Annotated in this window: 97 protein-coding genes, 1 tRNA gene and 1 pseudogene (1 of these 99 running past the window's edge); 58 read left to right on the top strand and 41 right to left on the bottom strand. The window is 59.0% G+C overall.

Annotation, left to right across the window (positions count from 1 at the left end; all coding sequences use genetic code 11):
* The coding region annotated (locus B9Z39_RS14185) for an S-layer family protein (protein WP_146183339.1) crosses the window boundary (this coding region is incomplete at its 3' end): on the bottom strand, positions 1-3,208 show 3,208 of its 18,547 nt. The annotated region extends 15,339 nt beyond the left edge of the window.
* Between the two features lie 145 nt (positions 3,209-3,353).
* Between B9Z39_RS14185 and B9Z39_RS17000 the strand changes: the two genes are divergently transcribed.
* On the top strand, positions 3,354-3,491 hold the full coding sequence (locus B9Z39_RS17000; protein WP_158269508.1) for a hypothetical protein: 138 nt from the start codon (positions 3,354-3,356) through the stop codon (positions 3,489-3,491).
* 177 nt (positions 3,492-3,668) lie between these two features.
* Here the strand turns inward: B9Z39_RS17000 and pmbA are convergent, their stop codons facing one another.
* The gene (pmbA, locus tag B9Z39_RS14180; RefSeq protein ID WP_108302141.1) at positions 3,669-5,060 is read right to left on the bottom strand and encodes a metalloprotease PmbA; all 1,392 of its coding nucleotides are present in this window, start codon (positions 5,058-5,060) and stop codon (positions 3,669-3,671) included.
* A 79-nt stretch (positions 5,061-5,139) separates the two neighbouring features.
* On the opposite strand from pmbA, the gene yjgA reads away from it, so the two are divergent.
* Positions 5,140-5,817 (top strand): ribosome biogenesis factor YjgA, encoded by a 678-nt coding sequence (gene yjgA, locus B9Z39_RS14175; RefSeq protein ID WP_108302154.1) that lies wholly within the window; start codon positions 5,140-5,142, stop codon positions 5,815-5,817.
* Positions 5,814-6,434: a molybdopterin adenylyltransferase gene (mog, locus tag B9Z39_RS14170; protein WP_108302140.1), complete on the top strand. Its 621-nt coding sequence runs from the start codon at positions 5,814-5,816 to the stop codon at positions 6,432-6,434. Before yjgA ends, mog begins: the two co-directional genes overlap by 4 nt.
* Before the next feature lie 10 nt (positions 6,435-6,444).
* Here the strand turns inward: mog and cysE are convergent, their stop codons facing one another.
* Both cysE and B9Z39_RS14160 read right to left on the bottom strand, forming a co-directional pair.
* Positions 6,445-7,215, bottom strand: coding sequence for a serine O-acetyltransferase (gene cysE / locus B9Z39_RS14165; RefSeq protein ID WP_100147677.1), 771 nt, complete (start codon positions 7,213-7,215; stop codon positions 6,445-6,447).
* An 11-nt stretch (positions 7,216-7,226) separates the two neighbouring features.
* Positions 7,227-7,964, bottom strand: coding sequence for an RNA methyltransferase (locus B9Z39_RS14160; protein ID WP_108302139.1), 738 nt, complete (start codon positions 7,962-7,964; stop codon positions 7,227-7,229).
* A 105-nt stretch (positions 7,965-8,069) separates the two neighbouring features.
* Between B9Z39_RS14160 and B9Z39_RS14155 the strand changes: the two genes are divergently transcribed.
* Positions 8,070-8,960 carry an inositol monophosphatase family protein gene (locus tag B9Z39_RS14155; protein WP_100147679.1) on the top strand — a complete coding sequence of 297 codons (891 nt, stop codon included), beginning with the start codon at positions 8,070-8,072 and terminating at the stop codon, positions 8,958-8,960.
* Positions 8,961-8,994: 34 nt separating this feature from the next.
* Here the strand turns inward: B9Z39_RS14155 and B9Z39_RS14150 are convergent, their stop codons facing one another.
* Positions 8,995-9,507, bottom strand: a complete 513-nt coding sequence (locus tag B9Z39_RS14150) for a helix-turn-helix domain-containing protein (protein WP_158269507.1) — start codon at positions 9,505-9,507, stop codon at positions 8,995-8,997.
* Between the two features lie 2 nt (positions 9,508-9,509).
* Complete coding sequence (locus tag B9Z39_RS14145) at positions 9,510-9,929, bottom strand: type II toxin-antitoxin system RelE/ParE family toxin (protein ID WP_108302137.1); 420 nt, start codon at positions 9,927-9,929, stop codon at positions 9,510-9,512.
* Positions 9,930-10,128: 199 nt separating this feature from the next.
* On the opposite strand from B9Z39_RS14145, the gene mutS reads away from it, so the two are divergent.
* Genes mutS through B9Z39_RS14130 form a run of 3 tightly spaced genes read left to right on the top strand, consistent with a single transcriptional unit; the run spans position 10,129 to position 14,434 of the window.
* Positions 10,129-12,786 carry a DNA mismatch repair protein MutS gene (mutS, locus tag B9Z39_RS14140; RefSeq protein WP_108302136.1) on the top strand — a complete coding sequence of 886 codons (2,658 nt, stop codon included), beginning with the start codon at positions 10,129-10,131 and terminating at the stop codon, positions 12,784-12,786.
* Positions 12,783-13,610, top strand: coding sequence for a proteasome-type protease (locus B9Z39_RS14135; RefSeq protein WP_108302135.1), 828 nt, complete (start codon positions 12,783-12,785; stop codon positions 13,608-13,610). Before mutS ends, B9Z39_RS14135 begins: the two co-directional genes overlap by 4 nt.
* A gap of 5 nt (positions 13,611-13,615) precedes the next feature.
* Entirely contained in the window at positions 13,616-14,434 is an 819-nt protein-coding gene (locus tag B9Z39_RS14130) for an alpha/beta hydrolase (protein WP_108302134.1), read from the top strand.
* A 31-nt stretch (positions 14,435-14,465) separates the two neighbouring features.
* On the opposite strand, the gene B9Z39_RS14125 is transcribed toward B9Z39_RS14130, so the two are convergent.
* Positions 14,466-15,338, bottom strand: a complete 873-nt coding sequence (locus tag B9Z39_RS14125) for an undecaprenyl-diphosphate phosphatase (protein WP_100147685.1) — start codon at positions 15,336-15,338, stop codon at positions 14,466-14,468.
* Between the two features lie 24 nt (positions 15,339-15,362).
* On the bottom strand, positions 15,363-16,592 hold the full coding sequence (locus B9Z39_RS14120) for an MFS transporter (RefSeq protein WP_233249015.1): 1,230 nt from the start codon (positions 16,590-16,592) through the stop codon (positions 15,363-15,365).
* A 96-nt stretch (positions 16,593-16,688) separates the two neighbouring features.
* Between B9Z39_RS14120 and B9Z39_RS14115 the strand changes: the two genes are divergently transcribed.
* The gene (locus B9Z39_RS14115) at positions 16,689-18,479 is read left to right on the top strand and encodes a glutamine--tRNA ligase/YqeY domain fusion protein (protein WP_108302133.1); all 1,791 of its coding nucleotides are present in this window, start codon (positions 16,689-16,691) and stop codon (positions 18,477-18,479) included.
* A 9-nt stretch (positions 18,480-18,488) separates the two neighbouring features.
* Here B9Z39_RS14115 and B9Z39_RS14110 read toward each other — a convergent pair whose 3' ends face one another.
* A complete protein-coding gene (locus B9Z39_RS14110) occupies positions 18,489-19,169 on the bottom strand; it encodes an SOS response-associated peptidase (RefSeq protein ID WP_108302132.1) in 681 nt (226 codons plus the stop codon).
* A 48-nt stretch (positions 19,170-19,217) separates the two neighbouring features.
* Between B9Z39_RS14110 and B9Z39_RS14105 the strand changes: the two genes are divergently transcribed.
* From B9Z39_RS14105 to B9Z39_RS14065, 9 genes and pseudogenes are all read left to right on the top strand, one after another.
* Positions 19,218-19,766: a pseudouridine synthase gene (locus B9Z39_RS14105; protein ID WP_199173000.1), complete on the top strand. Its 549-nt coding sequence runs from the start codon at positions 19,218-19,220 to the stop codon at positions 19,764-19,766.
* Entirely contained in the window at positions 19,763-20,392 is a 630-nt protein-coding gene (locus B9Z39_RS14100) for a transcriptional regulator (protein WP_108302131.1), read from the top strand. Before B9Z39_RS14105 ends, B9Z39_RS14100 begins: the two co-directional genes overlap by 4 nt.
* A complete protein-coding gene (locus tag B9Z39_RS14095; RefSeq protein WP_233249016.1) occupies positions 20,373-20,987 on the top strand; it encodes a hypothetical protein in 615 nt (204 codons plus the stop codon). Before B9Z39_RS14100 ends, B9Z39_RS14095 begins: the two co-directional genes overlap by 20 nt.
* Complete coding sequence (locus B9Z39_RS14090; RefSeq protein WP_108302130.1) at positions 20,987-21,271, top strand: hypothetical protein; 285 nt, start codon at positions 20,987-20,989, stop codon at positions 21,269-21,271. The genes B9Z39_RS14095 and B9Z39_RS14090 overlap by 1 nt, the downstream gene beginning before the upstream one ends.
* Positions 21,264-21,563 carry a 2Fe-2S iron-sulfur cluster-binding protein gene (locus tag B9Z39_RS14085; protein WP_100147757.1) on the top strand — a complete coding sequence of 100 codons (300 nt, stop codon included), beginning with the start codon at positions 21,264-21,266 and terminating at the stop codon, positions 21,561-21,563. Before B9Z39_RS14090 ends, B9Z39_RS14085 begins: the two co-directional genes overlap by 8 nt.
* The gene (locus B9Z39_RS14080; RefSeq protein ID WP_108302129.1) at positions 21,526-22,242 is read left to right on the top strand and encodes an RluA family pseudouridine synthase; all 717 of its coding nucleotides are present in this window, start codon (positions 21,526-21,528) and stop codon (positions 22,240-22,242) included. Before B9Z39_RS14085 ends, B9Z39_RS14080 begins: the two co-directional genes overlap by 38 nt.
* A 63-nt stretch (positions 22,243-22,305) precedes the next feature.
* Positions 22,306-23,487 (top strand): beta-ketothiolase BktB, encoded by a 1,182-nt coding sequence (gene bktB / locus B9Z39_RS14075; protein WP_108302128.1) that lies wholly within the window; start codon positions 22,306-22,308, stop codon positions 23,485-23,487.
* A gap of 5 nt (positions 23,488-23,492) precedes the next feature.
* Positions 23,493-24,821, top strand: a pseudogene (locus tag B9Z39_RS14070) (MFS transporter); the annotation flags it as partial.
* A 135-nt stretch (positions 24,822-24,956) separates the two neighbouring features.
* Positions 24,957-25,466 (top strand): hemerythrin domain-containing protein, encoded by a 510-nt coding sequence (locus tag B9Z39_RS14065; RefSeq protein ID WP_108302152.1) that lies wholly within the window; start codon positions 24,957-24,959, stop codon positions 25,464-25,466.
* Between the two features lie 373 nt (positions 25,467-25,839).
* Here B9Z39_RS14065 and B9Z39_RS14060 read toward each other — a convergent pair whose 3' ends face one another.
* From B9Z39_RS14060 to B9Z39_RS14045, 4 genes are all read right to left on the bottom strand, one after another.
* Complete coding sequence (locus B9Z39_RS14060) at positions 25,840-26,871, bottom strand: methionine synthase (RefSeq protein WP_100147694.1); 1,032 nt, start codon at positions 26,869-26,871, stop codon at positions 25,840-25,842.
* Positions 26,872-26,902: 31 nt separating this feature from the next.
* On the bottom strand, positions 26,903-27,904 hold the full coding sequence (locus B9Z39_RS14055; RefSeq protein WP_108302126.1) for an LLM class flavin-dependent oxidoreductase: 1,002 nt from the start codon (positions 27,902-27,904) through the stop codon (positions 26,903-26,905).
* Positions 27,905-27,951: 47 nt separating this feature from the next.
* Complete coding sequence (locus tag B9Z39_RS14050) at positions 27,952-29,652, bottom strand: long-chain fatty acid--CoA ligase (RefSeq protein WP_108302125.1); 1,701 nt, start codon at positions 29,650-29,652, stop codon at positions 27,952-27,954.
* A 62-nt stretch (positions 29,653-29,714) separates the two neighbouring features.
* The gene (locus B9Z39_RS14045; protein WP_100147759.1) at positions 29,715-30,338 is read right to left on the bottom strand and encodes a response regulator; all 624 of its coding nucleotides are present in this window, start codon (positions 30,336-30,338) and stop codon (positions 29,715-29,717) included.
* A 79-nt stretch (positions 30,339-30,417) separates the two neighbouring features.
* On the opposite strand from B9Z39_RS14045, the gene B9Z39_RS14040 reads away from it, so the two are divergent.
* On the top strand, positions 30,418-31,410 hold the full coding sequence (locus B9Z39_RS14040) for a P1 family peptidase (RefSeq protein WP_108302124.1): 993 nt from the start codon (positions 30,418-30,420) through the stop codon (positions 31,408-31,410).
* 60 nt (positions 31,411-31,470) lie between these two features.
* On the opposite strand, the gene ettA is transcribed toward B9Z39_RS14040, so the two are convergent.
* Complete coding sequence (gene ettA / locus B9Z39_RS14035) at positions 31,471-33,138, bottom strand: energy-dependent translational throttle protein EttA (RefSeq protein WP_108302123.1); 1,668 nt, start codon at positions 33,136-33,138, stop codon at positions 31,471-31,473.
* Positions 33,139-33,381: 243 nt separating this feature from the next.
* Between ettA and B9Z39_RS14030 the strand changes: the two genes are divergently transcribed.
* Positions 33,382-35,223, top strand: a complete 1,842-nt coding sequence (locus B9Z39_RS14030; RefSeq protein ID WP_100147699.1) for a DEAD/DEAH box helicase — start codon at positions 33,382-33,384, stop codon at positions 35,221-35,223.
* A 64-nt stretch (positions 35,224-35,287) separates the two neighbouring features.
* Here the strand turns inward: B9Z39_RS14030 and B9Z39_RS14025 are convergent, their stop codons facing one another.
* The gene (locus tag B9Z39_RS14025) at positions 35,288-36,223 is read right to left on the bottom strand and encodes a 2-hydroxyacid dehydrogenase (RefSeq protein WP_100147700.1); all 936 of its coding nucleotides are present in this window, start codon (positions 36,221-36,223) and stop codon (positions 35,288-35,290) included.
* 97 nt (positions 36,224-36,320) lie between these two features.
* Between B9Z39_RS14025 and B9Z39_RS14020 the strand changes: the two genes are divergently transcribed.
* Genes B9Z39_RS14020 through gloA form a run of 3 tightly spaced genes read left to right on the top strand, consistent with a single transcriptional unit; the run spans position 36,321 to position 38,042 of the window.
* The gene (locus B9Z39_RS14020; protein WP_108302151.1) at positions 36,321-37,100 is read left to right on the top strand and encodes an enoyl-CoA hydratase/isomerase family protein; all 780 of its coding nucleotides are present in this window, start codon (positions 36,321-36,323) and stop codon (positions 37,098-37,100) included.
* Positions 37,101-37,110: 10 nt separating this feature from the next.
* Positions 37,111-37,656, top strand: a complete 546-nt coding sequence (locus B9Z39_RS14015; RefSeq protein WP_100147701.1) for a PaaI family thioesterase — start codon at positions 37,111-37,113, stop codon at positions 37,654-37,656.
* Positions 37,653-38,042, top strand: coding sequence for a lactoylglutathione lyase (gloA, locus tag B9Z39_RS14010; RefSeq protein WP_108302122.1), 390 nt, complete (start codon positions 37,653-37,655; stop codon positions 38,040-38,042). The genes B9Z39_RS14015 and gloA overlap by 4 nt, the downstream gene beginning before the upstream one ends.
* Before the next feature lie 78 nt (positions 38,043-38,120).
* Here the strand turns inward: gloA and B9Z39_RS14005 are convergent, their stop codons facing one another.
* The 3 genes from B9Z39_RS14005 to B9Z39_RS13995 all read right to left on the bottom strand — a co-directional run bounded on the left by B9Z39_RS14005 (position 38,121) and on the right by B9Z39_RS13995 (position 40,084).
* Entirely contained in the window at positions 38,121-38,405 is a 285-nt protein-coding gene (locus B9Z39_RS14005; protein ID WP_108302150.1) for a high-potential iron-sulfur protein, read from the bottom strand.
* Positions 38,406-38,528: 123 nt separating this feature from the next.
* Positions 38,529-39,101 carry an NTP transferase domain-containing protein gene (locus tag B9Z39_RS14000; protein ID WP_233249014.1) on the bottom strand — a complete coding sequence of 191 codons (573 nt, stop codon included), beginning with the start codon at positions 39,099-39,101 and terminating at the stop codon, positions 38,529-38,531.
* Positions 39,089-40,084, bottom strand: a complete 996-nt coding sequence (locus B9Z39_RS13995; RefSeq protein WP_108302120.1) for an XdhC family protein — start codon at positions 40,082-40,084, stop codon at positions 39,089-39,091. The genes B9Z39_RS14000 and B9Z39_RS13995 overlap by 13 nt, the downstream gene beginning before the upstream one ends.
* A gap of 109 nt (positions 40,085-40,193) precedes the next feature.
* On the opposite strand from B9Z39_RS13995, the gene pdxH reads away from it, so the two are divergent.
* Positions 40,194-40,856 carry a pyridoxamine 5'-phosphate oxidase gene (gene pdxH / locus B9Z39_RS13990; RefSeq protein ID WP_108302119.1) on the top strand — a complete coding sequence of 221 codons (663 nt, stop codon included), beginning with the start codon at positions 40,194-40,196 and terminating at the stop codon, positions 40,854-40,856.
* Here pdxH and B9Z39_RS13985 read toward each other — a convergent pair.
* The 3 genes from B9Z39_RS13985 to msrA form a co-directional block, all read right to left on the bottom strand.
* Positions 40,853-42,931: a TonB-dependent receptor gene (locus B9Z39_RS13985; RefSeq protein WP_108302118.1), complete on the bottom strand. Its 2,079-nt coding sequence runs from the start codon at positions 42,929-42,931 to the stop codon at positions 40,853-40,855. The genes pdxH and B9Z39_RS13985 overlap by 4 nt on opposite strands.
* Before the next feature lie 71 nt (positions 42,932-43,002).
* On the bottom strand, positions 43,003-43,398 hold the full coding sequence (locus tag B9Z39_RS13980) for a hypothetical protein (protein WP_108302117.1): 396 nt from the start codon (positions 43,396-43,398) through the stop codon (positions 43,003-43,005).
* Positions 43,391-43,957 carry a peptide-methionine (S)-S-oxide reductase MsrA gene (gene msrA / locus B9Z39_RS13975; RefSeq protein WP_108302149.1) on the bottom strand — a complete coding sequence of 189 codons (567 nt, stop codon included), beginning with the start codon at positions 43,955-43,957 and terminating at the stop codon, positions 43,391-43,393. Before msrA ends, B9Z39_RS13980 begins: the two co-directional genes overlap by 8 nt.
* A 25-nt stretch (positions 43,958-43,982) precedes the next feature.
* Between msrA and B9Z39_RS13970 the strand changes: the two genes are divergently transcribed.
* The 7 genes from B9Z39_RS13970 (at position 43,983) to B9Z39_RS13940 (ending at position 52,357) form a co-directional block, all read left to right on the top strand.
* Positions 43,983-44,768: a YdcF family protein gene (locus B9Z39_RS13970; protein WP_108302116.1), complete on the top strand. Its 786-nt coding sequence runs from the start codon at positions 43,983-43,985 to the stop codon at positions 44,766-44,768.
* Between the two features lie 113 nt (positions 44,769-44,881).
* Positions 44,882-45,556 (top strand): TetR/AcrR family transcriptional regulator, encoded by a 675-nt coding sequence (locus B9Z39_RS13965; protein WP_108302115.1) that lies wholly within the window; start codon positions 44,882-44,884, stop codon positions 45,554-45,556.
* Complete coding sequence (locus B9Z39_RS13960) at positions 45,553-46,740, top strand: efflux RND transporter periplasmic adaptor subunit (RefSeq protein ID WP_108302114.1); 1,188 nt, start codon at positions 45,553-45,555, stop codon at positions 46,738-46,740. Before B9Z39_RS13965 ends, B9Z39_RS13960 begins: the two co-directional genes overlap by 4 nt.
* Before the next feature lie 7 nt (positions 46,741-46,747).
* Positions 46,748-49,939, top strand: a complete 3,192-nt coding sequence (locus tag B9Z39_RS13955) for an efflux RND transporter permease subunit (RefSeq protein ID WP_108302113.1) — start codon at positions 46,748-46,750, stop codon at positions 49,937-49,939.
* Between the two features lie 50 nt (positions 49,940-49,989).
* Complete coding sequence (locus B9Z39_RS13950; RefSeq protein WP_100147713.1) at positions 49,990-50,643, top strand: protein-L-isoaspartate O-methyltransferase; 654 nt, start codon at positions 49,990-49,992, stop codon at positions 50,641-50,643.
* Positions 50,644-50,652: 9 nt separating this feature from the next.
* A complete protein-coding gene (locus B9Z39_RS13945) occupies positions 50,653-50,994 on the top strand; it encodes a rhodanese-like domain-containing protein (protein ID WP_108302112.1) in 342 nt (113 codons plus the stop codon).
* Positions 50,995-51,010: 16 nt separating this feature from the next.
* On the top strand, positions 51,011-52,357 hold the full coding sequence (locus B9Z39_RS13940; RefSeq protein WP_108302111.1) for a TolC family outer membrane protein: 1,347 nt from the start codon (positions 51,011-51,013) through the stop codon (positions 52,355-52,357).
* Here B9Z39_RS13940 and B9Z39_RS13935 read toward each other — a convergent pair.
* The 3 genes from B9Z39_RS13935 to B9Z39_RS13925 are packed head-to-tail and all read right to left on the bottom strand — an operon-like array spanning position 52,347 to position 56,118.
* On the bottom strand, positions 52,347-53,645 hold the full coding sequence (locus B9Z39_RS13935; RefSeq protein WP_108302110.1) for a 3-deoxy-D-manno-octulosonic acid transferase: 1,299 nt from the start codon (positions 53,643-53,645) through the stop codon (positions 52,347-52,349). The genes B9Z39_RS13940 and B9Z39_RS13935 overlap by 11 nt on opposite strands.
* A complete protein-coding gene (gene waaC / locus B9Z39_RS13930; RefSeq protein ID WP_233249013.1) occupies positions 53,642-54,721 on the bottom strand; it encodes a lipopolysaccharide heptosyltransferase I in 1,080 nt (359 codons plus the stop codon). The genes B9Z39_RS13935 and waaC overlap by 4 nt, the downstream gene beginning before the upstream one ends.
* The gene (locus B9Z39_RS13925; protein WP_108302109.1) at positions 54,718-56,118 is read right to left on the bottom strand and encodes a phosphomannomutase/phosphoglucomutase; all 1,401 of its coding nucleotides are present in this window, start codon (positions 56,116-56,118) and stop codon (positions 54,718-54,720) included. The genes waaC and B9Z39_RS13925 overlap by 4 nt, the downstream gene beginning before the upstream one ends.
* Positions 56,119-56,198: 80 nt before the next feature.
* Here B9Z39_RS13925 and B9Z39_RS13920 point away from each other — a divergent pair, with 80 nt between their 5' ends.
* The 9 genes from B9Z39_RS13920 to B9Z39_RS13880 all read left to right on the top strand — a co-directional run bounded on the left by B9Z39_RS13920 (position 56,199) and on the right by B9Z39_RS13880 (position 65,772).
* The gene (locus tag B9Z39_RS13920) at positions 56,199-56,699 is read left to right on the top strand and encodes a methylated-DNA--[protein]-cysteine S-methyltransferase (protein ID WP_108302108.1); all 501 of its coding nucleotides are present in this window, start codon (positions 56,199-56,201) and stop codon (positions 56,697-56,699) included.
* On the top strand, positions 56,696-57,598 hold the full coding sequence (locus tag B9Z39_RS13915) for a DMT family transporter (RefSeq protein WP_233249012.1): 903 nt from the start codon (positions 56,696-56,698) through the stop codon (positions 57,596-57,598). Before B9Z39_RS13920 ends, B9Z39_RS13915 begins: the two co-directional genes overlap by 4 nt.
* A gap of 82 nt (positions 57,599-57,680) precedes the next feature.
* A complete protein-coding gene (locus tag B9Z39_RS13910) occupies positions 57,681-58,553 on the top strand; it encodes a fumarylacetoacetate hydrolase family protein (protein WP_108302107.1) in 873 nt (290 codons plus the stop codon).
* Between the two features lie 9 nt (positions 58,554-58,562).
* Positions 58,563-59,549, top strand: coding sequence for a tripartite tricarboxylate transporter substrate binding protein (locus B9Z39_RS13905; protein WP_108302106.1), 987 nt, complete (start codon positions 58,563-58,565; stop codon positions 59,547-59,549).
* Positions 59,550-60,338 carry a sulfite exporter TauE/SafE family protein gene (locus tag B9Z39_RS13900; RefSeq protein WP_108302105.1) on the top strand — a complete coding sequence of 263 codons (789 nt, stop codon included), beginning with the start codon at positions 59,550-59,552 and terminating at the stop codon, positions 60,336-60,338. It abuts the gene before it with no gap.
* A 93-nt stretch (positions 60,339-60,431) separates the two neighbouring features.
* A complete protein-coding gene (locus tag B9Z39_RS13895; protein ID WP_108302104.1) occupies positions 60,432-61,394 on the top strand; it encodes a tripartite tricarboxylate transporter substrate binding protein in 963 nt (320 codons plus the stop codon).
* A gap of 2 nt (positions 61,395-61,396) precedes the next feature.
* On the top strand, positions 61,397-63,181 hold the full coding sequence (locus B9Z39_RS13890; protein WP_108302103.1) for a thiamine pyrophosphate-binding protein: 1,785 nt from the start codon (positions 61,397-61,399) through the stop codon (positions 63,179-63,181).
* 59 nt (positions 63,182-63,240) lie between these two features.
* A complete protein-coding gene (locus B9Z39_RS13885) occupies positions 63,241-64,704 on the top strand; it encodes an aldehyde dehydrogenase family protein (protein ID WP_108302102.1) in 1,464 nt (487 codons plus the stop codon).
* A gap of 81 nt (positions 64,705-64,785) precedes the next feature.
* Positions 64,786-65,772, top strand: a complete 987-nt coding sequence (locus B9Z39_RS13880; RefSeq protein ID WP_100147725.1) for a tripartite tricarboxylate transporter substrate binding protein — start codon at positions 64,786-64,788, stop codon at positions 65,770-65,772.
* 57 nt (positions 65,773-65,829) lie between these two features.
* Here B9Z39_RS13880 and B9Z39_RS13875 read toward each other — a convergent pair whose 3' ends face one another.
* The 6 genes from B9Z39_RS13875 to B9Z39_RS13850 form a co-directional block, all read right to left on the bottom strand.
* Positions 65,830-66,228 (bottom strand): MarR family transcriptional regulator, encoded by a 399-nt coding sequence (locus tag B9Z39_RS13875; protein WP_100147726.1) that lies wholly within the window; start codon positions 66,226-66,228, stop codon positions 65,830-65,832.
* Entirely contained in the window at positions 66,228-66,575 is a 348-nt protein-coding gene (locus B9Z39_RS13870; RefSeq protein WP_199221218.1) for a hypothetical protein, read from the bottom strand. Before B9Z39_RS13870 ends, B9Z39_RS13875 begins: the two co-directional genes overlap by 1 nt.
* A gap of 83 nt (positions 66,576-66,658) precedes the next feature.
* Entirely contained in the window at positions 66,659-66,874 is a 216-nt protein-coding gene (locus B9Z39_RS13865) for a DUF3820 family protein (protein ID WP_108302101.1), read from the bottom strand.
* Between the two features lie 67 nt (positions 66,875-66,941).
* Entirely contained in the window at positions 66,942-67,460 is a 519-nt protein-coding gene (locus B9Z39_RS13860) for a heme-binding protein (RefSeq protein ID WP_108302100.1), read from the bottom strand.
* 13 nt (positions 67,461-67,473) lie between these two features.
* Positions 67,474-69,213: a CocE/NonD family hydrolase gene (locus B9Z39_RS13855; protein ID WP_233249011.1), complete on the bottom strand. Its 1,740-nt coding sequence runs from the start codon at positions 69,211-69,213 to the stop codon at positions 67,474-67,476.
* Positions 69,214-69,239: 26 nt separating this feature from the next.
* Positions 69,240-70,199, bottom strand: a complete 960-nt coding sequence (locus B9Z39_RS13850; protein WP_158269506.1) for a tripartite tricarboxylate transporter substrate binding protein — start codon at positions 70,197-70,199, stop codon at positions 69,240-69,242.
* 116 nt (positions 70,200-70,315) lie between these two features.
* Between B9Z39_RS13850 and B9Z39_RS13845 the strand changes: the two genes are divergently transcribed.
* Genes B9Z39_RS13845 through B9Z39_RS13820 form a run of 6 tightly spaced genes read left to right on the top strand, consistent with a single transcriptional unit; the run spans position 70,316 to position 77,231 of the window.
* A complete protein-coding gene (locus B9Z39_RS13845; RefSeq protein ID WP_108302098.1) occupies positions 70,316-71,350 on the top strand; it encodes an esterase in 1,035 nt (344 codons plus the stop codon).
* A gap of 36 nt (positions 71,351-71,386) precedes the next feature.
* The gene (locus B9Z39_RS13840) at positions 71,387-72,412 is read left to right on the top strand and encodes an amidohydrolase family protein (protein ID WP_233202704.1); all 1,026 of its coding nucleotides are present in this window, start codon (positions 71,387-71,389) and stop codon (positions 72,410-72,412) included.
* Positions 72,413-72,422: 10 nt separating this feature from the next.
* Positions 72,423-73,388 (top strand): tripartite tricarboxylate transporter substrate binding protein, encoded by a 966-nt coding sequence (locus B9Z39_RS13835; protein ID WP_100147731.1) that lies wholly within the window; start codon positions 72,423-72,425, stop codon positions 73,386-73,388.
* Positions 73,389-73,427: 39 nt separating this feature from the next.
* Positions 73,428-74,411, top strand: coding sequence for a tripartite tricarboxylate transporter substrate binding protein (locus B9Z39_RS13830; protein ID WP_108302097.1), 984 nt, complete (start codon positions 73,428-73,430; stop codon positions 74,409-74,411).
* Between the two features lie 36 nt (positions 74,412-74,447).
* On the top strand, positions 74,448-76,016 hold the full coding sequence (locus B9Z39_RS13825) for a DUF1800 domain-containing protein (protein WP_100147733.1): 1,569 nt from the start codon (positions 74,448-74,450) through the stop codon (positions 76,014-76,016).
* A gap of 15 nt (positions 76,017-76,031) precedes the next feature.
* Positions 76,032-77,231: a DUF1501 domain-containing protein gene (locus B9Z39_RS13820; RefSeq protein WP_108302096.1), complete on the top strand. Its 1,200-nt coding sequence runs from the start codon at positions 76,032-76,034 to the stop codon at positions 77,229-77,231.
* A gap of 47 nt (positions 77,232-77,278) precedes the next feature.
* On the opposite strand, the gene murB is transcribed toward B9Z39_RS13820, so the two are convergent.
* On the bottom strand, positions 77,279-78,343 hold the full coding sequence (gene murB / locus B9Z39_RS13815) for a UDP-N-acetylmuramate dehydrogenase (protein ID WP_108302095.1): 1,065 nt from the start codon (positions 78,341-78,343) through the stop codon (positions 77,279-77,281).
* A gap of 40 nt (positions 78,344-78,383) precedes the next feature.
* Here murB and B9Z39_RS13810 point away from each other — a divergent pair, with 40 nt between their 5' ends.
* Entirely contained in the window at positions 78,384-78,869 is a 486-nt protein-coding gene (locus B9Z39_RS13810) for a YajQ family cyclic di-GMP-binding protein (RefSeq protein WP_100147736.1), read from the top strand.
* 216 nt (positions 78,870-79,085) lie between these two features.
* Positions 79,086-80,288, top strand: coding sequence for a peptidoglycan-binding protein (locus B9Z39_RS13805; RefSeq protein ID WP_158269505.1), 1,203 nt, complete (start codon positions 79,086-79,088; stop codon positions 80,286-80,288).
* Between the two features lie 8 nt (positions 80,289-80,296).
* On the opposite strand, the gene plsY is transcribed toward B9Z39_RS13805, so the two are convergent.
* Genes plsY through B9Z39_RS13790 form a run of 3 tightly spaced genes read right to left on the bottom strand, consistent with a single transcriptional unit; the run spans position 80,297 to position 83,827 of the window.
* The gene (plsY, locus tag B9Z39_RS13800) at positions 80,297-80,959 is read right to left on the bottom strand and encodes a glycerol-3-phosphate 1-O-acyltransferase PlsY (protein ID WP_108302144.1); all 663 of its coding nucleotides are present in this window, start codon (positions 80,957-80,959) and stop codon (positions 80,297-80,299) included.
* A gap of 13 nt (positions 80,960-80,972) precedes the next feature.
* The gene (locus B9Z39_RS13795) at positions 80,973-82,040 is read right to left on the bottom strand and encodes an aldo/keto reductase (protein ID WP_108302093.1); all 1,068 of its coding nucleotides are present in this window, start codon (positions 82,038-82,040) and stop codon (positions 80,973-80,975) included.
* A gap of 41 nt (positions 82,041-82,081) precedes the next feature.
* On the bottom strand, positions 82,082-83,827 hold the full coding sequence (locus tag B9Z39_RS13790; RefSeq protein WP_233249010.1) for an acyl-CoA synthetase: 1,746 nt from the start codon (positions 83,825-83,827) through the stop codon (positions 82,082-82,084).
* A gap of 25 nt (positions 83,828-83,852) precedes the next feature.
* On the opposite strand from B9Z39_RS13790, the gene B9Z39_RS13785 reads away from it, so the two are divergent.
* From B9Z39_RS13785 to B9Z39_RS13735, 11 genes are all read left to right on the top strand, one after another.
* On the top strand, positions 83,853-84,761 hold the full coding sequence (locus B9Z39_RS13785) for an alpha/beta fold hydrolase (RefSeq protein WP_108302142.1): 909 nt from the start codon (positions 83,853-83,855) through the stop codon (positions 84,759-84,761).
* 19 nt (positions 84,762-84,780) lie between these two features.
* Positions 84,781-85,350 carry a hypothetical protein gene (locus B9Z39_RS13780; RefSeq protein WP_146183338.1) on the top strand — a complete coding sequence of 190 codons (570 nt, stop codon included), beginning with the start codon at positions 84,781-84,783 and terminating at the stop codon, positions 85,348-85,350.
* A gap of 25 nt (positions 85,351-85,375) precedes the next feature.
* Positions 85,376-85,945, top strand: a complete 570-nt coding sequence (locus B9Z39_RS13775) for a hypothetical protein (RefSeq protein WP_146183337.1) — start codon at positions 85,376-85,378, stop codon at positions 85,943-85,945.
* Between the two features lie 46 nt (positions 85,946-85,991).
* A protein-coding gene (gene prfB, locus B9Z39_RS13770; RefSeq protein WP_108302091.1) for a peptide chain release factor 2 occupies positions 85,992-87,096 on the top strand; the annotation gives its coding sequence in 2 pieces (ribosomal slippage) (positions 85,992-86,072 and positions 86,074-87,096; 1,104 coding nt in all).
* 34 nt (positions 87,097-87,130) lie between these two features.
* Positions 87,131-89,869, top strand: a complete 2,739-nt coding sequence (pepN, locus tag B9Z39_RS13765; RefSeq protein ID WP_108302090.1) for an aminopeptidase N — start codon at positions 87,131-87,133, stop codon at positions 89,867-89,869.
* 26 nt (positions 89,870-89,895) lie between these two features.
* Positions 89,896-90,897 carry a class 1 fructose-bisphosphatase gene (locus B9Z39_RS13760; protein WP_100147743.1) on the top strand — a complete coding sequence of 334 codons (1,002 nt, stop codon included), beginning with the start codon at positions 89,896-89,898 and terminating at the stop codon, positions 90,895-90,897.
* A 37-nt stretch (positions 90,898-90,934) separates the two neighbouring features.
* Positions 90,935-91,010: transfer RNA gene (locus B9Z39_RS13755), tRNA-Thr, on the top strand.
* 79 nt (positions 91,011-91,089) lie between these two features.
* Entirely contained in the window at positions 91,090-92,178 is a 1,089-nt protein-coding gene (locus B9Z39_RS13750) for a Stealth CR1 domain-containing protein (RefSeq protein ID WP_108302089.1), read from the top strand.
* A gap of 82 nt (positions 92,179-92,260) precedes the next feature.
* Positions 92,261-95,014, top strand: a complete 2,754-nt coding sequence (locus B9Z39_RS13745) for a PAS domain S-box protein (protein WP_108302088.1) — start codon at positions 92,261-92,263, stop codon at positions 95,012-95,014.
* Positions 95,015-95,023: 9 nt separating this feature from the next.
* Complete coding sequence (locus B9Z39_RS13740; protein ID WP_100147746.1) at positions 95,024-95,404, top strand: response regulator; 381 nt, start codon at positions 95,024-95,026, stop codon at positions 95,402-95,404.
* 9 nt (positions 95,405-95,413) lie between these two features.
* Entirely contained in the window at positions 95,414-96,490 is a 1,077-nt protein-coding gene (locus B9Z39_RS13735; RefSeq protein WP_108302087.1) for a two-component system response regulator, read from the top strand.
* 11 nt (positions 96,491-96,501) lie between these two features.
* Here the strand turns inward: B9Z39_RS13735 and B9Z39_RS13730 are convergent, their stop codons facing one another.
* The 7 genes from B9Z39_RS13730 to B9Z39_RS13700 all read right to left on the bottom strand — a co-directional run.
* Positions 96,502-99,135 carry a bifunctional diguanylate cyclase/phosphodiesterase gene (locus B9Z39_RS13730; protein ID WP_108302086.1) on the bottom strand — a complete coding sequence of 878 codons (2,634 nt, stop codon included), beginning with the start codon at positions 99,133-99,135 and terminating at the stop codon, positions 96,502-96,504.
* Between the two features lies 1 nt (position 99,136).
* Positions 99,137-100,324, bottom strand: a complete 1,188-nt coding sequence (locus B9Z39_RS13725) for an ABC transporter substrate-binding protein (RefSeq protein ID WP_199221217.1) — start codon at positions 100,322-100,324, stop codon at positions 99,137-99,139.
* A gap of 10 nt (positions 100,325-100,334) precedes the next feature.
* Positions 100,335-102,020 (bottom strand): LuxR C-terminal-related transcriptional regulator, encoded by a 1,686-nt coding sequence (locus B9Z39_RS13720; RefSeq protein WP_108302084.1) that lies wholly within the window; start codon positions 102,018-102,020, stop codon positions 100,335-100,337.
* A complete protein-coding gene (locus B9Z39_RS13715) occupies positions 102,020-103,216 on the bottom strand; it encodes an HlyD family efflux transporter periplasmic adaptor subunit (RefSeq protein WP_108302083.1) in 1,197 nt (398 codons plus the stop codon). The genes B9Z39_RS13720 and B9Z39_RS13715 overlap by 1 nt, the downstream gene beginning before the upstream one ends.
* Positions 103,217-103,252: 36 nt before the next feature.
* Complete coding sequence (locus B9Z39_RS13710) at positions 103,253-107,707, bottom strand: peptidase domain-containing ABC transporter (protein WP_108302082.1); 4,455 nt, start codon at positions 107,705-107,707, stop codon at positions 103,253-103,255.
* Positions 107,704-109,329 carry an efflux transporter outer membrane subunit gene (locus B9Z39_RS13705; protein ID WP_100147753.1) on the bottom strand — a complete coding sequence of 542 codons (1,626 nt, stop codon included), beginning with the start codon at positions 109,327-109,329 and terminating at the stop codon, positions 107,704-107,706. Before B9Z39_RS13705 ends, B9Z39_RS13710 begins: the two co-directional genes overlap by 4 nt.
* Positions 109,330-109,488: 159 nt before the next feature.
* The coding region (locus tag B9Z39_RS13700) for a VCBS domain-containing protein (RefSeq protein ID WP_108302081.1) at positions 109,489-115,343 on the bottom strand (5,855 nt) is incomplete at its 5' end.

Raw genomic sequence — 115,343 nt, 5'->3', positions numbered from 1 at the left:
CGAGCGTGACCACGTTGCTGGTGGATTCGAGGTTGGCCGTGGGCGTGAAGGTACCCGTCCAGGTAACGCCGCCATCGGCGCTGCTGAGGGTGCTCAGGCTGCCGTTTTGCACCGTCACGTCGCTGTTGTTGAAACCTGTGACGGCTTCGCTGAAGACGATGGTGACCACGCTGGTCTCACCGATCTGTAGCGCGCTGTCGGAGAGGCTGATGGTGGCCGTGGGGGCCAGGGTGTCCACGCTGTAGTTGGCGCTGCTGGCAATGCTGCCGCTGTTGCCTGCGATGTCGGTGTAGCTCGCAGCCAAGCTGACCACGTTGCTGGTGTCTTGCAGGTTGACGCTGGGCGTGAAGGTGCCCGTCCAGGTGACGCCGCCGTCGGCGCTGCTGAGCGTGCTCAGGCTGCCGTTTTGCACCGTCACGTCGCTGTTGTCAAAGCCGCTCACGGCTTCGCTGAAGGTGATCGTCACCACGCTGGTCTCGCCCGCTTTGAGCGCGCTGTCCGACAGGCTGATGCTCGCCGTCGGCGCCAGGGTGTCGATGCTGTAGTTGGCACTGGTGGCGGTGCTGCCGCTGTTGCCTGCGATGTCGGTGTAGCTGGCGGCCAGGCTGACCACGTTGCTGGTGTCTTCCAAGTTCGCGGTGGGCGTGAAGGTGCCCGTCCAAGTGACGCCGCCGTCGGCGCTGCTCAAAGTGCTCAGGTTGCCGTTTTGCACCGTCACGTCGCTGTTGTCAAAGTCGCTCACAGCCTCGCTGAAGGTGATGGTGACAGCACTGGTCTCGCCTGCTTTCAAAGACGTGTCGCTGAGTGCTATGGCGGACACACTGGGACCCGTGGTGTCCACGCTCACGTGGTGATGCAAAGATGCGTCGCTGGCTGTACCGGCGATGTTGATGAGTTTGGCGTTCAGGTCATGCGTGACACCGCTGCTCAAGATCGGCGTGTTGAAGTCCACCGCGCCCGCCAAGATGTCGGCCGACGTCAGGGTGATCGGGTTGCCCAAGGGCGTGCTGCCGTCGTACAGCTGCACGGTGTCATTGGCCACGGCACTGGTGCCTGCCAGCGAGACGGTCACCGTCAACACCGTGTCGTCTGTGACGCCGCCCTCTGCCACGGCGCCGGTGATGGTGCCCACATCGTCCACGATGCGGCTGATGCTGGGCGCCACCGGCGCCGTGGTGTCGATGGTGACGCTGTAGTTGCCAGACGCTGCGCTGGCGTTGCCCGCCACGTCAATGACTTTGGCGTTGAAGGCGTAGGTGGTGGCGTTGCTCAGGCTGTTGGTGGTGATGTCCACATAGCCGTTGCTGATGTCGGTGGCACTCAAGGCGGCTGCGCTGGCGATGACACTGGTGTTGTCGTACAGCTGCACCGTGTCGTTGGCCACGGCACCCGTACCCGTCAGGCTGACCCGCACCACCAGTTGGGTGTCGTCACTGAGCCCGCCGTCAGCCACGGCTCCGGTGATGGCGCCTACGTCATCGATGACACGGGTGATGCTGGGTGCCAGAGGGGCTGTGGTGTCAACCGTCACCACGTGGCTGGCCGACGCCGCACTGGCGTTGCCTGCCACGTCGGTGACTGTGGCGTTGAAGGTGTAAGTTGTCGCGTCGCTCAGCGTGTAGGTGGTGATGTCCACATAGCCGTTGCTGATGTCGGTGGCACTCAAAGTGACCATGTTGGCGATGGCGCTGGTGTTGTCGTAGAGCTGCACGCTGTCGTTGGCTGCGGCACCTGTGCCCGTCAGGCTGACGCGCACCACGAGTTGCGTGTCATCGCTGCGCCCACCGTTGGCCACCGCACCGATGATGGTGCCCACGTCGTCGGTGACGCTGCCGATGCTTGCCGCCGCAGGTGCTGCGGTGTCGATGGTGACGGTGTAGTCGCTCGACACCGCACTGATGTTGCCCGCCACGTCGCTGACTTTGGCATTCAAGACGTAGCTGTTGCCGTTGCTCAGGGTATGGGTGGTGACGTCGACATAGCCATTGCTGATGTCTGTGGCACTCAAGGTCACCGCAGTGGCTATCGTGCTGGTGCCGTTGTAGAGCTGCACGCTGTCGTTGGCCACGGCCCCTGTGCCGCTCAGGTTCACACGCACTACCAGTTGGGTGTCGTCTGTCACGCCACCCGCAGCCACCGGGCCAGTGATGGCACCCACGTCGTCGGTGACGCTGCCGATGCTCGGCGCTGTAGGTGCGGTGGTGTCGATGGTGACGGTGTAGTTGGCTGACGCTGTGCTGGCACTGCCCAACGCATTGATGACTTTGGCGTTGAAAGCGTAAGTGGTGGCGTTACTCAGGGTGTTGGTGGTGATGTCCACATAGCCGTTGCTGATGTGGCTGGCACTCAAGGTCACGACACTGGCGACTGCGTTGGTGCCGTCGTAGAGCTGTAGGGTGTTATTCGCGACAGCGTTGGTACCACTCAGGCTGACCCGCACCACCAGTTGGGTGTCGTCGCTGCGCCCGCCGTTGTTGACCACGCCAGTGATAGAACCGACGTCGTCTGTGACACGGGTGATCGTGGGCGCGCCAGGTGTTGAGCTACCCACCACGCCCGAGGTGCTGGAACCACCCGAACCACCCCCACCAGATAAAAGCAGCAAGGGCGCCAAGCCAATCAGCGTGTTGGCACCGAAGACGGGCAGCCACACGCTGTCTGAATCTTTGTCTTTGGCCCCCGCCGTCGTGGCCGTGTTGGGGTTGTTTTGACTGGCCGATGACGCGCTCTGGTCGTTGGCGCAAAGCAAGGTTTTGTCGTTGCTTGGGCTGGCAGATGCCATTTGTTCCGTGGCACCCAACACACGTTCAGCGCCATCCAACTCAGTCACTGTCAACAGGGCTGGCGCACTCGATTGGGCATGGGCGTAAAACCCCTCCAACACCAACTCGTCACACTCTGGCGTGGAGAGGATCAAATCATCTTGCTCTTGACGGTGACTGATTTTTTGTTTCTTGCGGGCTGCTGTGTCTTGTGCAGACACCTTGGGTGGCAGCAGCCTGTAGGCGGCCCCTGGGTGCACTTTGACCTTGGTGGCTTGTCCCGATGAGGCTCCGACCGCAATCGTCCATGGGCTGGGCGCTTGCTCGCTCTCGGACAGCCACAGACCGTCCATTTGAAGAGACCATTTTTTGGCGTCTATCCCTTGGGTAGGGGGGGTAGATTGCGCTGCATTGTTTTTTTTAGGAGGATTGAGTTCTGCAGGCATGAGAGGTTTTTCTAGAGAGCGGGCCGATGTTTTGCACCCTGTCTATCGGCCTCAAAGTCGTGTGACTTGAAAGACTTTACATATTTAATGATTTTGTTATTTTTATTGTTTTTAATGATTTTATTGTCATAAACAAGATATTTTTGTGATCGAAATCACAGGCAAAAAAATAAAGAAAGCAGTACTCAAAAAATATGAAGGCGACTTAGAGATTGCCTTGCTCAAAAAGCAATTCTTTGGAATTCAATGCGCTGCGCTTTCAGGAAAAACAAACCCTAAATAGCTCACGCCTGATTGACTTGCTCATGGCTGCAAAAAATCGCTGCGCGGGCGCGCATACGGCGCACACGTGCATCGAGCGGACGTGAAGAAGCCCACAGCGCGTGATGCTGTGCGCTGTGCAATCTATGAAAAGGAGGAATCAGCGGTGACCACCGCCGATGGGGGGGACTGGGGCTGCTTAGCTGCCCGCGATTTTCATGCGGTTGATCAAGACCGAGCCGATGGTCTTGGCACCCAGGGTGTAGGCGTCTGATCCAATGGCCTGGATGCCTTGGAACATGTCTTTGAGGTTGCCCGCGATGGTGATTTCTTGCACGGGAAAGGCGATGTGCCCGTTCTCCACCCAAAAGCCACTGGCGCCACGTGAGTAGTCGCCCGTGACGTAGTTCACGCCTTGGCCCATCATCTCGGTCACAAACAAGCCGGTGCCCAGTTTTTGGAGCATGGCGTCGAGGTCGTCGCCCGCTTGCGTGAGGCGCGAGCGCATGACCAGGTTGTGCGACCCACCCGCGTTGCCGGTGGTGGGCATGCCGAGTTTGCGGCCCGAATAAGTGCTCAAGAAATAGCCTTGCACACGCCCCGCATCCACCACGCGACGAGCGCGGGTGGTGACGCCCTCGTCGTCAAACGGCGAGCTGCCTTTGCCACGCAGCTCATGGGGGTCTTCCAAGATGTCGATGTGTTTGGGGAACACGCGTTTGCCCAGCGAGTCGAGCAAGAAGGTGCTCTTGCGGTAGAGCGAGCCGCCGCTGACGGCCTGCACAAACCCGCCCAATAAGCCCGCCGCCACAGGCGATTCGAACAACACCGCGCATTGGGTGGTGGCGATCTTGCGCGACTTCAAGCGGCTCAAGGCACGCTCGGCGGCGTAGCGGCCCACGGCTTCGGGGGACGACAGCTCGTCGGCCGAGCGCATGGAGGTGTACCAAGCGTCGCGCTGCATGTTGTTGCCTTTGCCCGCGATGGGCGACACCGACAGGCTGTGACGCGAGCTGGCATAGCCGCCGCGAAAGCCGTGGGTGTGGGCACTGAAGAAATGGCTTTGCTGGGCCGACACGGCAGCACCTTCGCTGTTGGTGATGCGCTTGCTGGTGCGCAGTGCGGCCTCTTCGCAGCGCAGGGCCAACTGAGCCGCCTCTTCGCTGGTGATGGTCCAGGGGTGGAACAAGTCCAACTCGGGATGGTGTTTGGCAATGTCTTGCTCATCGGGCAGGCCAGCCATGGGGTCTTCGGCCGTGAAGCGCGCAATGTCGTAAGCCGCTTGCACGGTGCGCTCAATCGCCGCTTTGGAAAAGTCAGAGGTGCTGGCATTGCCACGGCGGTGGCCCACATACACGGTGACGCCGAGCGATTTGTCGCGGTTGCGCTCGACGTTTTCCAGCTCACCCTTGCGCACGGACACGCTCAAACCGCTGCCCTCAGAGGCTTCGGCACCCGCATCGGTGGCACCGAGTTTTTTGGCGTGCCCCAGTGCCAGATCGACCAATTCTTCAAATTGATCACGGCTGTAACTGAAACCCTGAGAGGTGTGACGGGCAGGGACGGCGGGTTTTGGGGTGGCTTTGCTCATATCGGCGGCTATGATACTTGCCACTGTGTTTCCCTTTGTGTTGAAGGGCAAGCCGACCGCTTTGGACCCCCTTCTTTTTATGTCACGCAAACCCAAAAAAGGTTACTTCGTTCGCGGCCAATTTGTGGCCGAAGGCAGCGAACTCGACCTGGAACTCAAACGCGAACTCAAAGGCACCGACAGTGCCAGCCGCACCGATAAAAAACGCGAAAGCGATGAGCGGCAAGACCTCGGGGTGGAGCTGCTGACTTTGCGCATCGATCTCTTGGATCGGCTGCAAGCCCAAGGGCATTTGAACGACCAACTGCGCGAGGCCATGGCCGAAGCGCGCCGCATCACCAACTTTGAAGGCAAGCGTCGCCAAATGCAGTATGTGGGCAAGTTGATGCGCAAACTCAGCGAAGACGCGGTGGCCGCCATGCGCGACACGCTCAACGAACAGCGCATGGGCAGCACCCGCGACACACTGGCGCTGCACCTGGCCGAGCACTGGCGCGACCGTCTGATTCAAGACGACAACGCGGTGTCGGAGTGGATGCTGGCCCACCCCAGCACCGACAGCCAACAATTGCGCGCCTTGGTGCGCCAAGCACGCAAAGACGACACCACATCCAAAGCCGATGTGGCCAAAGGTCTGCTGCCACGTCAAGGCCGCGCTTACCGCGACATTTTTCAACTCGTCAAAACCACCTTGAGCGATACCGAAGACGCGGCCCGCACGCCCGAAGAAGACGACAGCGAGGTGTACAAGCCATGACCGAAACTGCCCTGCCCACACCCGATGCACGCTGCGACACCCTGAAGGTGGGCATCGTGTCGATCAGCGACCGCGCCTCCAGCGGCACTTACGAAGACAAAGGCCTGCCCGCGTTGCGTGACTGGTTGGGCCAGGCCTTGTTCAACCCCATCGACTACCACGCACGTTTGATTCCGGACGAACAAGCCACCATCAGCCAAACCTTGATTGAGTTGGTCGATGCAGGCTGTGCTTTGGTGCTGACCACCGGCGGCACTGGCCCGGCTTTGCGCGATGTGACGCCCGAAGCCACCCTGGCCGTGGCCGACAAAGAGATGCCAGGCTTTGGCGAGCAAATGCGCCAGATCAGCTTGCGATTTGTGCCGACCGCCATCTTGTCGCGCCAAGTGGCGGTGATTCGGGGCCAAAGCCTGATCATCAATTTGCCCGGTCAACCCAAATCGATCCAAGAGACCTTGGGTGGCTTGAAAGACGCCGAAGGCAAGCAGTTGGTGGACGGCATCTTTGCTGCTGTGCCGTATTGCATTGACTTGATTGGCGGCCCCTACATGGAAACGCGCGACGCGTTTTGCAAAGGCTGGCGACCTAAAACGGCGATCAAGTCCAGGCGGGTGTAAGACCCGCGCGTCAGTCCAGCAACTGGTTGATGCGCGCTGCTTCGAAGTGTTCTTGACGCGCTGCATCACTGGGCACGCAATCGGCACCGGTTTGCGCATTGGACAGTTGTTCAATGGCTTGCCAGAGCAACGCAATTTGATGCTCTTGACCCGCTGCGCTGTCAATCAGGCCACGCATGGCCTGGCTCAGAGGGTCGTCGTTTTGCGTCACCCCGTAAGCTGAAAAACCCATCTTCGACGCAGCTTCTTCGCGCTTGGCATCCGACTCGGCCTGGATGATGCGTGCGGGGTTGCCCACGGCTGTGGCACCCGCAGGCACAGGCTTGGTCACCACGGCGTTGCTGCCCACCTTGGCGCCATCGCCCACGGTGAAGCCGCCCAACACTTTGGCACCTGCGCCAATCACCACATCGCGGCCCAGCGTAGGGTGACGCTTGGTGCCTTTGTAGAGCGAGGTGCCCCCCAAGGTCACGCCTTGGTAAATGGTGCAGCCGTCGCCAATTTCGGCGGTCTCACCCACCACCACGCCCATGGCATGGTCAAAGAACACGCGCTCGCCAATCTTGGCAGCAGGGTGAATTTCAATGCCGGTCAACCAGCGTGAGAGATGCGAGATGAAACGCCCCAACCAACGCAAGCCCCAGCCCCAGCAGGCATGGGCCAAGCGGTGCAACACCACGGCGTGCAAACCGGGATAGCAGGTGAGCACCTCCCAGCGGCTGCGCGCAGCAGGGTCGCGGTCAAGGATGCATTGAACGTCGGAGCGAAGGCGTGAAAACATAAGCGGTGAGTCTATCGTTTGTCGCTGGCGGCTTGCGCCATGCTTTTGGCCACACCACGCAAGATGTGGATTTCTTCTTGCGTCAGCTGCGCCCGGTTGAACAACTGGTTCAAGCGCGGCATCAGCTTCTTGGGCGACTCCGGGTCCAAAAATCCAATCGCGGTCAAGGCTTGTTGCCAGTGTTCCAACAAACCTGCCACTTGTGCGGCGTCGGCCAACTCGCTGGGAGGCACGGCCTCTTGCACCGCAAAACCACCTAGGGCCATGCGCCACTCATAGGCCAGCACCTGCACCGCAGCCCCCAGGTTGAGAGAGCCAAACTTGGGGTCGGTGGGAATGCTCAAGCAGGTGTGACATCGGTACACGTCTTCGTTGCGCATGCCAAAACGCTCGGAGCCAAATAAAAATGCCACCCCTTGCTGCGGGGCTTGCGCGTGGGACGCAGCCAGGGCTGCAAAGTGACTGCGCGGGTCCAGGGTGGGCGGGCCAAAGTCACGCGGCGTCATGGCGGTGGCACACAGGTGGCTGATGCCATCGAGCGCCTCATCGAGCGTGGCGACGATGCGCGCGTTGTGCAGCACATCCAAGGCACCACTGGCGCGTTGGATGGTTTCTTCACGGCGCAGCACGTTGTCCCAACGGGGGGCGACCAACACCAAATCGGTGAAGCCCATGACCTTCATGGCGCGTGCGGTCGCCCCCACGTTGCCGGCATGGCTGGTGTTTAAAAGAATGAAACGGGTGTGCATGGGCAATGTGCGTAACGAGGGGCGTAAAATCTGGCCTATTGTCGCCGCCCGCATCACCGGGTCTGTTCATTCGACCCTTTGCCGGGTCAGCTCTTCACACAATCCATGTCGTCCACACTCCACCCCATGATCAACGTGGCCATCAAGGCCGCACGCGCCGCTGGTGCCATCATCAACCGCGCTGCCCTCGATGTGGAAGCCGTGCGCATTTCGCAAAAGCAAGTCAATGACTTTGTCACCGAAGTCGACCACGCCAGCGAACGCGCCATCATCGACACCCTGCTGACCGCCTACCCCGACCACGGCATCTTGGCCGAAGAGTCTGGCTCAGAACACGGCAACCCGAAGGCAGACCACATCTGGATCATTGACCCGCTGGACGGCACCACCAACTTCATCCACGGCTTTCCTGTCTATTGCGTGAGCATTGCCTTGCAAGTGCGCGGCAAGCTCGAGCACGCCGTGGTGTACGACCCCAGCCGTAACGACTTGTTCACCGCCACCAAGGGGCGCGGCGCGTTCATGAACGATCGCCGCATCCGCGTGAGCAAACGCACCCGCTTGGACGAGTGCTTGCTGTCCACCGGCTTTCCGTTTCGTCCCGAGGACGACTTTGACAAATACCTGCGCCTGATGGGCGACGTGATGCAACGCACCGCCGGCCTGCGTCGCCCGGGCGCTGCCGCACTCGACCTGGCCTATGTGGCAGCGGGCTTCAGCGATGGTTTCTTTGAACTGGGCCTGCAGCCCTGGGACATGGCTGCCGGTGCGTTGCTGATCACCGAAGCGGGTGGCTTGGTGGGCAACTTCACGGGCGACGCCAACTTCTTGGAACAACGCGAGTGCTTGGCAGCCAGCCCACGCATTTATGCCCAACTGGTGCCCTTGTTGCACAAGTACTCCAAGTTCGCCAGCGCCGACGACAAGCGTGCGGTGAGCGAATCGGCCAAGACCTTGAGCATCTCGTCGCAGGGCGAGGACGACGCGCCTCTGTAACGCGGGCTTGGGGCCAGTAAGTACTGAGCCCAAGTCAGGCCCTGCGTGATGCGGAGGGTGTCTTGCTGGAAATAACCCGCATCCTCTTGGCCACTTCTGATGTCGTTTTCCGCGAGGCTGTTGACTTGCTATCACCATCGTCTCTTGAGACAAGCTTGCGCGCAAGTGCTTTCGTTGCGGGAGCCAAAACAGCTGCGTCTGCTGCCACGGTATCGTTTTCACGCCAAGGCAAAAAGTTTGGCAAGTTGATTCGGTTGCCGTTCTTCGCAACCACAGAAAGCTCCAGATTCAGATCAAGCGTTTTCAAAAATCGCCTGAGTGTGGAGACATAGGTGTCGGAGCGCTTCTCAAGCTGAGAAACCGCATGCTGTTTGATGCCGAGCTGTTTGGCGACTTGTACCTGTGTCTTGCCAACCGCTTTGCGAAAGTCAGTGAGGGTCTCGGCGTGCGCAATCATGTCTTCGATTTTTTTGACACTCAGCGCCTCGATCTTCTTTTGCCGATCCTTTGGGAGGCTATCGATGATGTCGTCTAAATTTCGTCCCATGGTCATCTCCTATTTTTTCCCTGAGTAACTTTGCTTTTGATCTCAGGCTGGGCCACCTTGAATCTAGCCAAATGGCTGTCAAAACGTTCATTGGCCGTTTTCAACAAGTCTTTGTAGAACCTCTTCTCAACTGACCCCTGTTTAGCCGCTGCAACCAAGACGATGGCGTGACGATTGGGGTCGAAGGCAAAAGCTGCTCTCCAAATCTCTGCGCCGTGATTCGCCTTGAAGCGCAGTTCTTTCATATTGGGATGCTTGGCATTATTGAGCGTCCCAACGTGAGGACGATCAGCCTTTGGTCCTAGTTTCTTGACAGCCACCAGTGTGGCCAAAAGCTCATCCTGAACATCTGGTGAAAGCACATCAAACTCCAGGTCGAAGTCGTCGTGAAAAATGACCCGCCATTCCTTTCCCTGCCTCAATTATCACCCCTTATTGATATCATGCAAAGATGATTTCTTATTTTCAAATCAAAAACTCTGCTTCTTGACAATAGCGCCGGGTGGGCGATGAGATGGGTAGCGCCGTTTTGACAGTATTTAAGTCACGCTACAAAGCCTGTCAAAATACAAGCGAGCGAAACACTTGTCGGCATGAACGCATAAACGCGCCAAGTCATTGATGCAAAAAGAACCCATTCAGAACGAAAAAGCACCCAAAGACTTCGCAGAACACACCCCCATGATGCAGCAGTACTTTGGCCTCAAGGCCGAGTACCCCGACACGCTGTTGTTCTACCGCATGGGCGACTTCTACGAGTTGTTCTTTGCCGATGCCGAAAAGGCCACCCGACTGCTCGACATCACGCTCACGCAGCGCGGCCAATCGGGCGGCCAGCCGGTGGTGATGGCGGGGGTGCCATTCCATTCAGTCGAAACCTATTTGGCACGCTTGCTCAAGCTGGGCGAATCGGTGGCCATTTGCGAACAGGTGGGCGATGTGGCCACCAGCAAAGGGCCGGTTGAACGCAAGGTGGTGCGCGTGGTCACCCCCGGCACGCTGACCGACAGCGCCTTGTTGTCTGACAAGAGCGAAGCCTTTGTGCTGGCGGTGCACCAAAGCGCACGCACCGGGTGTGGCTTGGCGTGGCTGAGCATCACGCAAGGCTTGGTGCATCTGGCCGAATGCGACAGCGATGCCTTGCCCAGCTGGCTGGCCCGCATTGCGCCCAGCGAGGTGATTTACAGCGCCGACGCCAGCCCGGTGTTTGAGCAACAACTCAAGGCCTTGTGCCAGCAGGTGAACCTGCCCATCCACATCCGTCCCGCTTGGCAATTTGATTCGGCTTTAGGTGCACGCAAATTGCTGGAGCACTTGAAGGCCGCCTCGCTCAATGCCTGGAACGCCCAAGACGTGAGCCAAGCCCACGCGGCTGTGGCCGCGCTGCTGGGCTATGCCGAGCACACGCAAGGCCGTGCCCTGACCCATGTGCACGGCGTGATGGTGGCACGCGATGACGCGCTGATTGATTTGCCCCTGACCACCCGCCGCAACCTGGAGCTGACCCAAACCCTGCGCGGCGAAGACAGCCCCACGCTGTTCTCACTGCTCGACACCTGCATGACGGGCATGGGTAGCCGCGAGCTCAAGCGCTGGCTGCTTGAACCCGAGCGTGACCGCAGCAACGCCCAACACCGTTTGGCAGCGATTACAGCCTTGCAAGACACCCGGCACGGCCAAGCCTACAAAGCCTTGCGCGAAGCCTTGAAAGGCTCGGCCGATGTGCAGCGCATCAGCGCGCGCGTGGCCTTGCGTCAGGTGCGCCCACGCGAGCTGGTGGCACTCGGGCTGGCCCTGCACAAAGCCTGGCAGATGCAGCCGCTGTTGGCGCCCCTGTTGCCCGCCAGCCCCTTACTCCACACCGTGGTGCAAGCCCTGAACATGCCGCCTGAATGTGCGCAGCTGATTGCCAGCGCGCTGTTGCCCGAGCCTGCCGCGTTGGTGCGCGATGGCGGCGTGATGGGCGACGGCTTTGACGCCGAACTCGATGAGTTGCGGGCCATTCAAACCAATTGCGACGACTTTTTGCTGGCGCTGGAAACGCGTGAGCGCGAGCGCACCGGCATTGCCAACCTGCGGGTGCAATTCAACAAGGTGCATGGCTTTTACATTGAAGTCACGCAAGGCCAGGTGGACAAGGTGCCCGAGGACTACCGCCGTCGCCAGACCCTGAAAAATGCTGAGCGTTTCATCACGCCCGAACTCAAAGCCTTTGAAGACAAAGCACTGAGCGCACAAGAGCGTGCGCTGGCACGCGAAAAGTTTTTGTACGAGCAATTGCTCGACGCGCTGCAAGTGTTTGTGCCTGCCCTCACCCGCTTGGCCACGGCGGTGGCCACGCTGGACGCCTTGAGTGCTTTGGCCGAACGCTCGCTCACGCTGAATTGGTGTGCCCCCGAGTTTGTCAAAACCCCTTGCATCGAGATCACCCAGGGTCGTCACCCGGTGGTTGAAGCGCGCTTGGCCGAAACCCATGGCATGGCCTCGGGCGGTGCCGCCAAGACATTCATTGCCAATGACACGCGCTTGGGGCCCACGCAACGCATGCAGGTCATCACCGGCCCCAACATGGGCGGTAAGTCGACCTACATGCGCCAAGTGGCGCTGATCGTGTTGCTGGCCAGCATCGGCAGCCATGTGCCAGCGAGCGCCTGTCGCTTGGGGCCGATTGATGCCATCCACACCCGCATCGGTGCGGCCGATGACTTGGCCAATGCGCAGTCCACCTTCATGCTGGAGATGACCGAAGCCGCGCAAATCTTGCACGCCGCCACGCCACACAGCTTGGTGCTGATGGATGAGATTGGCCGTGGCACCTCGACCTTCGACGGCTTGGCCTTGGCCAGCGGCATTGCCGCGCATTTGCACGACAAGACGCAAGCTTTCACGCTGTTTGCCACCCACTACTTTGAACTCACCGAGTTCCCGGCCAACCACCGCGCCGCCGTGAACGTGCACGTGAGTGCAGCAGAGAGTGGCAACCACATTGTGTTTTTGCACGAAATTCAGCCGGGACCTGCCAGCAAGAGCTACGGCATCCAGGTGGCACGTTTGGCAGGCATGCCGACCCCCGTGCTCAACCATGCACGTCATGCCTTAGCCTCGCTCGAAGCGGGAGCCGATGCGTCACGCGTGCAGGTCGACCTGTTTGCCCCACCGCCTGAAGTCGAGCACGTAGGCCCCAGCTTGCTGCATGCGAAACTGGCCGAGATCGACCCCGACAAACTCAGTCCACGCGATGCGCTGGACGCCCTGTATCAACTCAAGAAACTGTCATGACTTATTGCGTAGGCATCAAACTCAAAGCTGGCTTGGTCTTTTTGTCAGACTCGCGCACCAACGCGGGCCTGGACCAAATCAGCACCTTCCGAAAAATGATCGTCTACGAAAAGCCGGGCGACCGCTTCATGGTGTTGTTGTCGGCGGGTAATTTGTCGATCTCGCAATCGGTGCGCGAGATCTTGCAAGTCGAGCAACTCAAAGACACACCCGAGAGCGACCCCATCACCATTTGGAATGCCAAGAGCATGTTTGACGCGGTGCGCGTGCTGGGCTCCGCCATTCGCCGGGTGTACGAGCGCGATGCGGCTGCGCTGAAAGCCGCCGGCGTGGACTTCAATGTGTCGCTGATTTTTGGCGGGCAAATTGCGGGTGAAGGCATGCGCTTGTTCCAGGTGTACTCGCCCGGCAACTTCATCGAAGCCACAGCGGAGACGCCGTACTTTCAAATTGGCGAGTCCAAATACGGCAAGCCCGTGCTCGACCGCGTGCTGCACCCCGACACCCCGCTCAACGAGGCAGCCAAATGCGCCCTGGTGTCGATGGACTCGACCCTCAAATCCAACTTGTCGGTGGGCTTGCCCCTGGACATGGTGGTGTACGAGGCCGACAGTTTTCAAAGCGACAAAGTGGTCTGCATCGACGAGCACAACCCCTACTTCCAAATGCTGCATAACAGCTGGGGCCAGCGCTTGCGCGAAGTGTTCGATGGCATTGAAGACCCGATGTGGGATGGTGGCCAAACCACCACGCCTCTGATGCAAGCCGCTTTGCGCGCGCAAGCCCTCAAAAAAATTGAGACTCCAGACGACAAGCTGATCTGACTTGCATGGTGCCGCAACCCCTGATCGTCTTCTCGCACGGCAACAGCTTTCCAGCGAGCACGTATGGCGTGATGCTGGATGCCTTGCGCCAGCGTGGTTTTCAGGTCAAGGCGATTGAAAAGCTGGGCCACAACCCACGCTATCCGGTGACCAACAACTGGCCTCACTTGGTGCAAGAGCTGACCGACTTTGTGACGCCTTTGGCCGCTGCTGCGCCGGTGTTTTTGGTGGGGCACTCACTGGGCGGCATCTTGAGCATGATGGTGGCAGCCCAATCACCCGCCTTGGTGCGTGGCGTGGTGTTGCTGGACTCGCCCATGCTGGGTGGCTGGCGCGCCAACTTGCTCAAGATGGGCAAACGCCTGCCCATGGCGGAGTCACTGTCACCCGCCGCGGTGAGCCGCAAACGCCGTATCAGCTGGCCCAGCCAAGCCGAGGTATTGGCCCACTTTCAACGCAAGCAGGTGTTTGCCAAATGGCACCCGCGCGTGTTGCACGACTACGTGACGCACGGTACGCATGAGGTGCAGGGTGCACAAGGCGTGCGCCGTCTGCTGAGTTTTGACCGTGACATTGAAAGCGCGATTTACAACGGCCTGCCCGATCACTTGGAGGGCTACTTCAAGCGTCACCCCTTGCAGTGCAAGGCGGCCTTGATTGGCGGCTTGCAATCGCGTGAGTTGCGGCAAGTGGGGCTGGACTTCAGCCGCCGCATCACCCAGGGGCGCATTGCCATGGTGGATGGCACACACCTGTTTCCGATGGAGCATCCGCTGGTGGCGGCGGCAGCCGTTGAGGCCGCGCTGTTGAATTTGATTGGCTGATGAAAGCGGGCTGATTGAACTGGGCTGGTATTTACGCCGACCAAGTCACCGCGCCTGACCAAGCGGTGGCCAACACCACGACGCCAAACACAATGCGGTACCAGGCAAACGGGATGAAGCTGTGGGTGGCGATGTAGCGCAACAGCCAACGCACACACACCCAGGCGCTGATGAACGAAAACACCAGGCCCACTGCAAACACGGGCGCGTCGGCCAAGCTCAGCAAGGCACGCTCTTTGTACAGGCTATAGGCACCGGCCCCGATCAAGGTGGGAATGGCCAGGTAAAACGAAAAGTCGGTAGCGGCTTTGCGTGATAGCCCCAACAACATGCCGCCAATGATGGTGGCACCACTGCGGCTGGTGCCTGGAATCATGGCCAGGCATTGCACCAAGCCCACCTTTAAAGCGTCGCGCGGGGTCATGGACTCGACATTCAAGATGCGGGCGTTGTCGTTGGGGTGCACATCCATCGCGCCCTCGGTGCCGGTCAAGGCGTGGCGTCGTCCCCAGCCCTCGGCCCACAAGATGATGAAGCCACCCAAAATGAAGGTGCTCGCCACCACGGTGGGCGTGAACAAATGGGCTTTGATGAACTTGCCGAACAACAAGCCCAACACCACGGCAGGCACAAAGGCAATCAGCACATTCAACGCGAACCGGCGTGCCATGCGTTGCGAAGGCAAAGCCACCACGGTGCTGGCTATTTTTTGCCAGTACACCAAGACCACCGCAAAGATGGCACCCGTTTGAATGGCAATGTCAAACACCTTGGCCTTGTCATCGTCAAAGCCGAGCAACGCACCAGCCAAGATCAAATGTCCGGTGCTGGAGATGGGCAAAAACTCGGTCAACCCTTCGACCACGCCCATCACGGCGGCCTTCAATAGCAAAACGATATCCATACAACTCCAGCAAAACGTGCGCAATTATCGGGGCGACTGAGGGTGGCGGCGCAGATACAACACCGCCAACACCAACGAGCCCACTTGCAGCGCCGAACAAAAGAAGAACGGTGCACCAATGCGCCAATCGCCTTGCGGAAAGTGCGACACCGCAGCCAGCAAAGGGGCACCCAGCATGGGTGCCACCACGGCCATCAAGCCGTTGAGTGAGCTGACGGCCCCCATGGTCTGGCCTTGGTTGCGGCTGTCGGCAGCAGACGAAATCAAGCTTTGCACCGAGGCCGTGACCGTACCCCCGAGCAGGTTGATGCCAATCACGGCGTACATCATCCAGCCCTCGGTAGCGGCACCCCACAAAAAGTACCCCAGCGCCGACGACACCAAACCCATGATGGCCAGGCGTTGCGGCTTGAAGCGTTTGAGCAGCGGGCCCATCAACACCCCTTGCACCAGCACGGCCGTGACCCCTACAGCGGTGAGTGAGTAACCGTTTTCCTCTGCCCCCCAACCAAACTTGAAGGCGTTGTAGAGCACCCACACGGTGTAGAGCACAAACTGCGCAAGGCCACTCAAGGCCACCACGCCCACCAAAGGACCCACGCCTCTGAGCTGAGCCAAACCACGCAAGGCCTTGATGGGGTTGGCGTCGCGCCAGGCAAAGGGTTTGCGCTTGTCCAATGGCAGGGACTCAGGCAACACAAAGTAGCCATACAGCAGGTTCAACAAGGTCAAACCACCGGCCAAGTAAAAAGGCAAGTGCAGGTTGATGGCCCCCATCAAACCACCCACCACGGGCCCGATGATGAAGCCCACGCCCATCATGGCGCCTAGCAAGCCAAAGCGTTTGGCACGTTGCTCGGGTGACGAAATGTCGGCCACATAGGCGTTGGCTATGGCAATGTTGCCTTGCATCACACCACCCAAGGTGCGCACCACGATCAAGCCCCACAAGGTGTCAGTCAGCGCAATGCCAAAGAAGCTGATGCCCAAGCCCATGAAACCCAGCAACAACACCGGACGGCGACCAAAGCGGTCTGACAGTGCGCCCAGCAGCGGCGAGCCCAAAAAGTTGGCCATGCCAAAGGCCACAGCGACCACGCCGTACCAATAGGCCTGATCGGCTTGGTTGGCAGAAAAACTGGCCACCAGCACAGGCAAGACCGGGATGATGACCCCAATGGCCGCCATGTCGATGAGCACGGCGAGCATGATGAAAGGCATCGCCGCCTCACGGTTGCGAAGGGTTTGAAACATAGTGGGAAGGTCGATTCAGAGCAAAGAGATGGAGTGCGCATTTTAAAGAGCACCCTGCACTCGAGAAGGCATGGGGCCGCCTCTAAAATGAAAGTTATGACTACACCGGCTGACAACGACCACAAACCCAGCAATTTTTTGCGCCAAATCATTGAAAACGACCTGGCACAAGGCACTTACGCCAGCCGACGTTGGGCCGGTAGCCCCGGTGACGCGGCACACCACGCACAAGGTGCACCAGACCCAGCCAAGATTCGCACCCGTTTTCCGCCCGAGCCCAACGGCTACTTGCACGTGGGGCATGCCAAAAGCATTTGCCTGAACTTTGGTTTGGCCCGCGATTACGGTGGCGTGTGTCACCTGCGCTTTGACGACACCAACCCAGAAAAAGAAGACACCGAGTACGTCAACAGCATCATCGACGCCGTGAAGTGGCTCGGCTTTGACTGGGCGCAACTCGGTCAAACCACAGGTAGTGCAGCGCCTTATCAGGCCAGCGACTACTTTGACTTCATGTACCGCGCCGCCGAGCATCTGATTGAAGCGGGCCACGCCTATGTGGACGAGCAAAGTGCAGAGGACATGCGCGTCAACCGCGGCGATTTTTCTAAACCCGGGGTCAACAGCCCGTTTCGCAGCCGCACACCGGCTGAGAACTTGGCACGCTTTCGCGACATGCGAGGCGGTTTGCTGGAAGACGGCGCGGCGGTGCTGCGCGCCAAGATTGACATGGCCGCGCCCAACATCAATATGCGCGACCCAGCCATCTACCGCATTCGCCGTGCCACCCACCACCACACGGGCGACACCTGGTGCATCTACCCGATGTACACCTTTGCGCACCCGATCGAAGACGCGTTGGAACAAATCACCCACAGCATTTGCACGCTGGAGTTTGAAGACCAGCGCCCGTTTTACGACTGGTTGATGGCCCGTTTGTGCGAAGGTGGTTTGCTGGCAGCGCCCTCACCTAAGCAGTATGAATTTGCGCGCTTGAACCTGACCTATGTGGTCACCAGCAAGCGCAAATTGGCCCAACTGGTCAACGAAGGCAAGGTGTCGGGCTGGGACGATCCGCGCATGCCCACCATCGTGGGTTTGCGCCGTCGCGGCTACACCCCCGAGAGCTTGCAGTTGTTCGCCGAGCGCATTGGTGTGACCAAGAGCGACAGCTGGATTGACTACAGCACCCTGGAGGGTTGCCTGCGTGAAGACCTCGACCCCAAAGCCGCGCGTGCATCCGTGGTTCTGGACCCGGTGAAACTGGTCATCACCAACTGGGATGCCTTGCATGGCGCTGGCACGCTGGACGATTGCCACGCCCCAGTACACCCGCATCACCCCGAGTTGGGACAACGCCAATTCAAGTTCGGCAAAGAACTGTGGATTGAGCGTGGCGACTACGAAGAAACACCACCCAAAGGCTTCTTTCGCTTGTTTCCCGGCAACAAGGTGCGCTTGAAATATGGCCATGTCATCACCTGCACGGGCGCCATCAAAGACGCCAACGGCCAAGTGCTTGAAGTGCATGCTGAACTCATCCCCGACACCAAGAGCGGCACGCCCGGATCGGACAGTGTGAAGGTCAAAGGCGTGATCACTTGGGTCGGCGCATCGGATGGCGTACAAGCCGAAGTGCGCCTCTACGACCGCTTGTTCACCGACGCACAACCCGACGCAGGTGGCAAAGACTTTTTGAGCTTGCTCAACCCCGACAGCTTGAAGGTGGTGACCGCGTATGCCGAACCTTCATTGGCGCACAGCGCGGCAGGCACGCACTTTCAGTTCGAGCGCCATGGCTACTTTGTGGCCGATCGCACAGACCATGCGGCAGGTCGCTTGGTGTTCAACAAGGCCACGGGGTTGAAGGACACGTGGGCAAAGTAATTCGCTCGATTACTTTTTCTCCACCGGATTTGCCGTCAACAAGTGCGCGGGATAGGCACGCATAAACTCCCGCGCTTTCTCTGGACGGGTGGTCAGCCAAGCGCCATACGCACCCTCGCCCAAGATAACGGGCATGCGTTTTTCGTTGCCGTTTTGTTGGTAACGGTGCAATAAGGCATGGCTGTTGGCGTTGACGGTCAAGAGGGTGAAGCTGATGATCTCGGTGCCGTCTTTGGCCCAGCGCTCCCACAAACCTGCCACGCCCATGGGCTTGCCGTCCACACGGGCGATGCGCGTTGGCACGGGTTTGCCGCTGCGCCAGTCGTCTTCAAAAAACGCCATCATCGGCACGATGCAGCGCTGACCGGCCAGCCAAGTGTCGCGAAAGTTGTTGGAGGTGCTCACCGTCTCGGCCCGCGCATTCACCAGCTTGGTCGAGCGCAATTTGGCGTCAGAGGCGGACTTGACCCAAGGCGGCACCAAACCAAATTGACCCTGCCCCAATTCAAGCTGCAAGGGCGCTGGCACATCGACATCCACCGGTGCATCCGCAGACAAGGACACACTGCGAATGAACACCCCCGGTTTGCGCGGCCACAGCTCACGCAACACGGCGGCTTCGGGGGCCGACACACCAAAGGCGTCGGGGTACAGGGTGGCGGTTTGCACGCTCTCGTGATGGGCAGTCATGCGGCCATGCTAGCAGTGCCTCGTTGCTCGCCTGCTACGCTTGGGGCCATGCTCATTCGCTTCAACAAACCTTATGGCGTGCTCAGCCAATTCACGCCGGAGGGACGCTGGCGTGGCCTGAAAGAATTCATCGATCTGCCAGGCGTGTATGTGGCCGGGCGCTTGGACGCCGACAGCGAAGGCTTGCTGCTGCTCACCGACGATGGCCGCCAGCAGGCCCAGATTGCCGACCCACGCTTCAAGATGGAGAAAACCTATCTGGTGCAGGTGGAGGGTGTGCCCAGCGAGGCAGCGCTACAGACGCTGCGCCTGGGCGTGTTGTTGAACGATGGCCTCACACGCCCAGCGCGTGCACGCGTGGCCGAACCACCCACCGCGCTGTGGGAGCGCACGCCCCCCATCCGTGTGCGCATGAACAAGCCCACGTCGTGGCTGGAGTTGGTGATTCGCGAGGGCCGCAACCGCCAAGTGCGACGCATGACAGCCGCCGTGGGCTTGCCCACCCTGCGCCTAATCCGTACCGCGATAGGCCCCTACAGTCTGAACGAATTGGCCAGTGGCGCTTGGCAACAAGAAATATACCCAAATAAGGTATGATAAAACCCATTATGGGTATAAAAACCAATGACAGCCTCGCCAACGCATTGTTTCCAAAGGTGCGCCAACGGGTGCTGTCTGTTTTGTTTAGCACACCAGACCGAAGCTTTTATGCCAACGAGGTGATTTCCCTCGCGCAGTCAGGCACAGGTGCGGTTCAGCGCGAGTTGGCCAATTTAGCGCAAGCAGGGTTGATTACCGTCACCAAACTTGGTAACCAAAAACACTTTCAAGCCAACGCCCAGTCCCCTCTCTATGCCGAGCTACGAAGCTTGGTCCTCAAAACAGTCGGCCTGGCCGATGTGCTGCGCAACGCATTGGCCCCCATGGCCGCAGGCATTCGCTCGGCGTTTGTCTACGGCTCAATGGCCAACCAGCAAGACACCGCAAAGAGTGATGTGGACGTTTTGCTAGTCAGCCAAACCCTGAGCTACGCCGATGTGTTTGCTGCGCTTGAAAGTGCGAGCCAACAACTTAAGCGCAACATCAACCCAACGCTATACACGCCTGACGAATTTGCCCAACGCCTCGACCAAGATCAGGCCTTCATCACGCGCGTGATGAACCAGCCCAAGATTTGGTTGATCGGTCAGTTGGAGCAAAAAAATGGACAACAGCGCACTTAAAAATCTCAGTGGTCCCGGCAAATCACTCAAGGCCGAGCCATCAGACAACGCTGAGCTAGCAGGACTGATGCGAACAGGCAGCATGCGCTTGCGCGACGCGCAGTCACCAACGCTTGCACTAGAAAGCCAATTCGATTTGGCCTACAACGCCGCACACGCACTGTGCTTGGCAGCGCTAAGACGCAAGGGCTATCGGCCCAGCAACCGATTCATCGTGTTTCAAGTTTTGCCGCATACGTTGGGACTTGGCCCGGAAGTTTGGCGTGTGCTGGACAAGTGTCACAACACACGCAATCTTGGTGAATACGAAGGCATGCTGGACGTGAACGCACGGTTGGTGTCCGACCTTATTTCCGCCACACAGCGTGTCCTTGATGCCTTGAACGCACAGCCCTTAAGTGATGTGAATTACCATGGTCCCGTCTCAGTCCGAGATGATCTTCCAGGAGGGCTTATGGCCAAAGGCGAACAACACAGCAACAAAATGACGAAGAAGCCTAAAAAGGACAACTCGCCCCCCAAGACCTCCACCTCGGACCGTCCCAACCCGCCCACCACCTACGTGGCACCTCGCGGCAAGATCAAGAACAAGTGATGCACCCCGCAGCCCCGTCCATCGCCAGCTTGCGTCAAACGCTGTCTGAGGTGCGTGGCGGCGCGCTGAGCGTGTCGGCGTTCAGCAGCGCGGCACGCTCCCAAGAGGTGTTGCTGCAAGCCCTGCCCGCACGCTACAGCGAGGTGTGGTTGGGGCTGTTGGACCGCTTGGAGTCGAGCGCCTTGTTCAGCGAAGAAAGCTGTTCTTTCAGCCAAACCGAATTGCTCGACAGCTTGGGCCTGTGGCTGGACAAAGCCGAGCAACAACTCCATAACCATGTCTGATTCTTTTGAAATTTTCACCGTCAAAGTGATGCCCGCTGATTTGCAGTACGACGTCGAAGGCGACCTGAGCTTGCTGGAAGCGGCTGACATGTCGCGTGTGCAGTTGCCCAGCTCTTGCCGCAATGGCACCTGCCGCACCTGCCTGTGTCGCTTGGTCAGCGGAGAAGTGACGTACAGCATTGAGTGGCCAGGCCTGAGCGCCGAAGAAAAGGCCGAGGGCTATGTGCTGCCCTGTGTGGCCCACCCCACCACGCATGTGGTGCTTGAACAACCCGATGCCAGTGCCTGCTGAGCCCCTGCCTGTGATCACCCCGATCTACGAAGACGAACACCTGTTGGTGCTGGACAAACCCAGCGGCCTGTTGTCGGTGCCAGGACGCGGGCCCGACAAACAAGACTGTTTGTCCAAACGCGTGCAAGACCGCTATCCCGATGCTTTGGTGGTGCACCGCTTGGATCAAGACACCTCCGGCTTGTTGATCATGGCGCGTGGCATTGAGGCGCAACGCCGCATCAGCCGTGCGTTTGAAACACGCCAAGTGCACAAGCGCTACGTGGCGGTGGTGGCAGGCAACCCGTTGCTCACCGCCTCAGCACCCAACGAAGAAGGTTGGTACACGGTGGAAGGCCCAATTCTGCTGGACTGGGAGCGTCGCCCGATCCACATCATCCACCCCGACGGCAAACCCAGCCGCAGCCTGTGGCGCAGCCTCCAAGTGGGTGAGATGGCCAGCCTGATTGAGCTGGAACCCTTCACGGGGCGCACCCACCAACTGCGGGTGCACATGCAAAGCCTGGGGCACCCGATGCTGGGCGACTCCTTGTACGCGCCACCAGAGGTGCTGGCCATGAGCCCGCGCCTGATGTTGCACGCCAAGAGCCTGGCGCTGGCCCATCCGTTCACCCAAGAGCCCCTGTCTTTTGATTTGCCTGTGGCTTGGGGTACGTCAGCGCCGTATCAGGCGGCGTAAGAGAGCTGTAGCCGAGCGGGTGCACACTGGTTCGGTTTTAATTTTCATCCACAGGAGACAAACATGCGTGAAGTCGTCGTCGTCAGCGGTGTTCGCACCGCCATTGGTACTTATGGTGGCAGTCTGAAAGACATTCCGCCCACCGAATTGGCCGCACAAGTCGTGCGCGAGTCCTTGGCCCGTGCGGGCGTGGACGGCAAAGACGTGGGCCACGTGGTGTTTGGCCATGTGGTCAACACCGAACCCAAAGACATGTATTTGTCACGTGTGGCCGCCATCAGCGGCGGTTGCGGCCAAGCCACGCCCGCCTTCAACGTGAACCGCCTGTGCGGCTCGGGCTTGCAAGCCATTGTGTCGGCCAGCCAGGCCATCATGCTGGGCGACTGCGACATCGCCATTGGCGGTGGTGCAGAAAACATGAGCCGTGGTCCCTACGCATCGCTCAGCGCACGTTGGGGCGCTCGCATGGGCGACACCAAGATGGTCGACATGGTGGTGGGTGCGCTGCACGACCCCTTCCACACCATCCACATGGGCGTGACGGCCGAGAACATTGCGGCGCAATTTGGCATCACCCGCGACATGCAAGATGCCTTGGCCGTTGAGAGCCACAACCGCGCACAACGTGCCACCGAAGCGGGTTACTTCAAAGACCAGATCCTGCCAGTGATTCTGAAGAGCAAAAAAGGCGATGTGGCCTACGCCACCGACGAGCACTTCCGCCCCAACTGCAAGCCCGAAGACATGGCCAAGTTGAAGCCCGTGTTCGTGAAAGAAAACGGCACCGTGACCGCAGGCAACGCCTCGGGCATCAACGACGCCGCCGCCGCTGTGGTGCTGATGGAAGCCAAGACCGCACAAGCCCGTGGTGCCAAGCCGCTGGGTCGCTTGGTGGCCTACGCGCACACCGGCTTGGAGCCCAAGATCATGGGCATGGGCCCGGTGTCGGCCTCCCGCTTGGCGTTGCAAAAAGCGGGCTTGACGGTCCACGACATGGATGTGATTGAAGCCAACGAAGCCTTTGCCGCCCAAGCCTGCGCCGTGAGCAAAGAGCTCGGCTTTGACCCGGCCAAGGTCAACCCCAACGGCTCGGGCATTTCGCTGGGTCACCCCATCGGTGCCACGGGGGCCTTGATCACCGTGAAGGCCTTGTATGAGTTGCAACGCATCCAAGGCAAATATGCCCTGGTGACCATGTGCATTGGCGGCGGCCAAGGCATTGCCGCCATCTTCGAGCGCATGTAAGCACCATGGCCGGCCCCGCCGACGCTGCCCCCACAGACGCAACACACCAGTTTGCGTTGTTGGGTCAACGTCGGTTTGGGCCTTTTTTCTGGACCCTGTTTTGCGGGGCCGCGAACGACAACCTGTTCAAGTTCGCCTTCACCGTGTTGGTGACCTACCAACTCAGCATCGACTGGCTGCCGCCCAGCTTGGCGGGCCTGGTGATTGGGGCTGTGTTCATCCTGCCGTTTTTGTTGTTCTCGGCCACCAGCGGCCAATTGGCCGACAAATACGACCCCGTGGCGCTGATGCGCTGGGTCAAGAACTTTGAAATCGCCATCATGGCGCTGGTCGCCTGGGGCTTTGCCAGCCATCAAGTCGCCACCTTGCTGGGCTGTATTTTTTTGATGGGTGTGCATTCCACCTTGTTTGGTCCGGTCAAATTTGCCTACCTGCCACGCGTGTTGAATGCGCAAGAGCTCACGGGTGGCAACGGCATGGTGGAGATGGGCACATTTGTAGCCATCTTGTTGGGCAATGTGGCGGGTGGTTTATTGGTGGCCTTGCCTGAGGTGGGTACCACCAGCGTGTCGCTGGCCTGCTTGGCACTCGCTGCACTGGGGCGTTTTGCCAGTGCGTTGATACCGCCCGGGCGCGCCTTGGCACCGCTGCTGCGCATCAACTGGAACCCATTCACCGAGACATGGCGCAACCTGCGTTTGGCACGCAGCAACCCGAGTGTGTTTCACACGCTACTGGGCATCAGCTGGATGTGGTTTTTTGGTGCCACCTTTTTGAGCCAATTCCCCAGTTTTGCCAAAGAGGTGTTACACGGCGACGCCCATGTGGCCTCGCTGCTGCTGGTGTTGTTCTCGGTCGGTGTTGGCACAGGGGCTTTGCTGTGCGAGCGGTTGAGCCGGCGTCAAGTTGAAATCGGTTTGGTGCCGCTGGGTGCCATCGGCATGAGTGTGTTTTGCATCGACTTGTTCTTTGCGGTGCGGCATCTGCCAGCGGCTTTGCCCATGGATATCTCGGCCTTTGTGGGCCACGCAGCGCATTGGCGGGTGATGGCCGACTTGGCTCTGCTGAGCCTGTTCACGGGCCTGTACAGCGTGCCCATGTATGCCTGGGTGCAGTTGACCAGCCACCAAGACCACTGTGCACGGTTGATTGCGGCAACCAACATCCTCAACGCCTTGTTCATGGTTGCCAGTGCCTTGATCGCCGGGGCCCTGCTCAGCGCAGGGCTGACCATTCCTGAGGTGATGCTGTGCACCGGCGTGGCCAATGCCGTGGTGACAAGTGCCATTTTTTGGGTGGAGCCCAGCTACCCACGTCGCTTTGTGGCGTGGCTGCGCACTTGGTTGTAAACAAACGGCATTCTGCGTGGAAGGTGCCCAGCGCCACCCGTCTCTCGCTTGACTTAGCGCAACTCAGAGACGTGGTTTTCAATTTATGCTCATGCCATTCAAGATTTGGAGAGCAATGCCATGACCACCGAGACCCTCGACTTCACCGCTGCACGTGCACCCACCCTGGCGTGGAGCGATGCCTTGGGCCTTGAACTCGACTTCATGGACGACACCCACCGCGAGTTTGTGGACCTGCTGGGTGCGACTGAGATGGCCCAAGACGATGAACTGTTGGATCGCTTCGTGGACTTGATCGCGCACACCGAAGAACACTTTGGCAGCGAAGACCGCTGGATGGCGGACACCCACTTCTCATCGAGCAATTGCCACAGCATTCAGCACAACGTGATCTTGCAAGTGATGCGCGAAGGCCTCAAGCGTGGCAAAGAACAAGGCGACTTGGCGTTGGTGCGTCAAATGGCGCATGAGCTGGGTCTGTGGTTCCCGCAGCACGCCCAAACGATGGATGCGGCCTTGGCACTGCACCTGCGCGGTGTGGGCTATGACGAAGCCACGGGGGTAGTATCCAAGCCTGAGGGCTTGCCTCAGGGCGAAATCCATGGGTGTGGTGGGAGCAGTTGCTCTTAGTTCGCACGGACCAGGTCTTGCTTCGTACGGACCAGACGGCGTGGGTACCTTGCGCCGCTCATGTCCCCCGAGTCTTGCATGCTGCAAGACTCTCCTCCTTCACTTCGCTTCACAAGACACCCACGCCGTCTGGTCCTGAGGGTTTGGCGTGCCTGTGCCTGCGACTTGGGCGCCCGAGGAGGTGTTTGGGTGTCTGTTGCAGCGAAGTCAGGCAGGAGACTCAGGCCTACCTGTATCTGCGACTTGGGCGCCCGAGGATGTGTTTGGGTGTCTGTTGCAGCGAAGTCAAGGAGGAGATTCAGGCGTAGCCTGAATCGGGGGACATGAGCGGCAACAGACGCCCAAACACATCCCCCACCGCCAAAGAAAAATCTCAGGCGTAACGCTGACGCGCCAACGCAGCACCATCCGCCAAGGCTTGGAGCTTCTTGGTCGCCACCTCACGGCTCATCGGGGCCAAGCCGCAATTGGTGCAAGCAATCAAACGGTGCTTGGGCACAAACTGCAAAGCGCGGCCGATGGTGTCGGCCACTTCTTCGGGCGTTTCAATCACCTCGCTGGCCACGTCAATCACCCCCACCATCACGTCTTTGCCTTCCAGCAAGGCCATCATCTCGGGCGGCACGTGCGAGTGATAACACTCCAAACTCACTTGCTGGATGCTGCTCTTGGCCAAGGCCGGAAACACTTTTTCGTACTGACGCCATTCGTCGCCCAGGGTTTTCTTCCAGTTGTTGTTGGCTTCAATGCCATAGCCATAGCAAATATGAACCGCTGTTGTGCAGGTCAGGCCTTGCGCAGCGCGCTCCAAGGCCTTGACGCCCCAGTCTGCAGCTTGGTCCAGGTAGACGTTGAAGGCAGGCTCGTCAAACTGGATGATGTCCACGCCATCGGCTTGCAAGGCCAAGGCTTCTTGGTTCAACAACTCGGCAAAGGCGAACGCCATCTTGATGCGCCCCTCTTCGCCCTCGCCATAAAAACGGTCGGCCACGGTGTCCACGATGGTCATGGGGCCAGGCAAGGTGAACTTGAGTTTTTTCTGGGTGTGGGCGCGGGCCAGTTGCGCTTCAAACGCATGCACACGGCCTTTGAGTCGCAAGGGGGCAATGACTTGGGGCACTTGCGCGTCGTAGCGGTTGTTGCGAATGCCCATGGTGACTTTGTTTTCAAAGTCGATGCCTTCGACCTGCTCTAAAAACCCGTGCACAAAGTGTTGACGCGATTGTTCACCGTCGCCAATCACGTCCAGTCCTGCGTCTTCTTGGGCTTTGATCCACAACAGCGTGGCATCGGCCTTGGCTTGACGCAGGGCATCGCCCTCGGCGTGCCACTTGGGCCACAGTTTGTTGGTCTCGGCCAACCACTCGGGTTTGGGCAGGCTACCGGCAATGGCGGTTGAAAACATGGTGAAGCTCCGTGTGAGTTGTTAAGAGTTGTCAGCTGAGCGCGAATTCACGCGCCAGCAGTTCATATGAGCGGCGCTGTGCCGCTGGGTCGTGGGTCCAGGTGATCAGCACCACCTCGTCAACTTGCAAGCGCTCGGCCAAGGCGCGCAGCTTGGCGGCCACCTGAGGGGCACTGCCGACCAAGGCGTTGGCACGCATCTCGGCCAAGGCCACTTGCTCCGAGGGTGTGTAGTCACGCAGGGCTTGGTCCGGCGGCAAGATCGGGCCGATGCGCCCCGAATTGCGGTCCATGCGCCAGCGCGCACGGCTTTGAAACAGCGCCCAAGCCTCGTCTTCGGTGTCGGCGGCCAAGGCCCACACGCACACGGTGGCATGCGGCTTGGCCATGCCCTCGCTGGCACGGAAGTTGGCACGGTACAAACGCAGTGCTGCATCAGCCCCTTGTCCGTCAGTGATGAAGTAAGCAAAGGCGTAGGGCAGGCTCAAATGAGCGGCTAACTGTGCACCGTAGTCTGAACTGCCCAGCATCCACACCGCCGGTGAGGTGGGGCCACTCGGATAGGCGAAGATGCCGTGTCCAGGGTGCCCTGCCGGAATAGGCTGTCCAGTGACCCAGGCTTGTAGCTCCAGGACCTGTTGCGGGAAGTTGTCTGAAGCATGGCGGTCAGGGTTGAGCAGTTGGGCGGTGCGCCCGTCGCTGCCCGGGGCGCGGCCTACGCCCAAGTCAATGCGCCCGGGCGCCAAGGCGTCGAGCACACGAAATTGTTCAGCCACTTTGAGCGGCGCATAGTGCGGCAGCATGACGCCTGCAGACCCCAAGCGGATGCGCGTGGTGCGCGCCGCAATGGCAGCCATCAGCACTTCAGGGGCGGTGCCCACGATGCTGGGATGGCTGTGGTGTTCACTGACCCAAAAGCGGTGGTAACCCCAGTCTTCGCATTGGCTCGCCAAAGCCAAGGTCTGGCGAATGGCGGTGTCTTGGTGGCGGCCAGCAGCCGCAGCGGATTGGTCGAGGACAGATAGTTTGAGCACGGGGCGTAGCTTACCCGCACCCGCAAAAGTGGGCTGTCACCCAGGCTTTAGCCACGCGCTGCTGCGGCCTGTGCTTCTTGCAAGGCGCGCCACATCACTTTGCCACTGCCGCTCTTGGGCAAGACATCGACAAATTGGACTTGGGTGGGGGCTTTGTAGACCGCCATGTGCTCGCGACACCAAGCGATGATGTCTTGCTCAGTCACCAACCCCTGATGGCTAGCGCGCAACACCACCACAGCTTTGACGGTCTCGCCCCGGTAGCTGTCACGCGCCGAGATGATGCACGCCTCTTGGATCGCCGGGTGTTTGAACATCAGCGCCTCCACCTCGGCAGGCCAGACCTTGAAGCCCGAGGCATTGATCATGCGTTTGAGACGGTCGGTGATGAAGAAGTAGCCGTCTTCGTCCACCCGCCCCAAGTCACCCGAGCGAAAGAAACGTTTGCCGTCGAGCACAAAGAACGCAGCAGCGGTGGCCTCAGGTTGCTTCCAATAGCCGTTGAACACTTCGGGGCCATGAATGACGATTTCCCCGGACTCGCCCTGCGGCAACTCTTGCAAGGTTTCGGGGTCGACGATGCGTGCATCGGTGCTCATGAACGGAATGCCCAAGCACTGCTGCTTGGGTGCGTCGGGCGGGTTGTTGTGTGAGGGTGCTGCGGTTTCGGTCAAGCCGTAGCCCTCGCTGTAACGCAAGCCGTATAAGTCATACAAGCGCTGCGCCACCGCTTGCGGCATGGCAGCGCCACCACCGCCAATATGGACCAAGCTTTTCAAATTGAATTTGTCAAAGTTGGGACTGCCCAACAAGTCAATCACCATGGTAGGAATATTGGTCCAGTGGGTGATCTGCCATTTGGAGATCAAGCGCCCAGCCAGCTCGCGGTCCCAGCGCGGCATGAGCACCAATGTCGCCCCCAGATAAATGCCCGAATGCATGACGCTGGTCATGCCGGTGATGTGAAACATCGGAACCACCAACAACCCCACGTTTTCGTGGGTGCTGCCACTCCAAATCGCCGTCGCCATGGCGTTGTGCATGATGCTGCGGTGCGGGTGCATGCAGCCCTTGGGCAAACCTGTGGTGCCACTGGTGTAGGGCAACACCGCCAAGTCATCGGGGCCAACCAGCAAGGGTCCCACTTTGTGGGCGCAAGCGAGTGCGTCTTGCCAGGTGTGGGCTTCTCCGCCATCTAATTCGGGCAGCGGGTGCTGGGTGAACAACCACGTGTGCCAAGCTTGGGGCGGCGCATCGTCGCCTGACACCTGGGTGTCAAAAGCATCGGCGAAATGCGTCACCACCAAATGCGCCAAACGCTGTGCAGAAGGCAATTGGTTGCTGGCATGGGCCAACTCAGCGGCCAAATCGGCTGTGGTGATGGCCACACGCGCATCGGGGTCGGTGATGTAGTGTTTGAGTTCTTCCGCACGGTTCATCGGGTTGACTGGCACCACCACGGCGTTGGCACGCAATATGGCGAAATGCGCAATCACCAATTGCGGGCAATTCTGCATGTTGAGCACCACCCGATCGCCCTTTTGAACCCCCAGGTGTTGCAAGTGTGCGGCCAACCGCTCGGCCTGCGCCAACAAGTCGGCATAGCGCAAGGCTTGACCCAGAAATATCAAAGCCGTTTTATCGGGGTAGCGGCGAGCGCTGATGGCCAAGTTGTCCCACAGCGAGGTGTGTGGAACAGAGATCGCATGCGGCAGGCGTGCCGGCCAAAAACGGTGGTGTGCTTTCATGCGGACAGATTAGCCTGTCCGACAAAGGGCGCCCATACGGGAAGGCCCTAGCGCTTGCTAAATTAAGCGCGACCGCGGCGGTTGATTTGACGCACCGACATCAAAGCGTCAAAAAAGCCATGCAACCAATCCAAGTCGATGGGTTTTTGCAGCAACTGCACACCATCTGGCAAGCCGCCTTTGGCTTGAACTTCTTTGGCGCTCATGCCTGTGATGGCCACGATCGCCATCGTCGAAAACAAGGCGTGCTCACTGAGTGTTTTCAAAAACTGAAACCCATCCACGTTGGGCATGCGTAAATCTGTCAGCAGCACTTGTGGTTGCAGGCTGGGCATGTCCAGCAAGGCTTCCATGGCGGATGAATACATCACGGCATCAATGGGCAAGCCCCATTTTTCAAAATTAGCTTGCAGCATGATGCGGGTGTTTTCGTCGTCCTCGACCACCAAAACACGCAGTCTGTCTTCGCCAGAAGTTGTCGAGGCAGGCGATAAGTTATGACGGCGTTGGTATTCTTGAATAGATTGCAAGGAAATGCGACGGTGTCCGCCTTGTGTTTTCCATGCACGCAAATCGTTTTTTTCGACCAATCCCTGTACAGTCCCAACCGATATTCCCAACACTTTGGCTGCATAACTCGTCCCACAGTAGCCGTCGTAAGGCTCTTTGATAGAGGTAATAGCCATGATCAATCCTTATTTGCCAAAAATGAAACTTACGTATTATTTTAAGACATTTTTTCATGTTTCGTGAATTCTAAATGGTATGAAAAATAATACTTTGACTCAAATTGATGGGGTCTTGGTCGGCCATTTCACCGATTCGCGTCGTCCCACAGGATGTACCGTGGTGCTGACGCCTGGGGGAGCCGTCGCTGGTGTTGATGTACGAGGGGCAGCGCCTGGGACACGCGAAACAGACTTGCTCTCGCCGAGCAATTGGGTACAGCATGTGCATGGCCTGGTCTTGAGTGGGGGCAGCGCTTATGGATTGGACGCTGCTTCGGGTGTCATGCAATGGCTCGAAGAACGGGGCCACGGTCTTGCCGTAGGCGCTGTACGGGTACCGATCGTCCCTGCTGCGGTGGTTTTTGATCTGCTGGTGGACGACTTTTCTCAGGGAGACTCGCGCATTCGCCCAGATGCCCAAGCGGGTTACCAAGCCTGCGTTAATGCGAGCACTGCCCCTGTTGCACAAGGCAATGTGGGGGCAGGCGCCGGAGCCACGGTGGGCAAGATGAATGGACCGGACTGCGCCATGAAAGGCGGTGTGGGCAGCGCAGCGCTCACGGTCAACGGCATCACCGTTGCGGCTCTGGTGGTCTGCAATGCGCTGGGCGATGTGGTGGACCCACTCACGGGCCAACTGCTCGCAGGTGCGCGTCGTGCCTCCGACAGCCGCGAACTGCTAGACATCCGAACAGCTCAAATCTCTGGCCATGTGATGCCCCACGTGCCGATAGGAAGCAACACCACCATTGGCGTGGTAGCCACCGACGCAGTATTGACCAAACCACAAGCGCAGCGCTTGGCACAAGTAGCCCATGATGGCTTGGCGCGCAGCATTCGCCCTGTTCACACACCGCTCGATGGCGACACCTTGTTTGCCTTGGGCACTGGCACCAGCGGCCAAGCCGCCGACATGATGTTGCTGAGCACGCTGGCCGCAGAGGTCACTGCCATGGCGGTGGTGCAGGCGGTGAAAGCCGCCACCGAACTGCGACTGGGCCAGCACTGGTGGCCCGCCATGAAACCCTGAGCGCCATGAAAAAAGGCCCAGTTCCTAAGAACTGGGCCTTCTGCGCGAATCAGCAAAAGATTACTTCAATGCCTTGAAGCGCACACGCTTGGGCTTGGCACCCTCTTCACCGAGTCGCTTCTTCTTGTCGGCTTCGTACTCTTGGTAGTTGCCGTCAAAGAACACCCACTGGCTATCGCCTTCAGCAGCCAAGATATGGGTGGCAATGCGATCCAGGAACCAGCGGTCGTGGCTGATCACCATCACCGAACCAGCAAACTCCAGCAGCGCATCTTCCAGCGCACGCAAAGTCTCCACGTCCAAGTCGTTCGAAGGCTCGTCCAGCAGCAACACGTTGCCGCCCTCGATCAAGGTCTTGGCCAAGTGCAAACGACCGCGCTCGCCCCCTGACAACATGCCCACTTTCTTTTGCTGGTCACCCCCGTTGAAGTTGAAGCGACCGCAGTAAGCGCGGCTGGGCATCTGGAACTTGCCCACGGTCAAGATGTCCAAGCCCCCCGAGATGTCTTCCCACACGGTTTTGTCGTCGTTCAAGTCATCACGCGTCTGGTCCACAAAGGCCATCTTCACGGTTTGACCCACTTTGACTTCGCCACTGTCAGGCTTTTCTTTGCCCGCAATCAGCTTGAACAAGGTCGACTTACCGGCCCCGTTGGGACCAATGATGCCCACGATGGCACCCGCTGGTACTTGGAAGCTCAAGTTGTCGATCAACACACGGTCGCCAAAGGACTTGCTGACGTTCTTGAACTCGAACACCTCATTGCCCAAACGTTCGGCCACCGGAATGAAAATTTCCTGTGTCTCGTTGCGTTTTTGGTATTCGTAGTCGGACAGCTCTTCAAAGCGCGCCAAACGTGCCTTGCTCTTGGCTTGACGCCCTTTGGGGTTTTGGCGCGACCACTCCAACTCTTTCTTCATCGCTTTGGCACGCGCATCTTCGGTCCGGTTTTCTTGCGCCAAACGGGCTTCTTTTTGCTCCAACCATGTGGAGTAATTGCCTTTGTAGGGAATGCCATGACCACGGTCGAGTTCCAAAATCCACTCGGCGGCGTTGTCCAAGAAATAGCGGTCGTGGGTGATGGCCACCACGGTGCCGGGGAAACGGGCCAAAAACTGCTCCAACCAATCCACCGACTCGGCGTCCAAGTGGTTGGTGGGTTCGTCCAACAGCAGCATGTCGGGCTTGGACAGCAACAAGCGGCACAAAGCCACGCGACGCTTTTCACCGCCCGACAGCTTGCCAATGATGGCGTCCCATGGGGGCAAACGCAACGCATCAGCCGCGATGTCCAACAAATGGTCTGAGCCGTCCCCCGCACCCGAGGCAGCGATGATGGCTTCGAGTTTGGCTTGTTCAGCGGCCAAAGCGTCAAAGTCGGCGTCTTCTTCCGCGTAGGCGGCGTACACCTCCTCCAGACGTGCCTGGGCTTCTTTGACTTCGCCCATGCCGCTCTCGACCGATTGACGCACGGTGTGCTCAGGATCGAGTTGCGGCTCTTGTGGCAGGTATCCAATTTTCAAGCCGGCCATCGGGATGGCTTCGCCTTCGATTTCCGTGTCGATACCGGCCATGATTTTCAGCAGGGTCGACTTGCCCGAGCCGTTCAAACCCAGCACGCCAATCTTGGCACCCGGGAAGAAGCTGAGGGAAATGTCTTTCAAAATCTGACGCTTGGGCGGCACGATCTTGCCGACACGGTTCATAGAGAAAACGTACTGAGCCATGTGTTGTTCTTTCGGGGGGTCGCAATTGCAATAAAGGCGTGATTATCCCCGCACTCCCGATCCGTGCCACAATAGAGCTGTTGTCGCCGCCAGTTGCCACAACATCAGCACTTCTGCTGGAGCCTGCTCCAAACACCTCTGTTTGTGATCTCAAATGCTCACCTTGTAAATATTGCCGACCTTTGACTGGGTGGCCTTCGGGCCAAGCGGGTTGGTGTCATGCGCTGACATAAGCGCTCCATCATGAACTTTGAAGAATTGAATTTGGCTCCGGCCATCCTGAAAGCCGTAGTCGAACAGGGCTACGAAACCCCCACCCCCATCCAAGCCCAGGCCATTCCAGCCGTGCTCGCAGGCCACGACCTGTTGGCAGGGGCCCAAACCGGCACTGGCAAAACTGCCGCCTTCACCTTGCCCATGCTGCACAAGCTCACCATGAGCCGCAGCACGGAGAACAAGTTTGGCGTCTACGGTGTGCGTGCCTTGGTGCTCACCCCCACGCGAGAGCTGGCAGCGCAGGTGGAAGAGTCCATCCGCACCTACGGCAAATACTTGCAGCTCACCTCCACCGTCATCTTTGGCGGCGTGGGCATGAACCCACAAGTCGCACGAATCAAAAAAGGGGTGGACATTTTGGTGGCCACACCTGGTCGTTTGCTTGACTTGCAGCAGCAAGGCATGTTGGACCTGTCCACCGTGCAGATGTTGGTCCTCGATGAGGCCGACCGCATGCTCGACATGGGCTTTATCCATGACGTGAAAAAAATCTTGGCCCTGGTGCCCAAAGACAAACAGAGCTTGTTGTTCTCGGCCACTTTCAGCGACGAAATTCGTGAACTGGCCAATGGCTTGCTCAAGAACCCACAAAGCATTCAGGTCACGCCCAGCAACACCACGGTGCAACGCATCACGCAAGTGGTACACCCAGTGGGTCGTGGCAAGAAAAAGGCCTTGCTGGCGCACATCATCAACGAACACAACTGGAGCCAGGTGCTGGTGTTCACACGCACCAAATTTGGCGCCAACAACGTGGCCGAGTTTTTGACCAAAAACGGCATCAGCGCCATGGCGCTGCATGGCAACAAGAGTCAGACTGCACGCACCCAGGCCCTGGCAGGTTTCAAAAGCGGTGACATCCGTGCTTTGGTGGCCACCGACATTGCCGCACGCGGCATCGACATCGACGAGTTGCCACACGTGGTGAACTACGAAATCCCCAACATCAGCGAAGACTATGTGCACCGCATTGGCCGTACCGGTCGTGCAGGTTCGAGTGGCGAAGCCGTGAGCCTGGTGTCCTTGGACGAAGAAGGCTTCATGAAAGACATTGAGCACTTCACCAAGCAACAAGTACCGGTTGTGATGGTCGAAGGTTTCGGGCCCGAGCCCGATGAAAAAGCCGAACCCATCGCCATGGGTCGTCAAACTCTGTGGGGTGGTTTGGGCAAACCCCCAGGCCGAGATGTGATGGCAGCCGCGGCCAAAGCAGCGCGCAATGAAATGATGCAACGCATCCGTGACACCAAAGGCGCGTCAGGCGGTGGTGGTGGTGGACGCGGTGGTCGTGGCCCAGCACCTCGCGGTGAAGGCGGCGACAGCGAAGGCCGTGCCCCACGCCCCAATGGCCATGTGAGCCGCGACCGTAACGGCGACCGCCCACCACGTGACGGCAACCGTCCACAAGGTCAAGGCCCACGCCCAGCACGCCAGTTTGACAACCGAGGTCCGCGCCAAGACGCACCACGCGCGCCGCGTGACCTAGAGCCACGCATGCCGCGTGACAACGAGGCACGTGCACCGCGTCGCGATGACGACGACTTCCAGCCCCGCGCCAACGCGCATTTGGGCACCCAAAGCGGTGTCAATGCCTTTGGCCACAAAACCCAAGGCGGCGGTCAACGCCAGCCCGACCCCACACGCACCAGCGTTGACCTCATGACCGAGCGCAAGCGCGGTGGCGGCGGCTTTGGTGGCGGCGGTGGCCGACGCAATGGTGGTGGTGGCGGTGGGGGTGGTCGCAGTGGCGGTGGTGGCGGCCGTTCAGGCGGTGGTGGCTACGGTGGTGGTGGCGGTTACGCACGCTAACCCCTGTGCACTCTGCAACCAAAAGCCCGCTGACGCGGGCTTTTTGCTGGGGCTCGTCACACCGTCAAGACTGACACTCTGGCACAGGCGTCAACAAGGGCTGCTTTTGATAGAAGGCCTTCAAGTTAGCCATCGCCAAATCGGCCATGGCGCGTCGTGTTTCTTGGGTGCCACTGGCCATGTGCGGCGTCAGCACCACATTGGGCAAGGTGCGCAACTCCGACGGAACCTTGGGCTCGTCCCAAAACACATCCAGACCAGCGCCCGCAATGGCCTTGTCCTTCAATGCCTGAATCAACACCGGTTGATCTACCACCGAGCCACGCGCCACGTTGATCAAATAACCCGTAGGACCCAAGGCCTGCAACACACTCGCACCGATCAAGTTTTTTGTGTGCTCACCGCCGGGCACAGCCACCACCAAAAAGTCAACCTCGGCGGCCAAAGCAGTGGCTGTTAAATAAAAGGGGTAGGTCAAATCAAGCTTGGCTTCTCGTCCGGTGTAGGACACCGTCATGTCAAAAGCCTCGGCCCGTTTGGCAATGGCGCGGCCAATGCGGCCCATACCCACCAATCCAAGGCGCGCGCCAGAAACTTTGCGCGTCAAAGGAAAGGGCTCATTCACCCAATCGCCGTTGCGCAAAAAACGATCGGCTTGTGGAATGCGACGCCCAATCGACAACATGAGCCCCAACGCCAAGTCAGCCACATCGTCGGTCAGCACCCCTGGCGTATGCGTCACCACAATGCCGCGCTCTTTGGCCGCTTCCACATCAATGCCGTCATAACCCACGCCAAATACGGAAATGATCTTCACGCCGGGCAACATCGACAACAACTTTCGATCCACCTTCGCATCGCCACCGCCCACCAGGGCCGTGACGCGTGACAGTGCGCCCGGGTCATTGATGTGGGCACGGTCGTGCACCACATAGTCTTTTTGCAGGTCGTTCATCATGAACACGGGCAAATTGGAGACTTGCATGATTTCTTGAGTCATGGTCTGAGCTTTCCATCTATCTTGTAATAAGCCTGACTTTACCCTTTGACACAGTCCCTACGGCACTCCACTAACATCGGTGACCATGACATCTCCCATGCCCCCCCTTGAAGGCACGCCCTCCCTGGAGGTCACCGGCGCAGTCGCCACCCTCACACTGCGTCGACCGTCCCAGCGCAACAGCTTGACCGACGAAGACCTGCACATGTTGATGACGCATTTCGACGCCATCAACCACAACCCAGCCATCCAGGTCGTGGTCCTGCAAGCCAGCACCCACGGTCAAGACAAGCCCGTCTTCAGCGCAGGCTACAACGTGGGCGGCTTTGACAACGACGTCATGGCGCCCTTGTTTTTTGAAAAGATTCCCGAAGCCCTTGAGCGTTTGCGCCCCATCACCATTTGCGCACTCAACGGCAGCGTATACGGAGGCGCCACCGACCTGGTGCTGGCCTGCGACCTGCGCGTGGGCTTGTGCGGCATGAGTTGGCGCATGCCGGCTTGTGCACTCGGGCTGCACTACTACCCCAGCGGGCTGCGGCGTTATGTGAGTCGCTTTGGTTTGAACGCCAGCAAGCGTGCCTTCTTGCTCGGACAGTCCTTGCGCTTTGAAGACCTGAAGGCGCTGGGCCTGTTTGAAACTTTGGCTGAGGCAGACCAACTTGACAGTGCGGTAACGCAACTGGTCCACACGCTCACTCGCATGGCACCTTTGGCTTTGCAAGCCACCAAACAAAGTTTGAACGAAGTGGCTGCTGGCCTGTATTGCGAACCCGTGCTCAAAGAGCGGGCTCGCCAATCGGTGCACAGCAGTGACTTTTCCGAAGGCCGTGCTGCGTTCGCTGAGCGCCGCCCTCCAGTTTTCACAGGCCGTTGAAGGAGCGCCCATGACAACACCCACCGACACCTTGCAACAGTGGTTAGACCAAGAAGCTCTTGTGCGCAGCCTGATGCTGCCCCATGGCGTCACGCCGTTGGACGATGTGCGGCCACGCACGGGCTTAGAGCTGATTCAAGGCATGCTGCAAGGCCACACTCGGCCCGCCCCGTTTTCCAAGCTGCTGGATTTTTGGCTGGTCGAAGCCAGTGCAGGCCACGTCGCATTTCAAGGCGCGCCACATGCCGAATTTTTCAACCCCATGGGCACCGTGCATGGCGGCTGGTTTGCCACCCTGCTCGACTCTGCCATGGGCTGCGCGGTGCACACCCTGCTACCTGCTGGCCGTGGCTACACCACCTCGGGCCTGACCGTGAACTTGGTCAAAGCCCTCACGCCCAAAGTGCAGCGCGTGCGCGCCATTGGCAATGTGCTGCACAGCGGGCGTCAGATGGCCTCAGCCGAGGCCAGCTTGCTGGGCCCCGACGGCACGCTCTACGCCCATGCCACCACCACCTGTTTGATTTTTGACTTACCAGGACCCTCCCAACCATGAGACTCTTACACACCATGCTGCGCGTGGGCGACATGCAACGCTCGATTGACTTTTACACCCAAGCCATGGGCATGCAGTTGCTGCGCACCACCCAACGCCCAGACCAACATTACGACCTCGCCTTTGTAGGCTACGGTGGCAACCCCGACCAAGCTGAAATTGAGTTGACCTACAACTACGGCGTCACGTCTTACGACTTGGGCACCGCCTACGGCCACATTGCGATTGGCGTGTCGGACATCCGCGCCACCTGCGACAAGATCCGCCAAGCCGGCGGCACCATCACACGCGAACCAGGTGCCGTCAAAGGCGGCAACACCATGATTGCCTTTGTGCAAGACCCCGATGGCTACAAGATTGAGCTGATCGAACGCGCAGAAGCGTAAGGGGCTTAAACCACCACAGTGGACATGAAAAAAGGGCCTTGCGGCCCTTTTTTCGTTGGTGCGATGCGTTGACCGCGATCAAGCCTTTTTGGCGTAAGCCGAGCACCAGCCTTTGCCAGCGACTTGCTTGCCCGCAAACAGCGGGCAGCCACCGGCGGCCGCACCGGCTGCACCTTGGAACAGTGCGCAGTTGCTGCACATCTGACCTGCGGCGTACTTAGGCTGTTTGGCTTTGTCGACCTTGGTCGCATCGGCCTTGTATCCCAATGCGGTGGCTTGGGCGTCAGACTCAGCGACCATGGCTTGCGCTTGGGCGGCAGAGGCAAATGCAGCCACGCTGGTCGCGGCCACGGTTTGCAACATGAAAACACGGCGGTTGGTGGGGGTCTTGAATGCGTTGTTCATAGAGATCTTCGAATAGATAACCAGAAGATGCTGGCGTGCGCTATCTTAGCGGCTGGCATCGCGGCTTGCCATGGCTTTAGATCAACCCCGTCGCTTCAACAGCACTTCGGCCTGGGCCAACGCATCCAGCGTGTCGACATCCAACACACAGCCGGGGTCCGACAGCTCCAATCGCCAAGCACCGCGTTGGGCCACCACAGAACGCGCACCTTCGTCGCCTTGTAGAGCACGCAAAGCCGCTCCACAGCTGGCATCAAAACCTACCGGGTGTCCCTTCTTATCTTGATAAAAAGGCACCACCACCGGATGCTGCTTCAGTGCCTGCGCCACCACCAGCAGCGTGGCAGGTAAAACCAAGGGCAAGTCAGCAGGCAAGATCAACCAGCCCTGTGCATCGGCTGTGGCTGCCACCCCACAAGCAATGCTGTCGCCCATGCCGGGTTGCGCCAAATGCTGGGTGTGTTCGCGCTCTACGATGTGCCAGGGCAAGCCGCTGGCTTGCACGCTGCGCAACACGTGGTCACGCACCCGCTGCCCTGCCAGCGGTGCATCAAGCTTGTCCACTTGAGCGCCAGAGGCCTTGAAGCGCTCCCCCCGCCCTGCGGCGAGGATGAGCACCACCACCGACGCGGCCTGGTCACTCAAATGCTGCACAAGGTCTCGGTGGGGGCTGCGGCGCTGGCCTGTGCATGGGCCACGTTTTTTACCTGCACAATTTCGGCCACGATGGACACGGCAATTTCGGCCGGGGTTTGCGCACCAATCGCCAAACCCACTGGCCCATGCAACCGCGCCAGGGCCTCAGGAGACAAGTCAAAGTGCTCGGCCAAGCGCTTCTTGCGGGCCTCTTGGTTGCGGCGCGATCCCAGGGCGCCGATGTAGAAAGCGTTCGAGTTCAAGGCCTCCATCAAGGCCATGTCGTCAAGCTTGGGGTCGTGGGTGAGCGCCACGATGGCGGTGTGCGCATCGGGCACCAACTGCTGCACCACATCGTCGGGCATGCCCAGCACACGGGTCACGCCCTCAATGCCGAGCGTGGCTGCGTACTCTTCGCGTGGGTCACAGACCAACACCTCAAAGTCGAGCAAGCTGGCCATCTGCGCCACGGCTTGGCTGAGTTGCCCGGCACCAATCAACAGCAAGCGCCAGCGCGGACCAAACAAGGTGGTCAAACTGCTGCCGTCAAACTGCAAAGTGTCGGTGCGCTGCGCGTCACGCAGCGTCACCTGACCCGTGGCCAAGGTCACGGTGCGCGCCACCAGCTGGTGGGCCGCTGTGCGTGCCAGCACGTCTTGAATCCATTGCACATCGGTGATGGGCTCTTGCACCAAACGCAAGGTGCCACCACAGGGCAGGCCAAAGCGTGCGGCCTCTTCTTTGCTCACACCGTAAGCCACCATCGACGGGTGCGACAAGCTGTCGTACTCACCGGCCTTGATGCGGGCGATCAAATCGTCTTCCACACATCCGCCCGACACCGAGCCACTCACCACCCCATCGTCACGCACGGCCAACAAGGCGCCGGGAGGACGCGGGGCACTGCCCCAGGTCTCTACCACCGTGACCAGGGTCACACGTCGACCCGCTTGTCGCCAAGCGAGCACATCACTCAACACGCGTAAGTCCAAACTTTCCATGGCAGTCTCATTTCTCTGAGTCAAATTCATCAACAGGGCCAGAGCATAAGCCGCTTGGGTAGGATGCGCAGTGGGCCTTGCCCTCACCTAGACCTTTGAGCTGTCACCTATGAAACAAATCGCCGACCTTCGCAAAAGCTATGAACGTGCCGAACTCAACGAATCGGCCTCTGCCGCCGACCCGATGCAGCAGTTTGACCTTTGGCTCAAAGAGGCCATTCAATCGGAAATCCCCGAACCCAACGCCATGACCTTGGCCACCGTGGGCGGGGACTTGCGCCCCAGCACACGCGTGGTGTTGATCAAAGGCTACGACGCGCGCGGCATTGTGTGGTTCACCAACTACCAAAGCCGCAAAGGCCAGCAACTCGCGGGCAACCCCTTTGCGGCCCTGCAATTCCATTGGGTCGAGTTGGAACGCGTGGTGCGCATCGAGGGCCGAGTGGAAAAAGTCAGCGACACCGAGAGCGACACCTACTTTCACAGCCGCCCGCTCGACTCACGCCTTGGTGCCTGGGCCAGCCCGCAAAGCCAGGTGATTGACGGACGCGGCACGCTGGTGGCCAATGCCGCCAAGTACGGCGCGCAGTTTTTGCTGCAACCGCCCCGCCCGCCGCACTGGGGGGGCTACCGCTTGGTGCCCGACCAGTGGGAGTTTTGGCAGGGGCGCAAAAGCCGCTTGCATGACCGCCTGCGCTACCGGCTCAACCCAGCCGCTAGCGTACCCAGCAGCAACTCAGCCAGCTGGGTGCGCGAGCGTTTGGCCCCTTAAAAACTGGCCTGTAAGCCCAGCTTCACACTGCGCCCGGCCAAAGGCGGGGCGTTGCTGCCCATGGTCTGCGTGAGCACCGAGGTGGACGAATACGCCAGTTGGTTGGTGAGGTTGTCGAGCTTGGCAAATAGCAACCAGCGCGTGCCTGCACTGCGGGTTTGGTAGTTCAGCCCCGCGTTCCACAAGGTGTAGCCTGCGGTGGTGACATCGCCCGCCTGCGGCACGAGGTGTTGGGCGGCTGCATGTGTGAACCCAAAGCGCGCGCTCCATGCTTGGTCCGTCCACACCCAGTCAGCCCCCACCCGCATGGGCGCGATGCGCGGCAGGGGTCGGTTGTGCGTCAAGTCATCGGCACGTACAAAGTCGGCACGCAGGGCCAAATCCATCGCACCCCGGGTGGCATCGGAGCTCCACAAGGCTTGGCTGCCCCCCACCATGCGCAGCGTGGCGCTGGACTCCATCCCCACCAGACGCGCACGCACCCCTTCAAAGGCATAGATAGGCAAGTCGTATGTGTCATCGTTGCTGCCCGTCGATTGCAGCGACAGGTAATTGGCAAAGTGCGACACAAACCCCGTCACCGAGGCTTTGTGCGGCCCGTTCTTCCACTCGCCGCCGAGATCCCATTGCGTCGCCCGCTCCATGGCGTTGTTGGCGTTGCCCATCTCAAACGTGCCGGTTGCCGCATGCGGGCCGTTGGCAAACAGCTCGTAGTCTTTGGGCGCGCGCTGGCTCCAACTCAGATGGCTGCTGAGTTGCCAACCGTTTTGCGCTTCACCCTGGCGCAGATTGCGCATGCCGCCTACCGCCACACTGAACGGGCTGAAGCCTTTGTCCACCCCCGTGTCTTGGTTGCGTACCGTCACCGATTCGGCGCGTGCCCCCGCACTGAGCTGGCCCCAACCCGTGGTCAACACTTGGTGGGTGAACACCGCGTTACTCACGGTGCGGCTGGGCGGCACAAAGGCCTCGTCACCCTGCACGGTCAACTGGTTGCCTTCGCGCTGCACACCCACCACGCCTTGCAACTGCATGCCGTTGGCCCAGCGTTGGGCATAGGGTGTGGCCTCTAGGCGCAGCTCGTGCCCGGCATTGTCAAAGCGCGTTCCGGTGTCAGAACCCGGGTATTCGGTGTGGCTGTAGCTCGTGTGGCCCCATTGAAACTTCAGCGCTTGCAGCAGGCCTGCCGCATCACGCCACTGCCCCTCCATCACCTGGTGGCGGCGCAGCATGCCAATGGTCACATCCGACTCGGCCACGGTGCCGTAGGTGCTGCGGTACTCACTGGCCGACAGCCCCAAATACCCACGGTCAAACAACAAGGTGCCGCCAATGGCCGAGCCTTGCGCGTCGCTGGCCGAGTTGCACACCCGCCGCTGCGTGGTGGTCACGCCGTTGACGGTGCAGTCCATGACCTTTGGCACCGACAGGTTGCGTGTGCTGCGGTCAAACGCATCCACGTGCAGCACCCAGCGGTCGTTGCCCGTCTCGACCATAGCCCCCGTGCTGCGCTCTTGCGCGGCACCGCCTGCGCGCAACTCAACCTTGCCCAACGTGCCCCCCTTGGCATCGAAGCTGCGCTCACGGGCAATGCGGTTGTCGATCACGTTGACCACACCACCGATGGCACTGCCGCCATACAGCAAGGTGGCGGGGCCACGCAGCACCTCGATGCGCTCGGTGGTGAGAGGGTCCAGCGGAACGGCATGGTCAAAGCTCAAGCCCGACACGTCCATGTTCGCGCCACTGTTTTGCAAAATGCGAATGCGGTCCCCGTCCAAGCCCCGAATCACAGGTCGGCCCACATTGGGGCCGAACGAGCTGTTGGCAATGCCCGGCAAGTTGTCCAGCGTTTCGCCCAAGGTGCTGCCTTGTCGTTGCGCCAACGCCGAGCCTGAGAGCTGTTGTGCGGGCACAGACACGCTGGCGTCATTGAGGGGTTGCGCGGTGATGGTGACCTCTTGTAGTTGTGTGGTGAGGGGGTCGGCTACCGAGCCCTCTGATTGCGCCCAAGCCATGGACAAGCTGCCGCAAGCAGCCGCAGCGACAAAGCTGCGTTGAAAAAACAAACTCATGTGTATATCCCACTGAAAAGAATTGACTACATGGGTGACCTGATACCACCCAAACAAAGAAACGAGTCAGTTCAAAACAGCGGGGGCGCGCGGGCCGAGAAAAAACGCGCGTGCAACCCAAAGCGCTCACGCAGCCGCCAGCGCAGCCATGCCGTGGGCACAGCGAATGCCAACACGCAAGACCACGCAAGGCCTAGCGCGTCGTGACACAACTGGTCGTAGAGCTGGCAATCGACCGTGGTTTTGTGTTCACCAAACACCCAGCCCCAAGGTGCTGGTGTGGCCGCAGGGGGCACGGCAGCTTCGTCTTGGCTGCCCTCGGCCATGGCCTGCGCATGGCTTGTGCCCAGACTGGGAGCATGCACAAAGCGGTGTGCCAGGCCCAACGATTGCGCCAACAGCACGAGCAAGGCCAAGACCAACAGGCCTTGACGTACACCCGCCTGCAAGCGCCAACGTTCAAGCATCGCGCACCTTGTCGGTGAAGGTGTGCAAAAACTTCTGCACCTTGGGTGCCACCACAAAGGCGCAATAGCCTTGGTTGGGGTGGTTGGCAAAGTAGTCCTGGTGGTAGTCCTCGGCCTGCGAGTAATTGCTCAGCGGCAGCACCTCGGTCACCACACGCCCTGACAGGTGCTGGTTGACTTCCTCCACCACCTGCTGCGCCACCACACGGTCCGCCTCGTCATGAAAATAAATCCCGCTTCGGTATTGCGTGCCCACGTCGTTGCCTTGGCGATTCAAGGTGGTGGGGTCGTGGATGACAAAGAAAATTTCCAGCAACTCACGCAAGCTGATCTGGCTAGGGTCATAGCTGATTTGCACCACCTCGTTGTGACCCGTGTTGCCGGTACACACTTGCTCATAGCTCGGTTTCACCACGTGGCCATTGCAGTAGCCCGAGGTCACAGACAACACCCCTTTGACGCGCACAAACACTGCCTCGGTACACCAAAAGCAGCCGCCACCCAAGGTGATGGCATGGGTTGAAGGTGAAGACTGGGGTGATGCAGAAAGGGCGTTCATGGGCGTCATCATATGATGCCCAGCCATGGACACCCTGCTCGCCCTCAAACCCCTCTTGACCGCCTTGGTCTTGCCGACGGCCAGCGGCCTATTGCTGATGGCGCTGGTGCTGCTATGGGTTTGGCGACGCCACGCGCACAAACGCCCATCCTCTGTGCATCTGCCTGTGGCGGGCGGCTTGCTGGTGTGCGCAGGTCTGTGGTTGCTGAGCTGCCCGGCGGTGGCCTTGTGGCTGTCCTTGCACCTGCTGCCACAAGTCAAGCCCACCACGCCCGAGGCTTTGCTGCGTCACAAAGTACAAGCCATTGTGGTGTTGGGTGGCGGCGTAGAGCAACACGCGCCCGAGTACGAGGGCCCCAACCTGCCGCCGGACAGCATGGCCCGCTTGCTCTATGGCATGCACTTGGCACAAACCACCCACTTGCCGCTGGGCTATACCGGTGGTGTGGGTTGGGCAGGCGCGCCCGATCAGACACCCGAGGCACAGGTGGCCGCTCATGTGCTGGCCCGCCTGCACGGCCCGGCGCTGCGCTGGCAAGAAAGCCTGTCGCGTGACACGCGTGAAAACGCACAGCTCACCGCTGCGCTGCTGCGACAAGATGGCGTCCAACGCATTGCGTTGGTCACCCACGCCTGGCACATGCCACGCAGCGTGCGGCAATTTGAAGCCGCAGGGCTTGATGTCACACCTGCCCCCATGGGCTATGTGCACAGCGACTTGCAGCCCTTGCTGCAATGGTTGCCCAATGCGTTCGCGCTGCGCGACAGCAGCTGGATCTTGCGCGAATGGCTGGGCTTGCGGCTGACGTGATGCGCCCCTCGCTGGGTCATCGACTGGGTCATAGCCTGAGTAACAAACAGGTAAAGTAACAACCACTTTTAGCCGACTTGCGGTACATTAATAACCGACAAGTCATTAGCCGCATGTCCCCTTCTGTCCTCACCCTTACCCACACATCAGAGCCCGTTCAAAAGCGAGAACGGCGCAAGCAAGCACGCCCTGGCGAGCTGCTCGATGCAGCCTTGGCCTTGTTCGTTGAAAAAGGGTTTGCTGCCACTCGGGTGGAAGAAGTCGCGTCTCACGCCGGGGTGTCCAAAGGCACTTTGTTTTTGTACTTTCCCACCAAAGAAGATCTGTTCAAGGCGGTGATTCGCGAAAACATCGCCCACTTCTTTCCCACCTGGAACGAAGAATTCAAAACCTTCACCGGCACCAGTGCCGAGATGCTGCGCTATGCCATGCAAGCGTGGTGGCACAAGATTGGCAACACCCCGGCCAGTGGCATCGCCAAATTGGTGATGAGTGAAGCACTCAACTTCCCTGACATCGCAGCGTTCTACCAAGAAGAAGTCATTCGCCCAGGCAAGGCACTGATTCGCCAGATTTTGGAGCGCGGTGTCGCGAGCGGTGAATTTCGCCCCATCAACCCGGACCAAGCGGTCTACACCGTCATCGCCCCCATGATTTTTTTGATGATGTGGAAGCACTCGATGGGTGCTTGTGCCACCTGCGCCGACATCATCGATCCAGAAACCTTTATCCATTTGCAAGTCGACGTGTTGTTACACGGCATGACCTCACCAACATACACACCATGAACATCAAACCGCGCTGGATCGTGATGACTTTGCTTGTGCTGGCGCTGGCCGCAGGTGTATGGCGTGCACTCTCGGCACGCCATCAACAACAGGCGGCGGCGCAAGCCCAGGCACCGGCCATCACCCAAATTGAGTTGGCCCAAAGTGATGTGTGGGTGGCTGAGCCACGGCTGATCACCCGTAGCTTGGCCGTCTCAGGCACCGTCAAGGCCTTGAACTACGCCGTCATCAAAGCGCGCGTGGCCGGCGAACTCAAAGAATTCAGCGTACGCGAAGGCGATGTGGTCAAAGCCGGTCAAGTACTGGCGCGCATCGACCCCACCGAGTACCAACGCCGTTGGCTGCAAGCCAATGAACAAGCCCGCGCCGCCAAAGCGCAAATGGAAATTGCGCAGCGTCAGTGGGACACCAACCAAGCCTTGGTCGACCAGGGCTTCATTGCCAAAACAGCGCTCGACAACTCCCTGGCCTCGTACCAAGGCGCGATAGCCACCCACCAAGCCGCCACCGCAGGTGCCGACGTGGCACGCAAGGCGCTGGATGACGCCGTGTTGTACGCCCCATTTGCCGGTGTGGTGGTCTTGCGTGCAGCCCAAGCGGGTGAGCGGGTGAGCGTTGACGCCAAGGTGTTGGAACTGGTGGATTTGAGCCAACTCGAAGTCGAGGTGCCGCTCAGCCCCAGCGACTCGGTCGATGTGCACATCGGTCAAGTGGCCAAGCTGCAGGTTGAAGACCGTGACGACACCGTCACAGCCACCGTCAAACGCATCAGCCCCAGTGCACAAGTGGGCAGTCGCAGCGTCTTGGCCTACCTCTCCATTGACCAGCCCCAAGGCTTGCGCCACGGCTTGTTTGCCAAAGGCCTGTTGGGCCTGCAACAAAGCCAAGTGCTGGCCATCCCCTTGTCAGCGGTGCGTACCGACCGTGCGCGTCCCTACGTGCAAGTGCTGGAGACGGTGAACCAACAACTGCGCGTCGCACACCAAATGGTCAACTTGGGGCTACACGGCACAGACGCGCGCAGCGCCAGCACCGAAACCTGGGTCGGCGTGGAGGGTCTGCCCACCGGCAGCACCGTGCTCAAAGGTCATGTGGGCACACTGCGCGAGGGGTTGGCGGTGAAGTTCACCTCCCAAGCGGCGACGTCAGCCACAGCGGCCAGCAGCGCACGCTCAACACAGTAAGCACGGCATGTGGTTCACCCAAGTCAGTTTGAAAAATCCGGTCTTCGCGACCATGCTCATGCTCGCCTTTGTGGTGCTGGGCTTGTTCTCGTACCAGCGGCTGCAAATCGACCAATTCCCCAATGTCGACTTTCCGGTGGTGGTGATCACCACAGAATATCCCGGTGCCTCGCCCGAGATTGTGGAGAGTGAAGTCAGCAAGAAGATCGAGGAAGGTGTCAACTCGATCGCTGGCATCAGCACGCTGACCTCGCGCAGTTACGAAGGCATGTCCGTGGTGGTGGTGGAGTTTCAACTGCACATCGATGGCCGCAAAGGGGCTGACGATGTCCGCGAAAAAGTAGCCAGCATTCGCCCCACCCTGCGCACCGACGTGAAAGAGCCCAAGGTCTTACGCTTTGACCCGGCCAGCCGGGCCATCTGGTCGCTGGCCGTGTTGCCCGCCAAGACCGCATCCGGCAACAACGCCGAAGCCTCCACCTCGGCTGTGGAGCTGACCAACTGGGCCGACCAAGTGCTCAAGAAGCGCCTAGAGAATGTGCGCGGCGTGGGCGCAGTGAACTTGGTGGGTGGCACCAAGCGCGAGATCAACCTCTACCTCAACCCGCAGGCCATGGAGTCACTGGGCGTCAGCGCCGATCAGGTGGTGAACGCGGTGCGCACCGACAGCCAAGACCTGCCCGTGGGCTCGCTGCGGTCCTTGCAACAAGACCGCGTCATCCAAGTGCAGGGACGCATGCTGCGCCCTGAGGACTTTGGCCAAATCATCGTGGCGCGGCGTGGCACCACCCCCATTCGCTTGTCGCAGGTGGCGCGTGTCAAAGATGGGGCACAAGAGGTGGAAAGCTTGGCGCTGTACAACGGTCAACGCACCCTGCTCATGACGGTGCAAAAGGCCCAAGACGAAAACACCATTGATGTGATCGATGGCCTGAACAAAACCATCCAAGAGATGCAAAGCTTGCTCCCACCCGGCGTGAGTCTGCAACCGGTGCAAGACAGCGCACGCCCAATTCGCGTGGCGGTCAACAACGTGCGCGAAACCCTGCTGGAAGGCGCGCTGCTGACCGTGCTGATCGTGTTCTTGTTTTTGAACTCCTGGCGCTCCACCGTCATCACGGGCTTGACCTTGCCGATTGCCATCATTGGCACGTTCCTGTTCATGTACATGCTGGGCTTCACCGTCAACATGATCACCCTGATGGCCTTGTCGCTGTGTGTGGGCTTGCTGATTGACGACGCCATCGTGGTGCGCGAGAACATCGTGCGCCATGTGCAAATGGGCAAAACGCCCTACCAAGCCGCCATGGACGGCACCCAAGAAATTGGCTTGGCGGTGCTGGCCACCACCTTGTCCATCGTGGCGGTGTTTTTGCCAATTGGCTTCATGGGCGGCATTGTCGGCAAGTTCTTTCACCAGTTCGGTCTGACCATCGTGGCGGCGGTGCTGATCTCGATGTTCGTGAGCTTCACGCTCGACCCCATGCTGTCGTCCATCTGGCACGACCCCAGCATCCATGCCCACGGGCAACATGGCAGCGCCAACTTCTACGACCGAACCTTGGGTCGCGTGACCGCCTGGTTCGAACGCAGCACCGACCGCTTGGGTGGGTTCTACCAACGCATTTTGCGTTGGTCGCTGGGTCATCGGCGAGCCACGGTTGGCTTGGCCGTCTTGACGTTTGTGGTCAGCATCTTCATGGTGCCGCTGCTGGGTACCGAGTTTGTGCCCAAGGCCGACTACTCCGAAACCTATGTGAACTTTTACACGCCCGTGGGATCGTCGCTGGAGGCCACCGAGGCCAAAGCGCAGCAAGTCGAAGCCATCATTCGCGAGTTTCCTGAAGTGCGCTACACCTTGGCCACCCTCAACACCGGGGTGGCCAACGGAAAAATTTACGCCAGCTTGTATGTGCGTTTGGTAGACCGTCATTTGCGCCAGCGCAATGTGGACGACATGTCCGCTGTGCTGCGCCGTCGCTTGCAACAAGTGCCTGGCATCACCGTGACCCATGCAGGCTTGCTCGACACCATGGGCGGCAACAAGCAAATCGAGTTTTCTTTGCTGGGCACCGACCTGCACGAGCTCGAACGCCTGAGCCAACAGGTGATGGACGCCGTGCGCCCCATTCCAGGCTTGGTCGATTTGGACTCCAGTCTCAAACCCGACAAGCCCACCATCGAAGTCAATGTGCAACGCGAAGCGGCCAGTGACCTAGGGCTGACCCTGGGCAGCATAGGCAGCCAATTGCGCACTTTGGTGGCGGGGCAAACCGTGACCAACTGGCGCGCTGACGATGACCAAACCTACGACGTCAACGTGCGTCTGGCGCCTTCCGCCCGCGTCACACCGCAAGACTTGCAACGTCTGCCGTTCACCGTGGGCAGCGCCGCCGATGGCAGCCCCCGCGTGGCACGCTTGAACCAAGTGGCACAGGTGTACGAGGGCACAGGCCCCAACCAAATCAACCGCCGCGACCTCAAGCGCGAAGTTGCCATCAACGCCAACGCTTACAACCGCTCCTCAGGCGAAGTCTCCAACGACATCCGCCGGGCCATGCAGGGCATTGCATTGCCTGCGGGTTACAGCTTTCAGTTCAGTGGCTCCACCAAGAGCATGCAAGAGTCTTTTGACTACGCCATCTCGGCGCTGGTGCTGGCGGTGGTGTTCATCTACATGATCTTGGCCAGCCAATTCAAAAGCTTTTTGCAACCCATGGCGCTCATGACCGCCCTGCCGCTGACCTTGATCGGTGTGGTGCTGGCCTTGCTGATGTTTGGCTCCAGCCTGTCGATGTTCTCGGTCATTGGCATGGTCATGCTCATGGGCTTGGTGACCAAGAATGCGATTTTGCTGGTCGACTTTGCCATTCGGGCACGTGAAGACCAGGTGCTCCCGGACGGTTCTGTCCAACCAGGCCTCAGCCGCCATGACGCCTTGCTGCGCGCCGCCGAAGTACGCTTGCGCCCTATTTTGATGACCACCCTGGCCATGATCTTTGGCATGGTGCCTCTGGCCTTCGCACTGTCCGAAGGGGCCGAGCAGCGTGCTCCGATGGGGCAGGCGGTGATTGGTGGGGTCATCACCTCGTCCTTGTTGACTTTGGTGGTGGTGCCTGTGGTGTATTGCTACATGGACGACCTGGCTCAATGGTTGAAGCGCAGCTGGGCGTCAGTGGGCAGCAACCCTGACCGTTAAAATTGGGACATTGGCCCAGGCCGCTGTATCGATGTATTTGGAGTATTGAAATGAACCAAGAACAAGCCCGCTTCAACATGGTGGAGCAACAAATCCGCCCTTGGCAGGTGTTGGACACTGCGGCGCTGAAGGTGCTGTCACACCTTCAACGTGAACTGTTCGTGCCCCAGGCCTACCAAGCCCTGGCCTACACCGACACCGAAATTCCGCTAGGCCACGGACAAACCATGGTGCCACCACGTGTGGATGCCCGCTTGATGCATGACCTGCACCTCACTGGCAACGAAAAGGTCCTGGAAGTGGGCACCGGCAGCGGTTACCTCACCGCTTTGCTGGCAGGTCGTGCCCAACGCGTCATCAGCCTGGAAATCAACAGCGAACTGGCCGCTACCGCGCGTGCCAATTTGCAACGTGCTGGCGTGAGCAACGTGGAGGTGCGAGAGGCCGACGGTAGCCACGGCGCTGGTGCCGACGCGCCGTTTGACGCCATCGTCCTCGGCGGCTCGGTGGCGGAAGTGCCACAAGCTTTGTTGCAGCAACTCACCATCGGTGGCCGCTTGATCGCCATCGTCGGCACCGACCCCGTGATGTGCGCCACCCTGTTCACCCGCACGGCAGACACCAGCTGGCAAAGCAAAGCCCTGTGGGACACCACGGCCCCACGCTTGCAAGGTTTTGCCGAACCCACCCGCTTTCACTTTTAAGCCCTACGCATGATTGACCACATCCAACCCGCGCAACTCAGCGCATGGATCACGGCACAAGCCGCTCAAGGTCCTGCGGTGGTCTTAGACGTGCGCGAGCCCTGGGAAGTACAAACCGCCAGCGTGACAGCACAAGGTTTCGAGTTACTCACCATCCCGATGAGCACCGTGCCCTTGCGTCTGCAAGACTTGCCACGCGAGCGGCCCATCGCCTGCTTGTGCCACCACGGCGCGCGCAGCATGCAGGTAGCAGCATTTTTGGCGCAACAAGGTTTTGACACCGTGGCCAACATCACCGGCGGCATTCACGCCTGGTCGTCGCAAGTCGACGCCTCTGTGCCCACGTATTGATTTTTGAAAGAACCGCATGAAGCTCTCCCACGCTCTGTTTCGCGCCTTGCCTTTGGCAGCGGCCATGGCCTTTGCTTTTGCACCTGCTGCACAAGCCCAAAGTTTGGTCGAGTTGTACGACGCAGCCCGAGGCTATGACGCGAGCTACATGTCCGCCAAGTCGCAATACGAGGCCAACCTGGCCAAAGCCAACCAAACCTTGGGCGGGATCTTGCCCAACATTGCTCTGTCGGCCAGCGCATCGCGCACTTACTTTGACTTGCGCTATGACAGCGGAGCGGCCTCCGCGCCTCGCTACTACGGCACGGGCTCCGCAGCCATCACCTTGACCCAACCTTTGTACCGCCCTGCCGTGTGGGCCACCTACAAACAAGGCGGGCCTTTGCTGCAACAAGCCACCGCGCAATACGAAGCGGCCGAGCAAGACCTGCTGGTGCGTGTGTCGCAGGCCTACTTTGACGTGCTCACCAGCGAAGACAGCCTGGAACTGGTGCGCGCACAAAAGAAAGCGGTGGGCGAACAACTGGCCTCGGCCAAACGCAACTTTGAGGTGGGCACCACCACCATCACCGGTGTGCGCGATGCACAAGCCCGCTTCGACTTGGCCACCGCGCAAGAAATTGCCGCCGAAAACGATGCCCGCATCAAGCATTTGGCACTCGACCTGGTGGTGGGTCTGAACAATGCAACCCCACTCCGTTTGGCCGACAGCAAGCAATTGGTGAAAGCGCCCACCGAAGATGTGAACACCTGGGTCTCGCAATCTGAAGTTGCCAGCCCTGCGGTGCGCCAAGCACAGCTGGCGCTGGAAGTCGCCAAACTCGAAGTCGACAAAGCCGTGGCCGGGCACAAACCCACACTGGACGCACAAGTGTCTTACGGCGGCATTCGCAACCTCGGCGGCAACGCAACAGGGGCATTAGACACACACATCTACAACCCCTCTGCGGGCTTGGTGCTGAACTTGCCCATCTTCTCGGGGTTTGCCACCGACTACCGGGTGAAAGAAACCGTGTCACTTGAGAGCAAAGCCCGCGCCGACCTGGAAGCGGCCAAACGCAACACCGCGCAATCCACGCGCACCGCGTATTTCGGACTGGTGTCAGGCCTGAGCCAAGTGCAGGCCTATGAAGCCGCAGAGGCCTCCAGCCAAAGCTCGTTGGACGCCAACAAACTGGGGTACTCGGTGGGGGTGAACATCAACATCGACGTGTTGAACGCCCAAAGCCAGCTCTACCAGACCAAACGTGACCTGGCCAAAGCGCGCTACGACGTGTTGGTGGGCACCCTGAAGTTGCGCCAAGCCACCGGCACCTTGACGCCGCAAGACCTGCAACCCATCAACGCGTTGCTCAAGCCTTGAGGTAAGGCGCCAGCGCCTGCACCGTGCGCTGGGCAGCGCCCCGGTGCTGTTGAGAAAACGCCAGACACGCTGCCACGTGGGCGTTTTCGTCCGGTCCAAAGCGCACCATCTGCAAAGCTGTGACGATGGCGTGGGCCATGTCCTCGACCCGCAAGGCAGCACCCGCCTCTTCGGCCAATTCAGCCGCTTCAGCAAAGTTGAAGGTGTGTGGGCCCATCAGCACCGGGCAACCACAGGCCGTGGCCTCGATCAGGTTTTGCCCGCCCAAAGGCGCAAAGCTGCCGCCTAACAACGCCGCATCGGCCAAGCCGTAATACAGCGCCATCTCACCCAACGAGTCGCCCAGCCACACGGTGTTCACATCGTCCGCATCGGGTCCGTCGCGCCATTGGCTGCGGCGTGACACCTGCCAGCCGCGCTGTTGCAGCATGTGGGCCACGTCGTCAAAGCGTTGCGGGTGGCGTGGCACCACCAGCCAATGCACGGCATTCACATGGTCTCGCTGGTCCAGCGGGTCGTCTTTGAGCGCTTGCAAAGCATCAAGCCACAGCACTTCTTCGCCTTCGCGTGAACTGGCCAACACAATCACCGGGCGGGTCAAACGCTGCGCCCACACCAAGGCTTGGGCCAGTTGCTGCGCATCCGGCTGCGCATCGAACTTCAAATTGCCCAATACGCCCTGCACGGACGCACCCAAGGCGCGCAGACGCTGCGCGTCGGCCTCGGTCTGGGCCCACACCGCCGACAACCCTGCATAGGCCGGCCATGACAGCCAAGACAGGCGTTGGGCCTGACGCAGGCTTTTCTCGCTCATGCGCGCATTCACCAACACCAGCGGCACCTGTGCGCGTTGGCACAGGGCCACCCAGTTGGGCCACACCTCGGTCTCCAGCACCAACCCCAATTGCGGTTTGAAGTGGTTCAAAAAGCGCTGCACCACGGCGGGCGTGTCCCAAGGCTGCCAAACCTGCACGTCGCCAGGTTGCAGCACGCTGCTGCCCTGAGCGCGCCCGGTGGCGGTGCCGTGGGTCAATACGATGCGCACACCGGGGTAGGTGCTGCGCAAGGCCTGCAACAGCACCGCTGCGGCGCGGGTTTCGCCCAGCGACACCGCATGCACCCAAACATAGCCACGCTCACCGACGGCCACTGGGGCCTGGGTGTAATGGCCAAAACGCTCATCCATAGCTTGTAAATAGCCCGGCTCGACACGCCCACGGCGTTGCAACTTGGCGCGCAACAGCGGTTGCAGCGCCCACACCACCAGGGTGTAGAGCCAGCGTGTCATGCATTCGCCCCTTGGCCTAGCGCAGCCTCTTGGGCGTGGCTGGCAGCGGGTGCCGCTTGCGGCTCAGCAGATGCAGCGCCTGAGGTGGCCTGCACGCAACGCTGCCAGGCTTGCCACACGGCATCCACCGTGGGCGTGGGGCAATCGACCAAGGCGCATTGGCGCGCCAGCCCGACCGGGCCCGTACGCCAGGTGGTGTCGAAGTTGTAAATCTGCACGTGCGGCACATCCAAGGCCACGGCGATGTGGCTCAGGCCACTGTCCACCCCCACCACGCCCACGCACTGGGCCATCTCGGTGGTCAAGTCGTCCAGCGACAAGCGCGGCCACACCACGGCACCGGGCAGCATGTCGGCCAAGGCTTCGCTGCGGATGCGCTCTGCCTCGTTGCCATGGGGCAGCGCCACGTCCAGACCCGTTTGCTTCAAACGCTGGCCCAGCTCGTACCAATGCGCCAGCGGCCACTCTTTGTCGGCGCGTGAGGTGCCGTGCACCAGCACCACATAGGGTTTGGGTTGAAGGTTGGCCTGCCCCAAGCCATAGTTCAAGCGGTCGGGCACGGCGTAGCCCAAGGCTTGCGCGCACACCACACGAGCGCGCGCCACGGCGTGGATGTGCGGTGTCACGCGCAGCGCCACATCGGCCACCCAGCGCGTGGGGCGCTCGTAGCCAGAACCGTCGGTGCGGTTGGCCAAGGCATAGCGTTTGCCGCCGGGCGTGGTGCGGGCCAGCCAAGACACCAGGGCCGACTTGGTGAGTCCTTGCAAGTCGATCACGGCGTCGTAGGCGTCTTGCTGCAAATCGGTTTTGAACGCACGCCACTCGGCACGCGTGGTGGGCGACCACGGGTCTTTGCGCCAGCGGCGCAGCTCACACGCGATGACCCGATGCACGGCTTGGCAACGCGTCACCAACGGGGCAAAGCCACGCTCGACCACCCAGTCGATCTGTGCATTGGGAAAAGCCGCCTGCATGTCCATCACGGCGGGCAGGGTGTGCACCACATCGCCCAACGACGACAGCTTGACCACCAGCACCTTGAGCGGTCGGGGATCGGGGCTGACGTGCAGGATCAATGTGAGGCCTCTTGAAACGCCGCATCCGACTTGACCTGGCGCAGCAGCGCCAGCATGTCGTGCTCAATGCGCGCCAGCGCTTGCTGTGTTTGCCCTTCAAAACGCAGCACCAACACAGGGGTGGTGTTGGAGGCGCGAATCAGGCCAAAGCCATCGTCCCAGTCAATGCGCAAGCCGTCAATGACACACACCTGCGGCTGATGCTCAGGCGAAGGCACGCCCCCGGACACCACCAACTGCTGCAAGGCAGCGCTCACGCGGTGCGGCTCGCCCTCGGTGCAGCCAACGTTCAACTCTGGCGTCGAGTGGCTGGTGGGCAAGGCATTCAACACCGCACTGGCGTCGGCACTGCGACTGACGATTTCCAGCAGGCGACAGCCGGCATAGGTGCCGTCATCAAACCCATACCAACGCTCTTTGAAAAAGATGTGGCCACTCATCTCGCCACCGAGCGGCGAGTCAACTTCCTTCATCTTGGCCTTGATCAGCGAGTGTCCGGTTTTGAACATCAAGGCTTGGCCGCCTGCGCTGCGAATGGCGGGCGCCAGACGCTGCGAGCACTTGACGTCAAACACAATGGTGCCGCCCGGCACACGGGTGAGCACGTCTTGCGCGAACAAGGTCATCTGGCGGTCCGGGAAAATGATTTGGCCGTCTTTGGTGACGATGCCCAAGCGGTCACCATCGCCATCAAACGCCAGCCCCAACTCGGCATCGGTGGTTTGCAGCGCGTGGATCACGTCGTTGAGGTTGTCGAGCTTGCTGGGGTCCGGGTGGTGGTTGGGGAAGTTGCCATCGACCTCGCTGAACAACTCCATCACCTCGCAGCCCAGCGCCCGAAAGATGGCCGGCGCAGTGGCCCCGGCAATGCCGTTGCCGCAATCGACCACCACTTTCATTGGGCGGCTCATGCGAATGTCACCCACGATGCGCGCCTGGTAGTCGGCTGTCACATCCACCGAGCGTACCGAGCCACCGTTTTTCAACACCCAGGTTTCGGCTTGCATGATCTCGCGCAGGCCTTGAATTTCGTCGCCGTAAATGGCGCGTCCACCCAACACCATCTTGAAACCGTTGTAGTCCTTGGGGTTGTGGCTGCCTGTGACCTGAATGCCGCTGCGGCACAAGGTGCTGGCCGCGAAGTACAGCATGGGCGTGGTCACCGCGCCCACGTCGATCACCTCGATGCCCACTTCGACCAAGCCACGCACCAAAGCGTCGACCAAGGACGGGCCACTCAAACGGCCATCGCGACCCACCGCCACCACGGTTTCGCCACAGGTTTGCGCATGCGTGCCAAAGGCGCGGCCCAAAGCATGCGCCACCTCAACGTTGAGAGTGCTAGGCACCACACCACGGATGTCATAGGCTTTGAAGATAGAGGTATTAACTTGCATAAAGAGTGATTGTAAAGAGGGGGTATTGCTTCAAAACGCCCCGCAAAAGTGCGGATACGATGACGCCGAAAGGCCTTTCCATGACACGCACCTACTCAGACATCGTGTACAACATTTTGCCCACCCAATTGGGCGAAGTGCTGCTGGCTGCCAACAGCCAAGGCTTGGTCGGTATTTGGTTCCTCGACCAGGCGCATTTCCCAGACATCACCGACTGGCAACGGGTGCGCGAGCACCGTGTGTTGCGCGAAGCCCATGGCCAGTTGCAGGAGTACCTCGATGGCTTGCGGCAAACCTTTGAGTTGCCTTTGGCCTTTGCCACGGGCACACCGTTTCAGCAACGGGTGTGGCAAGCTTTGGTGGCCATTCCCTACGGAAAAACCACCAGTTACGGTCAAATTGCCAGCCGTGTGGGCTCCGCCAAGGCCGTGCGTGCCGTCGGCGCTGCCGTGGGGCGCAACCCGCTGAGCATGGTGGTTCCGTGCCACCGTGTGCTGGGCGCGGCTGGCGCGCTCACGGGTTATGCCGGTGGTCTGGAGCGCAAAAAAGCCTTGCTCTCTTTAGAAGCTGCTCACACGTGAGCGACGCGTCTGTGCCGTGGCGCCAGTGGGTGCCCGATTTCGTGCTGCTGGCCTTGTTGTGGGGCTCCTCGTTTTTGTTCATGCGCCTGGGCGCACATGACTTCGGGCCTGTGGCCACGGCCTGGGTGCGCGTGTTGTTGGCGGCACTGATGCTCACCCCAGTGTTGGTGTGGCGACGCGAGGTGGGTTTGCTGCTGTTGCACTGGCGCAAGACCTTTGTCGTCGGCGTGCTCAGCGCAGGCGTTCCTTTTGTCTTGTACGGTTACGCGTTGCTGCACATCAGCACCGGCATGTCATCGATTCTGAATGCCACCACCCCGTTGTTTGGCGCGCTGATTGCCTGGTATTGGCTGGGCGACCGTTTGAACGCTTCACGAGCCCTGGGGCTGGCCATTGGTTTCGCGGGTGTGGTGTTGCTGGCCAGCGAAGTGCCAGGAGGCATTGGCTTTCAAAGCGGCGGCTCGGGACTGGCCGTGCTGGCCTGCTTGGGGGCCACGTTTTTTTATGGCTTGGCCGGTAGTTTCACCAAACGCTATTTGCAAGGCATTCCTTCGATGGTGACCACCAGCGGCAGCTTGTGGGGTGCCAGCTTGTTTTTGACCTTGCCTGCGTTGCTGCTGTGGCCCGATCAAACGCCGCCATGGCGTGCCTGGGTCGCCTTGGGCGTCGCGGGCTTTTTATGCACAGCGCTGGCCTATGTGCTGTACTTTCGGCTCATGAGCCGCACCGGCCCCGCGCGGGCCATGACGGTGACTTACCTGATCCCGGTGTTTGCCAATCTGATTGGCATCGTGGTGCTAGATGAGGTGGTGACCCACTGGATGCTGCTGGGTGGCTTGGTGGTGGTGGCAGGCACCGCCTTGGCCTCGGGCTTGGTGGGTCTGCGCGCCCGTCTGTAATGCACATGACACGCAGACACACCACTTGAAGCGATGTGGTTTAGCATCCCGCGCAGTTTCAACCTTCTCTCAGGAGCACACCGTGCGCATCGCCACCTATCGCTATCTCAACCAACGCCACGTCGGCCAAGTCTCCGCTGACGGCCAACACGTCACGGCGTTTCAAGTCAGCGCAGAGGTGGCCGAGCACGGCGCCTTGCGTCTGATTGAAAGCCTGATGGCTGGCGGCTCACTGCCTGCCCTGGTAACCACGGCAGTGCCTGTGAAAGACGTGCACCTCGAAGCGCCGCTGCCACTGCCACGCCGCAACATTTGGTGCGTGGGCCGCAACTACCACGAGCACGCCAAAGAACTGTCTGCCTCTGTCTTCAAAGACAGCAACACCAACACCCAGGCCTGGCCCATCGTGTTCACCAAAGTGCCCGAGTGTGTGGTGGGCCCGACCGACCCGGTGCAGTTGCCCGGCAGTGCCGTGTCTGACCACATCGACTACGAAGCCGAACTCGCGGTGGTGATTGGCAAAGGTGGCAAAAACATCCGCGCCGCCGACGCCATGCAACATGTGTATGGCTACACCATCGTCAACGATGTGACGGCACGCGACGTGCAAATGCGTCACCAGCAGTGGGACATGGGCAAGTCGTTTGACACCTTCTGCCCCATGGGTCCATGGCTCGTCACCGCCGATGAACTGGACGGCACCCGCACCCGCGTGCGCTGCTTCGTCAACGGCGAGCTGCGTCAAGACGGCCCCACCGAACAACTGATTTTTGACATCCCCACGCTGATCGAAACCATCTCGCGCGGCATCACGCTCTACCCCGGCGACATCATCGCCACCGGCACCCCTGCTGGCGTAGGCATGGGGCTCAAGCCCCCACGCTACCTGCAAGCAGGCGACGTGGTGCGGGTCGAGATTGACGGCATTGGCCACATCGAAAACAAGTTCATCTGAGGTGCCCCCATGACATCACGCCGCACACACCTGATCAGCGCTTTGACGCTTTCACTCTTGAGCGTGTGCGGCACGCCATCCGTCCAAGCCCAAGAAGACTACCCCAGCCGCCCCATCACCATGGTGGTGCCGTTTCCTCCCGGCGGCGTGGCCGATGCGGTGGGACGCCCTGTGGCTGAAGCCATGGGCCGCTACCTCAAGCAGTCGGTGGTGGTGGAAAACAAAGGCGGTGCGGGCGGGGGCATTGGCATGGGCCAAGTGGCAAAGGCCAAGCCCGATGGCTACACGGTGCTGATGGCGCTGTCCTCACTGGTGGTGCTGCCCGAGGCCGACAAGGTGCTCAAACGCGCGCCGATGTTCCAGCTCGACCAGCTCAAGCCCATCGCGCGTTTCAGCGCCGACCCCACCGTGTTGGTGGTGCGTGCCGAGAGTCCCTGGAAGACCTATGCCGAATTCATGGCCTATGTGAAAGCCCATCCGGCCAAAGTGTCGTTTGGCTCGTCGGGCAACTACGGCACCATGCACGTGCCGATGGAGCAACTCAAGGTCGCCACCTCCAGCTACATGCTGCATGTGCCCTACACCGGCGCAGGTCCTGCCGTGATGGCCTTGCTGTCGGGCCAGATCGAAGCCCTGTCCACCGGACCGGCCAGCGTGGCGCAACAAATCAAGGCCGGCAAACTGCGTGCACTGGCCCACTGGGGTGAAGGCCGCTTGGCCAGCATGCCCGAGGTGCCAAGCCTCAAGGAGTTGGGCGTGCCCATCGCCTACGCCCAGTGGTCGGGGCTGTTCGTGCCTGCGCACACGCCCCCCGCTGTGGTCGAAAAACTGCGTCAAGCCGCCAAATTTGCAGCCGCTGACGCACGCGCCAACCAGGCCATGCAGGCCTCGGGCAGCAGCTTCATGTTTCAAGATGCGCCAGAGTTTGAACGCTACGTGCAGACCGACGCCAAAGACATGGCGGCCTTGGTGCAACGCATTGGCAAAGTGGACTGAGTGTTGGACCTCTCTGACTTCGACCTCGCCTGGCTGTTGCCCCCTGAGTTTGCCCATGCCAGCGTCTGGCTGTGGCTGGGCTTAGGCCTGGTGTTCATGCTGGGGGGCACGGTCAAGGGGGTGTTGGGTGTGGGCCTGCCTTTGGTGGTGGTGCCCTTGCTGTCGTTGATGTTGCCCACGCCCACGGCCATTGCGCTGGTGGCCGCTCCGGTGCTGGTGTCCAACCTGTGGCAAACCTATGACAGCCGGGCCTCGCGCCACAACCTGTACCGCTTTTGGCCCCTGATCGTGAGCTTGCTCTTGAGCACCTTGGTCACCGTGCCCCTGACCCTGCAGTTGCCCGCCACCGTACTCAACGTCATGATGGCCGTGGCTGTGATCACCGCCATCAGCCTGATGGCCTTCAACCCCAAGGTGCACATTGCCAAACGCTGGGAGCGCTGGGCTGGGGCCGCTGTGGGCACGCTGTCGGGGGCCATGGGCGGGGTGTCGTCGTTGACGGGGCCCATCATCATCACCTTCTTGATGGCCTTGCAACTCAAGCGCGAAGAGTTCATTGGCACGATCAGCGTGATTTACCTGTTTGGCGCTGCCCCGCTGTATGCCGCGCTGTGGTGGTACGGACGCCTGGAGTTGTCACACATCGTGGTGTCGGTGGTCGCCATGGCCCCGATGGCGCTGGGCTTGTCGCTGGGCAAGCGTGTGCGCACACGGGTGAGCGAGGTGTTGTTTAGACGCATCTTGCTGGTGTTCTTGCTGTGCATCGCCGTCGCACTTCTCAGCAAGTGAGACACGCACACCGCGCTTGACGCCCGCGCGACTGGAGCGCCCTGCGCACGCCACTAGAGTTGCTTCTACAAAAATGATTTGGAGGAGACACGTATGGTTCGCTATCTGTTGACCATCTGCTTAAGTTTGTGGGCGGCATTGCCCATCCACGCGCAAAACACCGCCTACCCGGCACGCCCCGTCAAATTCATCGTGCCCATCACACCGGGGGGCAGCAACGACGTGGTGGCACGCGTCATCGCGCAAAAGCTGACCGAGCAATGGGGCCAGGCTGTGACGGTGGACAACCGCCCCGGCGCGGGCATGAACTTGGGTGCTGATTTGGTGGCCAAGAGCCCGCCCGATGGCTACACCTGGCTGCTTGGGGCAAACAACATTTTTGTCACCAACCCGCATGTGGGCAAAACACCGTTCGATGTGTTCAAAGACTTCACCCCGATCAGCCAAGTGGCCCTGGTGCCGTTTGTGCTGGTGGTGCATCCCTCGGTGCCTGCCAAAAACGTGGCCGAGTTGGTGGCCTATGCCAAAGCCAACCCCGACAAGCTGAACTACGGTTCCTCGGGCAACGGCTCACCCCAGCAGTTGGCGTCTGAAATGCTCAACCATGCCGCGGGCATTCAAATGCAACACGTGCCCTACAAAGGCGCGGTGCCCGCCATCACCGACTTGTTGGGTGGACGCATCCAGGTGTTCATTGGGGCCATCAACTCGCTGCTGCCCCACATCAAAGAAGGCAAGCTGCGCTTGATTGCCGGTGCTGGTGGCAAGCGTTTTGCGGCCTTCCCCGACTTGCCCGCGATTGCCGAGACTGTGCCCGGCGTGGCCCTAGACGTGTGGCTGGGTGTGTTCATGCCCGCTGGGGTGCCCAAAGACGTGGTGGCACGCGTCAACGCCGACATTGCGCGCGTGCTGCAACTGCCCGACGTCAAAGCCAACCTGAGTGGCCAAGGCATCGAAACCGCCCCCAGCAGCCCCGAAGCGCTGGCCGCCACCATCAAAGACGACTACGCCCGCTGGGGCAAAGTGATACGAGAAGCCAACATCAAAGCAGACTGACCATGATCAAACGCGAAGAACCGACCCCCAACCTCGAGCCCGCCACCTACTGGGGCAGCGACTCGATCGCCGAATGCCTGCGCGCCATGGGCGTGCCCTACTTGGCCTTGAACCCCGGCGCCAGCTACCGGGGCCTGCACGACAGTCTGGTCAACCACCTGGGCAACAGCGCGCCGCAAATGCTGCTGTGCCTGCACGAAGAAGTGGCGATTGCCATTGCCCAAGGTTTTGCCAAAGCCTCAGGCCGCATGATGGGCGCGGTGGTGCACTCCAACGTGGGGCTGATGCATGCCACCATGGCCGTGTTCAACGCCTGGTGCGACCGGATGCCCGTGCTCATGCTCGGCGCCACCGGGCCTTGGGACGCAGCCAGGCGTCGGCCCTGGATCGACTGGATCCACACCGTCAGCGACCAAGGCGCGCTGGTGCGCGACTACACCAAGTGGGACAACCAACCCGGCTCGGTGCCTGCCGCCATTGAGGCCTTGCTGCGCGGCGGCCAAATTGCGCAAACCGCACCGCGTGGCCCGGTCTACATCAACCTCGATGCGGCCTTGCAAGAAAGCAAAACCGACGGCCTGGTGCCCACTCCCGACACAGCGCGCTACGCCGCGCCCGTGGCCCCACCGCCCGCCCCCACCGATGTGCAGCGCGCCGCGCAGCTGTTGTCCAACGCCAAGAAGCCCGTCATCTTGATGGGACGCATGTCGCGTGACGTGGCCGACTGGCAGCCCCGCGTGGCCTTGGCCGAAGCACTGCAAGCGCCGGTCATCACCGACCTCAAAAACGCGGCCTCTTTCCCCACCGACCATCCACAGCACGTGGGCTCACCCGCTTACTTCATGAGCCCTGAGGCCTGCGCCGCTGTGCGCGAAGCCGATGTGGTGTTGATGCTCGACTGGGTGGACCCAGGCGGTGCCTTCAAGCAAGCCCTGCAAGGTGCCACCTGCACGGCACAAGTCATCCATGTGTCGCTGGACATGCACATCCACAGGGGCTGGAGCATGGACGGTGGCAGCTTGCCCCCGGCCGATGTGTACATGCTGTGCGAGCCTGATGCGGCCATCGCGGCTTTGAACGCCGCCGTCACGGCACGCCCCCCTGTGGGCGATTGGCCCGCCAAAGCCGCGCTGCCTGCCCTACCGTCAGACGATGTGGTGAGCCTGCGTGCCGTGGCCGATGTCTTGCACGACTGCGCCCATGACCTGCAGCTGTGCATCGCCCGCTTGCCCCTGGGCTGGAACGGTGCCTACCGCCACTTCCGCCATCCGATGGATTACCTCGGGGCCGACGGCGGCGGCGGCATTGGCGCTGGCCCCGGCAACGCCGTGGGCGTGGCCTTGGCCTTGCGCGACGCGAACTCAGACCGCATCCCGGTGGCCCTGATTGGCGACGGCGACTTTTTGATGGGCAACACCGCGGTGTGGACCGCGGTGCGCTACGGCATTCCGCTGCTGCTGATCGTGTGCAACAACCACTCGTTCTTCAACGACGAGCTGCACCAAGAGCGTGTGGCCAAAGAGCGCCACCGCCCGACCGACAACAAATGGATTGGCCAGCGCATGAGCGACCCCGAAATTGACATCGCACAGATGGCCCGCGCCATGGGTGCCGAAGGCATTGGCCCGGTGCGCCGCGCCCAAGACCTGCATGCGGCCATTGCGCAAGGCTTGCAGGCTGTGCAAGCGGGCAAGGTGTGCGTGATTGATGCCTGCGTGGCCCCCGGCTACGACGCCAACATGAGTGGTAACGCCGCCACCACCAGCTCTGCGGTTCACAAGCGCTGAACCTCTTGCCCCAGTCACCTTGAGTCACACCTCCCACACCGCCCAAGTTTGAACCCACCATGTCTGACACCTCCAACTACCGCCAACTCCTGCCCACCCACCGTGACCTGTACTACGGCGGTGCCTGGCACACCCCCTTGGGCGGCTACCTCGACACCCACAACCCCGCCACTGGCGAGTCGCTCGGCCCATGCGCCGAAGCCAACGCTGAGGACGTAGATGCTGCAGTACGTGCTGCGCATGCGGGCTTTGCGGTGTGGCGCAAGTTCAAGCCACTCGAGCGCGCCGCCTTGTTGAAAAAAGTGGCGGCGGTGCTGCGCGAGCACGCGTTTGAGCTGGCCATGATCGACGCGGCCAACTGCGGCAACCCGATCAGCGAAATGCAGCGCGACGCCCTGATTGCCGCTGCGCAAATTGACTTTTATGCCGGCCTGGCCACCGAGATCAAAGGCGAGACCCTGCCCATGGGCGACGGGGTGCTGAACTACTCGGTGCGCGAGCCCTATGGCGTGTGCGCCCGCATCGTGGCCTACAACCACCCCATCATGTTCACCGCCGCCAAGATGGCACCGCCCTTGATTGCGGGCAACACGGTGATCATGAAGCCGCCCTACCAGGCACCGCTGTCGGCCTACCGCATGATGGAGCTGATCGACGGCATCTTGCCGCCCGGTGTGCTCAACATCATCAGCTCTGGCGCCCCGGGCGGTCAGGCCTTGGTGAACCACCCGCTGGTGCCACGCTTGTCGCTCATTGGCAGCGTGCCTACCGGACGCGCCATTGCCAAAGCAGCCGCCGACCAACTCAAACACGTCACGCTGGAGTTGGGGGGCAAGAACGCTTGCATCATCTATCCCGACGCCGACATGGACAAAGCCATTGCTGGTGCCGTGGGCGGCATGAACTTCACCTGGTGCGGCCAGAGCTGCGGCTCCACCTCGCGCTTGTTTGTGCACGCCTCGGTGTATGACCAAGTGGTGGCGGGCTTGCTCAAAGCCATCACCCACTACAAGCCGGGCATTCCCACCGACATGGCGACCACCATGGGCTCGATCATCTCCAAAGCCCAGTGGGAAAAAATCATGGGCTACATCGAGATTGCCAAAGCCGGTGGCGCGCACCTGGCCTATGGCGGCAAGGTGCCCACAGATGCGGCGCTGGCCAACGGTTGGTTTGTCGAACCCACGGTGTTCACCGGCGTCACGCAAGACATGCGTATTGCCAACGAAGAAGTGTTTGGCCCCATTCTGTCGGTGCTCAAGTGGGACGACGAAGACACGCTGTTCGACCAAGTCAATGCGGTGGAATATGGCTTGACCGCCTCCATCTGGAGCAGCAACCTCTCCAACGCCCACCGCGCAGCCGGTCGCGTGCAAGCGGGCTATGTGTGGGTCAACCACACCAGCAGCCACTTCATTGGCGCCTCATTTGGTGGCTACAAACAGTCGGGCATTGGCCGCGAAGAAGGCTTTGATGAACTGCTGACCTACACCCAGCACAAGAACGTGCATGTGGTGTTGTGAACGTTTTCAAGACGTGATCCAGAGTAGCCACATCTCCTGAAGTTCATCCACGGTTGCATCCAACTTTGAAAGGCGAAAGTCATGATCCATCGACGACACCTCCTCTCCTTATCTGCCGTCTTGGCATTGCCAACACTGGCCACACCAGGAGCTGCTCTGGCGCAGCAAGACAAGATCAGCCGCCTCATCGTGGGTTTTCCACCGGGCGGTGGCACCGATGTGGCAGCGCGGGCCTTGGCAGAAAAATTACGTAGCAGTTATCCGGCGGGCATCCTCGTTGAGAACAAACCTGGGGCAGCTGCCCGGCTGTCTGTCGAATACGTCAAGAACGCACCTGCAGATGGGACAACGATGTTGTTCACGCCTGACTTTGCGATGACGATTTACCCACACAGTTTTCGCAAACTCACTTACGACCCGATCAAGGATTTCACCCCCGTGGCCGCTTGCGCTAAAACTGCGCTGGCTTTCATTGTGGGTCCATCCGTGCCCGAGAGCGTCAAAACACTGGCCGACTTTGTGACGTGGTGCAAGGCCAATCCGAAACAAGCGGCTTACGCGTCGACGTCCGCAGGCGCAACCCCACATTTCGCAGGTGTGATGTTTTCCAAAGCTGCTGGCCTCCAAATTTTGCATGTCCCCTACAAAGGCGGAGCACCCGCCTTGCAAGACCTGATGGGGGGACAGATTGCGTCCAGCTTCAACCCAATTGGAGAAGTGTTGCCGCAACTCAAGTCCGGCAAAGTCCGCGTGCTCGCCACCACAGGCGCACAACGCAGCAAGTTCATGCCAGACATACCCACCATGGTCGAGTCAGGCTTCAAAGACGTCGTGGCCGAAATCTGGATCGGCATTTTGATGCCAGCCAACACACCCCCGTCTGTGGTTGCGAAAGCAGCTGCAGCGATCCATGAAGCACTGAAATCTCAAGAACTGAACGACACATTTTCAAAATTCGGGATGGACCCATTTCTCAGTACACCTGAAAGCTTCGCGGCACTCATCAAGAATGACATGGCCATGTGGGGTCCCATCATCAAAGCCTCCGGTTTTACTGCCGAAGAATGAAACGTTGAAGCGATGGGGTGTGCACTGAAAAAACGCGCACCCACTTGGTTTTTTGTTTCAAGTCAAACTGGCTTGAATCAAAATATTTTCAGCAATGGGTTGGACCACTTTCTTGATGCCGTGCCCTGGATTCAAGGTATCCACCACCGTGACCAACCCGAGCTTTTTCAAGCGACTCACGTCTTTAGACACTGCGCTTTGATCGCGTTGCGTCACCACCGCCAATTCAGCAATTGATCGATTACCGCCTTTGGACAAACGCAAAATTTGGAAACGCTTGGGCGTCAATTCGCTCATGAAGTTGCCAAATTCCAGGCTGGTGAATTGCAAGGCGTGAGGCAAAGAATCAGTTTTTTCATCTAGCGCACGGGCAACGTCAACACCTCGGCGCACGTGTTTGACCAGGGGTTGGTAGCCTTTGAAATCAGTCGTGCTGATTTTTTGTTTTTTAGTCATCACAGTTCTCCGTTGACAAAGCGTATCGCGATATCCATCCACTCATTTTGAAATTTTTCATACAAGGCCTCATACGATATGAACGGCTCCTCGCTTCTCTGCCCCATCCAATGCTTGTGTGGCAAGCCATGACTTTTGTCATAGCCGAGCACACGTCCGTTATCTCCCGAATAAATCAGTGGGTTGATGTACGCCAATGCGTAATGCAGCACGTTCTTCGTGGCATGGTCTCTCACCACATACTCTTTCAAAACGCCACCGCCCAATCGCTTGGGCAAGCGCACATCAGCAGGCTTGTACACATCCTGCACAACGGACCGTCCCATATGCTGCTTGCCCTGCCTCATTCAGACATGATCTTAAATATCAAGCCTGATGTCAAGCGGGTTCAGCGTCTCAGATAAAAACCGCACAAGGTGGTGGGTGAGATTTACGGTTTGACCCGCAACGGTCGCAACAACTCACTCAAGCCGTTGTGGTCGATCTCATGCATGAGCGCCAGCAGCCGACCCATCTCGCCTTTGGGAAAGCCTTCACGCGCAAACCAATTGAGGTAGTTGCCGGGCAAGTCGGCCAGTAGACGGCCTTGGTATTTGCCAAACGGCATGGTCAGTGTGACCAACTTGTACAGATCTTCAGGGTTCACAGGCTTGGCCCCATGAAAAGGCCCTGCAAGCGCAGGGCCGTGGTTTTCAACTCAGATAGTGCGGTGCTTACTTCAATCCGGCAGCACCCGCCATGGCCGTGTGACCGTCTTGGTCGCCACTGCCGCCCGACACACCCACAGCCCCCACCAACTTGCCGTCTTGGATGAGGGGAATGCCGCCGTCAATCGGGATGGCACCCGTCAAGCGCAACAAGCGCAAGCCTTCACCACCACCGGCCACCGCGTCCTGAAACAACTTGGTCGGACGACGGAACAAGGCGGAAGTGCGGGCCTTCTCAATCGCCAAGTCCACGCTGCCCGTTTGGGTGTCTTGCATGCGTTCAAAGTAAATCAAATGGCCGCCGGTGTCGACGATGGCCACGGCCATCTTCCATTTGTTTTTTTGCGCTTCTGCAATCGCCGCAGCTGCGGCTTTTTTAGCCGCCTCGGTGCTGATGGGCGCACCATACGGAATTTGCGGCGGTGCCGCAAAACTGGCTTGGGCCAGCGCGCTGCCCGTGCTCAAGCCGATGGACAAACCAAACGCCGCAGTGGCCACGATGGTGCTCAATTTTTTAATGTTCATGAGGATCTCCTGATCAAGCCTGTGGAATCACAGGCAACAGCACACTGGCAGGCTGATCGGCACCAAAGTGCAAGGTCACCTGACCACCAAACACATCAACAGGCCGGTCTTCGGGGTCGTCGTGCACAAACGGACCACACCCTTTCATGGGGTGCTTCATGTTCGACAAACTGGCCGCTGGACCGTCCCACTCATAGTCTTTGCCACGCAGGGTGAGCGCCACGCGGTAACCCACAGGCACCACGATGCAGGTGGCCCAAATTTCCACATCCAGCTCGACCACTTGGCCCGGCACCAGGGCCTGCTTTTCGTCGTGGCTGTGGAAGGGGCGGTACGGCAGTGAGCGAGCGGCATCTAGCTTGCGGTGCGAGGCCCGCAACCAACCCAAGCTGATGGGTGAGTGCGGGTCCAAAGCGCCTTGAAACACCACCTCCACGCCTTGCGGGTCAAACACGCGCAGCACGGCAAAGACATCGGCATCGACAGTGCTCGACGACAAGAACAGCTTGAGGGCCGAAGGCCCGGTCAGCTCCATGGGCTCCGTAAGTGGCGGCGTTGAGAAAGTCACGCCTTCACCCAAAGCCTCATAGGTCACGCTGCCCGATGCCTGCACAGGCGTGCGGGACAAGGACATGTCGTGCGGGTTGAGGTAGAAGTGGGTCCACTGCGTGCGTGCCAGCGGCCATTCGGTTTCGTGACGCTCGACAAATTTTTCGCCGGGGTGGCGCACCTGCAAACGAATGCGTGGCTCTTGGTCCCAGCCGTTTTGCTCGCCTTTCAAAAAGTAGTTGAAAAACTTCTTTTGCATGTTCACACCGTAGTCGGTGTAGAACGGTGCCCAGTGCGAACCGCCATGCGCTTCCAACCATTTTTGGGTCGAGGCCGCGCCGACAAAACCTTCCAGGTTGCCACGCAAATGCAGACCGTGGCCACCCCAGTTGGCGGCTGACAACAAGGGCACTTGCACGCGCGCCAAGTTGGCCGAGCGCTCGCGGTAGTAAGGACCATCCCACTCATGGGCCAGCAGTTGCGCGGCCATGTTCTCGCGGTTCTTCACCAACTCTTCTTCGCTCAATGTTTCAGGGCCACACGCCAGCTCACCAGTGACGGGGTGTTTGCGCCCACGCTCGCCCACACCGTGCTGCACGGTTTTGACTTGCATGTCTTGCCAGTTTTTGCGAAAGCTGCACAAGATGCCGCCGTGGCGGTTGCCGTCGCGGTAGTTGTCGTGCCAGCCTTCCCACACACAAATGGCCGCCAGGTGCGGCGGCTGCGTGGCCGCAGCGCGCCATTGGTTGGCGCCGTAGTACGAGATGCCATTGAGCCCCACCTTGCCAGTGGACCAAGGCTGCACCGCAGCCCACTCGATGCAGTCGTGGTAGTCCTGTTGCTCGCGGTCGTTGTTATGGCACAAGTAACCGGGTGAGCGGCCCGCGCCGCGCGAGTCCACACGCAGGCACACAAAGCCATCGGGCACCCACTTTTCAGGGTCTACCACTTCCCAGTTGGCGTATTGGTTGGTGGTGCCAGACACCGCGTCGGGGTTTTCGCGGCACATGATCTCCCACGAGGTTTTGTAGCCTTCTTGAAACGCCACGCCTTTGCCGTAGGGCCCATAGGTCATGATGACCGGGTAACGGCCTTCGGCGATGGGGCGAAACACGTCGGCGCGCAGCACCAAGCCATCGTCCATGACGATGGGCACATCCCAATCGATGCGCATGCCGTCGCGCACTTCGGTTTTGAAATCCATTCTGTGAGTCCTTTGGGTGGTTGTGTTTATTCGGGTTTGATGCCTGCTGACTTGGCCACCTTGGCCCACAAGTCCATGTCGGTGCGCACGCGGGCGGCAAAGTCGTCGCTGCTTTGGCCGCCCACTTCGGCACCAATGTCAAAGAAGCGTTTTTGAATGTCGGGGTCTTTCATGACCGTGGCGACGTCACGCTGTATCTTGGTCACCACGTCCTTGGGCGTGCCCTTTGGGGCAAACAAACCAAACCATGAGGTGGCTTCATAGCCGGGAATATCGGCAGCAATGGTGGGCGCATCTGGAAACAGCGGTGAGGGCTTGGCCGAGCCAACCCCCAAGATACGCACGCGTCCAGCGCGAACCTGGGTTTGCACCGAACTCACTGCGGCGATGCCTAAGGGCACATGGCCACCCGCCAAGTCGGTCATCAAAGGGCCTGCGCCTTTGTACGACACACTTTGCATATTGGTTTTGCCCATCATGTTGAACAAGTGCCCCGAGAGCGCCGCGCTGGAGTCGGAGACACCAAAAGACAAGCTGGCCGACTTGGCACGCTCCAGGGCCAACACATCTTTGATCGATTTGATGGGGCTGGCCACGGGTGTGACCAACGCGAATGGGGAGACAGACACCATGGTCACCGGGATGAAGTCGCTCACCGGGTCATAAGGCAGCTTTTGGTACATGCTCGGGTTGACCACATACGCGGTCGAGGTGAGCAACAAGGTGTAGCCGTCACCTGCGCTTTTGGCCACCAGGTCGGTACCGATGATGGTGTTGGCACCGGGCTTGGTGTCGATGATGACGGGTTGCCCCCACAGAGTGCTGAGCTTGTCTTGGATGATGCGTGCGTTGGCATCGGTGCTGCCGCCTGGGGCAAACGGAATGACCAAGCGGATGGGCTTGCTGGGATAGGTCTGCGACTGTGCGGCCAAAGCCGTCAAGCCCAACGCCAACGCCATGGCGGCGCGTGAAAAATGGCGAATCATGTGTCTCCTCCTGTTGTTTTGTGGCCGCATCATGGAGCACACCTGCAACAGGAACAGTCATGCAGGTTACATGGGCATGACCTTGTCTCTCATATATTGTGAGAAAAGGAGACACGATGAAAAAGATCATGGCCGCACTCGCGGCAACTGTGACTGCGCTCGCCCTCAGCGGCTGCGCCACCTCGAACACCCCCACCACCGACACCGGCCCCCTCACCATCGCCAAACAAGGCAGCTTCTTTGTGGGCGGGCGCAACATCGAGTCGGCCCACCTGTCACTGCTACCGGCCTACGCGCCATCAGGCACGATTGCGGTGGAGCAAATGTATGTGCGCTTCCAAGAACCTGTGGCCGCCAAGCGTCCACCGCTGGTGCTCATCCACGGTTGCTGCCTAACAGGCAAAACCTGGGAGTCCACACCCGATGGCCGCATGGGCTGGGACGAGTTGTTTGTGCGCCGTGGCTACCCCACGTATGTGATTGACCAAGTCTCACGCGGACGCTCTGCCGCCAACCCCTCGGCCATCGTGCAAGTCAAAGCAGGCAAGGCCAGTGCAGACACTTTGCCGCAGGTGTTTGGCGCGTCGCAAGAAGGCGCATGGGCCATCTTCCGCTTTGGTGCCAAGTACCCCGAGGTCTTCCCCGGCATGCAGTTTCCACTGGAAGCACAAGGCGAGTTTTTCAAACAGATGGTGCCGGACTGGCTCAACGCCTTGCCCACGCCCAACCCCACCGTCCCCGCCCTGTCGCAGCTGGCACAACAGCTCAAAGGCGCAGTGCTGATGAGCCATTCGCAATCGGGCATTTTTCCGTTCCAAACCGCCGCGCTCGACACACGTGGCATCCAGGGCATCGTGGCGGTGGAGCCCGGCGCTTGTCCTGACCCCAAAGCCGACCTCAAACCCTACTTGGGCATGCCCATCTTGGTGTTGTGGGGCGATTATGTGGAGCTTTCACCCCGCTGGGCCCCACGCTTGAAGCTGTGTCGCGAATTTGTGGCCGCCGTCAACCAAGCAGGTGGCAAAGCCCAACAAATTGAGCTGGCCCAAGTGGGCCTACCCGGTGCCTCGCACATGCTGATGCAAGACAAGCACAGCCTGCAAATTGGCAACTGGTTGGCCCAGTGGATGGACCAGAACATCCGCCCTTGATTTTTAAAACTTTCAATCCCCATCAAGAGACATCCCGTGACCGACACCAAAATCGACATCTACAACCACGTCATGCCACCCGCCTATGTGGCGCTGGTCAAACAGCACGGCAAAGAACCCGGTATGGTCAAACGCATGAGCAACTTGCGCATGCTCTGGGACATGCCCGCCCGGGTCGAAATGCTGAAAGGCTTTCCTGGCGTGCAGCAAGTGATCTCATTGGCCGTGCCCTCACCCGAGATGCTGGGCGGACCCGATGTGTCACCGGGCTACGCGCGTGTCGCCAACGAAGGCATGGCCGAGATTTGCCGCCAATGGCCCGAGACCTTCCCCTACTTTGTGGCCTCGCTGCCGATGAACAACCCCGAAGCAGCGCTGCAAGAGATGGACTACGCCATTGAAAAGCTCGGCGCCAAGGGCGTGCAAATTTTGACCAGCGTGAACGGCAAAGCCTTGGACGAGCCCGAGGTGTTCAAGATTTTTGAGCGCATCACCAATGTGCACAACATGCCCGTGTGGATGCACCCCACACGCCCTGGCAGCCGCCCCGATTACCCCAACGAAGACAAATCGAAATACGAAATTTGGCAGGTGCTGGGCTGGCCCATGGAGACCAGCGTGGCCATGTCGCGCATGGTGTTTTCTGGCCTGCTGGAACGCTTACCCAATTTGCGTTTGATCACCCACCACTGCGGCGGCATGCTGCCCTATTTTTCAGGCCGTGCCGAAACCCTGTGGGCCCAATTGGGCAGCCGCAGCGTGGACGGGTCTGAGGCCGATGTGCTGAAAAGTTTGTCCAAACCCCCCATCGAATATTTCAAGATGTTTTATGGCGACACGGTGTTGGGCGGCTCCAGCTCGGCGCTGCGCTGTGGCCTCGATTTTTTTGGTGCCGACAAGGTGGTGTTTGCCAGCGACTGCCCGTTCGATCCCGAAGAGGGCCCGATGTTCATTCGCGAAGGCATTCGCTCCATCGAAGATTTGAAACTCGACACAGAAGACGCCCGCAAACTCTACTTTGGCAACGCCTACAAATTGCTGGGCTTGTCTCACCACGGCTAAGGAACACACCATGCAAGGCACTCTGAAAAAACTGTGGGTGGGCACTTGGCTGTGCGCGGCCACACTCGCAGCGCACGCGTTTCCTGAACGCACCGTCACACTGGTGGTGCCGTTCACACCGGGCAGCGGCAGCGACATCATTGCCCGCATCATTGCGCCCAAGCTGAGCGAGCGCTGGAAGCAAGCGGTGATCGTCGACAACAAACCCGGTGCCAGCGGCAACATTGGGGCCGAGGCGGCGGCCAAAGCCGCACCCGATGGCCATACCTTGCTCATGGCCATCAACACCTTGACCATGGCACCCAATCTGTACAAGAAGGTGCCGTTTGACCCGACCACCGACTTCACGCCGATCATGAAAATGGCGGTGGCCAACTTTGCCATCGTGGTCAACCCCAACATTGGGGCCAACGATTTGCCGGGCGTCATTGCCTTGGCCAAAGCCAAACCCGGCCAAATCAACTTTGGCTCTCCCGGCAACGGCACACCGCACCACTTGGCCATGGAGCTGATGAAGCAGCAGCTCGGCTTTGACATGCTGCACGTGCCTTACAAAGGCATCAGCAACGCCACCACCGACTTGATCGGCGGGCAAGTGCAACTCATGTTCGCCAGCGTGCACTCCATGCTGCCGCACGTGCGCTCCGGGCGCTTGCGCATGCTCGCCTCCACCGGGGCCACACGCTCCGCCGTGACACCCAATGTGCCGGTGTTTCGTGAATACGGCATCGAGTTCATGGACGCGGTGGACGCTTGGTATGCCGTGTTGGCCCCCGCCAAAACATCGCCCGAGTTGGTCAAAGCTTTGCACCGCGACGTGAGCGCCGTGTTGGCTTTGCCTGAAGTCAAAGAGCAAATGGCCGCACAAGGTTTGGTCATTCAAACCAGCACGCCCGAACAACTGGGCAGCTTGATTCAGGCCGACTACGCACGCTGGAAAAAAACCATCGCCGACGCCAAGATTCAAGTGGACTGAGTCCACGCTTCATACACAACCACAACCGGAGACCTCACCATGCAACGCCGACACATCCTCACCGCACTCGCCGCTGGCGCCAGCACCGCCACCCTGCCCTCCTGGGCGCAATCGATGGGGTATCCGAACCGTCCGATCAAAATGATCGTGCCTTTTGCCGCAGGCATCTCACCCGACGTGGTGGCGCGCTTGATCGGCGACAAACTGGGCGTGGCGCTGGGTCAACCCGTGGTGATCGACAACCGTCCGGGTGCGGGCGGCATGATTGGCGCGGAGGCCGCCGTCAACAGCCCCGCAGACGGCTACAACCTGTTGTTCAGCGTCAAGGCCGTGCACGCCATTGCACCCAACGTCTACAAGAGCGCCAAGTACAACCCGCCACGCGACTTCAAGGCCGTGAGCCAAATTTTGTTGGTGCCCCACGTGCTGACCGCCGCGCCCAACGCACCGTTCAACACCATGGCTGAATTGGTGGCCTATGCCAAGGCCAACCCCGGCAAGGTCGATTACGCCTCGCTCGGCGTTGGCTCACAGCCCCATGTGGCCATGGAAGCCTGGGCCCAACGCCTAGGCATCAAGCTCAACCACATCCCCTACAAAACCAACCCATCCCCCGATGTGATGAGTGGCGTGGTGAGCCTCTCCATTGAGGCTTCGACCACGGCCATTCCGCTGATCACCTCTGGCAAGGTCAAAGGCTTGGCCATTTCGGGCGCAGAGCGTATCGCCAGCTTGCCCAATGTACCCACCATGACCGAGTTCGGTGCCAACCTCGACGTCAACGGCGTCATTGGCAGTTCGTGGCACGGCATCTTTGTGCCCACTGGCACGCCCGACGACATCGTGGCCAAGCTCAACACCGAGATCGTGAAGATTGTGAAACTGCCCGAAATTCAAGCCCGCATGCGTGCGCTGGGTCTCACCCCCACAGGCACATCTGCCTCCGTCATGGCCTCGGTGGCTGCGGCTGACTACGCGTTTTGGGGACAGATGGTGCGTGAGTTTGACATCAAGGTGGAGTAACACACAGCGTCACGGATGGCGCGCATAATTTGAAGCATGTCTGTCGCCATCCTCGACCGTCTTAGCTTCGGTGCGCAACGCGCCGACATAGAAACGCTTCAAAAAACCGGTGTCAATGCGTGGATCGAATCACAGCTCCACCCTACGCACGATGACCCTGTACTCACCCAAGCACTGAATGCAGCGGTTCTCAAAATCAGCTATGGCGCCGGTCCTGACTATTCAGCGTTGAGCGAAAACAGACCCCTGAACTTGCTCTCGCAGCCGCTGTCTGAGCTTTGGAAACTCACCGACAACCAAACCAAAATGGCGTATGAGGAACGCATGCGGCCCTTGCGCGAACTCATGGCCTCGCGTCTCTTGCATGCAGCCTGTAGCCAGTGGCAAATCAAAGAGCTGATGGTGGACTTTTGGTTGGACCATTTCAACGTCCATGCGAGCGACGCATCGATGGCTGTGTCCATGCCCAGCTTTGAGCGTGACTGCATCAGACGACATGCCTTGGGTAACTTCTCAGACATGCTCCAAGCCGTGGCCACCAGCACGCCCATGCTGATCTACCTCAACAACCGCAACTCACGCACCGGTGCGCCCAATGAAAACTATGCACGTGAACTCTTTGAGCTCCACACCTTGGGCAAACAGCACTACCTCAACGATTTGTACGCCAAGTGGCGAGAAGTTCCTGGCGCGTTACAAGGTGAACCAAGAGGGTATATCGACCAAGACGTCTACGAAGCAGCCCGCGCCTTCACTGGCTGGGTGATTGAGGACGGAAGAGCCCTCGGTGGGGGGCAATCGCTCCCCCGGACCGGGCAGTTCGTCTACCTTGACGCTTGGCATGACCCTTACCAAAAACGCATCTTGGCGCAAGACTTTGACCCGTTTGCATCCCCGATGTCCGACGGCAAACGGGTGCTTGAAATGTTGGTCAAGCACCCTGGCACCGCGCAGAACCTGTGCGAAAAGCTATGCCGCCGATTTGTCGCCGACACGCCTCCCACCAGCTTGGTTCACTCCAGCAGCAAAGTGTGGGGCGACAACATCCATCACCCCCAGCAAGTTGCACGCGTTCTCTCTCACATTTTCGCTTCTGCGGAATTCAACCTAGCGGTGCATCAACCCAGCCCCAAAAAGCTCAAACGCCCGCTCGAATTGGTGATCAGCCTCGCGCGAAAACTGGAATTACCCCTGGCACCTTCCATGGGTTTGATCAACGAAATGTCTGCTGCAGGCCACCGTCTCTATATGTGGCCCACCCCCGATGGTCACCCTGATGTCACAGGCTATTGGCTCACACCGCACACCATGCGCAAACGCTGGATGTTGGCCATGGGTGTCATGGAGAACTGGTGGGGAACAGGCCAAGTCACACCTCAGCAACTCAGCCAAGGCATAGCGCAACCCGTGGATGAAGCAAAGTTGCTGGCACATCACGCCGAACAACTGCTGGGCCCACAAGCCGCGCAAAGTGCGATACAGAAAATTCTGTCTGCGCAAAACTTCACACCCAAAGGCTTACTCAGCGCGGCCTCTGACGAATGGTCCGGTGTGCGTCGCAACTTGGCCTACATGGCCATGAGCCCCGCCTTTCAGTGGAAATGAAGCGAGGAGCCGCTCATGAAACGCCGTGAACTCCTCAAAGCCTTGGGTTACACAGGTTTGGCAGAGGCGGTCTCGCTTCGCAACCTGAGCTTTGCAGCCCAACCCAACCGCACCTTGGTGGTGGTGTTTCTGCGTGGTGGCGCTGACAGCCTGCACATGGCAGCGCCAGTGAACGACCGCAACTATCTGGCCAATCGTCCCCCCGAGCTGCGCATCATTGAGGGAGCACAAAACGCTGGTCTGCGTTTGCCAAAAGGATTTGCCGCAGAACAAGACTGCCGCATCCACCCAGCCGCCGTGCCCCTGTTGGACTTGTTTCAAAGTGGGCATGCACAGCTGCTGCACGCCTGTGGCCTGACCAATGCCACCCGCAGCCACTTTGTGGCACAAGAAATCTTGGAGTCTTCTGCTCAAACACAAAGCCGTCCCATAGCGTCTACGCCTGGCTGGATCGCACCTTTTGTGCGTCCGTCGATCACAGGCAAAAGCGTTGACTTTGCAGCCACATCGGCCGGTCAAATTCGCAGCCTTCAAGGCTTGAATTCGGGTATTAATTTGGTGGGCGAGTTGCGAAATGGACTCAGCCTGCCTGGCGACACTGTGGGCAGATCTGTACTGGAAGCACTTTATGCCAATCACCCATCTGCCCCTGGCTCAGACCCGGTGCTCCAAGTAGGTCGGCAAACCTTGCAACAACTCGCCTTGGTCGACGACAAAGCCCCTCGTATCAATGGCCGCATCACCTCCTACATGGCACCCAAGAGCGTGAGCTACAACACAGAAAACTACGACTGGCAACAAGCCGTACAAACGGTTGCTCAACTCATTCGTATGGACATCGGACTTCAAGTTGCCTGCCTGGATTTAGGTGGCTGGGACACGCACGAATATCAAAGCGGCAAGATCAATAACTTGGTGCGTCAGTGGTCGGCCAACCTTCGTGCTTTGTTCGATGACGTGCAAGCTGCTGGCAAGCACACCACCATGGTCGTGGTCAGCGAGTTCGGACGAAGACTCAGAGCCAACGCCAGTGGCGGTACCGACCATGGCCATGCGGGCATTGTGTGGGCACTCGATACGCAAGCTCGTGGTCTGTTGCCGCCCACGTTATGGCCCGGGCTCGCAACAGACCAGCTTGACCAAGGTATGGACCTCCAACAGACGCGTGATGTCAAACAAGTGCTGGCAGATTTGGCCCAGCGCGTACTCACCTGACACCGCCACCTGCAACGCCTCTAGGTAGTTGGCAGGCCATGCTCGCTTCACACCACCACCGGCTCAGGCTCCAAACGAATGCCAAAGCGTTCATACACACTGGTCTGAATGGCCTTGGCCAGTGTCATCACTTCCCCGCCGGTACAAGGATGGTCGCGCCCCCCCTTGTTCACCAGCACCAGCGCCTGCTTGTCGTACACCGCCGCATTGCCGACTGTTTTGCCTTTCCAGCCACAGGCGTCGATCAACCAACCTGCGGCCAGTTTGATGCTGCCGTCATCCAGCGGGTAGTGCACCACCTTGGGATCGCGCGCGATGATGTCGGCGCATTGCTCTGGCGTGACCGTGGGGTTTTTGAAAAAACTGCCCGCATTGCCAATCACGGCGGGGTCGGGCAGCTTGGCACGGCGAATGGCGCACACCCAGTCAAAAATTTGCTGGGCGCTGGGCTGTGTGATGCCCGTCTCGGCCATCTTGCGTTCCAAGTCGGCATAGCCCAGCACCGGCTTCCAGGCCTTGGGCAAACGAAACCGCACCCGGCTGATCAAGGCTTGACCTGCCAGTCCCATGCTGCGCGAGCCGCCGCTGGCTTGGTTGGGGCCGTGTTTGAACACCGAATCACGGTAGCCAAAGGCGCATTGCGCAGCGTCCAGACTGAAGCTGTGACCGGTGCGCAAATCGATGGCGTCCAAAGACTCAAAGCGGTCTTGCAACTCCACGCCGTACGCACCGATGTTTTGCACGGGTGATGCCCCGACCGAGCCAGGAATCAAAGCCATGTTTTCCAGACCGGGCCAACCCTGCGCGAGCGTCCATTGCACCAGCTCGTGCCAAGACTCGCCAGCGGCAGCCTCGACCATCCAAGCCTTGTCGGTCTCTTCGACCAAACGCATGCCTTTGAGTTCGACCTTGAGCACCAAAGGCTTCACGTCCCCTGTCAACACGATGTTGCTGCCGCCACCCAACACCAATTTGGGCAAGTCGCGCAGCTGGGCATGGGCCACCACGGCCTGCACATCGGCCTCGCTGCGCACATGCACCAGCTGCAAAGCTTTGGCAACGATGCCAAAAGTGTTGTGCGTTTGAAGGGGGTAATTGGACTCAACTAACATAGGAGAATTGTCTCACCCTGAATAACCTCAAGCGATTGCCATGCCCTCTTTTGACACCGTGTGTGAACCCAACCTGGTCGAAGTGAAAAACGCCGTGGAAAACACGGCCAAAGAAATTGTCACGCGCTTTGACTTCAAAGGCACCTCTGCCGCCATTGAGCTCAAAGACAAAGAAATCACCATGTACGGGGACGCCGATTTTCAACTGGTGCAGGTGGAAGACGTGCTACGCAACAAACTGACCAAACGCGAAGTCGATGTGCGTTTCTTAGACAAAGGCGATGTGCAAAAGGTGGGCGGCGACAAGGTCAAGCAAGTCATCAAAGTACGCAATGGCATTGAGACCGAAGTCTCGAAAAAGATCCAGCGCTTGATCAAAGACAGCAAGATCAAGGTGCAAGCCTCGATCCAGGGCGATGCCGTGCGTGTGAGCGGTACCAAACGCGACGACTTGCAAGCCGCCATGGCTCTGATTCGCAAAGAGATGACTGACCTGCCCTTGTCGTTCAACAACTTTCGCGACTGACACACTTGCGCCGTGCATACCAAACACGGGCCTTGTGTTTTGCATGGGGGTGGCCACGTTGTAAGTGCAACTCACCCTTCTTGATAGCGAACAGATAAATTTTGTAAACACCCACTCTGGCACAGCTTCAAGCTCAGAACACGTTTATCATCTGTAACAATTTTGCACGCCATATTGAAGTTAAGACGCCTTGTGCGTTGAATGAGGTTTTACTGCATGTCCGATCATTTCGTCGCTTTTTCAGCCCGCACGCTGGTAGCCATCTTGGCTACATCGGCACTGAGTGCTTGTTCTGTTTTGCCTGGCAACACGTCTGCCAATGCCCCGACACCCAATGCCCGTTCCTACTGGCTGGCCTCAGACTGGAATGGCAGTCAACCCGACAAAGCACCATCAACCAATGCACCTGTGCCAGCACGCAACGTGCCAGCAGTTGCTGCGCTCGAACTGTTGCCGACCACAGAGCAACGCGTTGAAGTTTCGACCAAGGAACTGGCACCTGCCGAGAACGAATCGAAACCAGTTGCGTTGCAGCAAGATGGCATGATGGTTCCCGTGGGGCAATGTTGGGCTCAACTGGTCATCCCGTCACGTGTCTCACAAGAAGTTCAAGACTTTGTGACCCAAGAAGGTCGACTCAGCTACAACGTGCAGCCCGCGCAATTGCGAACCGACAAGCTTGCCTTCGTGCGCAAAGAAGGCGCCGAAACTTTCCGTGTGCAGCCCCCAACGTACACACAAGTCACGGAGTCTGTGAAGGTCAAAGACGAAGTGAAAAAGATGATCGTTGAGCCTGCTATCTACCAAGAAAAAACAGAAGATGTCTTGGTTGAGTCCGCACACATCGTGCTGCGCTCGTGCCGCGCCGCTGGACTGCGGATAGCGGGCACGAAGCAGTCTGAAGCCCCAAGAACCCAATGTGCCACTGAAGTTCCTGCGCGCTACAAGGCAGTGAAAAGACTGTTGCTGGTGAAAGCTGAATCCGTCCGCGAAGAAATCACTCCGGCCGTTTATAAAACCATCACCAAAATGGTCTTGAACGAGAGTGCCAAAGTGATTCCCGTCCCGATTCCACCCGTCACCATCAACCTGCCTGTGACCACTGTAGATACGCCTGCGGTTGTTGCCACGCAAGAAGTTCCGCCCACGAGCAGCCAAATCACAGTCAAGCAATACACCAGCATTCCTCAAGTGACGTGGCGCCGTGTGCTGTGCGAAAAAGATGCACCGGCCACCTTGATCAAAGAAGTGCAAAACGCTTTGCGCGACAAAGGTGAAGATGTGGGCACGGTGGATGGCAAGCTGGGCCAACGAACCTTGAACGCCGTTCAAACCTACCAAGCGCGTCAAGGTCTTGCGGCTGGACTGCTGACCTACGAAACCCTCGACGCGCTTGGCATCACGACCTCAGCCAAATAAAGCGCCGCTTAGTTTGAATCCGCGTCGCTTGTCGTCGCGGATTTTTTTGTCCCAATTTTTGACTCTTCGCCTCTTAGCAAGCGAGCAATGTTGTCGACGTGACGCGCGACCAACACCACGCACATCAAAATCACAGCCAGCAATTCGGCTTGACTGGCGGACCAGACGATGCGGTCCCCCAACCAGTAGTACATAGGCGCAAAAACAGCGGCTGACAGCGCGGCCAGCGACGAGTAGCGAAAGAAAAACGCCACGATCAGCCAGGTACCCAAAGTGGCCAAGCCCAACACGGGTTCGATGCCAAACAGCACGCCCGCCGCAGTGGCCACGCCCTTGCCACCTTGAAAGCGAAAGAACACGGGCCACACATGGCCGATGAACGCTGACAGCGCCACCAAGGCCACGGCACGCTCGTCCAAACCAAACTGGGCACCGTACAACTTGACGAAAAACACCGGGAAAAAGCCCTTCAAGGCATCCAGCAACAAAGTGGTCACGGCTGCTTGCTTGTTGCCCGAACGCAGCACGTTGGTGGCACCGGGGTTTTGGCTGCCATAGGTGCGTGGATCGTCCAGGCCCATGACACGACTGACGATGACGGCAAAGGACAGCGAACCGATCAAGTAGCCGCCCAGCACGAGACCCAAAATGGTGGATGAATCTAAAGACATCATGGTCAAACTTTCAAAGCGCGGGGTCGCGCAACTCCCAACGAATCGCGTCAATCGCGGCCAAAACTTCAGGTGACAAGGTGGTACCCCAAGCGTCGAGGTCGGTGTCGAGTTGCGCCACAGACGTCACACCAATGATGGTGCTGGCCACTTGCCATTTGGTGTAACAAAACGCCAAGGCCATTTGTGTGGGCGTCAGCCCATGCTCACGCGCCAAGGCGTTGTAGCGGCGTGCCGCCGCCAGTGCTTCGGCACGGCCCCAGCGTTGTTTGCGCACCGTCTCGTAGGTGCTGATGCGCGCGCCCTGCGGCGCCTGGGGGCCTTCGGTACCACTCGCATCGTATTTGCCTGTCAGCAAACCAAAGCCCAAAGGCGAGTAGGCCAGCAAGGACACGTTCAAGCGGTGGCAGGTTTCATCCAGGCCGTTTTCAAAGGTGCGGTTGATCAGGCAGTACGGGTTTTGCGTGCTGGCCACACGGGGCAAGCCGTGCTGTTCGGCCAGACGCACAAACTCATGCACGCCATACGGGGTTTCGTTGGACACGCCAATGGCACGCACCTTGCCCGCTTTGACCAAACCGGCCAGCGTCTCCAACTGTTCATGGATCGGCGTGGTGGAGGTTTCTTTGCTGGGGTCGTAATACGCGGTGCCAAACGCCGGCACATGACGCTCAGGCCAATGAATTTGGTAGAGGTCGATCACATCGGTTTGCAGCCGACGCAGGCTGGCATGGCAAGAGTTGACGATGTCTTGCGAGGTCATGCCCGTGCCCTCACGAATCCAGGGCATGCCGCGCGTGGGTCCCGCCACCTTGGTGGCCACCACCAGCTTGTCACGGGCCCCGGGACGTTTGGCCAACCAGTTGCCAAGAATCGTTTCGGTTGCGCCACAGGTCTGCGCTTTGGCAGGCACGGAATACATCTCGGCCGTGTCTAAAAAATTCACCCCCCGCTCCAGCGAGCGATCGAGGATGCTGTGTGCCGTGGTTTCGTTCACCTGCTCGCCAAAGGTCATGGTGCCCAGGCAAATCGGCGTCACGTGCAACGCACTGGTGCCCAATTGCACGAAAGGAAAACTCATACCAACCACTCCCTGAAGCTGCTTGTCAAAAGCTGCCAAGTCTAAAGCTTCGCGCGCGCCTCCTCTTGCAGCCGCAACACGCGGCGTTGCACCTTGCCCGTGGTGGTCATGGGCAACTCGGTCAAGAACTCGATCTCTTTGGGGTATTCATACGGCGCCAGCTTGCCACGCACATGCTGCTGTAGCTCAGCCACCAGCCCCTCACTGCCCTCAAAGCCCGGCGCCAGCACCACATAGGCTTTGACCACTGCACCGCGCTCGGCATCGGGCTTGGGGACCACGGCGGCGTTGGCCACTGCCGGGTGTTTGACCAAACAGTTCTCGATCTCGCTGGGACCAATGCGGTAACCCGCGGCCTTGAACACATCGTCGGCGCGCCCTTGGTACCACAGGTAACCGTCGGCATCACGCACTGCCACATCGCCCGTGCGGCACCAGTCGCCCATGAACTTGGCCGCCGTGGCTGGCGGGTTTTTCCAATAGCCCAAAAAGAAAATCGGATCGGGGTTGCCGTGCACATCGAAGCGGTTCACCGCCACATCGCCGGGTACACCCACGGCGCACTCACGGCCCTCGTCATCGATCACCGCCACACGGTGGCCAGGGTAGCCGCGTCCCATGCTGCCGGGCTTGGCGGGCCAGCCGCCTGCCATGGCACAGTTGCCCACGATGTAATTGATCTCGGTCTGCCCAAACATCTCGTTCACCGTCACGCCCAAGTGGTCTTGGCAATAGGCAAACACCGCGTCCCCCACCGCTTCGCCTGCGCTCATGATGGCCAGCAGTTGAAGGTCAAAGGTGGCACGCGGGGTGGGATAGGCCTTCATCATGGCCTTGAGCGCCGTCGGAAACAAAAAGGTGTGCGTCACACGGTGCTGCTGCATCAGCGTGAAGGCCAGCTCAGGGCTGAAGCGACCGTTGAACGCCACGATGGGTCGACCAAAGTACAGCGTGGGCAGCAAGGCATCCATCAAGCCGCCGGTCCAGGCCCAATCGGCAGGCGACCAAAACACCGTCGGCACCATAGGCTCAGGTGGCATGTCAGGGGCTGCACGCGCCACCCCGCGCTCAGCCGCCGCGGTCGCAAAACCAAACCAATTTTGGCTGCACACAAAGCCCGTCAAGTTGCCAATCAGGGCGCGGTGGGGAATCAAGGCGCCCTTGGGTGGCCCGGTGGTGCCACTGGTGTAAATCAACACCGCCGCTTCATCGGCCTTGGTTCTCACCGCCGTGAAGCGACGCTTTTGCGCACCGATGGCACTGGCATAGTCCACATCGCAACGCGCTGCGGCGCCATCCAGGCCCACCACACAGCGCAAAGCTGGGCACTGCGCGCGCACAGCCAACACGTGATCGACGGTGGCCTCATCGACCACAGCCAGTACCGCCTCACTGTCTTGCAACCGATAGGCCAGCGCTTCTGGCCCAAACAACATCGACAAAGGCATGGCCACCGCCCCCAACTGCAACACCGCCATGTACGCCACCGCAGTTTCAAAACGCTGCGGCAACACAATCGCCACCCGGTCGCCGCGTTGCACCCCCAGGCTGACCAGCACATGGCTCAACGCATCGGCAGCCGCACAGAGCTGCGCATAACTGTGGCGACTCGTCTGGCCATCCAAGTGGTGGGTGATCACCGCGATGCGCGCAGCCGCATCGGGCTGCGCGCCCCAGCGGCGGCTGCACACCTCGGCCATGTTGAAGTGGGTGGGCACAGCCCAGCGAAAGCCTTGGTGCATCGCCGCGTAAAAATCAGGCGTCTGAGAAGCTGAGCGCTGGGTCATGGGCGGTGTCCTTATGATTGAAAAAATGTACCCAATCCAAAAAGTTTCTCGCAGCGAGTTTGTACCGATACGACAGCTGCGCTACCACGTGCGCCAATGGGGCACGCCCTCGCCTGACACGCCCCCACTGGTGCTGGTGCACGGCTGGATGGATGTGGCCGCCTCGTTTCAGTTCATGGTCGACGCTTTGCAACACGACCACTGGGTGATCGCCCCTGACTGGCGCGGCTTTGGCCTGACCGAAACCCCTGCCACCGACAACTTTTGGTTCCCCGACTACTTGGCCGATCTGGACTTCTTGCTCGACCACTACGTGGGCGACAAGCCCGTGCATCTGGTCGGCCACAGCATGGGCGGGCACATCGCCACCTTGTACGCGGGTGTGCGCCCAGAGCGCGTGCGCCGCCTCATCAACCTGGAGGGCTTTGGCATGCCAGCTTCGCGTTCGGCCCAGGCACCCGGGCGCTATGCCAAGTGGATGGACGAACTCAAAAGCCTGCAACGCGGTGAGATGGACCTCAAGCCCTACGACAGCCTGGAGGCCGTGGCGCAGCGTTTGATCAAAACCAACCCACGCTTAGGAGAAGACAAAGCCCACTGGCTGGCCCAACACTGGGCCCATACCAATGCCCAGGGCGAATGGCGCATCCTGGGCCATGCAGGCCACAAAGTGGTCAACGCCCAATTGTTTCGCGTGGACGAGGTGCAAGCCATTTACCAACGCATCAGCGCTCCGACGCTGTGCGTGGTGGCCAGCAGCGACAGCCTGGGCCAGTGGTGGAAAGGCAAATACACCTTGGACGAGTTCAAACAACGCATCGCCGTGGTGGCACAACTGCGCCATGCCGTCGTAGAAGACGCAGGACATATGCTGCACCATGACCAGCCGCAACAATTGGCACAATTGATCGAAGACTTTCTTGCCCAAGCGTGACGCACACGGAAAGCAACACATGACACGACGCGTGATCGGCCTCCTTGCCACTGCCTCAGCGCTGCTGCTCGTCGGGTGCGCTGGTTTGCTGCCGCGTGCGCGCACCGAGTCACCCACGTTTCAAAGCTTTCAAGACGCACGTGACGCCGTTGAGTCACTGGTGCCCATGCAAAGCACCACCGACACTTTGGTGCGACTCAAAATTGACCCGGCCCAACAACCCAACACGGTCATCCTGTCGTATACCGACATTGTTCGACGGGTGGTCAACGGCAGCGTGCTCACCAAAGCCGACTTGGGGCCAGGCATTTTGATGTGCATCGAAGCACGGGATACCTGCCACGGGTGGGAAATCAACGTGTCCAAAGTCAACAAGGTGAGAACCGGCAACTTTTTTGCCGACTTCGTCAACTTCAAGCGACGCTCCGAAACCACCGGTTGGCGCTTCAACGCGCTGATCTTGCTGGTCGACGATGTGGTGGTGTACCGCTCGTGGGGTGGCCAGCCCGAAATCAATGAAGTCGACGTCCAAAACAACCCCCTGGGCCCCTTGCAAGAAATTGGCCCGGCGGTTTTGGCACCCAAATAGAATGCGTACTTTGAAGTTCACAGCCATGCTGCGCATCCCCACCCAAGGTCTGGCCAAGTGCCTGCTCATCGGCACGCTGTGCATCACTGCGCTGTTTGACATGGCCCGGGCCGAAGGCTCAGAGCAGACCTGGCACAACTGGAACCCCTGCACGCAGGCGCTGGCACAAGACAACGCGGCTGAACCCGACCCTGACCAGCAATGGGAACTTGTTCTCTCGCCCTACACCTACCACTGGAACTACAGCGCCGAACACCGTCCGGTCATCCTGGGTGCCTTGGAGCGGCATGTGGCAGGCGAGCGTTTTTGCGGTCTGGCCCTGTTTCGCAACTCTTTTGGCAAAGCCGCCACGTATGTCTACGTTGGCAAGCAGTGGTCAGGCATATGGGGCCAGCCCAAACTCACCGCCAAAGTCTCGGCGGGCCTGATTTACGGCTACCGCAACGAGTACCAAGACAAGATCCCTTTCAACAACTACGGCGTAGCACCCGCCATCATTCCGTCGCTCAGCTATGCCTTCACGCCCCACGATTCGGGCCAACTGATGTTGCTGGGCACAGCAGGGGTTTTGTTCGCCTACAGCCACCGCTTCTGAACGTGAGAAAATCTGCGGTTTCCCAGAACCGTAAAGAAGACCCATCATGGAAGCAGAACGCATCAACCTCATTGGCACCACCCTCGCAGACCTGAGCGTGCGCACGGTTGATTTACGGAGGTATCTTTGACTTCGATGCCAAGTCAGAGCGCCTGAGGACCGTCAACGCCTCTCTGGAAGACCCTACGGTCTGGAACGATCCCAAAAAAGCCCAAGAACTGGGCCGTGAAAAAAAATCCCTCGACGACGTGGTCGTGACTTTGTCACGCCTGACGCAAGAGCTGTCCGACAACACCGAGTTGTTTGACATGAGCAAAGCCGACGGCGACGAAGACGGCTTGCTCACCATCGAAGCCGAAACCAAAGGTCTGGTCGCCGACATCGAGAAACTCGAATTTCGCCGCATGTTCAGCAACGAGGCTGACCCCTGCAACGCCTTCTTGGACATCCAAGCCGGCGCCGGTGGCACCGAGGCTTGCGACTGGGCCAGCATGCTGCTGCGCCAGTACCTCAAATACGCCGAGCGCAAAGGCTTCAAAGCCACCGTCGAAGACGAGTCTGCGGGTGACGTGGCCGGCATCAAAGGCGCCACCATCAAGATCGAAGGCGACTACGCCTTTGGTTTGCTGCGCACCGAAACCGGTGTGCACCGCTTGGTGCGCAAGTCGCCCTTTGACTCATCAGGCGGTCGCCACACCAGCTTTGCCAGCGTGTTTGTCTACCCCGAGATCGATGACTCGATCGAGATCGACATCAACCCGTCTGACGTGCGCACCGACACCTTCCGCGCCAGCGGTGCGGGCGGCCAGCACATCAACAAAACCGACTCGGCTGTACGTTTGACGCACATCCCCACCGGCATCGTGGTGCAGTGCCAAGACGGTCGTAGCCAGCACAGCAACAAAGACGTGGCGTGGAAACGCCTGCGTTCGCGTTTGTATGACTTTGAAATGCGCAAGCGCCAAGAAGCCCAGCAAAAGCTCGAAGACACCAAGACTGACGTGGGTTGGGGTCATCAAATTCGCAGCTACGTGCTCGACCAAAGCCGCATCAAAGACTTGCGCACCAACGTTGAAATCTCCAACACCCAAAAAGTGCTGGACGGCGACCTCGATGTGTTCATCGAAGCCTCTCTCAAACAAGGTGTGTAAACACACCGTTTTGCGCCTACCTTAGGAAAACACCATGCTTCGTGAAGGCTCTGCCACCTTGACCCAACGCGCCGACTACAGCGCGCCTGCGTTTTGGATCGACACCGTTGACTTGACCTTTGACCTCGACCCCGTCAAAACCCGTGTGCTCAACAAAATGACCTTGCGTCGCAACCCCGACGTAGCGGCCCAGCCCCTGCGCCTGGACGGCGAAGAGCTCAACCTAGCACGCGTGCTGGTCAACGGCCAAGGCACCTCGTTCAAGATGGACGGCAACCAATTGGTGCTGGAAAACCTGCCCGAAGGCACCGACGCTTTCGCGCTGGAAATCTTCACCACCTGCAATCCCAGCAAGAACACCCAGTTGTCGGGCTTGTACGTCAGCAACGAATCGTTCTTCACCCAGTGTGAGGCCGAGGGCTTTCGTCGCATCACCTACTTTCTGGACCGCCCCGATGTGATGTCGAGCTACAGCGTGACCCTGCGCGCCGACAAAAAGGCCTATCCCGTCTTGCTCAGCAACGGCAACCTGGTGGCACACGGTGACCTGGAAGACGGCCGTCACTTTGCACAGTGGATCGACCCGCACAAAAAACCCTGCTACCTATTTGCCTTGGTGGCCGGTCAGTTGGTGTGCCGCGAGCAACGCGTCACGGCACGTTCGGGCAAAGAACACCTGTTGCAGGTGTATGTGCGCTCGGGCGACTTGGACAAAACCGAACACGCCATGAACTCCTTGCGTGCCAGCATCGCGTGGGACGAAACACGCTTTGGACTGAGCCTGGACTTGGAGCGCTTCATGATCGTTGCCACCAGCGACTTCAACATGGGCGCGATGGAGAACAAGGGCCTCAACATCTTCAACACCAAGTTCGTGTTGGCCAATTCGGCTACCGCCACCGACACCGACTACGCCAACATCGAGAGCGTGGTGGGCCACGAATACTTCCACAACTGGACTGGCAACCGCATCACCTGCCGCGACTGGTTTCAGCTCTCGCTCAAAGAAGGCCTCACGGTGTTCCGCGACCAAGAGTTCAGCCAAGACTTGGCCAGTCATGCACTGGCGGGCGACGAGGCAGCCGCCAACTCGGCGCGCGCCGTCAAACGCATCGAAGACGTGCGTTTGCTGCGCACCGTGCAATTTGCCGAAGACGCCGGCCCCATGGCCCACCCGGTGCGTCCCGACAGCTATGTCGAGATCAACAATTTCTACACGGTCACGATTTATGAAAAGGGCGCCGAGGTGGTGCGCATGATGCAAACCTTGGTGGCGCCCGCCCTCACCGCCAGCGGCACCGTGGGTGGCTTGACACACACCGGGCGCGAAGGCTTTGCCAAAGGCATGGCCTTGTACTTTGAGCGCCACGATGGCCAAGCCGTCACCTGCGACGACTTTGCCCAAGCCATCGCCGACGCTAACCCCGGCACCGCCTTGGCCCTGCATTTGCCACAGTTCAAGCGCTGGTATGCCCAAGCTGGCACACCACGCGTGCAGGCGGTAGGCACGTATGACGCGGCCACCCACCGCTACACCCTCACACTGAGCCAACGCTGTGCGGCCAGCCCCGGCCAAGACCACAAAGAACCCTTCGTCATTCCCGTGCAAATGGGCTTGCTCGACCACACGGGTCGCGAGGTGCTCCCGAGCCAGTTGCTGGTGCTCACCGAGGCCACGCAAAGCTTTGAGTTCCATGACCTGCCGATCGCCGATGGCCAAGCGCCCGTGCCCTCACTGCTGCGTGGATTCAGTGCGCCGGTGGTGCTGGAGATGGACTTCAGCGCCGACCAACTGCTGATCTTGCTGGCCCACGACAGCGACCCCTTCAACCAATGGGAAGCCGCACAACGCCTCTACCTGCAAGCCGCTTTGGCGGCTGTGCAAGCGGATGGCGACCCCACCCAGGTGCTCGACACAGCTTTGCTCGAAGCCCTGCGCACGGTCTTGCGCCATCCCAACTTGGATGCCGCGTTCAAAGAACTCGTGCTCACCCTGCCTGCCGAAACCTACATCGCCGAACAGCTCGATGTGGTGGACCCACAGCGCATCCACACGGTACGCGAAGCCATGCGCGCACAACTCGCGCAAGCCCTGCATGACGACTGGGCCTGGGCCTTTGAGTCACACCGCGAAAACGGCAGCTACCAACCCGACCCGGTCTCCAGCGGACGTCGTGCACTGAGCGGCTTGGCGCTGCACATGCTGTGCCTGGATGCGCGCAGCAGTGGCGACATCACGTGGCCTGAGCGCACCTTGCAGTGCTTTGACAACGCGCACAACATGACCGACCGCTTCAACGCCTTGAGCGCTCTGGTGGCATCCGGACACGCTTTGGCCACGCCTGCGTTGCAACGCTTCTACAGCCTGTTCTCGCGCGAAGCATTGGTGATGGACAAATGGTTTGCCTTGCAAGCCGGTGCACCTGACCGTGGCGGCAATGTGCTGCCCGTGGTGCGTCAACTCATGCAGCACCCCGACTTCACACTCAAAAACCCCAACCGCGCACGCAGCCTGATCTTCAGCTACTGCAGCGCCAACCCAGGGGCTTTCCACCGCAGCGATGCAGCGGGTTATGTGTTCTGGAGCGAGCGCGTGCTCGAACTCGACGCCATCAACCCCCAAGTCGCTGCCCGCCTGGCCCGCGCCTTGGACCGTTGGAGCAAATTGGCCGAGCCCTACCGCAGCGCCGCCCATGTGGCCCTCACCCGCATTGCCGCCAAGTCTGACTTGAGCAACGACGTGCGCGAAGTCATCTCGCGTGCCCTCAGTTAATTCAACCCTCATCACAGAGAAACACCATGAGCATTTCACTCACCCGCTATCTGGTCGAACAGCAACGTGCCAAAGGCCATATTCCTTCTGAGTTGCGTTTGCTGCTCGAAGTGGTGGCTCGCGCCTGCAAAGGCATCAGCCAAGCCGTCAACAAAGGCGCACTGGGCGATGTGCTGGGTACCGCTGGCAGCGAGAACGTGCAAGGCGAGGTGCAGAAAAAACTCGACATCATCGCCAACGATGTGCTGATTGAAGCCAACGAATGGGGCGGCCACCTGGCAGCCATGGCTTCAGAAGAAATGGACACCATCCACGTGGTGCCCAACCGCTACCCCCAGGGTGAATACCTGCTGATGTTTGACCCGCTCGACGGCTCCAGCAACATCGACGTCAACGTGAGCATTGGCACCATCTTCAGCGTGCTGAAAAAAACCGATACCAGCAAAGGCGTGAGCGAAGACGACTTCCTGCAACCCGGCACAGCCCAAGTGGCAGCAGGTTATTGCGTGTATGGCCCGCAAACCACCCTGGTGCTCACCGTGGGCGATGGCGTGGCCATGTTCACCCTCGACCGCGAGCAAGGCTCGTTTGTGTTGACCCAAGAAGATGTGCGCATTCCGGCCGACACCAAAGAGTTCGCCATCAACATGAGCAATATGCGTCACTGGGACGAGCCCGTGAAGCGCTATATCGACGAGTGCTTGCAAGGCGAAGAAGGCCCCCGTGGCAAGAACTTCAACATGCGCTGGATCGCCTCCATGGTGGCCGATGTGCACCGCATCATGACGCGTGGCGGTGTCTTCATGTACCCCTGGGACAAGCGCGAACCCAACAAACCCGGCAAGTTGCGTCTGATGTACGAGGCCAACCCCATGAGCTGGTTGATCGAACAAGCCGGAGGTGCGGCCACCAATGGGCGTCAACGCATTTTGGAAATTCAGCCCACGCAACTGCACGAACGTGTCAGCGTGGTGCTGGGCTCTAAACATGAGGTCGACCGCATCACCAGCTACCACCTCAAAGGCTGAGCCACACACACAGCCTGGCTATAATCTTGGCTCGGTTGCCGGTGTAGCTCAGTCGGTAGAGCAGCTCATTCGTAATGAGAAGGTCGGGTGTTCGATTCATCTCTCCGGCACCACACATCACACAAGAAGCCCCGTTCACAAGACGGGGCTTTTTCTTGTCTGCAACACCCCTCCCACTTGAAACATCACGGCATGCAAGACACTTCTCCCATCGACATCGTGTACCTCTGGGTCGATGGCAACGACAGCCAATGGCGTCTCAAACGCCAGCAGGCAGCCAGCAAACTCTGCGCTGACGGTCACAACGCGATGGCCCGCTTTGGCAATGTAGAGGGGCGCTTTCGTGACAACCAAGAGCTGCGCTACAGCCTGCGGGCGTTGGATCAATTTTTTCCAACCCATGGGCACGTCTACCTCGTCACCGACGCACAAGTGCCGGCGTGGCTGCAAGACTCAGACCGACTGACCATCGTCGATCACCGGGCGCTGATTCCACACGACGCGCTGCCCACCTTTGACTCCGGTCACATCGAGTCGTACATCCACCGCATCCCGGGCTTGTCCGAGCGTTACTTTTATTTCAACGACGACGTATTTTTTGGCGCCCCTGTGCACGCCAGAGACTGGTTCTACCCGGGTGGCTTTTACGTCACCTGGTCGGACGACCCGTGTGTGCCAGGCTTGGCCATGCAAAGCCACGACACCTCGTTAGAAAACGCCAGCCGTTTGTCGCGCCAATGGCTGCAAACCAAAGCCACCCAACAGACACCACACACAACCATCGGCGCACACCGCTTAGACCCCCATTACGCGCACACCCCACGCACCTTTGCGCACTCGCCACGACCCATGTTGAAGTCCTTGCTGTATGCCCTGGAACATGAAGCACCCGACTTGTTTGCACAGGTACGCTCCACCGTGTTTCGCGCCTGGGACAAACCCACTCTGGTGTCTGACTTTGTCTTGCGCTGGGCACTGGCACATGGTGTGGCCCAACTCAAAGACTACAGCCACAGCTATGTTTCCACGGGTGCCTCGGACACGCACACTCAGCTCAAACAACTGCGCCATGCCTGGGGTTCACTGGACTTCTTTTGCATCAACGACACCACCGACGACGCTCACCCTGACGATCCGCGCCTGACCCAGGTACGCGACACCTTGCAAACCCTGCTCCAAGCGCCCTCTTCCTTTGAAAAGATGCGCCACGCCACGTCACATCGGGGCTTATCGGGCAAGCCGCAACGACAGTCAAATTTACTTACATATTTTTTAATTTAGATTCACAAATTAATTCCCTAGGAGTAGTATTGCCACCGAAATGAAGACTTTGTTCAATTGAACTTTTCATTGAAAGCTGGCCATGTCCAAGCAACCATCGCCCACGCAGACAAATGGCCCGCAAGGGCAGGGATGGCCTGATCGGCTGAAATACCCCGGCACTCTTTGGCACTCGTTTTGGATCGGCAGCGGGCTGACGGCACTGGTTCTGGTCCTCGTCGGCTTGGCATGGTGGTCTTACCAAGATGACGACCCCACCCATTGGACGGTCTGGCTGATCACCGGGAACATGCCCTTGTGGGCCGGTCTGATGGGCATGCTTCTGGGGTTGGCGGTTTTAGCCCTGTGCATCAGCTATCTGCGGGCGCAAGAACGCAAGCAGTGGGTTCTCGAAGGCGTGCAACGCGACCGCCATTTACGTGCCATGCTAGATGCGGCACCCAACGGCATGCTGGCCATCGATACCAACGGCATCATCGTGATGGTCAACAACCAAATGCAACGCCTCTTTGGCTGGTCACGGCAAGAAATGCTGGGGCAACCCATTGAAATGTTGTTGCCTGAACGCTACCGAGGCAAACACTTGATGCTGCGCCACACCTTTGTGCAAGCCCCAACACCGCGCGCCATGGGGGCTGGGCGGGACTTGTTTGGTTTGCGCAAAGACGGGCAGGAATTCCCGGTTGAAATTGGCCTCAACCCGACCGACCCCGACAGCGTGATTGGCCTGCAAATCGTCGCCTCAGTGGTCGACATCACCGAGCGCAAACAAGCCGAAGCGGAACTGCGTGCCGGGCGTGATCGCATCAAAAACATTTTCAACGCCGCACCCAACGGCATGTTGGCCATCGACAAAAACGGCGCCATCGTCATGGTCAATACCCAAATGGAGCGCTTGTTTGGATGGGCACAAGAAGAAATGCTGGGCAAGCCCATTGAAATGTTGTTGCCCGAACGCTACCGCGGCAAACACATCATGCTGCGCAACAACTATCTGCAAACACCACAACCCCGTGCCATGGGCGTAGGCCGTGATCTGTTTGGTCTGCGCAAAGACGGGTATGAGTTCCCTATCGAAATTGGCCTCAACCCCACCGGCCCAGACAGCAACATCGACATGCAGGTGGTGGCCTCCGTGGTGGACATCACCGAGCGCAAACAAGCCGAGGCGATGCTCAATGAAGCCAACAACCTGCTGGAAAAACGCATCGCTGAACGCACCATGCAATTGGAGGCGGCCAACCGCGCCAAGTCCGACTTTCTGGCCAATATGTCGCATGAGTTGCGCACCCCCTTGAACGCCATCATCGGGTTTTCAGAAATGTTCAAAGACGGCGCGCTGGGGCCACTGGACGAACGACAACGCGGCTTCAGCGCCGACATTTATGAAGCAGGCAAACACTTGCTGTCCTTGATCAACGACATCTTGGACTTGTCCAAAGTTGAAGCTGGCATGTTGCAGCTGCAACTCAGTGCCGTGAACTTGCTGCAACTGTTTCAGTCCAGTACCTTGATGGTGCGCGAGAAAGCGCTCAATCATGCGATTGAACTCAGCACCCACATCGACCAGAGCATTGGCACCGCCTTGTGCGATGAGCGCAAGGTCAAACAAATCATCTACAACCTGTTGGCCAATGCCATCAAATTCACCGAACACGGTGGCACCGTGTCTTTGCGCATTGAACGCTGCACGCGCGCAGACATCACACTGAACCCCGCCCTGCCGGGACGGCTGCTGGAGCTGCCAACCAGCGACAACCAAGCGTTCTTGCACATCGCGATTGAAGACAACGGCATTGGCATTGCGCCAGAAGACCTGCCCAAACTGTTTGAACCCTTTGTGCAAGTCGACAGCTCTGCCGCACGCCTGCAATCGGGCACGGGCTTGGGACTGTCGCTGGTCCGCCGCCTGGCAGAACTGCACGGCGGCACGGTTGGGGTCAGCAGCCGTCTGGGGATGGGCAGTTGCTTTCAGGTCTGGCTGCCGTATTGCGAAGTGGCCCATACCGAGGCGCAAGAAGAAGACACCGAGCATCTGCTCGATAGCCCGGCCTTGACTGTGACCTCCAACACGAGCTTGCAGCCCCCCTTGGCCTTGGTGATCGAAGACGATGAAGATGCCGCCCGCCTCATCGCGGGGCAACTCCAGATGGATGGCTTTGAAGTGATCTGCGCGGTCACCGCTGAAGAAGGCTTGGTGCGGGCAGAAAGGCGACCACCCGACTTGATCACCTTAGACATCTTCTTGCCTTTGATGAACGGCTTTGATTTCATGCGCAAACTCAAAGCCTCACCCAAATTGAAAAACACCCCTGTGGTGCTGATCACGGCCTCCAAAGAAATGGACCACGGCTTGGCTCTGGGTGCACGACGGGTGTTGCACAAGCCGTTCTCACGCGCCCAACTGAGATCGGCCTTGAGCGGGCTTGTGGTGTCGCCACAACCGGGAACGCCGAAGGTCAGAATTTTGATTGTGGATGACAACCCCAAACTGGTGGAGTTCTTGGCCACACTCTTGGAGGCCGAAGGCTATGGCGTCACACGCACCTATGGTGGGGCAGAAGCCATCCATGCCGTGAGTGTGGAAGTGCCTGACCTCATGATCTTGGATTTGATGATGCCCGAGGTCAATGGCTTCGAGGTGGCATTGGCCATGCGACAAAAACCCAACAGCGTCCACATGCCAATTCTGGTGTTGACCGCCATGGAGCTCAGCGAAGAGGACCGGGCACGCCTCAAACTCAGCGTGGACAGCATCATGGAAAAAACCCACTTCAACAACGCTGAACTGTTGGCCGAAGTACGCCGGGCCTTGCCCAAACGCAACGATAGATGAGGGGGCCGCATGAAAAAGATCCTGGTGATCGACGACGATGCACGCAACTTACGACTCGCAGTGGCCGTGCTTGAACAAGCCGAGTACGCAGTGTTGAGTGCCGACAACGGCCCCGATGGCATTGCCTTGGCCACCGCGCAAAGCCCGGACTTGGTGTTCATGGATGTCCAAATGCCAGGCATGGACGGACTCACCGCGCTGCGTGAATTGCGCGCCAATCCACAGACCCATGGGTTGACCGTGGTGGCCCTGACCGCGCTGGCCATGAAGGGAGATGCCGAGCGGCTGCTGGCGGCTGGTTTTGATGGTTACTTTGAAAAACCCATTCAATACAAAAAATTTCTCACAGAAATTGAATGCCTGCTCGACGTGAAAGGCTTGCATGATTGAGGAGTTGCTATGACACACACACCCAAACATGCCCTCATCTTGGTCGTTGACGATGAAGAGCGAAATCGTCGCCTCCTCACCTCCATGCTGGAAGTCGAAGGCTACCTGGTCAACGCCGTGGGCAGCGGGCAAGCCGCATTGCAAACCATGGCCACGCAGCGCGCCGACATCATCTTGCTTGACGTCATGATGCCTGGCATGGACGGCTACCAGGTGGCACGCGCCCTCAAGGCACAAGACAACACGCGTGCCATTCCGATCGTGATGCTCACCTCGCTGGATGACCGCGACTCTCGCTTGCGTGGCCTAGAAGCAGGGGCAGAAGACTTTTTAACCAAGCCGGTTGACCGCATCGAACTGCTCGCCCGCGTGAAGAACCTGCTGCGCCTCAAAACCTTCAACGACTTCCTGGCAGAAAACAACCACCTGCTCGACGCCTTGGTGATGCAACGCACCCAGCAGTTGGTCAAAAGCTACCACCAGACCATCGAAGTGCTGACCCGCGCTGCCTCCTACAAAGACGAGGAAACGGGTGCCCACGTGACCCGCATTGGGCTCTACACCGAAGTTTTGGCGCAGTCGCTGGGCATGGATGCCACTTTCTCCGATCTCATTCGTTACGCCAGCCCCATGCATGACGTCGGAAAAATTGCCATCCCCGACGCCATCCTGAGCAAGCCCGGGGCCTTCACCCCTGAGGAATGGGCCATCATGAAAACCCACTCACAGCTCGGCGCCAAACTGCTCAGCGGCTCCGACTCCCCCTACCTGCTCATGGGTGCAGAAATCGCCGCCCACCACCATGAACGTTGGGATGGTGGCGGCTACCCCTTGGGATTGGTGGGCACAGCCATCCCGATGTCGGCGCTGATCATGAACATCTGCGACCAATACGATGCCCTGCGCTCGGTGCGACCCTACAAGGGGGCGCTGTCGCATCAGCGCACCTTGGAGATCATCACCACCGGCGACGGCAGAACAGCGCCCTCACACTTTGCCCCAGACGTGTTGCAAGCCTTCAAACAATGCGCGACGCAATTCCAAGATATTTTTGATGCGCACCTTGACGTGCGACACGCCGCATAAACCTGGTTGCATCAGTCGTCAAATGGCCGAAGCGCACTGGGCAATTGCAGCACCTCCTGCAGTGGCAACGGTTTGGAAAAGTAAAAACCTTGGGCCTTGAAGCAGCCTGTCTCAATCAAGATTTCACGTTGGAAGTTTGACTCCACCCCTTCGGCGGTCACATCCAGCTTGAGTGCTTTGGACAAGGCCATGATGCTGGCCACCACACGAGAGTCGCCCGTGTGGCGCAAAGCGGAAATGAATGAGCTGTCAATCTTGAGCTTGTGTACCGGCATATTGGCCAAGCGCGACATCGACGAGTAGCCTTTGCCAAAGTCATCGATCGCGATTTGAATGCCCATCCCAATCATGGATTCCAACTGGCTGTTCACTTCGTGCTCACTCTGAGACAACTCGGACTCTGTGAACTCAAGCACCAAGCCTGCGTAATCGTCGTTGTACGACCCAAGGTATTTGGCCAGCAATTTAAAAATTTTCTTCTTGGCAAACAGCTGTGGCGACGAGTTGAATGCAATTTTGCAACCCGGAAACCGCTGCTGGATGTGCTTGATATCTTCTGTGATGCGAATCAACACCAGCTCTGTGACCTGGTCGATCACACCGATCTTTTCCGCAATCGGAATGAACTCGGCAGGCGACACCATGCCCAATTCATCGTCATGCCAACGCGCCAACGCTTCAAAACCCAAAATCTTTCCGGTCCTCAAATCGACCTCAGGCTGGTAATTCACAGACAAACTTTGGTTCATCAGGGCCACGGCCATCTTGGCTTCCACTTTGTTGCGGCGTGAAATGATTTTGATCAGCTTGGCGTCCAACCACTCAATCCGCGATCGCCCAGACTCTTTGGCATGCAGCAATGCGGTGTCGGCATAGATCAACAAGTCGTTGATGTTGTCCGCATCACTCGGGTACATGGCAGCGCCGGCACTGAACCCGGCCGTGAGGTGAATGCCGCCTGAGAACTGAATGTTCAAGGCCACCGCCTGGATCGAGTCTTTGAGGCGCTGCTGAAAAGACGCCACGTCTTCGTTCATGTCAATCACTGCAATGAACTCATCCCCTGAGCGGCGACAGATGTATTTGGGGCCAGGCAATTTCTCGCTCAGGTGCTGCGCCACCTGCTTGATTACCACGTCGCCCTGCTCATGGCCGTAGCTGTCGTTGATGCTCTTGAGGTGGTCCAAGTCGATGAACAACACCGCAAACTGAGGACTGCCTGACTTTTTATTCAAGCGCTCGGTGATGTATTCAAAAAAGGCACGGTAATTGGGCAAGCCCGTCAACTGGTCAAGGTAAATCAAATCCTTCAACCGCGACTCGGCGGCTTTCAGAGGACGCACATCGGAAAAGATGGCCACATTGCCCTGACTCACGCCTTTGTCATTGAGCAGGGTGGACACCGACAGAATCGTGGGTATCGACTGCTTGTCGGCTGTGGTGAAGAAAGTTTCACCCCGCCACTCACCATGATGCTTGATCGACTCCACGATCGACAGCCCCGAGCCTCCCAAGTCTTCGTTGCGGTACAAAATGCCTGCTGGCTTGCCCAGCAAACGTGCTTTCTCATACCCGGTCATGCGGATCAAGGCGGTGTTGACATCGACAATTCGCCCATGTACATCGGTGATCAAAATTGCTTCGGCCGCGGTTTCAAACACACGCGCTGAAATCAACAACTGCTGGTTGGCCGCACGTTGTCGCAACAGCAGTTGCAGCAACGCGTCATGCACCGACGAAATTTCATCGCCGATATGGCCGGTTTCAATCTCCACCTCTTGGCCATTGATCATGCGCGAAGCCAAATCCACCAGGGCATTGAGTCTGCGTGTGGTTTCCTGTGAAAAAGTTTTGGTCCACCGATACAAGCCAAGAAACAACCATACGCCACTGATCAACGAAAAAGCAAACGCGGCGGCCACCACCAACAGACTGTCCCAAATCATTTGAGAAAGGTGCAGGTACACCGGGAATTCGTATTTGCCCAGTGCAATAGGCACCTTCACAAACGCATGGGTCACAGCCCCCAAGGTGCTCGTCTCGTGCCCATCGGTCAATGAGTACATCAGCGCCAAATCCTTGGGTAAATGCAACTCATCGGTCAGATGGGTCACGTTGAATGAAATCAACAAAATGCCCAGCACGCCATCTGAAAATGGCGCCACCACCGGCAAGGTGAACACCAAGTGCTGGCCATCGTCTTGGGTCAACAGTTCATGGAATGGCCGCACCTCATCGATGGTTTTTTGAATCATTTGATTCGAGGGACGCAAGGCCCTCCCCGGTTGGGTGCTCAAGATGTAGTCACGCCCTTTGTAATCGAGCAAGTCGATGCGACGGATGGTGTTGTTGTTGAGTCGATTCAACAAGGGAACCAAGTACACGTCACGTCCCACTGAATCGGTCAAGCCAGTCCAGATCAAGGAAGAGTTGCCCAGCGAATCCGCCTCACGCAGCATGGCACTGACTTCAGCCGAGAAGGTAGACGTGACCAACGACTGGTGTTGCTGCAACTGGCTGTACTTGTAAAACAGCGAGCCACTGACGGCCAACAGCACAATCAGCGCGGTCAGCACTGACAAATAGAGACCAAAAATCTTGAACAGTTTTCGGCCAATTTGCTCGCGCAGGGTCACGGACTTCATGTCATTCAATCGGTATCAAGCGACCCAAACGGTCCATCTTCACAAACAAGACTTGTGACGCATCCAACGCGTCATGCCGAGCAGACGTGAACGCCTGCGTGTAGTGTCTCACCGCGCCCTCAAAGGCGGGCAGTTTCTCCAGCGCATCGCGAACTTTGACAGCTTGCGTCGATTGCGCCTTGTTCACCGCCATGGCCAGCAAATGCACGGTGTCATAGGCTTGTGCAGCACCGACCGGGCTGGGAATGTCGGTGAATGACTGAAAGCCACCGTTCTTGCGAATCCATTCGCCCAGGTACTTGGCCCGGGGCCGGTTGTTTTTGACAAACGTGAAGGTTTGAATCACGTCGAACGTGACGTCCCCCAAGTACTCGCCCGCCAGCTCGTGCAACACCCCGCCCGACACCCCCCAGTGCGAGACCATGGGCAAGCGTAGCTGCGGGGGTTGTGACGCCACGTCTCGCAGCAACAGCGCCGCTTCTTTCTCATTGCCGACAAACATCAAGGCTTTGCTGCCAGCACTCAAACAAGCGCGGTAGGGCTCGACAAAACTCACATCGCCCCAGTTGTACCAGCGCACCACGTTGAAGTCGACTTTGTACTGCCCCGCCTTGGCCCTGATCACTGCTTCCGAAGACCGTCCCCACGACGTGTTGGGCAAAAAGACACATGCCTTGTCGGCCTTGTACTTGAGGGCCAGACGCTTGATCATGGTCTCCACACCCCACGAGTCTTTCAAAGACACCCGAAAGCTGTAGGAAGGCTTGTAGCTGTGGTCGGTGATCTGATCGGCCGACCCCCACACGCTGATCAGCGGCACTTTGAGCCGGTGTGCGTCGGGCAAAACTTCCACACTGACCGGGCTGTACTTGCCCTCTAAAACAGCCACCAAATCCTGGCGTCCTGCCAACTCCACAAAGTTGTCTTTGCCGCGTACCGACACGCCTTTGTTGTCGGTGGTCACCAAGCTCAAAGGACGGCCATTGAGCACGCCACCCGCAGCATTGATTTCAGCCATCGCCGCACGGATGCCCCACTCGATCGACTGCGGCGCTGTATTGGTCTTTTGACCATAGGCACCGTCAAATCCAATCAGCACTGGAGCGCCTGCCGCCCCACCCGATGGCGCCGCCCAGCACACGCTGAGCAGGCAGCTCAGCAAGCCAAGACCGATTGATTTTTGAACCATCTTCTTCATCTCATGCATCCTCAGTGAGGTCCACCGACAAACTTCGAATGGCGCTGACGGTTGTCAGGTCACGAAACTCAAAGCCACCATTCACACTGGGCGCAATCAGGCCCATGGCCAACAGTTCTTGAATGGACGCTTGCAGCACCGGGCGAGGAATGTGGTTCTCTTGTAAAAAGTCAAAACTCACTTGCTTAGATTGCCGTGCCGCTTGCGTGATCAGGGCATAGGCACCCGGCGACAAATTGTCCAACACCGCCAACAAGTTGTTGCGCGTGGTCAGCGACACATCATCCACGCTGGGCGCTTGCATGTGGTGGACACGCGTCAAAGGCGCCTCGGCAGGTCGAGGCCCCAGCACCCGCACAGAAATTTGTTGATCGGCCAAGGCTTGCAAATTGGTGACGACCAGGAAGATGCGGTGCCCTACCAACCGCGCAATGCCCTTGTCACCCAACACAGTGCGCATGATGTCCAAAGACTGCAACCCATACACCTGCAGCATCAATGGCCCAGCGTTGGCGGCCTTGATCAGCATCGTGGCCAAGCGCTCTCCCGCCGTCATAGAAGCACGTATGTCCTCGAAATCCAGCTTGAGTTGAGAAAAAGAAATTTGCTGAAACAAACACTCCAGCAAGCGGTCGCGCTGCCTGGAGTGCGGCAGTCGTAACCGAATCAAGGTAAAGCCCTGTAGCAGGCATGTGTTGCCCATGGCATCCATCAACGACGCAGCCACAGCAGGTGGCCAAGACTCAACCGATGCCCACTGCGCCAAGCCCGACTCCACGAGACGGCAAATGTCATGCAGGAAGGGCAAACCGCCCCAGCGGTCTTTGACATCGGGCAACGGCATGGCCGCTGTGCCCAGGGCAAACACATGTTCTGAGGCTTTGGGTGCGCTGTCTGCGTTCGGGCTCACGGCCTTCACCGCCAACCAAGGCACACTCAACGCCGCCAGTTTGCGCGTCAACTGGTCACTCAAAGGATGCATGCCCAACGCCGCATGCTGGGCCAGCTGAATGGCAATGGCAAAGCACGCCGCAGCGCGCAATTGCTCCGACCCGTTGGCCACAAACTCGATGTGTGAGGCAATGCCAACGCCAATAGCTCGCTCCAGGGGTTTGCCTGCCTGGTTGCTGGCATGCGCTCGGAGTTCGTGCACATAGGGCTGCTGATTGATCCACGCTTGCAGGTACTGAGCCACATAAACAGCGCGATCGGCGTCATCCACATGCGCCACCGGATGACCAAACCAAAGCAACACCCCCCCATCGGGCAACTGCATGAGCTGGCCATCAAAGGCATCGCTCAAACGGGTGGCCAGCTCTTGCAAGGCATTGAAAAACACATGCCGCAAGGCCAGCGTTTCAACAGGGTTGGGCAAGCTGCCAGGGGCCACCACCGCCACCGACGTGACCGTGCGCACCACATAACCAAAGTGACGTGATCGGCTTGTCGGGGCCACCGACTGCCCTTCTTCACTTTGAATCATGCGCCGGGCAATGATGGTCGCCTTGGCGCGATTGCTCACCCCGATGATTTTGAAAATGGTGAACAAATGCTGCTTCACCGTGCCATAGCTGATACTCAGTTCAGCCGCAATTTCCTTGTTTGACTTGCCTTGCGACAGCAGCATCAAGACCTGCATTTGCCGATGGCTCAATGCAGGCTTGAGGGATGCGTCGTTGTCACTCATCAGCGCTCACGCATGCCCTGCTGGAAGGCCACATAAATCGGACGTAACAAATAGCGCAGCACCGACTGGTGATCGGTCACCACATCGGCTTGAACCGTCATGCCGGGCTCGATGCTGAGCACCTGGTGAGCGGTGGCCAAGTGTGTGGCGGGCAAGGTCACGATCACTTTGAAGTAAGGCTGTTGACGTTCATCCAAGGTGCTAAATGCCGACACCATCGACACCGAACCATCCAAGGTGCCGTAGCGCATGTAGTCGTAGGCGCCAATTTTTACGCGTGCGGTTTGGCCCACATGCACAAACCCAATCTCGCTGGGCGACACCCGAACTTCAGCTTGCAATTTGCGGTCGGCCGGCACCACGTTCATGAGCACGGCACCCGGGGTCACCACGCCGCCCACCGTTCGGTAGCGCAAGTCTTGCACCACGCCATCTGAGGGCGCCACAATTTGCAGCCGCTCTAAGCGATCACGCAATTTACCAAGCTGCTCCTCGGTCTGAGCCAGTTCACTGGCTGAGGTGTTCAAGTCATCCAGATTGGTACGCCGAAAGCGCAACAACTCGGCCTGAACCTGGTTCACGTTGCGCTGCGCGTCCAGGGCTTGCACGCGTGTGGCCAGCTTGTCTTTGGCCAAGTCGCCTCGAATTTTGCTGATCTCGGTAAGGATGGTGATTTCTTTTTCCAGCTGGGCAATTTGATCCAGCGAGGTTTTGAGCGTGTGCTTTTGCTCTTCCACCAAGGTTTTGTACTGCGCAGGAATCTCGTTGAAATTGGCAGGACGGTTGGCCAATAACGCCCGCAAACGCTCGACCCGCGCATAAAGTGCCCAATATTTGGCGGCCACGGTTTCGTATTCCGCATTTGGCTCAGCCTCGTTGAAGCTGATCAGCAACTGCCCTTTGGTCACGGTTTGGCCATCGATCACATCGATGGACTTGATGCGCCCACCATCGATGTGTTGCACCACTTGCACCGACTGAATGGGCATGATTTGCCCGCTGGCTGTGGTCACCGTATCGAGACTGGCAAACAAAGCCCACACCACAAACGCCAAGATGGCGTACAAGACCAGCTTGACCGTGGTTTCCATGTAACGCGGCGGGGCAGCTTCTTCCAACAAAATGGCTTTGGCCAAATAGTTGTCCGAGCGATTGCCCAACGCCAGCTTGGGATGTTCGGGGTTTGCATCACGCATGGCGACTCCTTGTTCTTTGTGTCATGTCCATCGCACTCATGGTTTGATCGCCGTGACGGTGGTCTGCTTCAAAATTTCTGCGGGTGGCGCCGCGGCACGCAAATAACCTTTGTCAAACACCAGCAGCGTGTCAGCCAACAAAATTTGGCTGGGGCGGTGGCTGATGAAGAGAACGGTGGACTTGCCTTTGAGCGACGTCATCACATCGGTGAAGCAGCGGTCCCCCGCAGCGTCCAACGCATTGCCAGGTTCGTCAAACAGCATGATGGGCGCGCGCGTGATGTAGGCCCGGGCCAGCGATATTTTTTGCTTCAGGCTTGACGGCAAGGAGTTGGTGTTGTCACCGACGCGGTACTCCACCCCTCTGGGCAAGGCCAACACCTGGTCCAGCGCACCGGCCATTTCCAGCGCTTGGAGAATTTGTTGGTCGGTGGCATCGGGGCGGGCCAGGCGCAAGTTTTGTGCAATCGTGGCCCGAAACAACTGCGCCTCTTGGGGTGCGTAACCAATCAGGCGGCGCAGCTCCAGGGGGTCGAGTTGTCGAATGTCCACGCCATCGACCAGCACCCCACCCGACTGGGCCTGGTACATGGCCATCATCAACTTGAACAAGGTGGACTTGCCCCCGCCGTTGGGGCCCGAAATGGCCACCATCTCACCGGGCTCAATTCGGAAATCAACCCCCACCAAAGCAGGGTCCAGGTTCAAGGAGTAACGAAATGACACCCGTGAAAACTCGACACGCCCTTGCAGACCACGTGAAATGGGCGACGCGGCATAGTCTTGACGCTCGCCCGCAATTTTCATCAACGCATTGATTTGCTCTCCGGCACCACGCACCCGTTCGACCCGCGTCATGTTGACAAAAATGGTTTGCAAGGGGCTGAGCACGCGCCACATCAAGATCATCGAAGCAATCAACGCACCTGAGGACAAGGTTTGCGACAGCACCAACGGCGTGGTGAAGGCCACGATCAGCAAGGCAGAAAGCATCATGAAGAAATACGAAATGCCCACCAGCATTGATGCGAGCTGCTCGGCATGGAACGAAGCCATGGTGGCGTTGGCCGAAATGTCACGTAACCGCGCACGCCACACCAAGCTGCCACCGCACTCATGGATGATGCGCATCTTGGACACCATCTCAATCAAAAACGCGTTGCGTCGTGACGAGGCTTTGCTGCTGGCCAGCACGAAGTCTTGCGTCTTGTGCAAGAACAGGCGATAGAGCAACGCATAGATGGCAGCCATGGCCACAAAGATCAACAGCGCCACCGGGTTGATGATGGACAGACCCACCAAAATCACCAGTGTGGCGGGCGACTCAAAAATCGTCGATGCCAGAGGGCCGGTGAACACATCGCGAATCGCATCGAACGACTGCAAGCGCGTGACCTGCGAACTCACTGACGCACGCTCGGTGTAGCTGGGCGCCATCTGCAGCACACGTTTCAAAATTTCCGTGCCGAAGATGTATTCAATGCGCCCGGCCACAAAGGCCAATATTTTGGCGCGATGGCGCATGAAGAAATAAGACACCGCAATCGCCAGCACAGCGCCAACGGTCAGATAGGCCAAGGTGTCTTGCGCCCCGGTTGGAATGACGGTGCTGTAGACCACGGTCAAGAACAGCGAGCTGGTCATCATCACCAGTCCCGACAACAACGCGGTCACTGTGGCCATGACCATCATGGGTGTAAAGCGCAACATCACATGGGCCACCCACGAGCGAATCTCAGAGGGTTTGCGTTCGACGTATTCGTAGAACAAAGCACGACCGCGCACATGCGTGTCTTGCAGCAGTTCAGACGGCGTCTCCAGGTTACGCGCCACCCGGATCTGACCATCGACACAACCTGTCACCACAAACGCAGGTGCGTGATCGGGAATGAACAGGCAGGGCACCGACCGTGGATCGATGTCAGACAGGTGGCAGTTCAACTCCGACACCTTGTAGCTCAACTGCGCCATGGCGTTTTGAAAACCCGTGAGATCCAGGTTTTGCATGAAGTAAGGCAAGGCCTCAGACACCTCACGTGCGGAGTCTCGTGCGTTCAACAGCTTGAGCAACAGCGCCAAGCAGTCGGACAAGTCATCGACTTCTTTGAAGTTCGACTGGATGGTGTCATGGATGTCTTCCCATTTCTGCGCATCCAAGAACATTTTTTGGGTGTGCGATTCAAAGAAGTTGGCACTCGCCGCCCGCAGGCTCTGGGCTGGCAACACAGGGCTTTGCACCACTGGCAGGGCACCGGGTGTGACGGGTTCAAGCTCGGCGCCCCAGCGCTCGCTCACACCTTCGGGCATGGCCGTCAACGCAACCTCCTGAATGTGGCCATGGCTCAAACGCACGCGGCGATCTGCCAGTTTGCGAAAAGAAGGGCGTTGCGTGACCAACACCATGGTGAAGTTTTTGCGCGCCTTCTCCAAGTATTTGAGCAAGTTGGCATCGCCCTCTGAGTCCATGGCAGAGGTGGCGTCGTCAAACAAGATGATGCTGGGGTTAGACGACAACGCACGCACGATGGCAATGCGTTGCTGGTAGCCCGGAGGCAACGAGTCGGTCGCCATGTCGCCAATGGGCGAGTCCCAGCCGCGCGGCATTTTGGCCACAAAGCGGTCCAGCCCGAGTTCGGTGGCAATCTGCAAAGCCAGCTCGGTACGCGATGGATCGAACAAGGTGATGTTGTCCAGGATCGAGCCCTCCAACATCACCGCCTTTTGCGGCAAATAGGCGATGTAGCTGGACGCACCGTCAACGCCCAAAGCCCGCAGGTCGTGTTGGTCCAGCAAGACCTGGCCAGAGTCTGGGGTCAATACCCCAGCAAGCAGTTGCAACAAAATGCTGCGACCGGCCCCACTCTCGCCCTCCACCATCACGCATTCACCCGCCGCAATGGAGAGGGTGCAGTCAGCAATCAACGCATTTTCAGATTTGGGAAAGCTGTAGCGCACCGACTGCATGTCCAACGCAATGGGCTTGCCACGAAAGGCCTCTAAGGCTTGATCGCCCCCTTGCTGGGGCTGTTTCAAACCCGACTGCTGCAACAGTGCCACCAAGCGGTCGCGCAGCACCTCGTCTTGCTGGTACTTGCTCCACATGCCACTCAAACGTTGCAAGGGGGCTAAAGACCGCATGCCCAACAACACACAAGCCGCCAACTCGCCGTTGGTGAGCCGTCCCTGCGTGACCAAGAAAGCCCCGAGCGCCACAATCAACACGGTCATCAAGGACGAGAACACTTGCCCAATGCCCGACGACATGTCCAAGGCATAGGTCATGCGCAGCATCACCTTGGCGCAACTCTCTTGCAAGCGCTCGTAACGGCGCAGCATGAGCGACTCCATGGTCATCGCCTTCAACGTGTGGATGTTCTTGAAAATTTCATTCAAGAAGTTGCCACGCCGCAAATCACTTTCTTTTTGTTGCTTGATCAGCTCCGGGTCATGCCGGCCGTTGCGCCACGTGACAAACACGAACACGCTGTACCCGCAGACCAACAACAGGCCGACCCACACGTTGATGAGGGTCAAGATCAGCACATACAAAAAGACAAATGGCAAATCCATCCATTGCTGAAAGGTTTGACCGGAGTAGTGGTATTTGAGTGTCGAGACCGATTTGAAGTCTTCCATCACGGCACCTGTGCCTTTGAGTTCAAACTCATGCAAAGGCTGCACCATGATGCGATCCACCACGGCCATGATGGCGCGGTGTTCAAAGCGGGCAGAAATCCAAGCCGTGATGTAGGAGCGGATGATGCGGATCAAAGACTCCAGAGCAATCGCCACGGCAACGGCAATCGAGAAGATCGTCAATGTCTCCAATGACTGGTGCGGCAAGATGCGGTCGTACAACTGCAACATCAACAAGGGCAAAGCCAACGCCAACACGTTGATCAAGATACTGGAGATGACGATGATCGTGCGCTCTTGCCCAAACGGTGACAAGGTTTCAATGGCTTGCAGCGCAGGCCCCGATTGTTGGATCTTGTCCCAGCGGGCCATCAAATCAGCCATCTCCTGCTTGAACTTGCGCCACTGCTTGCCCAGCAGAAAGTGCTCCACAAAACCAAGGTCTGGCGCCTGTGTGGGCGTGGTCTCACGCACGTGAAACGCTTGCGCCATGTCGTTGAGCATGACGGCAAAGAGATGGACGGTCAGACGGTAGATCCGCCAAACGGCAACAAAGACAAAGCCCACCACCCACACCAGAGGACGCAGGACCTGGCGCAAGCCTGTTGGCAGCACAGCCCACAGGCGTTGCCCACCGTGGGCGCAGGCAGCGCTCACACGACGCAATACAAACATCAAGGTTCGAGTGACTGGGTTGTGTGCCATCCAGCGACACAAGGCGCTCACGCCCTGGCTCAGCAACGCACACAAGGCAAACAACAAACGCAAAGGCAAGATGGCCAAAAACAAAGCCACTTCCAGAATTCGCAAGAGAACTCGGAACACAAATTTCATGAGCATTTGCACGAATTTCATGGCTTGACCGTCGCCTCAGAACCGACACCTTGCAGGGCATTGACAGCCGCCATTGAACCGTTGGAGGCATCTAGCTTGCGTGCAGCCTCGATCCAGCTGGCATCTGGCTTGGGTAGCTTGCCTCCGCCGTAGCATGGGCTTTGCCCCAGCTTGAGCCCACCACCAATCGACTTGAACAAATCGACCGAAGCCCGCAACTGGTCCAGGCGCGCGCTGATGGCTGCATCCTCTGCAGCGAGCACAGAGCGTTGAATTTCGAACAGCTGCATGTAGTCCATGCCACCCAACTCAACCACCTTGGAAGTCATCGCCGCCAGTTGCTTGCCCCGCGCGCGCGATTGGCTGAGTGTTTGGTAGCTCTTGTCGGTCATCACCACGCTGGACAAAGCTTCCTCAACATCGCGCATCGACGCGATCACAGTGCCGGCATAAGCCTCAAGCAGTTCAATATTTTTAGCTTGGGCAATTTCAATATCTGCTTTGCGTTTGCCACCGTCAAACACATGGGCCACCAAATTGGATGACACGTTGTAGAACAGACTTTGTGGGCTGGTCAGCGTTGACAACATGTAGCTGCCATAGCCTCCCTGCCCCGACAACACAAAGGACGGAAATAAATTAGCCCGCGCAGCGTACAAGTCAGCTTGCGCCGCCAGCAAAGTGGCCTCAGCACGCTTGATGTCTGGGCGACGACACAGCAAGTCCGAAGGCAAGCCCGCCGAAGCGATGGGAATGGACAAGTTCTGAATCGATTTGGCTTGAATCTTTAAACTCGATGCGGTGGTTCCCAACAAAGCAGCCAAGCGGTTGAAGGCCCGCTCGCGTTGCAGCTTGAGGCTGGTGACCAAGGCCTCGGTGTTGCTTTGCAAAATCAATTGCTGCGACAACTCGATCAAGGTGGCGTCCCCCTTGCTCACGCGTTGCTGCAAGCCACGTGAGATGCCATAAATGGTTTCGAGGTTACGTTCGCCCACCTCGATGCGCTCATCGGTAGACACCACCTGAAAGTAGGTGGCTGTCACATCGCCCACCAACGTCAGCGCCACGGCTTCTTTGTAAAACTCGCTGGCCACGGCTTGCGCGTAGGCCGCGTCGGTGTTGAAACCTTTGCGGCCCCACAAGTCAACCTCGTAATTCACCATCGCACCAATTTGCCAAGTCCCTTGGCTGTACCAATCGGCTTTGCTGGCCGCCGAACCCACCGCCGGAAAAGGTGCTTGTCGCTGGTAGCCCCCTGTCACATCCACCGTGGGTGACTGAGCCGCTTTGACCGAATCAATCTGCGCCCTGCTTTGCGCCACGCGCGCCACGGCAATGCGCAAGTCGTAGTTGTTGGTCAGCGCCAACGCCACCAGCTGGTTGAGTTCTTGGCTATGAAAGTCTTGCCACCACAATTCTTTCGGGGCAGGCAAGACAGCCTCGGTAGGTGGGCTGCTGAATGTCTTTGGCAACCAGCCAACATACTCGGGCCCTGTAGGCGGTGCATTGTCAGCAATTTTAGAAGAAGAACAACCTTGTATTAATGAAAACAATAATGTGAGTATTAAAGGTTTAATTACTAGTTTGCAGCGAACCTTATTATTAAAAACACTTGGAAGGAGTGATTCGCCCGGTGCCTTCATATCAGCGATTAAGGGGCATGAAACATGCTGTTTTCATTCTCAGAATGATACTGGACTTGGTCTTTTATGCCAAGTTATATAACTTTCAAATTTTATTTTTTGGTAATAAAAAGACACTAACTCAAGTTAGTCTGAATAGATAGACATAACACCTTATCTCTAGGCATGCCAAATAATCTTGTCAACGTTGTCAATGTTGTGGGTCACTCCATCGGAGGTCACGATTTGCACCGTGGTGTTGCCTGAGGTGTCGGCAAAACCCGAGGCACTGTCCACCGATAAACCAGTCGCCCACGTGGGTGTGGACGCCGCCTTGATGACCCACCCATCCACAGGTGTGGTGCCAGTGGCCGAGACACCGTGGTAGGTGCCTTTGATGTCCACAATGTCAGACCAATTGCTGGCCGTGGTGGTGTTGCTGGTGCCTTGTAACAACTTCTGCGAATCAAGCTCGACATAGGTAGCACCGTTGACACCGCTGTTGGGGTTGGCATTTTGAATGTCCAACACATAGGTGTTGTTGCCATCAAAGATATTCAATATTGAATGTGTGGTGGCGCCATCTGTCGAGTCAATGGTCATGGTGTTTTGCAACAAAGTACCCGCAGAACTGGACAAGTTGTTCAACAAGGTGCCGAAGTCCAGTTTGTCACCATCGACGGCACTGTTGAAATCGGTGATCAGTTCTTTGGAACCCGACGACAAAGTCGGCAAATCGGTCAGGGTGTTGTACTTGAATGTGTCGGCGCCGGTTCCCCCCGTGAGGGTGTCTACGCCCTGCCCACCGATCAATATGTCATTGCCACCGCCGCCCGACAAGGTGTCGTTACCCGCACCACCGATCAACAAGTTGTTGGATGCGTTGCCTGTCAGGGTGTCGGCGAAGGCAGAGCCCACCACGTTCTCCATCCCCGTGACGGTGTCACTGCCTGAGCCGCCCGTGGTCTGCGCCGTGGCGACAGACAAGTTCATCGTCACGCCCGAGGTTGCAGCAGAGTAACTGACCGTGTCTGAAAGGCCGCTGTCACCGGTCAAGGTGTCGTTGCCCGAGGTGGCAACCAAATAGTCCGTGCTGGCTGCCAGCGTGCCATTGCTGATCAAGGCAGACAAACCCGTGATGTTGCTGACCCCAGACAGATCAATCAAAAGGTCGTTTGTCGCGCTGGGCGTTGCCCCCACTTGGGTGTAGATATAGGTATGGGTGACAGAACTGATGGTGGCGGTGAAAGCCACCGTGGCACCGGCATTGCCCAAGTCGTTGGCTCGCAAATATTGCACCACCGCAGCAACATCGCCAATGGTTGTCAACGCCACGGGCGCGGCGAATGTGTTGTTGTCATCAAATTGGATGATGCCGTCGGTGATTTTGTGCGATGCGACCGTGGTGTTGGTGTTGACCTTTAAGGTTGAATTGGTGCCATTGACCGTTGCGTTGGCTGGAATAAACGGTGTGCCGGGCAACATCAGCTTGTCGGTGCCCGACGCGAAGTCGGTGATCACGTCGTAACCCGTGATCGTGCCGTTCATGTTGGTGCCGCCAATCGTGAGTGCGGTATCTCCCGAGGCATAGGCAAAGGTGTCAGCCCCTGCACCACCTGTGAGGGTATCGGCGCCTGCACCACCCACCAGCATGTCGGCACCAGAGCCGCCTTTGAGGGTGTCGATGCCAGCAAAGCCAAACAAGGCGTTGGCACTTGAACTCGCACTTTGGTCAAAGCTGTCGGCACCACTGGTGCCCAAACTCATCGCGAGGACGTTGGTGTTGGCGGTGCCATCGCTGACTTGCAAGGTGCCAGTCACGGCACTGGTTTGTTGGGTGGGGGTCAACTCAAAATAACCACCCGTGCCCACCGATGGGCTGCCAAATGCGCTGGCAAATGGGGTGTTGAGTGACAGCGTGGCATTGTCGATGTCGGCAGCCATGAACAAGATTTTTCCGGGAGCGACGATCAGGTTTTGTGTATTCGCCACCGGCGCATCGTTGACGGCGGTCACATCGATGGTGCTGGTAGCGGTGCTCGAATTGGCAGTGCCATCGTTCACTACCCAACCAATGGTGCGTGTTGCAGACACGCTGGTGGGGTTGTCGTTGAGCGATGCGTAGCTGACTGAACTCAACGCAGTTTGGTATTGCGCCACGGTGGCGGACCCCGAAAGCGTCAATACCCCTGTGGTCTGGTTGTAACTGCCCACGATGCCGTTTTGATTGGTGAAACTCAGCATGTCACCCGTGGTCAAACCTGCAGTGATGCTGACCGTTGCACCGGTCAGTACGGTGTTGTCGACGTCTGTGGCGGTGATGCCAGGGTTGATGGCAGCGGCTGCTGCGTTTTCGGTATACGCCAGATGTGTGGCGTTGGCAGTGAGCACGGGCGCGTCGTTGGTACCGGTCATCGTGACGGTGATCACTTGACTTGTTCCGTCTGCTGTCGCGACCGTGAAGCTGTCGGTGTAAGTCTGCCCAGCGACAAACTCGTTGTGGGCGTTGTTGGCGGTGTAGGTCCAAGCGCCGTTGGTGCCGATGCTGAATTGGCCGTAGCCGTTGTTACCAGCGACATTGCTCTGGGCGACGAAGGCCGCGTTACTGTCAACGTCTGTTGCAGACAGTGAGCCCGTGGTGCTCAAGGATGCTGCTGCGTTTGTTTCTGTGAGGCTTGCTGTGCTGGTGCCGGTGATCACCGCGGCATCGTTCGTGCCGGTCATCGTGACGGTGATCACTTGACTTGTGCCATCCGCCGTCGCGACCGTGAAGCTGTCGGTGTAGGTCTGTCCACCCACAAACTCGTTGTGCGCACTGTTGGCGGTGTAGGTCCAGGCGCCGTTGGTGCCGATGCTGAACTGACCATAACCGTTGCTGCCGGCTACGCCTGTTTGAGCAACGAACAATGCGCTGCTGTCGACGTCTGTCGCAGACAACGAACCCGTTGTACTCAAAGAGGCTGCACTGTTGGTCTCGGTCAAACTCGCCGCGCTGGTGCCTGTGATGACTGCTGCATCATTGCTGCCGGTCATGCTGACTGTGATCACTTGACTGGTGCCATCCGCCGTCGCGACCGTGAAACTGTCGGTGTAGGTCTGTCCGCCTACGAACTCGTTGTGCGCGGTATTGGCTGTGTACGTCCAGGCGCCATTGGTGCCGATGCTGAATTGACCGTAACCGTTACTACCGGTCACAGCGGTTTGCGCCACGAAGGCGGCGCTGCTGTCCACATCCGTGGCGGACAACGTACCCGTTGTACTCAAAGAGGCCGCGGCGTTTGTTTCTGTGAGGCTTGCTGTGCTGGTGCCGGTGATCACCGCGGCATCGTTTGTGCCGGTCATCGTGACGGTGATCACTTGACTTGTGCCATCCGCCGTCGCCACCGTAAAGCTGTCAGTGTAGGTCTGACCACCGACAAACTCGTTGTGCGCACTGTTGGCGGTGTAGGTCCAGGCGCCGTTGGCGCCGATGCTGAATTGACCGTAGCCATTACTGCCTGCGACCGCTGTTTGGGCGACAAACAACGCACTGCTGTCCACGTCCGTGGCACTCAATGTGCCTGTAGTTGAGAGCGAAGCTGCTGCGTTTGTTTCCGTCAAGCTGGCGGTACTGGTTCCGGTGATCACCGCGGCATCGTTCGTACCGGTCATCGTGACGGTGATCACTTGGCTCGTGCCATCCGCTGTCGCCACCGTGAAGCTATCGGTGTAGGTCTGACCACCGACAAACTCGTTGTGGGCGTTGTTGGCGGTGTAGGTCCAAGCGCCATTGGTGCCAATGCTGAACTGGCCGTAGCCGTTGTTACCGGCCACATTGCTCTGGGCGACGAAGGCCGCGCTACTGTCAACGTCTGTTGCAGACAGTGAGCCTGTGGTGCTCAAGGATGCTGCTGCGTTTGTCTCCGTCAAGCTCGCCGTGCTGGTGCCGGTGATCACCGCGGCATCGTTTGTGCCGGTCATCGTGACGGTGATCACTTGACTTGTGCCATCCGCCGTCGCCACCGTAAAGCTGTCAGTGTAGGTCTGACCACCGACAAACTCGTTGTGCGCACTGTTGGCGGTGTAGGTCCAGGCGCCGTTGGCGCCGATGCTGAATTGACCGTAGCCATTACTGCCTGCGACCGCTGTTTGGGCGACAAACAACGCACTGCTGTCCACGTCCGTGGCACTCAATGTGCCTGTAGTTGAGAGCGAAGCTGCTGCGTTTGTTTCCGTCAAGCTGGCCGTGCTGGTTCCGGTAATCACCGCAGCATCGTTCGTACCGGTCATCGTGACGGTGATCACTTGACTTGTTCCGTCAGCCGTCGCCACCGTGAAGCTATCCGTATATGTCTGACCACCGACGAATTCGTTGTGCGCATTGTTGGCGGTATACGTCCAGGCGCCGTTGGTGCCGATGCTGAACTGGCCGTAGCCGTTGTTACCGGCCACATTGCTCTGCGCAACAAAGGCTGCACTACTGTCTACATCGGTAGCACTCAATGTGCCGGTTGTGGAGAGCGAGGCTGCGCTGTTGGTCTCAGTCAGGCTGGCGGTGCTGGTTCCGGTGATCACCGCTGCGTCGTTCGAACCCGTCATGCTCACCGTGATCACTTGGCTGGTGCCATCTGCCGTCGCGACCGTGAAGCTGTCGGTATAGGTCTGACCACCGACAAACTCGTTGTGCGCGCTGTTAGCCGTGTAGGTCCAAGAGCCGTTGGTGCCAATGCTGAACTGACCATAACCGTTGCTGCCTGCCACCGCGGTTTGTGCGACGAAGGCTGCACTGCTGTCCACGTCCGTGGCACTCAAAGTACCAGTTGTACTCAAAGAAGCTGCTGCGTTTGTTTCCGTCAAGCTGGCGGTACTGGTTCCGGTGATCACCGCGGCGTCGTTCGAACCCGTCATGCTGACGGTAATGACCTGCGAGGTGCCATCCGCCGTCGCCACCGTGAAGCTATCCGTATAAGTCTGGCCACCCACAAACTCGTTGTGCGCGCTGTTGGCCGTGTAGGTCCAAGCGCCGTTGGTGCCAATGCTGAACTGGCCGTAGCCGTTACTACCGGTCACAGCGGTTTGTGCGACGAAGGCTGCACTGCTGTCCACGTCCGTGGCACTCAACGTGCCGGTTGTGGAGAGCGAAGCTGCACTGTTGGTCTCGGTCGGGCTGGCAGTGCTGGTACCTGTGATGACCGCCGCATCGTTGCTGCCCGTCATGCTGACCGTGATCACTTGGCTAGTGCCATCGGCTGTTGCCACTGTAAAGCTGTCGGTATAAGTCTGACCACCGACGAACTCGTTGTGCGCGCTGTTGGCCGTATACGTCCAAGCACCATCGCTGCCAATGCTGAACTGGCCGTAGCCGTTGTTACCGGCCACATTGCTCTGGGCGACGAAGGCCGCGTTACTGTCAACGTCTGTTGCAGACAGTGAGCCCGTGGTGCTCAAGGATGCTGCTGCGTTTGTCTCCGTCAAGCTCGCCGTGCTGGTTCCGGTGATGACTGCTGCATCATTGCTGCCAGTCATGCTGACCGTGATGACCTGCGAGGTGCCATCCGCCGTCGCGACCGTGAAACTGTCGGTGTAGGTCTGTCCGCCTACGAACTCGTTGTGCGCGGTATTGGCTGTGTACGTCCAGGCGCCATTGGTGCCGATACTGAATTGCCCGTAGCCGTTGTTACCAGCCACACCAGTCTGCGCAACGAAGGCCGCGTTGCTGTCAACGTCCGTTGCAGAGAGTGAGCCTGTGGTGCTCAAAGAGGCCGCGGCGTTTGTTTCAGTCAGGCTGGCGGTGCTGGTACCTGTGATAACCGCTGCATCATTGCTGCCAGTCATGCTGACCGTGATGACCTGCGAGGTGCCGTCTGCTGTCGCTACCGTGAAGCTGTCGGTATAAGTCTGGCCACCCACAAACTCGTTGTGTGCGCTATTGGCGGTGTAGGTCCACTGACCGTCAGCACCGATGCTGAATTGACCATAGCCGTTGTTACCCGCCACATTGGTCTGGGCAACGAAGGCTGCGCTACTGTCCACGTCGGTGGCGCTGAGGGTGCCGG

Origin of the sequence: Limnohabitans sp. JirII-29, from assembly GCF_003063395.1 — a bacterium.
Classification (GTDB): domain Bacteria; phylum Pseudomonadota; class Gammaproteobacteria; order Burkholderiales; family Burkholderiaceae_C; genus Limnohabitans.
Note: the sequence above shows the minus strand (reverse complement) of the source record. Positions and strands in the feature narration are given on the sequence as shown.

Excerpts from the sequence above, each read along its gene's own strand:
- pmbA (WP_108302141.1), bottom strand. The coding sequence starts at position 5,060 with ATGAGCAAAGCCACCCCAAAACCCGCCGTCCCTGCCCGTCACACCTCT.
- yjgA (WP_108302154.1), top strand. The coding sequence starts at position 5,140 with ATGTCACGCAAACCCAAAAAAGGTTACTTCGTTCGCGGCCAATTTGTG.
- mog (WP_108302140.1), top strand. The coding sequence starts at position 5,814 with ATGACCGAAACTGCCCTGCCCACACCCGATGCACGCTGCGACACCCTG.
- cysE (WP_100147677.1), bottom strand. The coding sequence starts at position 7,215 with ATGTTTTCACGCCTTCGCTCCGACGTTCAATGCATCCTTGACCGCGAC.
- B9Z39_RS14160 (WP_108302139.1), bottom strand. The coding sequence starts at position 7,964 with ATGCACACCCGTTTCATTCTTTTAAACACCAGCCATGCCGGCAACGTG.
- B9Z39_RS14155 (WP_100147679.1), top strand. The coding sequence starts at position 8,070 with ATGTCGTCCACACTCCACCCCATGATCAACGTGGCCATCAAGGCCGCA.
- B9Z39_RS14150 (WP_158269507.1), bottom strand. The coding sequence starts at position 9,507 with ATGGGACGAAATTTAGACGACATCATCGATAGCCTCCCAAAGGATCGG.
- mutS (WP_108302136.1), top strand. The coding sequence starts at position 10,129 with ATGCAAAAAGAACCCATTCAGAACGAAAAAGCACCCAAAGACTTCGCA.
- B9Z39_RS14135 (WP_108302135.1), top strand. The coding sequence starts at position 12,783 with ATGACTTATTGCGTAGGCATCAAACTCAAAGCTGGCTTGGTCTTTTTG.
- B9Z39_RS14130 (WP_108302134.1), top strand. The coding sequence starts at position 13,616 with ATGGTGCCGCAACCCCTGATCGTCTTCTCGCACGGCAACAGCTTTCCA.
- B9Z39_RS14125 (WP_100147685.1), bottom strand. The coding sequence starts at position 15,338 with ATGGATATCGTTTTGCTATTGAAGGCCGCCGTGATGGGCGTGGTCGAA.
- B9Z39_RS14120 (WP_233249015.1), bottom strand. The coding sequence starts at position 16,592 with ATGTTTCAAACCCTTCGCAACCGTGAGGCGGCGATGCCTTTCATCATG.
- B9Z39_RS14115 (WP_108302133.1), top strand. The coding sequence starts at position 16,689 with ATGACTACACCGGCTGACAACGACCACAAACCCAGCAATTTTTTGCGC.
- B9Z39_RS14110 (WP_108302132.1), bottom strand. The coding sequence starts at position 19,169 with ATGACTGCCCATCACGAGAGCGTGCAAACCGCCACCCTGTACCCCGAC.
- B9Z39_RS14105 (WP_199173000.1), top strand. The coding sequence starts at position 19,218 with ATGCTCATTCGCTTCAACAAACCTTATGGCGTGCTCAGCCAATTCACG.
- B9Z39_RS14100 (WP_108302131.1), top strand. The coding sequence starts at position 19,763 with ATGATAAAACCCATTATGGGTATAAAAACCAATGACAGCCTCGCCAAC.
- B9Z39_RS14095 (WP_233249016.1), top strand. The coding sequence starts at position 20,373 with ATGGACAACAGCGCACTTAAAAATCTCAGTGGTCCCGGCAAATCACTC.
- B9Z39_RS14090 (WP_108302130.1), top strand. The coding sequence starts at position 20,987 with ATGCACCCCGCAGCCCCGTCCATCGCCAGCTTGCGTCAAACGCTGTCT.
- B9Z39_RS14085 (WP_100147757.1), top strand. The coding sequence starts at position 21,264 with ATGTCTGATTCTTTTGAAATTTTCACCGTCAAAGTGATGCCCGCTGAT.
- B9Z39_RS14080 (WP_108302129.1), top strand. The coding sequence starts at position 21,526 with ATGTGGTGCTTGAACAACCCGATGCCAGTGCCTGCTGAGCCCCTGCCT.
- bktB (WP_108302128.1), top strand. The coding sequence starts at position 22,306 with ATGCGTGAAGTCGTCGTCGTCAGCGGTGTTCGCACCGCCATTGGTACT.
- B9Z39_RS14065 (WP_108302152.1), top strand. The coding sequence starts at position 24,957 with ATGACCACCGAGACCCTCGACTTCACCGCTGCACGTGCACCCACCCTG.
- B9Z39_RS14060 (WP_100147694.1), bottom strand. The coding sequence starts at position 26,871 with ATGTTTTCAACCGCCATTGCCGGTAGCCTGCCCAAACCCGAGTGGTTG.
- B9Z39_RS14050 (WP_108302125.1), bottom strand. The coding sequence starts at position 29,652 with ATGAAAGCACACCACCGTTTTTGGCCGGCACGCCTGCCGCATGCGATC.
- B9Z39_RS14045 (WP_100147759.1), bottom strand. The coding sequence starts at position 30,338 with ATGGCTATTACCTCTATCAAAGAGCCTTACGACGGCTACTGTGGGACG.
- B9Z39_RS14040 (WP_108302124.1), top strand. The coding sequence starts at position 30,418 with ATGAAAAATAATACTTTGACTCAAATTGATGGGGTCTTGGTCGGCCAT.
- ettA (WP_108302123.1), bottom strand. The coding sequence starts at position 33,138 with ATGGCTCAGTACGTTTTCTCTATGAACCGTGTCGGCAAGATCGTGCCG.
- B9Z39_RS14030 (WP_100147699.1), top strand. The coding sequence starts at position 33,382 with ATGAACTTTGAAGAATTGAATTTGGCTCCGGCCATCCTGAAAGCCGTA.
- B9Z39_RS14025 (WP_100147700.1), bottom strand. The coding sequence starts at position 36,223 with ATGACTCAAGAAATCATGCAAGTCTCCAATTTGCCCGTGTTCATGATG.
- B9Z39_RS14020 (WP_108302151.1), top strand. The coding sequence starts at position 36,321 with ATGCCCCCCCTTGAAGGCACGCCCTCCCTGGAGGTCACCGGCGCAGTC.
- B9Z39_RS14015 (WP_100147701.1), top strand. The coding sequence starts at position 37,111 with ATGACAACACCCACCGACACCTTGCAACAGTGGTTAGACCAAGAAGCT.
- gloA (WP_108302122.1), top strand. The coding sequence starts at position 37,653 with ATGAGACTCTTACACACCATGCTGCGCGTGGGCGACATGCAACGCTCG.
- B9Z39_RS14005 (WP_108302150.1), bottom strand. The coding sequence starts at position 38,405 with ATGTTGCAAACCGTGGCCGCGACCAGCGTGGCTGCATTTGCCTCTGCC.
- B9Z39_RS13995 (WP_108302120.1), bottom strand. The coding sequence starts at position 40,084 with ATGGAAAGTTTGGACTTACGCGTGTTGAGTGATGTGCTCGCTTGGCGA.
- pdxH (WP_108302119.1), top strand. The coding sequence starts at position 40,194 with ATGAAACAAATCGCCGACCTTCGCAAAAGCTATGAACGTGCCGAACTC.
- B9Z39_RS13985 (WP_108302118.1), bottom strand. The coding sequence starts at position 42,931 with ATGAGTTTGTTTTTTCAACGCAGCTTTGTCGCTGCGGCTGCTTGCGGC.
- B9Z39_RS13980 (WP_108302117.1), bottom strand. The coding sequence starts at position 43,398 with ATGCTTGAACGTTGGCGCTTGCAGGCGGGTGTACGTCAAGGCCTGTTG.
- msrA (WP_108302149.1), bottom strand. The coding sequence starts at position 43,957 with ATGAACGCCCTTTCTGCATCACCCCAGTCTTCACCTTCAACCCATGCC.
- B9Z39_RS13970 (WP_108302116.1), top strand. The coding sequence starts at position 43,983 with ATGGACACCCTGCTCGCCCTCAAACCCCTCTTGACCGCCTTGGTCTTG.
- B9Z39_RS13965 (WP_108302115.1), top strand. The coding sequence starts at position 44,882 with ATGTCCCCTTCTGTCCTCACCCTTACCCACACATCAGAGCCCGTTCAA.
- B9Z39_RS13960 (WP_108302114.1), top strand. The coding sequence starts at position 45,553 with ATGAACATCAAACCGCGCTGGATCGTGATGACTTTGCTTGTGCTGGCG.
- B9Z39_RS13955 (WP_108302113.1), top strand. The coding sequence starts at position 46,748 with ATGTGGTTCACCCAAGTCAGTTTGAAAAATCCGGTCTTCGCGACCATG.
- B9Z39_RS13950 (WP_100147713.1), top strand. The coding sequence starts at position 49,990 with ATGAACCAAGAACAAGCCCGCTTCAACATGGTGGAGCAACAAATCCGC.
- B9Z39_RS13945 (WP_108302112.1), top strand. The coding sequence starts at position 50,653 with ATGATTGACCACATCCAACCCGCGCAACTCAGCGCATGGATCACGGCA.
- B9Z39_RS13940 (WP_108302111.1), top strand. The coding sequence starts at position 51,011 with ATGAAGCTCTCCCACGCTCTGTTTCGCGCCTTGCCTTTGGCAGCGGCC.
- B9Z39_RS13935 (WP_108302110.1), bottom strand. The coding sequence starts at position 53,645 with ATGACACGCTGGCTCTACACCCTGGTGGTGTGGGCGCTGCAACCGCTG.
- B9Z39_RS13925 (WP_108302109.1), bottom strand. The coding sequence starts at position 56,118 with ATGCAAGTTAATACCTCTATCTTCAAAGCCTATGACATCCGTGGTGTG.
- B9Z39_RS13920 (WP_108302108.1), top strand. The coding sequence starts at position 56,199 with ATGACACGCACCTACTCAGACATCGTGTACAACATTTTGCCCACCCAA.
- B9Z39_RS13905 (WP_108302106.1), top strand. The coding sequence starts at position 58,563 with ATGACATCACGCCGCACACACCTGATCAGCGCTTTGACGCTTTCACTC.
- B9Z39_RS13895 (WP_108302104.1), top strand. The coding sequence starts at position 60,432 with ATGGTTCGCTATCTGTTGACCATCTGCTTAAGTTTGTGGGCGGCATTG.
- B9Z39_RS13890 (WP_108302103.1), top strand. The coding sequence starts at position 61,397 with ATGATCAAACGCGAAGAACCGACCCCCAACCTCGAGCCCGCCACCTAC.
- B9Z39_RS13885 (WP_108302102.1), top strand. The coding sequence starts at position 63,241 with ATGTCTGACACCTCCAACTACCGCCAACTCCTGCCCACCCACCGTGAC.
- B9Z39_RS13880 (WP_100147725.1), top strand. The coding sequence starts at position 64,786 with ATGATCCATCGACGACACCTCCTCTCCTTATCTGCCGTCTTGGCATTG.
- B9Z39_RS13875 (WP_100147726.1), bottom strand. The coding sequence starts at position 66,228 with ATGACTAAAAAACAAAAAATCAGCACGACTGATTTCAAAGGCTACCAA.
- B9Z39_RS13870 (WP_199221218.1), bottom strand. The coding sequence starts at position 66,575 with ATGAGGCAGGGCAAGCAGCATATGGGACGGTCCGTTGTGCAGGATGTG.
- B9Z39_RS13860 (WP_108302100.1), bottom strand. The coding sequence starts at position 67,460 with ATGAACATTAAAAAATTGAGCACCATCGTGGCCACTGCGGCGTTTGGT.
- B9Z39_RS13855 (WP_233249011.1), bottom strand. The coding sequence starts at position 69,213 with ATGGATTTCAAAACCGAAGTGCGCGACGGCATGCGCATCGATTGGGAT.
- B9Z39_RS13850 (WP_158269506.1), bottom strand. The coding sequence starts at position 70,199 with ATGATTCGCCATTTTTCACGCGCCGCCATGGCGTTGGCGTTGGGCTTG.
- B9Z39_RS13845 (WP_108302098.1), top strand. The coding sequence starts at position 70,316 with ATGAAAAAGATCATGGCCGCACTCGCGGCAACTGTGACTGCGCTCGCC.
- B9Z39_RS13835 (WP_100147731.1), top strand. The coding sequence starts at position 72,423 with ATGCAAGGCACTCTGAAAAAACTGTGGGTGGGCACTTGGCTGTGCGCG.
- B9Z39_RS13830 (WP_108302097.1), top strand. The coding sequence starts at position 73,428 with ATGCAACGCCGACACATCCTCACCGCACTCGCCGCTGGCGCCAGCACC.
- B9Z39_RS13825 (WP_100147733.1), top strand. The coding sequence starts at position 74,448 with ATGTCTGTCGCCATCCTCGACCGTCTTAGCTTCGGTGCGCAACGCGCC.
- B9Z39_RS13820 (WP_108302096.1), top strand. The coding sequence starts at position 76,032 with ATGAAACGCCGTGAACTCCTCAAAGCCTTGGGTTACACAGGTTTGGCA.
- murB (WP_108302095.1), bottom strand. The coding sequence starts at position 78,343 with ATGTTAGTTGAGTCCAATTACCCCCTTCAAACGCACAACACTTTTGGC.
- B9Z39_RS13810 (WP_100147736.1), top strand. The coding sequence starts at position 78,384 with ATGCCCTCTTTTGACACCGTGTGTGAACCCAACCTGGTCGAAGTGAAA.
- B9Z39_RS13805 (WP_158269505.1), top strand. The coding sequence starts at position 79,086 with ATGTCCGATCATTTCGTCGCTTTTTCAGCCCGCACGCTGGTAGCCATC.
- plsY (WP_108302144.1), bottom strand. The coding sequence starts at position 80,959 with ATGTCTTTAGATTCATCCACCATTTTGGGTCTCGTGCTGGGCGGCTAC.
- B9Z39_RS13795 (WP_108302093.1), bottom strand. The coding sequence starts at position 82,040 with ATGAGTTTTCCTTTCGTGCAATTGGGCACCAGTGCGTTGCACGTGACG.
- B9Z39_RS13790 (WP_233249010.1), bottom strand. The coding sequence starts at position 83,827 with ATGACCCAGCGCTCAGCTTCTCAGACGCCTGATTTTTACGCGGCGATG.
- B9Z39_RS13785 (WP_108302142.1), top strand. The coding sequence starts at position 83,853 with ATGTACCCAATCCAAAAAGTTTCTCGCAGCGAGTTTGTACCGATACGA.
- B9Z39_RS13780 (WP_146183338.1), top strand. The coding sequence starts at position 84,781 with ATGACACGACGCGTGATCGGCCTCCTTGCCACTGCCTCAGCGCTGCTG.
- B9Z39_RS13775 (WP_146183337.1), top strand. The coding sequence starts at position 85,376 with ATGCTGCGCATCCCCACCCAAGGTCTGGCCAAGTGCCTGCTCATCGGC.
- pepN (WP_108302090.1), top strand. The coding sequence starts at position 87,131 with ATGCTTCGTGAAGGCTCTGCCACCTTGACCCAACGCGCCGACTACAGC.
- B9Z39_RS13760 (WP_100147743.1), top strand. The coding sequence starts at position 89,896 with ATGAGCATTTCACTCACCCGCTATCTGGTCGAACAGCAACGTGCCAAA.
- B9Z39_RS13750 (WP_108302089.1), top strand. The coding sequence starts at position 91,090 with ATGCAAGACACTTCTCCCATCGACATCGTGTACCTCTGGGTCGATGGC.
- B9Z39_RS13745 (WP_108302088.1), top strand. The coding sequence starts at position 92,261 with ATGTCCAAGCAACCATCGCCCACGCAGACAAATGGCCCGCAAGGGCAG.
- B9Z39_RS13740 (WP_100147746.1), top strand. The coding sequence starts at position 95,024 with ATGAAAAAGATCCTGGTGATCGACGACGATGCACGCAACTTACGACTC.
- B9Z39_RS13735 (WP_108302087.1), top strand. The coding sequence starts at position 95,414 with ATGACACACACACCCAAACATGCCCTCATCTTGGTCGTTGACGATGAA.
- B9Z39_RS13730 (WP_108302086.1), bottom strand. The coding sequence starts at position 99,135 with ATGAAGTCCGTGACCCTGCGCGAGCAAATTGGCCGAAAACTGTTCAAG.
- B9Z39_RS13725 (WP_199221217.1), bottom strand. The coding sequence starts at position 100,324 with ATGGTTCAAAAATCAATCGGTCTTGGCTTGCTGAGCTGCCTGCTCAGC.
- B9Z39_RS13720 (WP_108302084.1), bottom strand. The coding sequence starts at position 102,020 with ATGAGTGACAACGACGCATCCCTCAAGCCTGCATTGAGCCATCGGCAA.
- B9Z39_RS13715 (WP_108302083.1), bottom strand. The coding sequence starts at position 103,216 with ATGCGTGATGCAAACCCCGAACATCCCAAGCTGGCGTTGGGCAATCGC.
- B9Z39_RS13710 (WP_108302082.1), bottom strand. The coding sequence starts at position 107,707 with ATGAAATTCGTGCAAATGCTCATGAAATTTGTGTTCCGAGTTCTCTTG.
- B9Z39_RS13705 (WP_100147753.1), bottom strand. The coding sequence starts at position 109,329 with ATGAAGGCACCGGGCGAATCACTCCTTCCAAGTGTTTTTAATAATAAG.